The organism is Mesorhizobium sp. M0052, from assembly GCF_040323255.1.
Lineage (GTDB): Bacteria > Pseudomonadota > Alphaproteobacteria > Rhizobiales > Rhizobiaceae > Mesorhizobium.
The window spans coordinates 109,528-220,404 of record NZ_JAMYUS010000009.1; the positions used below are offsets into that span (position 1 = coordinate 109,528).

A 110,877-nucleotide genomic window follows, 5' to 3' on the forward strand; every position below is an offset into this window, starting at 1 on the left:
AAACAGATCGGCGCCCTTCAGCCTCAGAATGACACTGGTGGCTGCCGTCCCGGCGGCGCGCGCGCCGGCTTCGCGGCCGGTGACGGTGCCGATGAAGCGTTTTCTGGAGGTGCCGGCCATCAAGGGAAAACCGAGCTCCTTAAGCTCGGAAAACCGCGCCATCAGGTCGAGGTTTTCCTCAGCCGTCTCCTTGGCGAAGCCGAAGCCGGCATCGAGTACGATATGATCGTCCGCAACGCCGCTGCGCCTGGCGACTTCCAGCGAAGCCTTGAGGAACAAAAACTGGTCGGCGATGACGTCGGGCAGTTTTTGCCGCCCGCGCCCGGTATGCATGATGACCAGTCCGGCGCCGGTCTCGGCGGCGACGCGGGCGATGCCGGGTTCACGCTGCAAGCCCCAGACATCGTTGACGATATGCGCGCCGGCGGCGACGGCGAGGCGCGCGGTTTCCTCGCGATAGGTGTCGACCGAAATCAGGGCTTCGCCTGAACTGGCGAGCGCGGCGATGACCGGCAGGATGCGGGCCTGCTCTTCTTCAGGCGTCACGGGCGAGGCGCCGGGGCGCGTCGATTCCCCGCCGATATCGACGACGGCGGCGCCTTCTTCCACCATGCGGTGCGCCTGCGCCACCGCCTGGTCAGGCGTGATGAACAGTCCGCCATCCGAAAAACTGTCGGGCGTGACGTTGAGAATGCCGACCACAATGGCTTTCTCGCCAAGGTCGAGATGGCACTTATGCGCCAGTTGCCATCGCCTTGTCGTCATTGTCCTTCAACCATGTGTCTCATTGGCATGTGGCTCATTGGCATGTGGCTCATCGAGCGCTTGCAATCCATCAACGATGCGTGATCGGTGGAAGATCAATTCCGTTGCGCCGGCAACGGCCGTAAAGCAAGGTGAGTGAAGAGGCAACATGATGAAACGACCCCTGCTCTGCGCCCTGATGCTGGCTTTGACCGTCCTGCCGGCGAATGCTGCCAATCTGGTGAAGACCTACAGCTATTTTGCCATCGGCGGCAGCACGCTCGATGACATCGAGACGCAATTGTCGAAGCATGGACCCGAGGTGAAAAGCACCGGGATGCGGCATCCAGGCGCCACCCAGATGGCGTTCACCACCCGCATCAGCTACGCGCAAACCGCTGACACCTGCCGCATCGCCAAGGCTGCCGTCACCGTCAAGGTCAAGGTCATCCTTCCGGAGTGGCGCCGGCCGCGCAAGGCCGATCCCGATGTCAGGCTGTTCTGGGACACGCTGTCGGCAGACATCAAGCGCCATGAGGAGCGTCATGTCGAGATCGCCAAGAACCACGGCCGCCTGCTCGAAGACGCGCTGAACGCTAGCTTTGCGCAAAAGACCTGCGCCGGGGCAAAGGCGAAGGCGGCGCAGATCACCGCGGCCGAACTCGCCAGGCATGACCAGGACCAGTTGCGCTTCGACCGCGTCGAAGGCGTGAATTTCGAAAGCCGCATCCTGCGGCTGCTGCGCTACCGCATGCAGCGCGTCCAGAACGGCCAGCTTCCGCCCGGCTGAACCACAGGGCTGATACCAAGCCAATTCTGCCGAAACATGAGGCCAGCCCCAGAAAATTTTCGGGCAAAGGTCGAAATCGGCCTATACGGGACGACATATGTCAGGCTCGCAAGATATGTCAGGTGGCAAGGCGCGAGCTTCGAAACACCAGATCAAGACCAATCGAGGCGGCGTATAGCGGAGCGGCCATTGGCGCCGCGCAATCGCTCGCAGACACTGTGGATGCACTGATATGGACCAGGCTGTCGACAAGCCGGCTAGGGTGGCGCCCGCCGCGCCGCTTACGGAAAGCGAGAAGAACGTCATCATCGCCGGCATCCTTTTGTCGATGCTGCTGGCGGCGCTCGACCAGACCATCGTCGCGCCGGCCATGCCGACCATCGGCCGTTCGCTCGGCCACGCCGACTACCTGCCGTGGATCGTGACCGGATATCTCCTGACGGCGACGGCCATGGCGCCGCTCTACGGCAAGATTTCCGACGTCTATGGCCGCCGGCCGACCGTCTATGCGGCGATCCTGATCTTCCTTCTGGGATCGCTGGTCAGCGCCATGGCCCCCAACATGTTCGTGCTGGTCATCGGCCGGGCGATCCAGGGTGCGGGCGGCGGCGGCCTGTTCGCCCTGGCGCAGATCGTCATCGGCGACCTGGTGCCGCCGCGCGAACGCGCGCGCTATGCCGCCTGGATTTCGGGCACCTGGGCTGTCGCCAGCATCGCCGGGCCTTTGCTCGGCGGCGGATTTGCCGAACATCTCCATTGGTCGCTGATCTTCTGGATCAACATCCCGCTCGGCATCTTGGCCATGGCCATCATCAACAAGCCGCTGCGCAAACTGCCGGTCGCCGCAAAGCGGCATCGCATCGACGCGCCGGGCGCGCTGCTTCTGGTGGTGGCGACGGCATTGCTGCTTTTGGCCCTCAACTGGGGCGGCAGCGCCTATCCATGGGCTTCGCGCGAGATCGTCGGCCTGCTCGCCTGTTCGGCGGTCTTCTGGGCTGCGTTCGCTTTGCGGCTGATGCGTGCGGCCGAGCCGCTGATCTCGCTTGAAGTGCTGAGCAATCCGATCGTGCTTGCCGGCACGGCGTCGATGTTCCTGCTGCAGGCCGCCAATATCGGCCTGTCGGTGTATCTGCCCGTCTATCTGCAGTCGATCATCGGCCTGTCGGTCAGCCAGTCGGGCCTTGCCATGCTCGGCCTGCTGCTCGGAACGGTCGCCGGCGCGACGTTCAGCGGCCGCACGATACCGCGCTTCTTCCACTACAAGCGTATCGCCATGGTCGGCGTTCTCTTCGCCATTATCTGTCTTGGCGTGCTTAGCCTGGTCGCCGGCCGCGCCTCGCTGCTGGTGGTCGAGCTCTTGACCATCTGCATCGGCCTTGGAAGCGGCACCACTTTCCCGGTCGCCACCGTATCGGTGCAGAACGCCGTCGACCGCGCGCATCTCGGCGTTGCCACCGGCGTGCTGACCTTCCTGCGTTCGCTGGGCAGCGCGCTCGGCGTCGCCATGCTCGGCGCCGTCGCGCTCGGCTATGGCCTGCCGCTTGCCGGCGAAGGCGCGCCGGCTGCCGGACAGATCGTCTCGGCGACGCCCTTCATGATGATCTTCCTTGCCGCGGCCGTCACGCTCGTGCTGGCGCTGATGACGCTGGCGCTGATGCCGGAGAAGTCACTGCGCGGCCGCGACGACGCCGAGGCGCCAGTCGTTCTGGTGGAGTGATCCGGAAAGCCCTGTAGGACCTACTCCACGACGCCGAGCTTCTTCTGCAGGCTGGTCGACGACGTCGTGTACTGGAAGACGATGCGCTCACCGGGGCTGATGATGCGCTTGGCGGCCTGCGCCATCAGCGCCACCTCGTGAAAACCCGACAGGATCAGCTTCAGCTTGCCTGGGTACCAGTTGATGTCGCCGACGGCAAAGATGCCTGGCACCGAAGTCTGGAATTTCTCGGTATCGACCGGAATGAGGTTCTCATGAAGGTTGAGCCCCCATTCGGCGATCGGGCCGAGCTTCATGGTCAGGCCGAAGAACGGCAGCATGCGCGTGCACGGCACCTCGATGTCGCCGTCAGGCCCGCCCTTGATGGTAGCAGAGGCCAGCTCGCCGTCGGCGCCGGTCAGGCCGCTCACCTGGCCGACCCGGAACTCCAGCTGCTTCATCTCCTGCATGGCATACATCTTGTTGACGCTGTCGGGCGCCGCCCTGAATTCCGCGCGCCGGTGGACCAGTGTCACGCTTTTTGCCACCGGCTGCAGGTTCAGCGTCCAGTCGAGTGCGGAATCGCCGCCGCCGACGATGACGAGGTCGTGGCCGCGGAATTCCTCCATACGGCGCACCGAATAGAAGACGCTCCTGCCCTCATAGGCCTCGATGCCGGGAATGGGCGGCCGTTTGGGCTGGAACGAGCCGCCACCGGCGGCGATCACCACCACCTTGGCTTCGAACACCTCGTTCTCGTCGGTGGTGACCCGAAATGAGCCGTCGTCAAGCTTTTCCAGGCTGGAGACCATGCGGTTGAAGGTAAAATCTGGCTTGAACGGGTGAATCTGCTCGAGCAGTCTGTCGACCAGGCCTTGCGCCGAGATCGATGGCCAGCCTGGAATGTCGTAGATCGGCTTTTCCGGATAGAGTTCGGCGCATTGGCCGCCCGGCCGGTCGAGGATGTCGATCAGATGGCACTTCATGTCGAAGAGGCCAAGTTCGAACACGGCGAACAGGCCGACCGGACCCGCCCCGACGATGAGTGCGTCCGTCTTGATTACATCGGTCATGCCAGGCGAGCCTCATTGTCAAACTGGGGCGAAACTGGCGCGAGACTGCATGAGCATTGGCCCGCTGCCAAGCGGCGGCGGGAAAAATCAGATGCTACGGGAGATCAACCCTGGCGAGCCGGCACGCGCACGACGAGGCCGTCAAGCGCGTCGCGCACCTTGATCTGGCAGGACAGCCGCGAGTTCGGCTGGACGTCATAGGCGAAGTCCAGCATGTCCTCTTCCATCGCCTCCGGCTCGCCGACCTCGGCCGTCCAGGCTTCGTCGACATAGACATGGCAGGTCGCGCAGGCGCAGGCGCCGCCGCATTCTGCCTCGATGCCCGGCACCGCGCTACGGATCGCATTCTCCATGACGGTCGAGCCGTTTTCGGCCTCGACATCGAAAGGAGTGCCGTCATGGGCAATGAAGGTCAGCTTGGTCATTTATCACCTGAAGGGAGTCCCAGCCGAGATAATCACTCCACCGGACAAGTCAACTGCGGCGCGAAAGCGCCGCTTTGTGACGTTTTTTCGGAAAGCTGGCCAAAGCACGCCCTGGCCCCGTCGATTCATCCCGGTGGCCGCTGCCGAGCGGCAGCCATTACCGGCTGATGGCGGCGATGAAATCGCGCACTTCCTCGATCAGGGTGCCGAGGCGCTTGAGGATGCGCGCATCTTCCGGCTGCTGTTCGATCGAGGTGGCGCAGTCGGCGATGGCAAAGGCGCCGACCCCGCGCGCCGAACCTTTCAGCCCATGCGCCAGAAGCAGTCGCTCCCTGACATCGGCATCGACTATTCTGTCGCGGACGGAAAGCGCCTGCTGTACGAACAGCGCCAATACCTCCTGTTCGAGGGCGCGATCGCCCATAGTCTGACGGGCCAGATGGGCCAGATCCACTGGGCGCGAACGGGCCGGTCCCGACGCATCGCCGCCCGGCATTGAGAAGGCAATGCCGCTTTCACCGCGTACCAATTTGAAACTCCTTGTGCCGATCGCCGAAAAACTAGGCGATTTCCGTCGCCAACGCGTTAATGAATGGGCTGGAAAATTGTTGCCGTTGAGGCGGTTAGATCACGTTGTCGTTAACCTTATATTTAAAGTTTTACGTATCTCGCGGAATGCATGTTTTCTTTACCCCTGTGTGTCATTACGATACGAAGGTCCATTTTCAGCCTCCTGCGTGGGATAAGACGAGCCAGAATCAGGCAAAAATAAGAAGTCCCTCGGCAGCTAGTACAGGGTAGCGAAGGCATGGCGAAGAAACCAACGACGACCAGAACTCTCGACAGCGACGTAGCCAGGGAACTCGAAAAGGCACTAGACCTCGATCTCAGCGGAGACGGCAGCGGCGATCTCGATATCGCGGCGTCGATGGAAGATCTGGAAGCGCAGATATCGCAGGCCGCGGACGAACTGGCGCGCGAAGGCCGCCCCCAGAAGCCCGCCCCCGCTCAAAATGCGCCCGTCCAACAAAACCAGAGTGCGAAGCCGGCAGCCAAGCCCGCCGAGCTGCGCCCGGTCGAATCGCGCAACAGCGCGCAGCCAGCCGGCTTCAAGCCGGCAAACGATGACCGCCAGAAAGATTACAAGACGCTGCTGCACAGCCTCAACCGGCGCGCGTCTAGCACGATCTATTGGGTCGTGGCGTTCGTGTCGCTGGCCTGGATCGCCGGCGCCGGCGGCCTCGCCAATCTGCTGTTTGGCCCCAGCATCTGGAAAATTCGTACGTTCGATCAAATCCTGGCCCGCCCTGAACTGATCGGCCTAGCGATCGCGGCAATCATACCGGTCGTCCTGTTTTGGGCCTTCGCGGCGATGATCCGCCGCGCGCAGGAAATGCGCATTGCCGCGCAATCGATGACGGAGGTGGCTTTCCGCTTGGCGGAGCCGGAAAACCTCGCCCAAGACCGCGTGATGATGATCGGCCAGGCCGTTCGCCGTGAAGTGGCGGCGATGGGCGAAGGCATCGAGCGCACGCTGGCGCGCGCCGTCGAGCTCGAAACTCTGGTCCACAGCGAGGTCAACCAGATCGAACGCTCCTATTCGGAGAATGAATCGCGCATCCGGTCGCTGGTCGACGGGCTGGGCAGCGAGCGCGAAGCCGTCGTCACTCATGCCGAGCGCGTGCGCGCCTCGATCACCGGCGCGCATGAAACGCTGAAGGACGAGATCGGCGCCGCCTCCGACATTATTCGCGACTCTATCCTCAACGCGTCGACCAAGCTGTCGATGACGATCACCAATTCCGGCGACACGCTGATCGACCGCATCAATGAAAGCTCGATGTCGATCTTCGATTCCGTCGAAACCCGGCTGGATTCAATCACCGACAGGCTGTCGACATCGGGCGAAGCCTTTGCTTCGCTGCTCGACACCCGCATCGCCAAGCTGACGGACACCACAGACGGCCTGACCCGGTCGCTGACCGACCTGCTCGACGACCGCACCACCGGTATGGTGTCGCTGCTCGGCGGCGCCGCCCGCACCCTGAGCTCGGAATTCGAGTCCAGCCTGAACGGCATCGAGCGGACGCTGGCCGAGCGCGGCCAGGCGCTGATCAGCGAATTCCAGACCCGGGCCGAAGCACTCGATACCGGCACGCAGAAGCTCAACGCCGCGCTCGAGGCGCGCGCCCGCCAGATCAACGAAACGCTGGTCGAGCGCGCCCGCGAGATCGCCCACACCTTTGCCGAGAGCAAGGATCATTTGTCGGCCATGATCGATCAGGGCAAGACCCAGATCGGCGCCGACATGGCCGACATCGTCTCGTCGACCTCGTCGATGCTCGAAGCCCGCGCCAGCGATTTCGCCGGCCGGATGGAAGCCGCCCGCCATGTCGTGTCGCGCTCATTCGACACCGACATCCAGCGTCTTGCCGACGCCCGCGTCGGCATCGAGGACGCCGTCGAAAACCACAGCCGCAAGCTGTCCGAAAGCCGCGAACGCATGGCGGCTGCCATGCAGGCGGACCTGGCGAAGTTCGCCGAGGGCCGCGCCGGCATCGATGCGGCCGTAACCAACCAGGTGCAGAAGCTGGCCGAAGGCCGCAACCTGATCTCGCGCGCCCTGGAAGAGGATCTACGCAAGGTCAACGAGTCGCGCGCCGCCATCGACGCGTCGCTGGGAAGCCATCTCGAGCGGCTTGAAGAAGGCCGCAACCGGCTCAACCAGGCTTTGCATGAAGACTCCGGAAAACTGGTGCAAGCCCGTACGATCATTGACGAAATGGTCGCCGGACATGTCGGTAAACTGGCCGAAGGCCGCAACATTCTGTCGCGCGCCCTGGAAGCCGATCTCGGCAAGCTCGCCGACAGCCGCGCCTCGATTGACGGGCTGGTCGCCGGCCAGGTTGAAAAGATCGCCGAAGGCCGCGCCATCCTGACCAAGGCGCTCGAAAACGACATTATCGGCATCAAGGGCGTGATCGAGAACCACTCGGCGAAACTGGCCGAGGACCGCACCGAACTCAGCAAGGCGCTGGAGAACGACCTATCCGGCATCAGGGGCCTGCTCTCCGACCATTCGAGCCGGCTTGCCGACGATCGTGGCCTGTTGTCACAGACGCTCGAGGCCGACCTCGCCAAGCTCGCCGAGAGCCGGTCGAGCATCGACGGGCTGGTCGCCGGCCAGGTCGAGAAGCTGGCCGAGGGGCGCGATATCCTCAAGCGCGCGCTCGAAGCCGACCTCAACACCATCAAGGGTGCCATCGCGGGTCATTCCGACAAGGTGGCGGAAGAGCGCGGTCAGCTTTCCAGGGCACTGGAGGCCGACCTGCAGAATGTGAACAGCCTGATCGCCGACCACTCGGACCGGCTTGTCCAGGATCGTTCGACGCTATCCCAGGCGCTTAAGGATGACCTTCAGAATGTTAACAGCCTGATCACCGACCACTCCAGCCGGCTTGTCCAGGATCGTTCGACGCTATCCCAGGCGCTTCAGGACGATTTGCACAATGTCAGCGGCATCATGGCCGATCATCAAAACAGGCTCGTCCAGGACCGTTCGGCGCTCTCAAAGGCATTGGAAGACGACATCGCCAAGCTGGCGGAGAGCCGCTCCAATATCGATGGGCTGGTCGCCGGGCAGGTCGAGAAGCTTGCCGAGGGCCGCGACATCCTCACACGGGCGCTCGAAGCCGATCTCAATGCGATCAGGAGCGCCATTGCCGACCAGTCGCAGAAGCTGAGCGAAAACCGTGGCGAGTTCGCACGGGTGCTGGAAGCGGATTTGGAAAATGTCAACAGCCTGATCGAGGGTCACAGCGACAAGCTCGTCCGGGATCGCGCGACGCTGTCGAAGGCTCTCGAGGACGACCTCGCCAAGCTGGCCGAGAGCCGGTCGAGCATCGACGGACTGGTCGCGGGCCAGGTCGAGAAGCTGGCCGAGGGCCGAGACATCCTGAAACGTGCGCTGGAAGCCGACCTGCAGAAGCTGTCGGCAAGCCGCGGTGAGGTTGACGACATCATCGCCGGCCATGTCGGCAAGCTGGCCGAAGGCCGCAACATGTTGACCCAGGCGCTGGAAGACGATCTGGCAAAGCTCGCCGACATACGCAAGGATGTCGACCGCTCGCTGTCGGGCCATATCGACCAGATTGCCGGCAGAAGCACCGATATCTCGGCGGCAATCGCTGCCGATGTCGAGAAGATCGAGCAGGCCTTCAGCAAGCAGACCGGCATCATCGAAGAGCGCGCCGGAACCATGGAGCGCGCGTTGTCGGTGGGTGTCGACAATGTCCGCAGCGTGCTCGAAAAGAGCGCCGTCTTCGTTGCCGGCGCGCTGCGCGAGAAGGTGATGGAAGTCACCAGCGCGCTGCACGAACAGGCCGGTGCTGCCTTCAGTGACGCCGACCGCAAGATCGCCGAGCGTGCCGAGCAGACCTCGTCCGCCCTTTTGGCCCGGGCCGAGGACATCGCCCGCACCTTCGAGGACGCGGATCGCCGTCTGCACGCACGTGCCGAGGACACATCGAGCGCCCTGCTTGCTCGCGCCGAGGATACGACGAATGCCTTGCTTGCTCGCGCCGAAGACACAACGAGCGTGCTGCTTGCCCGGCATGACGAGACGTCGAACTCGCTGCTCGCCCGCGCCGAAGAAACGGCCGGACGGCTGGCTGCCCGCGCCTGCGAGATCGCCGGCACGTTCGACGCCGCCGACCAGAAGCTGGTCGCCCGCGCGGTCGAGACGGCGCAGTCGCTGGCCGACCGCGCCGGCGACATCCTGCGTAACTTCGAGGGCGCCGACCAGCGGCTGAGCATGCGCATCGGCGAATCCGCCGAAGCGCTGGCCGCCCGCGCCTCGGACCTTGGCCGCATCTTCGACGCCGCCGACCAGCAGCTGATCTCGCGCATTGCCGAGGGTTCGGACGCGCTGTCGGCACGCGCCACCGAGATCAGCCGCATCTTCGACGAGGCCGATCACCGCCTGGTGTCGCGCATCGCCGACTCCACGTCGACGATCGGCGAGCATGCCGACAACATCGTCGGTGCCTTCGCCAGCACCGAGCAGCGCGTTGCCGAACGCGCACGCCAGACCGGCCAAGAACTTGCCGTCCACGCCCGCGAGATGGAGCAGGCTCTTGCCGGCGCCGACGAGCGGCTGGCCGCGAGCGTTGCGTCCGCAGCTTCGCGCGTCGAGGAACAGGTCGCCAGCGTCGAGAACCGCCTTCTTTATACGACGGAGACGATGGGCCAGAAGCTCAACGAGCAGGTTTCCAGCGCAGAAGCTCAGCTGATCTCGCGCGCCAACACGATTGCGGAGACTTTTACCGCGGTCGGCCAGCACATCGGCCAAAGCACCAACGACGCTGCCAAGACAATCGGCACCAATACCCGCGAGCTCAACACGATGCTGGCGGCGCGTTCGGCCGAGATGGCGAAGATCCTGGACGAAACCGCGCGGCCGCTGGTCGAGCGCTTCGCCCAGGGCGGCTCGGAACTGCAAAAGAGCATGGAAGAGGTCACCGAACGCGCGACCGACAAGCTGCGCAGCGAAAATGCCGCCCTCGTCAACGCGCTCGCCAGCCGCACCGCCGAAACGCTGTCGGCCGTCGAAGGCGCGCGCTCGTCGCTCGCCGATAGCGTCACCGACCTCATCGGCCGCATGAGCGTCTCCAGCTCGCAGCTTGGTGAGCTGATCGAACAGGCGGCGATCAACCTCGGCCAGGTCGACGAACGTCTGAGCGGCAGCACCCAAAGCTTCGCGGCAACCACCGAAAAGGCCGCGCAGACCTTCGCCAGCTCGGCACGCCTGGTCGATTCGAACACGACGCGGCTTACCGAACTGTCGTCGTCGACCCTGCGCGAAGTGGCCTCGATCGCCACCAAGTTCGACGAGCACAGCCGCTTGCTGTCCTCGGCTTCGGATCTGTTGAGCTCGGCGCAGAGCAATCTGGAGCACACGCTTGAGCGGCAATCGTCGCTCGAAGATCTCGCCGTCGGCCTGGTCAAGAAGTCGGAAGACCTCGAGAAGGTGATGCGTTCGTTCGAAAACCTTGTCGGCCAGACGATGCAGAATGCCGAAGGCAAGACGCTGGCATCAGCCGACAAGATCCGCATCGCCATAACGGAAGTGGTCGATTCGGCAACCAGCCGGTTCGCCGATGCGACCGAGGAGATGCGGCGCACCGCAAGCTCGATCAAGAGCGAGCTCGACCTCACCCGCGCCGAGCTCAAGAAGGGCGTCATCGAGATGCCGGAAGAGGCCAAGGAATCGACCTCGGCGATCCGCCGTGCCGTTGCCGAGCAGATCAACGCGCTCAAGGAACTTTCGGATATCGTTGCGAAATCGGGACGCGGCGGCGACAATGCCGAACCGCGCGCCCTGCGCCCGGCGCCGCAGGCGCCAGTGCAGCGCCCGGCCGAGCCGGTACGCCGCCCGCCGCCGGCGCCACAGCCGGAGCGCCCTGCTCCGCAGGCGCCGGTCGGCGGCCTGCGTGGCACGCTCGATATCGAACGCCCTGCCGAAGCACCGCGCCAGCGCGACGCCAACGCCCGCACGCCGCAAGGCGGCTGGGTGCGCGATCTCCTGACCGGGGCATCGCGCGAGGAGGAAGTCGCCAGGCCGGCAGCGCCCGCGGAAGCACCGCGCGCAACTCCCGCCCAGCGCTCGCCGCTGCATGTCATGGAGTCGCTCAACTCGCTCTCGGTCGATATTGCCCGGGCGATCGACCACGACGCCTCGATCGAGCTGTGGAACCGCTACCGGCGCGGCGAGCGTGACGTGTTCACGCGCCGCCTCTACACACTCAAGGGCCAGCAGACCTTTGACGAAATCCGCCGCAAATATCAGGCCGAGGCGGAGTTCCGCGCCGCCGTCGACCGCTACTGCGACGATTTCGAGAAGCTGCTCAAGGACGTCTCGCGCAACGACCGCGACAACATCATGGCGCAGACCTACCTGACGTCGGACACCGGCAAGGTCTACACCATGCTGGCCCATGCGAGCGGCCGTTTGCACTAGCTACGATTGCTGCATCAAAATGAAAAAGGCGGGAAATTTCCCGCCTTTTTCGTTTGTCATGGATCGAACAATGACGAGCGCAAAGAACTCAGGCTGCCCTTGCTGGCGCGATGGGCTGCAAGCTATGCCTCCAGCATGAGGAAATACGGTCGCACCTTTCATCTGCCGATATCGGTCGGAGCCACCAGCGACGACAAGGTCATGGCGTCGCTTGAAGGACTAAGGGTGGCTGATCTTGTGGTCACCGAGAAGATGGATGGAGAGAACACAACCCTTCATCGCGATGGCTCTCACGCGCGCAGTCCCGATAGCCGTTATCATCCATCCCGAGACTGGCTGAAGGCATTTGCAGCAAATGTTTCACCGCAACTTGCTGACGATGAACGGATTGTGGGCGAGAACCTCTATGCCCGACATTCGGTTGCGTATGATGCGCTGCCGTCATTTTTTCTTGGCTTTGCATGGATCATCGGGACCGAGATTCAACCGTGGGATTTGACCCTGGCCCGGTTTGAGGAACTGGGCATCACTCCTGTTCCCACGCTCTATCGTGGGCCTTTCAGCCCCAACCTCTTCGATAATCTGGCTGCGTCCCTGGATAAGGCCAAGCAAGAAGGCTTTGTGGCTAGGGTTGCCGAAGCATTTGCTGAGGCAGACATGCCCATTCGCATGGGCAAATATGTACGGGCAGGACATGTCCAGAGTGAAACCCACTGGATGAAGGCAGAACTGGTCACCAACCGTCTGGCAGGCGGCTAAGGTTCCTGGGTCTCAAGCGCCTCGCCGGGTTCGCTCAGATAACCGAATCCGTCCAGCCCACAATATCCTTCGCCGCCTCGCCGAAGGCGCTGTCGAGCGCGTTGACATAGGCCGGATTGCCGCTGCCGGAGACGGGAGCGGATGCGGTAAAGCTCTTCGAGGCGCGCACCTCGCCGTTGCGGTCGTTCAGGATGCGTACGAAGAGATTGACCTCGGCATGCTCGCCACCATTGACGCGGACTTCGAAGGAGCGGATCTCGACGATAATTTGGTAGTCGATCGCCAGCCCCTCGCCCGGCTTGCCGACGCCGGCAAAGCTGCCGGAGCGCTGGAAGGTTTCGGCGAGCCTCGCCTGCACGATCAGCGGCAGCCGGTCGGCCCATTGCGCGCCCTTGAGATACTGGATCGAGCGATCTGACGGCTTGATGACGATGTTCTGGCTGTCCAGCGCCTTGAGCGCGGATGGCTGGGCGATCAGGATCTGGCGGCGGCTGTGGCCATGGGCGTCGATCGACGGGGCGGACAGCTCGAACGTATCGAGTGGCGCCGGCTTGCCTCCCAATGCCGCGCAACCAGCCAGCGTCAGGCCAAGCAAAACGGCCGCCGATTTATACCCACCCAACCCGAACGTCACTCGTGATCCCCACTGTCCCCGGATCGTATGATGAATCCGCATCCGCGGTCCATGTAATTGCTGCGGGCGGGCACGGAAGTCAACGCCGTGCCCTGCCATCGAACTGCCGGACCTCGCCGTCGCCGCCCGACAGGATGCGCTGCGGGTTGCGGCTGAGATCGGTCACCGCCTCTTCGATGCGACTGATCGAACGCCGGCTGTCCTGGACCAGCGCCTCGACATTCGACAGGCCCTGGCCCGAGAAGCGCGCGATGTTGTCGGTGATCGTGCCAAGCCGGGCGTTCAGCGTGTCGGCGACCTGCTTGAACGACTTCAGCGTGTCCCTGGCATCGGCCATGACGCCGTCGGCTTGGCCCGAACCGAGCAGCGTATCGACCCTTTTCAGGATGCCGTCGACGCGCACCGAGGCATCGTTGAGGCGCGACGCAAGCTGTTTGGCGTCCTTGATCGTCTCGTCGATGTCGTCGGCCCGGTCGGCGAACTTGTCGGTCACCTTGGCGATGTCGGCGGCGGCCTTGTTGGCATTTTCGCTGGCCTTCTGAATGTTGGCGAGCGCCACGCGCACCTGCGCCGGATCGATGCCGTCGAGCACATTGTCGACCTTTGCCAGCGTGCCTTGCGTGCGCGTGGCGAAATCGTTGACCGAGCCGACCGCGGTATCGACGTTCTTGATCACGCCGTCGAGCTGTCCGCTGGTCTCCTTCAGATTGGCGGTGACGGCGTCCACATTGGCGACGATGCTCTTGATCTTGTCCTTGTCGACGGCATTGAGCAGGCCTTCGGCAGCCTTCAGTGTGCCGTCGAGCTTGCCGGAAACACCCTTCAACTCGTCCGACAGCGCGCTGACGGCGGTCAGGAACTTGTCGATGCCGTCGGCATTCCTGGCCAGCGCATCGGAAAATGTCTGGGCGTTCTTGACGGTCTGGGTCAGCGGCCCGCGCACATCCCTGGTGAACCCTTCTAGGTCGGAAAGCACCTTGTCGGCACGGGTGAAGATATTCTGTGCCGTTTGCAGCAGGTTGGTGACCGCCGATGGATTGGCGATGATCTCGGCGGTCCTGCCTTCCTTTGCCGCCTCTTCCAGCAGGTTCGGTTCCTTGGGATCGGCGCCCTTCAATTCGATGTTGACCTGGCCGGCAAGGCTGGCGATGCCGATATCGGCCTGCGTCGATTTGGTGAGCGGCGTTGTCTGGTCGATCTCGGTCGTAGCAATGGCGGCATTGGGGTCATTGCGATCGAAATAGACGCGCTTGACCACCCCGACCTTGACGCCGTTGAACAGCACCAGACTGCCGGGGCCGAGGCCGGAGGCCGAACCCTGAATGCGCACGCGCAGCTCCGCCGTCTCGCCGCGATCACCGATCTGGGCGGTCCAATAGACGAACCCGAACGCCGCCAGGATTGCAGCCAGGGTGAAAATGCCGACAATGACGTAGTTGGCTCTGGTTTCCATTGCCCCACTTATGTCTATGCGCGCGCGGCAAGATCAAGTTGCCGAGCGCGTTTTCCGCGGAAATAGGATTTGACCCACGGTTCTTCGCTTTTCAGCATGTCGTCGATCGTGCCTTCGACCAGGATTTTCTTGTTGCCGAGCACCGCCACGCGGTCGCAAGCGGTAAACAGCGTGTCGAGATCGTGCGTCACCATATAGACCGTCAGATCCATTGTATCGCGCAGCTTGACCACCAGTTCGTCGAATTCGGACGCGCTGATCGGGTCGAGGCCGGAAGTCGGCTCGTCGAGGAAGACGATGTCGGGGTCGAGCGCCAGCGCCCGCGCCAGGGCGGCGCGCTTGATCATGCCGCCCGAAAGCTCCGAGGGAAATTTTTGCGCGGCGTCCGGCGGCAGGCCGACCAGTTCGATCTTGAGCAAGGCCAGTTCGTCCATCAGTTTCTTCGGCAGATCGAGATATTCGCGCATCGGCACCTGCACGTTTTCCTGCACGGTCAACGCCGAAAACAGGGCGCCGTGCTGGAAAAGCACGCCAAGGCGCATGTCGATGCGCAACCGTTCGATGTCGCTGGCCTTTTCGAGGTCGAGGCCAAACAGCTTGATCGTGCCGGACTGCTTGTGCAGCAGGCCGAGAATCGTGCGCAGCAGCACCGATTTGCCGGCGCCCGAGGCGCCGACGAAACCGAGGATTTCGCCGCGCTTGATGTCGAGCGCCAGTTTGTCGAGGATCAGCTTGTCGTCCAGGGCAACGGTGATGTCGCGCACCGACAGCACGATATCGCTTTCGCCCGTTCCCTGCATAGCCTTGGTCGCCTTTGAGTTTCTGCGCATCATGTCAGAACTCGATCGATGCGTAGAAGATGGCAAAAAGGCCATCGAGGATGATGACAACGAAGATCGATTTCACAACCGAGGCGGTGACGTGCAGACCCAGCGATTCGGCGCTGCCGCCGACCTTCATGCCTTCTACGGAAGCAATGGTGCCGATGATCATGGCCATGAACGGCGCCTTGATCAGCCCGGCGAAGATGGTGCTGATATCGATCGCGCCGCGCAGCCGGTCGATGAAGGCCGTCGGCGCAATACCGGAATAAAGCCAGGCGGCTAGGATGCCGCCGCCAAGAGCGGCAAAATTGGCGACGATGGTGAGACAGGGCAGCGCGATCACCAGCGCCACCAGGCGCGGAAACACCAGCACGCCGATCGGGTTGAGGCCGATGACCTTCAGCGCGTCGACCTCCTCGCGCATCTTCATCGAGCCGATCTCGGCGGTGATGGCGCTGCCGGAGCGGCCGGCGATCATGATGGCGGTCATCAGCACGCCGAGTTCGCGCAGGATCAGCACGCCGACCAGATCGACAACGAAAATGTTGGCGCCGAAATAATTGAGCTGGTAGGCGCCCTGCTGGGCGACGATGGCGCCGACGATCGCCGACATCAGCACCACCACGGGGATGGCGCCGACCCCCATGCGATCGATCTGGTTGAAGATCGCCGCCGGATTGATGGCATGGCCGCGCCCGAGCTTCATCTGGGCGCCGCCGATGGTGGCGCCGAGGATGTTCATCGAGGCGAGGAAATCGTCGCGCATCTCATAGATGCGGCGGCCGACCGCCTCCAGCCCGCGGAGGATGATGTTGGGGCGCCGGACGCCGCGCGATTCGGGCTCGCGCCGGACAGCTTCGCCAACGGCGCCGAGCAGGATCGAGGCGACATCGCTTTGCCCCTGCATCTTGATCTCGACACCCTTCTTTTCGAAGACACTGACCAGGCGATCGATCAGCCAGGCTCCGGCGGTGTCCATCTTCTCGATGTGGGAAAGATCCAAAGCGAGCGTCTGGAAGCCTTTGCGCTGCTCGATCTTGCGCATCTCGGCGTCGATCAGCGCCACTGTCGTCGTCGTCCAGATGCCGGAGAAAGCGCAGCCGAGGACGCCGCCCTCCTCGCCGACCGCAACGCGGGGCTGGTGGTCGGCCTCCTTGGCGGCGTTGCCGCTTGCGTCGCGTTTGCCGATGGTCAACATGGCGTCCTGTTTAGCCTGACGGGTCGTACCTGTCGATTTGCCGACGACGCGTTGTCGCATAGCCGGAGCAGAAAATTATGGCGCGTGTCATTTCGGTTGAGGCCGAGCGTTTTCCCATTGCCGGCACCTTCACCATCTCGCGCGGGTCGAAGACCGAAGCCGAAGTCATTACCTGCACGATCAGCGATGGGGACAATCGCGGATGGGGCGAATGCGTCCCCTACAAGCGCTATGGCGAGACCATGGAGGGGGTGCGCGACGCCACCGAGGCCATGCGCCGGCAGATAGAAGGCGGCATCAGCCGCAAGGAACTGCTCGATGCGATGCCGGCGGGTGCTGCCCGCAACGCCATCGATTGCGCCTTGTGGGACCTGGAGGCCAAGATCAGCGGCGTTGCGGTCGCGGACGCCATCCACGTTGTGCCCTTGTCGGCGCTGGAGACGGCCTACACGCTGTCGCTGGGCGAGCCGGAGGCAATGGCGGCGCAAGCCCGCGCCAATGCCGGGCGGCCGCTGCTCAAGGTCAAGATCGGCGGCGACAACGACTTGGCCCGCATCCGCGCCGTGACCGAAGCGGCGCCCGACAGCCGCATCATCCTCGACGCCAATGAAGGCTGGACCGATGCCAACATCATCGAGAATCTCGCTTTCGCCGCCGAACATGGCATAGCCCTGATCGAACAGCCGCTTCCCGCCGGCCATGATGCCATCCTGCGCCACATCGCGCATCCGGTGCCGATCTGCGCAGACGAAAGCGTCCACGAGGCGAAGGACCTCGAAGCGCTTGTCGGCCTCTATGACGCCGTCAACATCAAGCTCGACAAATCCGGCGGCCTGACCGCCGCCCTTACCCTTCGCAACCGCGCCCGGGAGCTGGGATTCGGCGTGATGGTCGGCTGCATGGTCGGCACGTCGCTGGCAATGGCGCCGGCTGTGTTGCTTGCACAGGGCGCCGAGTTCGTCGACCTCGACGGCCCGCTGCTGCTTGCCCGCGACCGCCAGCCCGGGCTCGTCTACCAGGGGTCGCTGGTGTCACCGCCTGACAGGATGCTGTGGGGCTGAACGCGCGGCGAGCCCGATCAGCGCCAGGCCGATGATGGCGATCGGGATCATCGCCAGGAAGCCGTCGACGCCGTAGCGCTCATAAAGCGGGCCGGACGCCAGCGTCACCGCCGCCATGAAGAAGCCGTTGAAGAAATAGGCAATGCCTTGCGCCGCACCCGTGCGTTCTTCCGAAACCGTTTCGCCGATCATCTTCTGCAGGCCGATCAACACCATCGCCACCGACACCGAATGCAGGGTCTGGACGCCGAAGAAACCGGCGACGCCAAGCCCGAGTGGCCAGATCAGCGGAAAGGCGATCCAGCGCACGATGGAGCCGATGCCGGCGATCAGCATCACCTTGACCACCGAGACCGAGGCAAAAATACGGTTGAAAAACACGAACATGCAGACCTCGGCCACTACGCCCCAGGCCCACAGCAGGCCAACGACGGAATCGCTGATGCCGACCGATTTCCAGTAGATGGAGACAAAGCCGTAGAGGAAGGCATGGCTGGCGGTGATGATGCCGACGCCGAGGGTGAAATACAGGAAATACGGATTGAGAAGGCTCGGCGCCTGATGCTGGATGTCGGCGGCCGAAAGCGGCGAAGCGCGGCGCGGGCGGCCAAGCCGCGGCGCCAGCAATCCGGCGACGAGCGCGGCAGACAGCGCCGCAAAGATGATTACCGGCACGGCCTCCGGGCTCGTCCAGGCCAGGATAAAGCCGCCTGCGACGTTGGCGCAGAGATAGGATATCGAGCCCCATTTGCGCATCGCGGTGTAGTTCGAGCCGAAGCGGCGCACGCCCGACAGCGCGAGCGAATCGGCGATCGGCGAATGCGGCGTCCACACCACCGTCAGCGCCAGCGATACGGCAAGCACCGCCGCATAGGTGGGAGTGAGGAAATAGCCGGCGGAAAGAACCATCGTCGCGGCCACCAGCGCAATATAGACATCCGCCCTGTCCTTCGCCCGGTCGGCCAGCGCGGTCAGCAGGGGTGTTGTCACCACGCGCAGGAACATCGGCGCCGCCAGGATGATGGCGATCTGCTCGGCGTGGAAACCCTGGGCATGCAGCCACAGCGGGAAATAAGGCACATGCGTTCCCAGCGACACGAATAATGTCGCGAAGATCAGACTCATGCGCAGTTCGAAATGGCGCGGCTTGACGAGTTGTTCGGGCGAGAGCGGCGGCAGCGACATGAATCGATCCAATTACGCTGCACAAAGGGCTGCAACGCAGATCGATCCCTTAACATGCGCGAAAGCGGTCCGAAACTGCCTGGACCAGTCGATTAACAGGAGGGTTATGCCGCTTCGACGACCCTGTCTTCGATCAGCAAGGGGATGAACGGCTCGTCCGGTACTTCGGGCAGCACCAGCGCCCAGTGGATGATCTCCATCTTGCCGTCGAAATGTTCGACCACCGCCGTGCAGCTCTCCACCCAGTCGCCGGTGTTGATGTACTGCACATCCTCATAAGTCTCGATGGCGGCGTGATGGATGTGGCCGCAGATGACGCCGTCGACATGCGAGCGGCGGGCCTCCTCGGCCAGCACCGTCTGGAACGAGCCGATGAAGTTGACCGCCTTCTTGACCTTGACCTTGGCCCAGGACGAGAACGACCAGTAAGGGAGACCCAGCAAATGGCGGAGCTTCGTCACCACGCGGTTGACCATCATCGCGGCGTCATAGGCGTAGTCGCCGAGATAGGCCAGCCAGCGTGCATTATGGACGACGGTGTCGAACTGGTCGCCGTGGATGACCAGCAGGCGCCTGCCATCGGCGGTTTCGTGGATGGCGCGGTCGGCAACGACGATGCCGCCGAAATGCACGCCTTGGAACTGGCGCGCGAATTCGTCGTGATTACCGGCGATATAGGTGATCGAGGTGCCCTTTCGCGCCTTGCGCAGCAGTTTCTGGACGACGTCATTGTGGCTCTGCGGCCAATGCCAGCTGCGCCGCAGCCGCCAGCCGTCGACGATGTCTCCGACGAGATAGATGATATCGGCGTCGTGATACCGCAGGAAATCTATCAGGAACTCGGCCTTGGCCGCCTTCGATCCGAGATGCAGGTCGGATATGAACATGCTGCGGAAAGTGCGGGTTTCTGTACCGGACATCAGATCGTCACCGTTGCTTTCGCGCAGGCTATGCCCCGATTCATGCAACAACCGTATGACGGTTGCGATTGGGCCAGCCAAAGGGCTAGCGTGCCGCGCCATTCACAGGAGAAAATCGTCATGGATCTTGGCATCAAGGGCAAGAAGGCCATCGTCTGCGCATCGAGCAAAGGGCTTGGCCGCGGCTGCGCCACGGCGCTGGCCGAGGCCGGCTGCGATCTCGTTGTCAACGGCCGCAATGCCGAGCTGCTGGCAAAAACCGCAGCCGAACTGCGCGAACGCTACGGCGTGAAGGTGACCGAGATCGTTGGCGACGTCTCGAAACCCGAGGTGCAGAAGGCAATCCTGGCCGCCTGCCCCGACCCGGATATCCTGGTCAACAACAATGGCGGCCCGCCCTTGCGCGATTTCCGCGAACTCGACCGGGCAAAGATCCTCGAAGGCGTGACGCAGAACATGGTGACGCCGATCGAACTGGTGCAGGCCGTGATCGACGGCATGGCCAAGCGCGGCTTCGGCCGCATCGTCAACATCACCTCGCTGTCGGTCTACGTCCCGATTCCCGGCCTCGATCTGTCGTCCGGCGCGCGCGCCGGCCTGACCTCGTTCCTGGCCGGCGTGGCGCGCACGGTGATCGACCGCAACGTCACCATCAACAGCCTGCTGCCGGGCAAGCTCGACACCGATCGGCTGCGCGGCCCGCATGAGGCCGGTACGATGGAAGACCCGGCAGCGGCCGCAGCGCGCAAGACCCGCATCAGCGCCGACGTTCCGGCCAAGCGGCTCGGCACGCCGGAAGAGTTCGGCCAGATCTGCGCCTTTCTGTGCTCGGCCCATGCCGGCTATCTCACCGGTCAGAACATCCCGGTCGATGGCGGCCTCTATGTCAGCGCGTTCTAAAGGGCTCGATGGATAGTCGGCAGGATTTCAGCGCAATTATTTGAAATAGTTCGATATTTCTGGCCCCGGTTGTTTTAGCCGCCCTTGCGTCATTTGGCGTCGCGAAAAACCATTTTTGCGTGCTAAAAGGCTGCAAAGCAGGTTTGAGGGAGCGGCCGCATGGAAGGCGAGAACAAGAAAACGGCACGTTCGGACCTCGACGAAGCCGCCCTCTACTTCCACAAGCATCCAAGGCCGGGAAAGCTCGAGATCCAGGCGACCAAGCCGCTCGGCAACCAGCGCGACCTGGCGTTGGCCTATTCGCCGGGTGTTGCCGCGCCCTGCCTCGAAATCCGCGACAATCCGGCAACCGCGGCCGATTATACAGCGCGCGCCAATCTGGTCGGCGTCGTCTCCAACGGCTCGGCCGTGCTCGGGCTCGGCAATATCGGCCCGCTCGCCTCCAAGCCGGTGATGGAAGGCAAGGCGGTGCTGTTCAAGAAATTCGCCGGCATCGACGTCTTCGACATCGAGATCGACGCGCCGGGCATAGAGCGCATGGTCGAGACGATCTCGGCGCTGGAACCGACATTCGGCGGCATCAATCTCGAGGACATCAAGGCGCCCGAATGCTTCGAGGTCGAGGCGCAGTTGAAGGCCCGCATGGGCATTCCCGTCTTCCATGACGACCAGCATGGCACCGCCATCATCGTCGCCGCCGCGGTGCTCAACGGGCTGGAATTCGCCGGCAAGACCATTTCCGACATCAAGATCGTCACCTCAGGCGCCGGTGCGGCAGCGCTCGCCTGCCTCAACCTGTTGGTCTCGCTTGGCGCCAAGGTAGAGAACATCTGGGTCACCGACCGCTTCGGCGTCGCCTACAAGGGCCGCACCGACGAGATGGATCGTTGGAAAGACCCCTATGTGAAGGACACCGAGGCGCGCACGCTGGCCGATGTGATCCCTGGCGCCGACGTTTTTCTCGGCCTGTCGGCCGCCGGCGTGCTGAAGCCGGAATTGCTTGATCATATGGCGCCTAAGCCGTTGATCCTGGCGCTGGCCAACCCCAATCCCGAGATCATGCCGGAGGTCGCGCGCGCCGCTCGTCCCGACGCGATGATCTGCACCGGCCGTTCCGATTTCCCCAATCAGGTCAACAACGTGCTTTGTTTTCCTTACATCTTCCGCGGTGCGCTGGATTGCGGCGCCAGCGCCATCAACGAGGAGATGAAGATGGCCGCGGTCAGGGCGATCGCCGCGCTTGCCCGCGAAGAACCATCCGACGTCGCCGCCCGCGCCTATTCCGGCGAGACGCCGATCTTCGGACCCGACTTCCTTATCCCCTCGCCCTTCGATCCCCGCCTGATCCTGCGCATCGCGCCGGCGGTGGCCAAGGCTGCCTGCGACACCGGCGTCGCGACCCGGCCGATCACCGACTTCGCCGCCTATATCGACCAGCTCAACCGCTTCGTCTTCCGCTCCGGCCTGGTGATGAAGCCGGTGTTTTCGTCGGCCAAGGCGTCGACCGCCAAGCGCGTCATCTATGCCGACGGCGAGGACGAGCGCGTGCTGCGCGCAGCCCAGGTGGTGCTGGAGGAAGGCATTGCCGAGCCGATCCTGATCGGCCGCCCGCATGTCATCGAGGTCAGGCTGAAGCGCTACGGCCTGCGTATCAAGCCGGGCGTAGATTTCGGCCTGATCAACCCGGAAGACGATCCGCGCTACCGCCATTATGTCGACCTGTTGATCGAGCTTGCCGGCCGGCGCGGCGTGACGACGGAGGCCGCGCGCACCATGGTGCGCACCGACAATACGGTGATTGCGGCACTGGCGCTGAAGCGCGGCGATGCCGACGCCATGATCTGCGGCCTCGAGGGTCGTTTCGAGCGGCATCTGCGCAATGTGACGCTGGTCATCGGACCACGCGCGGGCGTCAAGGACCGCGACCTGTCGACGCTGTCGATGCTGATCTCGCAACGCGGCATCGTCTTCCTCACCGACACCCATGTCTCGGTCGACCCGACGGCCGAGGAGATCGCCGAAATGACCATTCTGGCGGCGGAGGAAATCCAGCGCTTCGGCATCGAGCCGAAGGCAGCGCTTCTGTCGCATTCGGATTTCGGCTCGCGCGATTCACCCAGCGCGCTGAAGATGCGGCAGGCAGCGGCGATCCTGGCGCGCGTTGCGCCCGACCTGCAATGCGACGGCGAGATGCATGCCGATTCAGCCCTGTCGGAGCATCTGCGCCAGCGCGTCTATCCGCATTCGCGGCTGAAGGGCGAAGCCAATCTCCTGGTGTTCCCCAACCTCGACTCCGCCAACATCACGCTGACCGCGCTGCGCACGATGATGGATGCGCTGCATGTGGGCCCGATCCTGCTTGGCACCGACAAGCCGGCGCATATTTTGACGCCGTCGGTGACGTCGCGCGGCGTCGTCAATATGACGGCGCTGGCGGTGGTCGAGGCGGCGCACAAGGCGCAGGCGGTGGTTCATTTCGGCTGAGTTTCTCACGCAGGCGCGAAGCGGTAATGCCCGGTCTGCTTGAAGGCGAACAGCGTGTCCTCCTCGCGGGCGCCCGACCCGATATTGTGGATGACCAGCGCTCGTTCCGGCACGTCCGCCGTGCGTTCGGATGAGACGATGACGATGTGCGGCAGGTTGCCGGGCAGCATCTGGGTGACAAGATCGCCCGGCTGAAAGTCGGCAGGATCCTCGCTTACGGCCAAGGAAGCACCCTTGCGCCCGAAAAAGGCGGCAAGGTTGCCGACCCGTCGGTGGTCGATGTTTCGATCGGTCGCTTTCAGGCCCCAGGTCTTGGGATAGGCGGCGAAATTGGCCGCCATGTCCTCATGCACCAGCTTCTGCAGGTCGAGCTCGAAGGCGCGGCGATAGGCGCGCACGATGACGTCCGTGCACACGCCTCGATCCGGCGCGACGTCGCCGCCGGGATAGCCGAGGCGGACATAGGTCGGGTCGTAGAAGGTGGTGATGCCGATCTGCTCACGCGCGGCTTCGACCAATTTGCTGCGCCAGTCCGGAGCGGCTGGATTTTCCTGCGCCCGGGCGGCGGGCACCGCCAGGCACAACAGACCGAACTGCAGCGCGGTTCGACGGGTAATCGCGATCATGCCAGCTCCCCGGGGCATTGCTGGATCGTGGGATAATTCCGGAGCGATTGCGCCTTTTTCATGCAGCGGTGAGATCGCACAGTTGCCGCCCTATCCAAACGCCTCCTGCAACGCCTCTATGGGCTAAGACCATCTTTGGTTGTAGATTGAGGGAACGGTTAACCGCGAATCCGGTAGACAGGCAGGCAAGCGGGGTTCGGGCAATGACGGGCGGACGATGGAGGCTGAAGCACCTGGCTGCGCTGCTCGGCGTGCTTGTGCTTTCGGCCGTCGCCACCACTGAACCGCAGGCCGCCTCCCGCGTTTGCCGTCAACTGGAAGCCGAGCTTGCTTCTTCATCGAATGGCGGCGGCAATTCCAGCATGGTGCGGAAGTATGACAAGGCCATCTCCCGCCAGTTCGAACAGCTATCAAAGGTGCGCGGTCGTGCGAGCGATGCGAATTGCGGGTTTTCGCTGTTTTCGCGCAATGTCAGCCAATGTGCTGCGCTGAACAGCAGCATCGATCGCATGAACGCCAATCTCGATGCGTTGCAAGCCAAGCGCGCGCAGCTTGCCGGCGGCGGCTCGCGGCGCGACCGCGGCCGCATCCTGGCCGCGCTCGACGCCAATGGCTGCCGTGACGAGCCCGCGCCGCGCCGGGAGCCGCTGCAGGAAGCCAGCCGCGAACCCGACGACGGCAATCTGTTCGACCAGCTTTTCGGCGGCAACCGGCAGATCGACACGCTCGATCAGCCCGATGATCCCGGCGAGGAGCGCAATGTGCGCCGGGTGCTCAATCAGCCCGGCGTGCCGGATTTCCCGACGGTCGGCGGCGAGTTCCATACGAGCTGCGTGCGCACCTGCGACGGCTATTTCTTCCCGATGTCGAACTCGGCTTCGCTCGGCGATTTCGAGCGCGACCAGAAGAACTGCGAATCGAGCTGCCCCGGCACCGAAATGCAGGTGTTCTATTCGCGCGGCATGGAAGACGATTCGGCCAACATGACGTCGTCGGTGACCGGCAGGCCCTACAGCGAGTTGCCGACCGCCTATCTCTACAAACAGCCCAACATGTCGCGGCCGCTGGCTTGTGGCTGCAATGCGCAGGCCGGAAATTTCGAGATCATCGGCGGCAACCCGCCACCGCCCGACCAATCGCAGCCTGATACCGAGACAACGCCATTCATTCCGGTGCCGGCGGCCAAACCCGATCCGGGCGCGGATCCGGAGACGCTGGCCAATATGCAGGGCGGGCTCGACCGCGCTGCCATCAAGCGCCTTGCCGTCAAACCGGTGGTGTCGCCGGTGTCGCTGATCCCGCCGGACCAGCGCAAGGTCAGGGTCGTCGGGCCAACGTTCCTTCCCGACCCAGCAGCGGCAATAGATCTGCAAGCTCCGGCCCGGAAGCAAGTCCGGTAAGCGCCAGTCTCAGCGGCATGAACAGCGCCTTGCCCTTGCGGCCGCTGGCTTCCCTGATCCTGGCCGTCCAGTCCTTCCACACCGTTCCGGTCCACGGCTCTTCCGGCAACAGGTCGAAGGCCTGCTGCAGGAAGTCGCGATCCTCGTCGGAAAATTCCGGCGCGGGCTGCGGGCCGTCGGCAAGGATACGCCACCAGCCGACCGCGTCGCTCAGCCGGTCGAGATTGCCACGCACCGCCAGCCAGAACGGCTCGGCCTTGTCGCCGGAGATGCCGAGCACGATCAGCCGATCCCGCGCCTCGGAAAACGGCATGTGGTGCATGAGCGCACGATTGAGCACGAACAGCTCGTCCGGGTCGAATTTGGCCGCCGATTTCGACGTGGCGGCGGGATCGAAGCGCGCGGCCAGTGCCGGCATGTCATGCACCGCCGCGACATTTTCCGAGGTGCCGACAAGGACGGCCAGCGAAGCCACAGCCATCGGCTCGATGCCCTCCTCGCGCAGGCTTTCGATCGACAGCGCACCGCTGCGCTTCGACAGGCCCTCGCCCGAGGCCGTGGTCAAGAGATTGTGGTGGCCGAAGACAGGCGGCTCGGCGCCCAATGCCTTGAACAGCGCGATCTGCACGCCGGTGTTGGTGACGTGGTCGTCGCCGCGGATGACATGGCTGACCCCCATCTCGATGTCGTCGACGACCGAAGGCAGCGTGTAGAGATAAGTGCCGTCCTCGCGCCGCAGCACCGGATCGGACAGTGAGGCCAGATCGACGGTTTCCTCGCCGCGCACCAGATCGTTCCAGTGCACTTCGGTGCGCTCGGGCTGCAGCGGATCGCTGGTGAAGTTGGGCAGCAGAAAGCGCCAGTGCGGCCGGCGGCCATCGGAGCGGTATTCGGCGATCTGCTGCTGCGAAAGCGCCAGCGCCTCGCGGCCATAGACCGGCGGCAGGCCGCGCGTGCGGCGCACCTTGCGGCGCAGGTCGAGTTCTTCGGGGGTCTCGTAGCAGGGATAGACAACGCCGGCTCTCTGCAGCCGCTCCACCGCCGCGTCGTAAGTTTCGAAGCGCCGCGACTGGTATTCGGTGGCGTCGGGAAAAATCCCCAGCCAGTGCAGGTCGTAGAGGATGGCGTCGGAAAATTCCTGCCTCGAGCGGGCAATGTCTGTGTCGTCGAAGCGCTGGATGAAACGGCCCTTGTTGTTCATGGCAAACAGCCAGTTGAACAAGGCGGTGCGGGCATTGCCGATATGAATGCGGCCGGTTGGTGAGGGGGCAAAACGGACGGTAACTGTCATGGGCGGGGCGTAACGGATGCTCTTGGAATTGACAAGACGCGCCCCCGCGCGAGGCCAAAGACATAATGCACGCCAGCTAAAATGAAAAGGCTGTGAGCCAGAATCCGGCCGGGCCTGTCTCGGGTGAACCGCTCACCAGCGGTCCACGCCGGCAGAATCGGGCTTCCCTCAGCCGCTTTTTGTCCCCGTTATCCACATATGTGACACACAAGATGTTGGGGTCACAAAAGCTACGCAAACGAATCCTTGACGACGCAAACCGAGTCGCCTTTTATGTGCCATGTGCTCTTGTTGAGGGCGCGACCGGAGAGTTTCGAGCCCGGTCATTTCCCCGGATTTTGTGCGTTTTGGCCATGATTTCCGCCTGTTTACGAGGCTGGCGGAAGCGTTGGATCGTGGGGGCTTCGGGAGCGAAAAGGGAGATTTGTCGGACTGGAATAAATTGTCTGTTAACACTATATTTAGTGTTTGCAGGCAGGTTCGACCCTAGATAGTGTGAATTTCCCTCGGTCGAGGGAATCGAGGAAAAATTCAGTTTTGAGGGACCCGCAGGGTTCGGCGCAGAGTTGGAACAGCGGCTTCGTAAGAAGCTCGACCAACAAGGCGACGAAGACTGCCACAAGGAGAGCCGGTGTTTTCGAACGCCGGCAGACGGCGGACATGCGCGTTTCGCATTGGGGGCAGAAATCCCCGGGGAAAAGCGCTATATATAGACAAAAGGGACCGGACCAATGCGCATCGAGCGTCGTTTCACCAAGCCAGGCCAATCAGCTTACGCGGAGATCGAATTCCGCAAGGCGCTTTCGGAGATCAAGAATCCGGACGGCTCGGTGGTGTTCCGCTTGGACAATATCGATGTGCCGGCGCAGTTCTCGCAGGTTGCCGCCGACATCCTGGCGCAGAAGTATTTCCGCAAGGCCGGCGTGCCCGCGCGCCTGAAGAAGGTCGAGGAGAACGACGTCCCCTCCTTCCTGTGGCGCTCCGTCGCCGACGAGGCCGAGCTTGCCAAGCTGCCGGAAGCCGAGCGCTACGGTTCCGAAATCGACGCCCGCCAGGTCTTCGACCGGCTGGCCGGCACCTGGACCTATTGGGGCTACAAGGGCGGCTACTTCAAGTCGGAAGAAGACGCCAGCGCCTTCCGCGACGAACTCGCCTATATGCTCGCCACCCAGCGCGTTGCGCCGAACTCGCCGCAATGGTTCAATACCGGCCTGCACTGGGCCTACGGCATCGATGGCCCGAGCCAGGGCCACTATTATGTCGACCCGTTCACCGGCAAGCTGACCAAGTCGAAGTCCTCCTACGAGCATCCGCAGCCGCATGCCTGCTTCATCCAGGGCGTGCAGGACGATCTCGTCAACGAAGGCGGCATCATGGACCTGTGGGTGCGTGAAGCGCGTCTGTTCAAATATGGCTCGGGCACCGGCTCCAATTTCTCGATGCTGCGCGGCGAAGGCGAAAAGCTGTCGGGCGGCGGCCGTTCGTCCGGCCTGATGAGCTTCCTCAAGATCGGCGACCGCGCGGCGGGCGCCATCAAGTCGGGCGGCACCACGCGTCGTGCGGCCAAGATGGTCATTGTCGACGCCGACCATCCCGATATCGAGGAATTCATCGACTGGAAGGTCAATGAAGAGCAGAAGGTGGCGTCGCTGGTCACCGGCTCCAAGATCGTGAAAAAACATCTCGAAGCGATCATGAAGGCCTGCATCAATTGCGAAGGCCATGATGATGATTGCTTCGACCCGTCGATCAACACCGCGCTGAAGCGCGAGATCAAGGCGGCCAAGAAGTCGGCCGTGCCGGAGAACTACATCTACCGCGTCATCCAGTTCGCCAAGCAGGGCTACACCGCGATGTCGTTCAAGACCTACGACACCGACTGGGATTCCGACGCCTACCTCACCGTTTCCGGCCAGAACTCCAACAATTCGGTGTCGCTGAAGGACAACTTCCTGCGCGCCGTCGAGGACGACGCCGACTGGCATCTGACCGCCCGCAAGGACGGCAAGGTGCTGAAGACGCTGAAGGCACGCGACCTCTGGGAAAAGATCGGCTACGCCGCCTGGGCTTCGGCCGATCCGGGCCTGCATTTCAACACGACGATGAACGACTGGCACACCTGCGCTTCGGCTGGTGCGATCCGGGCCTCCAATCCGTGCTCGGAATACATGTTCCTCGACGACACGGCCTGCAACCTGGCCTCGATCAACCTGCTGCCCTACCGCAATGCCGACGGCACGATCGACATCGCCGCCTACGAGCACACGGTGCGGCTGTGGACAGTCGTCCTCGAAATCTCGGTGATGATGGCGCAGTTCCCGTCGAAGGAGATCGCCAAGCAGTCCTACGAATACCGCACGCTCGGCCTCGGCTATGCCAACATTGGCGGCCTCTTGATGACGTCCGGCATTCCCTATGATTCCGACGAGGGCCGCGCCATCTGCGCAGCGCTGACCGCCATCATGACCGGCGTCGCCTATGCCACCTCGGCCGAGATGGCCGGCGAGCTCGGCGCCTTCGCCGATTACGACCGCAATGCGCAGAACATGCTGCGCGTCATGCGCAACCATCGCCGCGCCGCCTATGGCGAAAAGCAGGGCTACGAGAAGCTCGCCGTCAATCCGGTGCCGCTGGTCGCGTCCGACCTGAAGCAGCAGGAACTGGCCGCGCACGCCAAGGCTGCCTGGGACCGCGCCATCGAACTCGGCGAGGAGCATGGCTACCGCAACGCGCAGGCGACCGTGATTGCGCCGACCGGCACGATCGGTCTCGTCATGGATTGCGATACCACCGGCATCGAGCCCGACTTCGCGCTGGTGAAGTTCAAGAAGCTTGCCGGCGGCGGCTATTTCAAGATCATCAACCGCGCCGTGCCGGAAGCGCTGCGCACACTGGGTTACTCAGAAAGCCAGATCGCCGAGATCGAGGCCTATGCGGTCGGTCACGGCAACATGAACCAGGCGCCGGCGGTCAACCCCGGCTCGCTCAAGGCGAAGGGCTTCACCGACGACAAGATCGCGGCGCTCAATGCAGCACTGAAGTCGGCCTTCGACATCAAGTTCGTCTTCAACCAGTGGACGCTCGGCGCCGACTGGGTGAAGGAGACGTTCGGCTTCACCGACGAGCAGCTCAACGACTTCTCGTTCGAGATGCTGCCGGCGCTCGGCTTCTCCAGGAAGGACATCGAAGCCGCCAACATCCATGTCTGCGGTGCGATGACGCTGGAAGGCGCGCCCTTCCTCAAGGCCGAGCATCTCGCGGTGTTCGACTGCGCCAGCCCGTGCGGCAAGATCGGCAAGCGCTCGCTGTCCATCAACAGCCACATCCAGATGATGGCGGCGGCACAGCCTTTCATCTCCGGCGCCATCTCCAAGACCATCAACATGCCCAACGATGCGACGGTGGAAGACGCCAAGGGCGCCTACATGCTGTCGTGGAAGCTGGCGCTGAAGGCCAACGCGCTCTATCGCGACGGCTCGAAGCTGTCGCAGCCGCTCAATTCGTCGCTGCTCGCCGACAGCGAGGACGACGAGGACGATGCGGTCGAGCAGTTGATCGCGGCGCCCGCTTCACAGCGTGCCGTGCAGGTCACCGAGAAGATCGTCGAGCGCGTCATCGAACGCCTCTACCGCGATCGTGAAAAACTGCCGAATCGCCGCAAGGGCTACACCCAGAAGGCAGTCGTCGGCGGCCACAAGGTCTACCTGCGCACGGGCGAATTCGACGACGGCCGCATCGGCGAGATCTTCATCGACATGCACAAAGAAGGCGCCGCTTTCCGGGCGATGATGAACAACTTCGCCATCGCCATCTCGCTTGGCTTGCAATATGGCGTGCCGCTCGAGGAATTTGTCGAGGCCTTCACCTTCACCAAATTCGAGCCGGCCGGCATGGTGCAGGGCAACGACGCGATCAAGAATGCGACGTCGATCCTCGACTACGTGTTCCGCGAACTCGCCGTGTCCTACCTCGGCCGCCACGACCTCGCCCATGTCGACCAGTCGGATTTCGACAAGACGGCGCTCGGACGCGGTATCAACGAAGGCAAGGCGACGCCGTTCTCGAAGGGCCTTACCCGCGGCGCCTCGCCGGTCAAGTTGGTGTCTGGCCTAGGTGGCGAACCCAAGGGTTTTGCCGGATCACCTGCCGCGGCCCCTGCCCGGGTCACCCCAACTGCGTTCTCAGGCTCCAATGTGCTGGCGCTTAAACCAGCAAGCGACGAAGCCATCGCCTACAAGCGCGACTATGAGGAGCGAGCCAAGGAATTGGTCGAAGATATTGTTTCCGAGGAGGCAGCCGACCCCACCGGTTTGTTCACCGACGAAGCAGCGAAAGAAGCGGCCGAGGCAAAGGCGCTTGCCTCCACGCGGCGTCAGCAATCCTTGATGCAAGGCTACACCGGCAACGAATGCTCGGAATGCCACAACTTCACCATGGTGCGGAACGGAACCTGCGAGAAGTGCGATACCTGCGGCTCGACGAGCGGGTGCAGCTGAGAACTCATGCCGCCTCGGCTTACAGTCCGCGAAGTCATTCGCCTGCTGGAGACCGACGGTTGGTATCTGGTTGCAACCAAGGGCAGCCATCGCCAATATAAGCACAAAACCAAAGCCGGCCGCGTCACCGTGGCCGGCAAACCGTCTGAAGAGGTTGCGCCAGGAACACTGAACAGCATCCTCAAGCAGTCCGGTTTGAAGGAGTGACTATATGCGTTACGCGGTGGTGATTGAAAAAGCAGGCAACAATTTCTCTGCCTATGTGCCGGACCTACCCGGCTGCATCGCAACTGGTGCTACCGTGCCAGAAGTAGAAATCGAAATTCGCGACGCTATACGCTTTCACATCGAGGGCTTGCGTGCCGATGGGCTGGAGGTGCCCAAAGGAATCAGTCTCGCGGAATATGTAGAGGCATAAGCGGTAGCCTTCAGGACAACATCCTATCCCGGCACCCGCAGCGTCTGATCGTCGAACAGCGGCTCGTCCTGCCCCGCCCGAATGAACAGCACCCTCCGCCCCTCACCCGCCGGCGCCTCGAAATACTGAATACCATCCGGCATTTCGCCCCAGTCGCCGCAGGGCGGTTCGGGAACTTCGTCATTGGCTAGCGCCTTCAGCTCTTTCGCATAGGCAGCATCGGGGCTGAATGTGTAGCGTTTGACGCCGGCGGGCACGGTGCCTTCGGTGTAGGGCGAGAGCACGCAGCGGGCGCTGACTGATTTGTCGGTCTTTTCCAGCAACAGGCGCAGCACCGCGGCCTCGGCGGTTTCGCCCGATTTGATGTCGAACACCTCGACCAGCGGATCGGGCGCGCCGCCATCGCTGTATTTGATGGCGAGTGCGCCGCCGACGAATTCGAAATGGATCTGGCGGAAGCCGAAATCGCATCGCTGCACCCAGGCGGCGAGGCCGACCGTCTTGTCGGTCAGTTTTTCCCAGACGCATTTGTCGATCGGCGGGCGCGATGGCGCCGGCTCGTCCGCCCGCGCTGCGGCTGATATCGTCGCCGAGGCAAACAGCGTGCAGATCCAGACAATCAGTCTCATGCGTTATTCATCGCTGCGTCCTGTCAAAGTGAAGGCGTCCCAGGCCGAGCCGTCCGGATTGGCATTGGCGAAATCGGCAAATTCGGTGAAGGCCGCGCCGAAATCGGGCAGCAACAGCCCTTTCGGCGCCGGTGTCGCTTCGCGCGAATTCAGCTGCTCGGCGCCGCCTCCGGTCAAGGCATAGACCTGGCCCATCCATATCCGGCAGAGACCGCTGCCATCCTCCAGCCCCGCTTCGCGGTCGTCGTCGGTGCAGGCGTGGTGGATGGTGCCGAGCGGAAGCGAATTTTTGCCATTGGTCCAGGTGATGTCGGCCGGCAAGCGCGTGTCGGTGTTGGGCACGGTCACCGAAAACACTTCGGCCGTCAGTGCCGCCGGCTCATTGTTCAGCGGCCGGAATTGCATCACCGCGCCCGAACGCGGCTCGCGGTAGGTGGCATGGCTGAGCAGACATTCTTTTGCGCTCGCTGCCTGCACGGCGCCGAGCAGAGCCAGGGAAACGACAGCCAGCCTGCGGACGATCATTGGATGTCTTGTCATGAAAGTGGGCGCCTCAGATAAAACCGACCAGCCACGCCGCGCCGCCCAGAAACGCGGCCGAACAGACCCACAGCAGCCAAAGCCCGCGCACCCTGCATTCGAGCACTGCCGAGGCGGGGTTGGCTGGGTCGTAATGCACGTCGACCTTGCCGCCCTCGGCATAGCTGCGCCCTTGGCCGCTGACGAGGCCGGGCATTGAAGCGGTGACCGTGGCGCCGAAGGTGACGCGGTCTGAGGTGTAGTGCTGGCCTGCGACGCCGTAGCTGTACACGATGCGGGATTTGAAAACGGTGCTCCAGCGTCGGTGGCCGCTGTAGTTTCGTAGCGCCTGCAGACCGGAGGAATCGATGCGGCCGGGCGCGACCGGCCATTTTGCCGCCTGCTCGGCAAGCGACTTCTGGACGAAGGCCATGCGCAGGATCATCAGGCCCATGAACAGCAGCAGCGCTCCGGCGCCGAGGTTCTGCGGCTTGGGCAAATGCGGCCGGATCGCCTCCAGCACGCCACCGAGCGAAAACACCAACACCACCGTGCCGATCACCAGCCAGGCCGAGAGCTTGACCATGAACTTGAAGGCGCCGTCCGGCAGGGTGCGTTCGATCACGGCCTTGCCCGGATCGGCCGGATTGTAGAAGACGGTCACTTCAGCGCCGGTGGGAAACTGCGCCAGGGTTTCGGTGACTTCGAAATTCCCCAGATTCTCCTTCACGCTGTAGCGCGAGCTTTGATATTTCTTTTTACCGACCTTGTATTCGAAGGTGATCGCCGGAAAATTGCGCATCTCGGTGGTGTCGCTGCTGTCCGAGCCGACGCCCGACCTTCTGACTTCACGCGCCTCGACGCGCGACGAGATGATCTTGCCCGGCGCCGGCAGCCAGTGGCTCATCGCCTGCACCTCGCGCCATTTGACGAAGGTGATGAACGACAGACCACCCGCGATCGCGCAGGCAAATCCGACAATCAGAAATTTGAGCTCTACGTCCACCGCGTCCCCCAGGAGTGCAGGAAGCTGCAAATAGATAGCACGGCGAAGGCAATGTCTTGATTATTCGCAAAGGACGAACCGCCCCTTCCTCGGGTATCGAAGCCCCGCCAACTTTGTTAAGAGTCGCCCAAACTGTTAGGAGCCACGAGACCAGGATGACAGCACTGCGCGTTCTCTCGGATGCCTTCATTCCGGAACTCCCGAACCACTACAAAGGCAAGGTCCGCGAGAATTACGATCTGCCGGATGGCCGCCGCATCATCATCGCCACCGACCGGCTGAGCGCCTTCGATGTGATCCTGACCGCTGTCCCGCTCAAGGGCGAACTGCTGACCCAGACGGCGCGCTACTGGTTCGAGGAAACGGCGGACATCTGCCCCAACCATGTGCTCGATTATCCCGACCCCAATGTCGTCGTCGGCACCAGGCTCGACATTCTGCCGGTGGAAATCGTTGTTCGCGACTATCTCGCCGGCACCACCAGCACTTCGGTGCTGACGAAATACAAGAACGGCGAACGCGATATGTACGGCATCCGCCTGCCGGACGGGCTGCGCGACAATGAGAAGCTGCCGCAGGCCATCATCACGCCGACCAGCAAGGCGCTCGATGGCGGTCATGACGAGCCCTTGACGCGCGACGAGATCCTGACGCGCGGCCTGTTATCGGAAGAGCAATGGGACACAGTCTCGCGCTATGCGCTGGCGCTGTTTGCGCGCGGCAAAGCGTTGGCCGCGAAGCGCGGCCTGATCCTGGTCGACACCAAATATGAGTTCGGCACGAACAAGGATGGCACCATCATCCTTGCCGATGAAATCCATACGCCCGACTCAAGCCGCTACTGGCTTGCGGCAACCTATGAAGAGCGTTTCAAGGCAGGCGAGCGGCCGCAAAGTTTCGACAAGGACTTTATTCGCGCCTGGGTGACCGCGCGCTGCGATCCCTACAAGGATCGTATTCCGAAAATCCCCGCCGAGCTCATCGAGCAGACATCGCGGGTTTACACGCAGGCCTTTGAGACCATCACCGGCGAGACCTTCACCGCTGATAGATCGGGAAAGACGGTGCTGGACCGCATTCGCGAGAACCTGCGCCCTTATTTCTGACGGCGGCTGGCCGCCGCGGGTCAACTTGCCGAGGTCGCGGACACGGACGGTTCTGGCGGAGCGCGCCACGTGCCGAGATATGATCCGCACAGGATGAGCGCGAAGGCCGCGACAATGCCGATATCGAGCGGCTCCGAAAGGACGAGCACGCCGGCTGCCACGGAGACGGCGGGCGCCACATAGGTGATGACGACCGCCCGTTCGGGGCCGATCTCCCGCACCAGCAGGAAGTAGGTGGCGAAGGCAATCGCCGTGCAAAACACGCCAAGACCGAGGATTGCGCCAACCACCGTTGTCGACGGCATGGCCGCCGGCCAGGCCAACGCCGCCGGCACAGCGTAGATCAGCGCGGCCCCTGCCAGACAGACTGCCGTCAGCGAGGTTGCCGGCACGTCGTTCAGCCAGCGCGACGCGATGATCGAACCCGAGGCATAGCAGGCCGCGGCCATGAGAATCTCGACGACCGCGAGAAATCCGCCACCCAAGGTCGGCAGCGCCAGCACGAAAACACCGGCAAAACCGAGGAAAAGGCCGGTCCAGCGGCGTATCCCCAGCCGCTCATCCGAGCCCATCAGCTTTGAGAGCGCGACGGTTACGGCCGGCGTCATGGCAATCAGCAGTCCGGCGGTGGAACTGTCGATGCTGACTTCGCCATGGGTGATCAGCCCCCATGGCAGGATCATCTCGACCAGACAGAATGCGGCGACCGCCCGCCAATGTGTCTTCAGCCATCCGAAACTGCGCTGGACAAGGACGAAGGGCGGCAGCGCCAGGGCGCCCACGGCTGTTCGGGCAAAGACCAGGAAGGGCACCGACACCTCGGCAACCGCCAGCTTGATCAACAAATAGGGAATGCCCCACAGGAGGCTGAGCAGCACGAACAAAAACAGTCCGCGGCGCGTCATGACGGCCTCACAGCCAGAAAGGTGGTCCACTCTTCGCGATCGCGGCCGACGTTGAATTCGTCTCCGACAAGAACCAGCCCGGCGTTTTCGAGGCGGGCCGCGAAGTCGTCCCTGCGCCAGTAGACCGTATGATATTCGCCGCTCTTCTCGCCGTCGCCAATGCGCATCGAGACGAGGAAGGCGCCGCCCGGCCGCAGCGACCCGGCAATCTTGGCAAGCACCTGGTCGGCCTGCTCGCGCGGCACGTGGATCAGGACGCACAATGCGAGCACCGCGTCGTAGGGGCCGCCGAGATCGTCGGTGATGAGATCGAGAAACTCACCATGCTTGCCGCGTGCGGCCTGCAACTCGAGAAACCGCTTCGTTGCGTCTGTGCGCCGAACCTGGACACCGAGCCCTTCGACGAAGTCCGCATCGTATCCGGGTCCCGAACCGACTTCCAGAATCCGGCCACCTTTGCCGGCGATCTTCACCAGGCGCTTTAGCCATTTCTGTTCTCTTTGGTTCGGAACGTGCCGCACCAGAGCGTCGTAGCGTTCGGCATAGTCCTCATAGGCGTTGATCGTTTGTCGGCTCTTCGCCAGATCCTCGGATAACACAATCATCTTTCCCTCCCCTGGTCAAAGAGCTTGCTTAGCCAATGGTGCCGGGAGGCACGCGTCCGTCAAGCATACCGATATCCCTGAGGAAATGGTCCGACAGCGAGCGGCGGTCGAGCAGGCCGCGCTTGCGAGGCCTGAACGGCGCGGTGAAGAGGTCGAGCACCGGGCGGCGAAGCGTGTTGTAGAGAGCGATGGCGGTGGTCATTGCCGTATCCTCCAGGGTTTGATCCGGTGAATGCAGCATGCCGTTTTCCGGGCTTGGTTTCCAATCGAACGTCGCGTAGTATGCATCAGCGGGATTGATGCGTCATGAGATGGGAACTACCACCATTAGGAGCCATCAGGGTCTTTGAAGCCGCGGCCCGGCTGGGCAGTTTCACCAAGGCAGCCGAAGAACTCGGCATGACCCAATCAGCTGCCAGCTATCAGATAAAGGTGCTGGAAGAACGTGCCGGAACGCCCCTTTTCATAAGAAAAACAAGGCAGATCGCGCTGACCGAGGCCGGACAGCAGCTGGCGCCGCACGCAACAGGCGCGTTCTCGACCCTGGCCGACGCATGGGTCGCCACCAAGGGTGGAGCGACCGGCGTGCTGTCGGTGACGACCATGGAAACCTTCGCATCGAACTGGCTGGCCGTATGGCTTGGAACATTCCAGCTGATGCATCCCGATCTTGCCGTGAAGGTGAATACATCGCACGGGCTGGTCGATTTCACGCGCGGCGACATGGATGTCGGCATTCGCACCGGCAGTGGAAAATGGCCGGGCCTGACGGCTCACTATCTGTTCAAGGCGGACTATACGCCGATGCTCAGCCCGAGACTCGCCGAAAGCGTCGGCGGCATCCACCGCCCCGAGGATCTCTACCAACTGCCGCTATGCTGTGCCGACGATCCCTGGTGGGAAATCTGGTTCAAGGCTGCCGGCGTGCCGTTCGAGCCCGATCGCGTCATCGCTGGCCCGAAACTGGGTACGCAGGCCTATGATGCGATGGCGGCGCTGACCGACAAGGGCGCCGCGATCCTGACCAAAAACCTTTACAGCGCCCTGTTGGAAAAGGGCCAGTTGATACAGCCATTCGGCGTGCTTGGATCGGACGGCGACGGCTATTGGCTGGTGCATCTGGAGAGCCGCCGCAACGCGCCCAAAATCAAGGTGTTTCGCGACTGGGTGCTGGCGCAGACGGCAGAGATACGCGAACGCGAAAAGCGCGACAGCCCTCTAGGCACCGCGATAAAACTCGCCCCCGCCTCAACCCTCAGTCCTTGAAGGTCAACCCGTATCTTGCAACCTGTTCCTTCGGCATATCCGCAAGCGCCTGGCGCGTGGTGTAGCCGCCATAGATCACCTTGCCGTTCTTGATCATCCAGTCCTCGACGTCGGCCTCGGTCACCGTCATCCTGTCGCCCATCTTGTACTTGTTGCCATTGACCGGGACGTCGGCGAGCAGGCCGATATAGGAGCCGTCGCTGTAGCCGACCAGCTGCAGCCAGATATGCTCGGTGGCGCCGTTCTGGGTCAGCGGGAATTTTACCGTGTAGGTGCCGGGTGTGCCGGCGTCCATCAATTCGTGGAAGCGCTTGAGGGTCGAGCGGCCGCTGTCCTTGGCGGCCTGCATCGCCTTGTCCTCGGTGGAATAGGACACGACGTTCTGCTTCGACTCGGCCAGCGAAGTGCCACTTCCGCCCGGCATGTGGCCGAGCGAGCTGAAAAACCCGTAGCCGACAGCGGCGGCAAGAGCGACAGCCACAACTGGATTGCGCATGGACCCCTCCGAAACCCGATCACGGGCACGTTACCGGAAGGCTGTTGCGATACCGCTAAAGGACACAGTGAGCGGATCGTTAGCGAGACGCTGAAAATTCAACCCAAGCCGCAGCGGCAGGCAGCGCAGGCGCACCGGCACCGGCCTGACGTTCAGTCGGCGTCGGCGACGGTCGTCTGCCCGCCTGCCCATGCCCACCAGGCGCGCTCGTCGCCATGGAAGACGTTGAGGTCGATGCGGCCGGTCACGCCGTGCGACAGGCCGGAGCCGGAGTACTGCCAGAACAGCCATTTGCGGCCGGGATAGACTTTTGAGGGATGCCGCGCCACGGCGCGCAGCCAGAACGGATAATCGAGAAACGCACCCTTGAGATTGTCGCGATAGAAATCCGGTGCGGTGTAGATGATGGGCCGCTGGCCGTAATGGCGCTCCAGCTTGTCCATGAACACCTTCATCTTTTCCAGCACGGTGGCCCGCGAAGGCTGCCGCTTGCAGGAGGATTCGCCGTTCCATTCGACATCGATCACCGGCGGCAGCGCGCCTTCGACCCTTGGCACATTGCGGATGAACCAGTCCGCCTGCTCGCCGGCGGTGCGGCACCAGTAGAAGAAGTGATAGGCGCCGCGCTTCAGCCCGGCGGCATCGGCATTGCGCCAGTTCTTCATGAACATCGGGTCGAGATGGTCGCCGCCATCGGTCGCCTTGATATAGGCGAAGTTGGCGCCCTGGGCACGCAGCTTGCCCCAGTTGACATTGCCCTGCCAGCGCGAGACGTCGACGCCGTGGACGGCAAGGTAGCGTGGCGAAGCCTTGCCGAAATTGATCGGCTTGGCGTCGCGGAAACCGTAGCGGGTGACCGGCGAGGCCAGCATGGCCGGCGCCGCGCGCGTCAACCGCTTCGGCGCAGACATCAGAGCGGCGGGCTCGAGCTGTGGTCTGGTGCTCCCCTGCGGCGTGCCCGCGACGATGGCCTCTTCTTCCTCGACCATGGAAAAGGGCGGCGCATTGTCGGCCACAGCGTTGTCGGCCACCATGTCGGACCGCATCGGCGCGAGGTCGGCGGTCTCCGCCGGAGCCGCTGTGACCGGCGCGCTCGGACGCACGACCGAACTGGTCGTCTCGTTCGACGGCTGCAAGCCATCGACGCCCGCTGTGGACGAACAGCCGGCAAGCCACAGCGATGCCAACATGAAACTGACGACGCCTGAAATCCGCATCTGGACCTGTACGCAAAACACAACAGACCGAAGGCAAACAGACGCCGCCGGACAAACCGGCCTCGATTACTAACGAGAAATTACCAACAAAGTTTGAATCAAGTTGTTAGGAATTGGCCCTCTTGTCTTCTCCCCCTGTGGGAGAAGGTGGATCGGCGCGTAGCGCCGAGACGGATGAGGGGTGTTCCAGCGGAGTGAGGCGTTGGCGTTCCCTGGAACACCCCTCATCCGACCGAGCTTCGCTCGGCCACCTTCTCCCACAAGGGGAGAAGGGGAAGCCCTTACCTTCCCAGCCATTGCTGCATGCAGCTTTTCGCCACCACATGCGCCGGTGGCACGGCGTCGGCGGCCGGGCGGCGGGCACGTTCGAGCAGCAGGCGAACCTGTTCGGGGCGCACGCGGTCACGCTCCATCACGAGGAGGACCATCGGATCGCTCAAAAGCTCGTCCAGGGTGCTGATTCTGTCGCTCATCGGTCGTCTCCTCGATACCGGCCCGCAGACGATAGATAGGCAGGCAATCATGGCCCGCCAATGACGCTTTGCCGGCTATGTCGTGGTTTCGGGATTAATTTCCGGTAAGGCCGGCGTCAATTCGGAGGCGGCGCGCCTTCATGGTGCGGCAGGCCGTCATCGAGCTGCAGCCAGGGCTGCTTCGAGGCGGTCCACATATGCATTTCCGGCTTGAACAGCGAGGGATCGTCGAGCGAGCCGGTGGTGATGCCGACGATGCCGGCGGAGTCGCGTCGGGAAAACAGCGTGGTGCCGCAAGCGGCGCAAAAGCCGCGCTTGAGGTCCGGAGAGGTGTTGACCGTCGCCACCTCTCCCTCGACCGTGACATCGTCGATGCGAAACAAAAGGCGGGCGTTGAACGCCGCGCCTATGACCTTCTGGCAGCACCGGCAGTGGCAGACGCGCTGGTTGAGCGGCGCCGCCTCAGTGCCGTAGCGCACTGCCCCGCAATGGCATCCGCCCTGGTATTTCGTCATCATTCGAACTCATCACACTGAAGGTCTCTTGATGATATCGACAGGTACCTTTCGGTCAATTGAAAAGCCCTGATGGCGCCATCGATTGCGCCGATAGGACCAATGGCTGCGCCAAGGCTCCGTAGCTTCGCAGGCACAAAAAAGCCGACCGCCTCTTCGAGACGGCCGGCATGTATTTTCAGGCAAGCTATTTCGTTTCGCTGAGGACTTCGTCCCAGGTCTTCACCTTGGTTTCGCCATTGAGGAAGGGCAGTGCCGCGGCCGTCAGCTCCGGTGCGAAGAAGACGTCGTAGTGGGTGCGATTGGGAATGATGGCCAGCCGGTTCTGCGACAGGTTCTCACGCATCCAGCCGGCATCCTTCAGCCCGCCGCCGATCATCTGGTAGAACCTGATCTCGTGCTCGGGCTTGTACATGTCGCTGTCGCCATAGGCCAGCATGACTGGCATCTTCAGCTTCGCCACATCGGCGGAATAGTCGTCATCCTTGCGCATGAAATTGCCCAGTGCATCGAGCAGTTTAGGGAAATCGTCGGGACGTGGGGCGACGGCGACGTAGGATTTGTACATCGGCGTGTCCTTCATGAAATCGGCGGCGGCCGCGCTCACCTGCGCCTGCTGGCCGCGCATCTCGTCATAGAAGCCATTGGCGGCGAAGCCGGTCGAGACCAGGACCAGCCGGCGCACCGTCTCGGGATGCTGAACGGCCATGCGGAAGGCGACGCCGCCGCCCAGCGAATAGCCAAGCACGTCGACCTTGTCATAGCCGAGCGCCTTGACGATACCAGCCATGTCGTCGCCCATCCCCTCCAGGCTGAAGGGTCGCTCGCCGAGCGCGGTGCGGCCATGGCCCTGCAGGTCGACGGCAATGATGGTGCGGTTTTCCGCCAGCTTCGGCAGCAGCGGCGCGAACATGTCCGACGTGCCAAGGCCGCCATGCAGCAGAAGCAGCGGTTCGCCCTTGCCATAGACGGCATAGTAGTAATTCAGGCCGTCGATCGGCAGCAAGCCGGACTTTTCCGGCTTCGGCATGGCTGTTGCCTCGGTGGTCATGGCGGGCTTGGTCTCCTCTGCATTGGCTGGGCCGGGCGCTGCAAACAAGGCAGCGACCGAGGCAAGAATGGCGAAATAGATTCGTCTGGACATGTCGGTCTCCTCAGGTTCCCCCCAAGGACGAGCGAGCACGCCGCGTGCCGACATGCCCTGCGAAAAATCCGCGGAAGAATGACCGGTTTGGCTGTTGTCGATCGGTCGCGCGCCTCAGTGGCGCTTGGCCTGCACCAGATAGGCGTCGATCTCGGTCTCGCCGAGCCATTTGGCGGCTTCCAGCCGGTGCAGGCCCTCGACCAGGATGTGGCGCTTGCCGTCATGGCGAACCTGGATCGGCGTCTTCATGCCGTTTTCCAGTATGTCTTCGGCCAGATGCCGGACCGTTTCGGGATGCAGCGTCTTCTTGCGCGCCGTCGGCACGTAGATTTCGTCGACCTTGACCTTCTGCACTCTCAGCATACCGGCTCCCGAGGCGGAAAATGCCGCCTCGCCTGAGATAGTCGGTTTGCCAGGTGCGGCCAAGAGCGGCCAAGCAATTGTGTCGTATGCAATTGCTGGCCCGATCGTTTCCATTTGACGCTTGGCCGGCAGATGGCCGAAATGGCGGCCTGTCACTTTTCCGGTGTTCATGACCCAACTGCCGACCGAATTTCCCGATTTCGGACTGACGCCCGAGCAGCGCCGCGAGGCAGTGCGCGGCCATTACTATGAATGGCCGGGAATGGACGGCGAGCGGGGCGAGATCTGGTGCTATTCTGATCGATTTTCCTACCGCGCCGGCGAGACCGTGACGCTGCATGTCAGCTCGACGGCGCCGCGCTTCAGCATTGTCATTGTCCGCGACGGCGGCAGCGAGACAAAGGTCTTCGAGCAAACGGGGCTTTCGGCGCGCTGGCAGGATACGCCCGACCAGTGCTCGGTCGAAGGCTGCGGCTGGGAGGCGTCTTTCGAATTTCGCATCAGCGACGATTGGCCATCCGGCGCCTATCGGCTGACGCTGACGGCGGACGGCGGCGACGGCAAGCCGATCCACTGCCACCACCTCATCATCGTCGCGCCCCTGCCCGGCAAAAAGCCCGGTCGCGTGCTGCAGGTGGCGGCGACGGGCACCTGGCTGTCCTACAACACCTGGGGCGGCTCCAACGCCTATCAGGGTATCACCGGACCTGGCCGCGACCAATATGCGCGCATGGTGTCGACGCAGCGGCCGTGGTGCCGCGGCTTCGTGGTGTTGCCCAAGGACGCGCCGCGCGTGCCGCTGGAGGTTGCCGTGCCGCCGAAAACAGTGCCGCGCTATCCGCACATGGAATGGGCGTACGCCACGGGACATTCGAAGAAATACACCTCCTCCGGCTGGGCGAGCTATGACAGCCACTTCTTCCGCTTTGCCGAGCGCGCCGGCTACGGCGTCGATCTCGCCAGCCAGCACGATTTGCACTTCTCGCCCGAGATCCTCGACGGCTACGACTGCGTCGTCTTCGTCGGCCATGACGAGTACTGGACCTGGGAAATGCGGGACGCCGTCGACAGCTACGTCGAGCGCGGCGGTCATGCGGCTCGCTTTGCCGGCAATTTCATGTGGCAGACCAGGCTCGAGGACGAAGGCCGCCGGCAGGTCTGCTACAAATACCGGGCGCGGGCCGAAGACCCGGCCTATAGCGGCGACGTCACCCGGGCCACCAACTCCTGGGAAGCGCCTGAGATCGGTCGTCCCGGCGCAATGACCTTCGGCCTCAACGCGACGCGCGGCGTCTATGCCGGCTGGGGCGGATGCGCACCGCGCGGCGTGCGCGGCTTTCCGGTCTATCGGCCCGAGCACTGGGCCTTCGCCGGCACCGGCATCTATTATGGCGACCTGCTCGGCGCCGACAGCCATGTCTATGGCTATGAGGTCGACGGGCTCGATTTCGAGATCCGCGGCGGCCTGCCCTATCCGACACCGGACAGCGGTGCGCCTGACGGGCTGCAGGTGCTGGCCGTCGGCATGGCGAGCCAGGTCGAGGAAAGCGCCGATATCCCGATCGAGGACCAGTTTCTCACCGACGAGGATGGCCGCTTTACGGCCGAAACGCTGTTTGGCGAGGCGACCGACGCCAATCTGGAAAAGGTCAAACGCGGCAACGGCATGATCGTCAATTTTCCGCGCGGCAAGGGCGAGGTTTTCCACGCCGGAAGCTGCGAATGGGTCGCCGGCCTGCTCAGGCAGGATCCCATGGTCGAGCGCGTGACCAGGAATGTAATCGATCGCTACCTCGGAAAGTCCTGACATGCAGAAGCCCTCATCAACTGGTTCAGAAACGCGCGCGCCCTCGCACCTGTTCTACCTCTCCAGCCTGCGCCGGCCGCTGATCGACCGCGCCGAAGGCATTTATATGTGGACGCAGGACGGCCGCCGCTTCATCGACGGATCGAGCGGACCGATGGTCGCCAATATCGGCCATTCCAACCGCAACGTGCTCGACGCCATGAAGCGGCAGATGGACCGCGCCACCTTCGCCTACCGGCTGCATTTCGAGAACGAGCAGGCGGAAGAACTGGCGCGGGAGCTCGCCGGCAAACTGCCGGAGGGCATGGACCGAATCTTCTTCGTCTCCGGCGGTTCGGAGGCGACGGAATCCTGCATCAAGCTGGCGCGGCAATGGGCGGTCGCGACCGGCCAGCCGAAGCGCTGGAAGGTTATCACGCGTTTTCCCTCCTATCATGGCGGCACGCTGGGTTCGCTTTCGATAACCGGCGACGATGCGCTGGCCGAAACGTTCACACCGATGATGCGGGTGATGCCGACCGTGCCGGCGCCGACGGCATGGCGCGACCGCGACAATCTTTCGATGGAGCAGCGCGGCGTCCGTTATGCCGACATGCTGGAGGAGAAGATCCAGGCCGAGGGCCCGGACAGCGTGCTCGCCTTCATCATGGAGCCGATCGGCGGTGCGGCGACTTCGGCCCTCGTCGCACCGGACAGCTATTATCCGCGTATACGCGAGATCTGCGACCGCTACGGCATCCTGCTCATCCATGATGAAGTGATGAGCGGCGCCGGCCGCACCGGAAAATTCCTTGGCGGCGACCATTGGAACTGCAAGCCCGACATCGTCGCGCTGTCGAAGGGGCTTGGCTCCGGCTATGCGCCGCTCGGCGCGCTGGCCGCCCCGATGCGGCTGGTCGAGCCGCTGCTGGCGTCGGGCGGCTTCCAGCATGGCCACACCTATGCTGGCAATCCGCTCGCCTGCGCGGCCGGGCTCGCCGTGCTCGGCGAGATGGACCGCCTCGACCTGATCGCCAATGCCGCCGCGATGGGCGACGTGCTGATGGACGGGCTGAAAGGGCTGGCGAAGCGTTTTCCGTTCATCGCCGATGTCCGAGGCAAAGGCCTGCTCACCGGCGCCGAGATGGTTGCCGATCCCGAAACTCTACGGCCGATCGAACAGGGCAAGAAAGCCACGCAGCGCCTGCTCGACCTCGCCTACGAGCGCGGGCTGATCATCTACGGCCGCAGGGTCAAGGGCGGTGTCGACAGCGACAATTTCATGGTGGCGCCGCCGATGATCGTCACGGCTGAAGAGGTCGGCGAGATCATTTCCATCATCGGCGATTCGCTGGAAGTTCTGGCCGCCGAACTCGACCTGCCGGTCGAAGGCTGAGGGCTAAAGAATGGCGCCGAGGAAAGTCATCATCACCTGCGCGGTCACTGGCTCGGTGCACACCCCGTCCATGTCGCCCTATCTGCCGGTGACGCCGGACCAGATCGCGACCGACGCCATCGCGGCGGCCGAGGCTGGCGCCTCAATCCTGCATCTCCACGCCCGCGATCCCAAAGACGGCCGGCCGACCGCCGATCCTGAGGTGTTCATGCAGTTCCTGCCGCGCATCAAGCAAGCGACCGATGCGGTGATCAACATCACCACCGGCGGTTCGTCGCTGATGACGCTCGACCAGCGGCTGGCGGCACCACTGCGGGCCGAGCCGGAAATGTGCTCGCTCAACATGGGCTCGATGAATTTCGCGCTGTTCCCGATGCTCGACAAGCCAAGGGAGTGGCAGCACGAGTGGGAACCAAAGCTGCTCGAAGCCACGCGCGACACCATCTTCAAGAACACCTTTGCCGATATGGAAGGCGTGCTCGAAAAGCTCGGCAAGGGCTGCGGCACGCGCTTTGAGTTCGAATGCTACGATGTCGGCCATCTCTATTCGCTGGCGCATTTTCGCGACCGTGGGCTGGTCTCGGGGCCGCTGTTCATCCAGTTCGTGCTCGGCATTCTCGGCGGCATCGGCGCCGATCCCGACAATCTCATCCATATGAAGCGCATCGCCGACAAGCTGTTCGGCGACAGCTACCAGTTCTCGGTGCTCGCCGCCGGCCGCCATCAGATGCCCCTGATCTCGATCGCGGCGGCGATGGGCGGCAATGTCCGCGTCGGGCTGGAGGACAGTCTCTACGATGGACGGCAATTGGCGAAATCCAATGCCGATCAGGTGCGCAGGATACGCGCCATTCTCGACGGGTTGTCGCTGGAAGTCGCAACGCCGACCGAGGCGCGCGAGATGCTGGCGCTGAAGGGTGGCGATAGGGTGGCGTTTTGAGATGATTGAGATGGCGGCGCTCAGTCGCACCCCTCTCTGTCCTGCCGTACATCTCCCCCTCAAGGGGGGAGATCAGCAGTTTCTGCGCTGCCGTCCATCCTGCAACGTTGGAAGTTTGCGAAGGCCGTGGCGACGTCCAATCTCCCCCCTTAAGGGGGAGATGTCCGGCAGGACAGAGGGGGGTGCCTGGGCGCCTTGCCTATCGTGAGTACAGTCACCCTCCGCCCCGGCACCATCGACGACGTCGACACCATCCATGCCGCGCTGCTCAAGCTCGGCACCCATATCGGCGCGCATCAGGAGATCACGTCCACTGCCGACGATCTCCGCCGCTACGGCTTTGGCGACAAACCCGCCTTCTCCACCCTGATCGCCCAGATCGGCGGCGATTTTGCGGGGCTCTGCCTGCATTTCCCGATCTTCTCGACATGGATGGGGCGGCCCGGCGTCTATATCCAGGACCTCTATGTCGAGGACCGGTTTCGCGGCCGCAAGATCGGCGAAAGACTGCTGCGCCGGGTCGCGCGCGACTGCCGCCGGGATGGCGGCGCCTATCTCAGGCTGTCCGTCGATACCGATAATGACGGCGCCAAGGCTTTTTATGAGCGGCTGGGTATCGCCTGGTCGAGCTACGAGCAGACGCAGAAGATCGTCGGTGATGCCTTTTTCGCCTTTGCCGATGCAGCGCAGAATGGGGACGCGGAATGAAAGCCTTCTTTGCCGAGGAGCAGAAACGCCACGACCCGAAGGCCTTTCTGTCCAGCGGTGCGCCGCAGCCCAATCCCGAACGGCCGGAGCGGGTAGAGCGATTGTTAGCCGGCGCAAAATCCGCCGGATTGACGATCGAGCGGCCCAGGGAACATGGCCTAGGCCCGGTGGCGGCCGTGCATACGCCGGAGTATCTCGCCTTCCTCGAACACATTTTTGCGCGCTGGCAGCGCATCGAGGGCGCATCCGCGGAAGTCATCCCCAACATCCATCCACTGGCCCGCACAGGGTCCTATCCGGCCTCGGCGGTCGGCCAGGCCGGCTACCACATGGCCGACACCGCTTGCCCGATCTCGGCCGAAACCTGGCACAGCGCGCTGTGGAGCGCCTGGAGTGCAGTCGAGGCAGCCGAAGCGGTGATATCGGGCGCGCCTGCCGCTTATGCGCTCTGCCGGCCGCCCGGCCATCATGCCTTTGCCGATGTCGCCGGCGGCTTCTGCTTCATCAACAATTCAGCGGTCGCGGCCCAGGTGTTGCGCAAGCAGGCAGCGCGGGTGGTGATCCTCGATGTCGACCTGCATCACGGCAACGGCACGCAAGGCATCTTTTATACGCGTTCCGACGTCCTGACGGTGTCGCTGCACGCCGATCCGGTGCGCTTCTATCCGTTCTTCTGGGGCCATGCCGATGAGCGCGGCGAAGGTCCGGGCCTCGGCTATAATTTCAACCTGCCATTGCCGCGCAAATCAGCCGACGCGGCGTTTCTGGACGCCCTCGAAGTGGCGTTCCAGCGTATCCGCGCCTTTTCGCCGGACGCGCTGGTCGTGGCGCTCGGTCTCGATGCGTTCGAGGGCGATCCGTTCGGCGGGCTTTCGGTGACCACGCCCGGTTTCTCGCGGATCGGCGAGGCAATTGCCAAGCTTGGCCTGCCGACGGTTATCGTCCAGGAAGGCGGCTATCTCTGCGACGCGCTCGGCGACAATCTCACGGCGTTCCTCACCGGTTTCGGCGGCAAACAGCGATAGCTGACTAGCGCTGCTGCCTCAGCATGGCGATCACCCGGTGCACGCTTTCCAACGTCTCGTCGATCTCTGCCGCCGTGTTGTAGTGCGCAATACCGATGCGCACGACTCCCTGCTCGGCCGGAATGCCGAGATGGTGGACGATCTCCCAGGCGTAGTTGTGACCCGACCATAGAAAAATGTTCTCGGCATTCATCTGCCGCACGATCGTCTCTGGCACGATGCCGTCGACGGTGAAGGACACGGTCGGCACGCGCTCAATGACACGCTTCTGATCTGTGATGCCGCGGATGGTCAGGCCCTCAATGGCGGACAGCCCATCGATCAGCCTCAGCACCAGCGGGTTTTCGTAGGCGATCGACACTTCGTATGCCTTTGCGATCTTTTGCCTTCGCGAACCGCCCTCGCCGGCCGCAGCACCGAGTTCGGCGAAGTAATCGACCGCTGCGGTAAGTCCGGCCATCAGTTCGATCTGCGGCGTACCGAGTTCGAAGCGCTCCGGCAGGCCATTGGACGAGCAGCGGCATTTGTAGGGTTTCAGCGCATCGATGATGTCGCGGCGTCCCCACAATATGCCCATATGCGGGCCGAAGAATTTGTAGGCCGAGCAGATCAGGAAGTCGCAGCCGAGATCCTGCACGTCGACCAGCCCATGCGGCGCGAACTGCACGGCGTCGACATAGACCACCGCGCCGGCCTGTTTGGCGATGGCCGTCAGCGCTTTCACCCGATTGATCGAGCCGGTGAGGTTCGAGGCATAGTTCAGCGCAACGAGTTTTGTCCTGTCGGTAAGCAGAGCGCTGAGCGCCGCCTCCTCGACCTGCCAGCTGTTCTCGTCGAAAGGCAGGAAGCGCACCAAGAGGCCAAGATCTTCGGCCAGTTGCAGCCAGGGCGAGACATTGCCCTCATGATCCATGCGGGTGACGATGATCTCGTCGCCCGGCTTGAAGCCGCGGCCGAGCGTGCGCGACATGTGATAGGTCAGCGTCGTCATATTGGCGCCGATGATGATTTCCTCAGCGCTCGCTGCACCCAGGAAATCGACCATCGCCGCATGGGCGCCGTCGACCACCTGTTGCGCGGCCAGCGTGGTTTCGAAATAACCGCCGAGATTGGCGTTGATGGTGAGGAGGCAGCGCGCCACCGCGTCGGCAACCGCTTGCGGCACCTGCGTGCCGGCCGGATTGTCGAGATAGATGCGCCGGCGGCCCTTGTCGGTCAGGTCCAGCGCCGGAAATTTTCCCCTGACGGCCTCGATCGGAAAATCCATGGCTGTCCCCTTCCCCTTGTCTTTGCTCGGCAATTCCGGCCAAACGGTCTGCTTATGGGCACGGATTGCCGACGCGCTGGTGGATCGCATCCACGCCCTTCTGCATCTCGTCGGTCCAGGTCACATCGGCTGACGACAGCGCCATCTCAAGCTGGGCAATGGTCGTCGCGCCGATGATGCTGGACGTGACGAAAGGCCGGCTGGCGACATAGGCGTTGGCAAACAGCGCCGGCTCGAGGCCGAAGGAGCGCGCCAGCTCATTGTATTCGAGCTGTGCCTCCGCCGCATTCGGCGTCTCGTAGCGCTGGCCGCGGTTGAAGAGCTGCGAGCGCGAACCCTGCGGCCGTGCGCCATGGTCGTATTTGCCGGTGAGATAGCCCTGCGCCAGCGGCGAATATGCGAGAAAGCCGACATCCTCGCGTTCGCAGGCCTCGGCGAGGTTCACCTCGAACGTGCGGTTGACCAGATTGTAGGCGTTCTGCAGCGAAACGACGCGCGGGCCGACGCCCTTGTCGGCCTCGGCAATGAAGCGCATGACGCCCCAGGAGCTTTCGTTCGACAGGCCGAGATGGCGGATCTTTCCTGCCTTCACCAGTTCATCGAAGACAGCCAGCGTCTCGGCGATCGGCGTCTCGCCGGGCGGCGCGCCAACGGCATCGGCACGGCGCGGCACAGCACCCACGCGGGTCGGGTTGGCGCCCCAGGGGATGTCGCGCTCCGGCCAATGGATCTGATAGAGATCGAGATAGTCGGTGCCGAGCTTGGCCAGCGATTTGTCGATGGCGTCAAAGATGTCGGCGCGCACCAGCTTCGACGGGCGGCCGCCACGAAACCAGCTGTTGGCGGTGCGGCCGACCACTTTCGAGGCCAGGATGACCTTGTCGCGGTTGCCCTTGGCCTTCATCCAGCTGCCGATGAACTTCTCCGTCCGCCCCTGCGTTTCCTCTTTGGGCGGGATCGGGTAGAGCTCGGCGGTGTCGATGAAATTCACGCCGCGCTCAAAAGCCAGATCCATCTGCGCGTGGCCATCGGCTTCGGTGTTCTGCTCGCCCCAGGTCATCGACCCCAGGCAGATCTGGGTCACAAGAAGATCGGTCCGACCGAGACGGCGTTTATGCATCGAATTTTCTCCGGCGGGAATTGCGCGGCTACGCGGGAAGGAAGCCGGATCTATAGGGAAAGCGGCGCCGCTCTCCAACCCTTAGCGGACCGACTTTTGCGTGAACCCTGGAAGTCAGCGCCGGACGCCAGCCAAAGCGCGCCGCTTGGCCTCGTCGATCAGCATGTTGGCCACCTGCATGCGGATCATTGCGCGCTGGCGCAGATGCGGCGCGACGCGGTCGGGGTGGTTGGCGAAGGCAAAGCTGCGGCGCATGCGGCCAAGGTCAGCGCTCTTGACGGGATGATCGAGGCCGAGCTCGATGGCGATCGCGTCAGGATCGATCGGCGGCAGCTTCTCCTCGGGCATTGTCTCTTCGCCGGCCAGCGCCAGCTTGGCATGATCGAGAAGGGCCGCAAATTCTACGGCGAGATCGGCTCCCGCCTCGCGATATTCGGCGGCGAACGTTTCGCCCGAGACCTTGATGCGGCCGGAATGAAGCTCGTCGGCCACCGAGAGATAGTCGAACGGGATCGATGGCCGGGCGCTCGTCTCTTCCGCCGCCTCATCCTTGTCGGAGGCAACGAACAGATCGTCGAGCAAGGAAGCGAAATCCCGCTTGGCGCCGATGTCAGCCTCCCCCTCGTTTAAGCGTGCGAACAGAGCCGGTCGCAGCATAGAACCGGCTCGTTAAAAATGAATGCCGCTGATTTTAACCAGTTTAGGCGTTTGCGAGGTTTGGGCGGGCCCGGTTGGCGATGCGCAAGACCCAACAAAAAGCCGGACTGCATCTGCATGCAGTCCGGAAATTCGCCAGGAGTGGCGAGGAAAAGCCGGCCATGTGCCAGCGTCTATGCATACGGTAGGGACGCGCCACAAGTTTCAGCGCATGGGCCAATTGTGCCGAAAAAAATTCGCCTGGCATGGCTGCCATGCAAATGCTGCACTGCACAATCTTCACAAATTTCCTATATTCGGCGCCGTGGAGGATCAACAAGGGGCCGAATCATGGGGTTCTTCACTGAAATGTTTGCCCGTCCGCGTCCGCAGGAGCATCAGCGTTATCGTTCCGCCCTGGCGCTGCTGCACTCGATGAGCAATGCCGACCGCGCCGACATCGGCGTCAAGCCGGCCGATTTCCCGCGCATCGCGCGCGAAATGTCACTGCGTTGAGTAAGCCTTGGCGCTGAACCAGCGTCATACGAGGTTTCCCGGCAGCGGCCGGGAAACCTCGCAACGCGCAATTCGTCAACGATTACCGAGATAGGCGCCCTTGGTCAGCGGCACGCCATTGTGGCGCAGGATGTCGTAGGCGGTGGTCACGTGGAAATAGAAGTTGGGCATGGCGACATGCAGCAGATACTGCATGCCGGGCATCGAAGCCTCGCGCTGGCCAAACTTCAATTCGACCACCCTTTCATCCGAACCATCGAATTCGGCGGCCGAGAATGACGCCAGCAGATCGAGCGTCTTGGTCAGGCGCGCCTGAAGCTCGGCGAAGGTCGCTTCATTGTCTTCGTATTTCGGCACCTCGCGACGGGCCAGCCGTGATGGCGCGCCCTTGGCGTGGTCGGTGGCGACCTGCACCTGCCTGACCAGCGCGTACATGTCGGGCGCCAACCTCGCGGTCAAAAACACCTGCGGGTCGATCTTGCGCTCGGTTGCATTCTGTTCGGCCGCCGACAGCACGCCGGACAGCGCCTTCAGCCTGGCCGAAAACACCGGCACCGAGGCTTCATACATCGATAGTGTCACGTTCAAATCTCCATTGCGGCTGAAGCGCCGACGGCGGGACGTAGCGCCTTCCCGGAGGATTTTTCAAGCGTCACCACGTCGCCGCAATCGATGTGATAGAATCCTGTCGTGGTGGAGATCCCCGATGAGACTTGTCTTTCTGGCAGCGACCGCTTCTTTCTCCCTTGCTGTATCCAGCCAAGCTTTGTTGGCCGATGATGACCCGGCGACCGACGACCAGGCACCTTATGTCGACGACAGGTCGGATGCCGCAGCGGTGGTCCGTTCGCTCTACAGTGCCATCAACCGGCACGAATTCGCCCGCGCCTGGGCTTACTACGGCGATACTAAGCCGGCAAAGGATTTCGACACTTTCGTCAAGGGCTATGACGGCACCGACAAGGTCGACGTGGAAACCGGCGCCATTTCCGATGAAGGTGCCGCCGGCAGCATCTATTACAGCGTCCCGGTGGCCATCCGCGCCACCGACAAGGACGGCAAGGAAGCAGTCTTCGCCGGCTGCTACACGCTGCGCCAGGTCAGCGCTCAGATCCAGGCCCCGCCGTTCCGACCGATCTTTATCGACAAGGGCGCGCTGAAGCCATCCAAGGCCGATTTCGAGGGGGCGCTGCCGCCAAGCTGTGGTGACGGGCCGCCGCCGCCGAAGAAGGACACCGCACTCGAGCAGGTGAAGAAACTGTTCGCCGCCGATTATGGCGATCAGTGTGACAAGCAATTTCTCGGCGAGGAGCCGAACATCTTTTCGATCAAATACAAGGCAAAGGACGCGGCTGCCAGCGATCCCGACAAGGAAACGCGGCTTTTCGAGTTCTACTGCCAAGCGGCAGCCTATAACGCAAGTTCGGTCTACTACATGACCGACGAAGTATCGGGCGTGCGGCAGTTGCAGTTCACCGAGCCCGAAATGGATATCCGTTACGAGAACAATGACAGCGACGGCAAACTGCTGGGCATGGATATCATTGGCTTCCGCACAACCGGCTGGGCGGCCAATTCCGAATATGACGAAGAAGCCAAGACGCTGACCACGTTCAACAAATGGCGCGGCATCGGCGACGCCTCGGACAAGGGGATATACCTGTTCCGTAACGGCGATTTCTCCCTCGTCCAATATGATGTGGACGCGTCTTACGATGGCGAGGAGAACCCGCAGACGGTGGTCGACTACAACACCGCGCCGTAGGGGTCTTAGCAGGAACCGCCGCGCTCAAGCAGTCCTTCACATTCGCCTTCTCGTTTCAGGCCGCGAACGCATCGGCCGGAAGAAGGCGCGAATGTCCTCGACCAGAAGACTCGGTTCCTCCAGCGCAGCGAAATGGCCGCCTCGCGGCATCGATGTCCATCGCTGAACGTCAAAGACCCGCGCCACCCAGGATCGAGGCGGCATCGGCAACTCGCGAGGGAAAAGCGCTACCCCAAATGGCGGCGAAACGCGTTCCAGCGTCTCGAACGCAAGAGGGAACAGTCGATTCTCCTTGTAGAGCCGCAAGGACGAGGTGAGCGCGTTGCTGAACCAATAGAGAGAAACATCCGTAAGGAGCGTGTCCATGCCGAAGGTGCGCTCCACGTCACCGTCGCAATCGCTCCAGCTACGGAACTTCTCGACCATCCAGGCTGCGAGACCGATCGGCGAGTCTGTCAGCGCATAAGCAAGCGTCTGAGGCTTCGTGCCCTGCAGATGGGCATAGGCGCCCTCCGTTGCCGTCCAGGCCGCGGCCTTGTCCAGAAAGGCCTGCTCCTCAACGGTGACTGGTGGCAGACCTGCACCCAAGGGTGGCCGATAGCTCCCGGGAATGTAATTGACGTGGACGCCAAGCACGCTTTCGGAATGGAGCCGTGCCATCCAGGCGGAAACGCCCGCGCCGATGTCGCCTCCTTGGGAAGCGAAGCGGTCGTAGCCGAGCCCGCGCATCAACTGTACCCATAACTTCGCGATGCGGCCGGAATGGAAGCCTGGTTCCGTCGGCGCCTGGGAAAAGCCGTATCCGGGCAAGGAGGGAACTACCACGTGGAAAGCGTCGGCCGGGTCACCACCATGGGCAGATGGGTCTGCCAGCAACGGAATGACGTGTTCCATTTCGATGAACGAGCCGGGCCAGCCATGCGTTATGATCAGCGGCAGCGGCGCCGGTCCGTTGCCTGGCTGGTGGACAAAGTGGACATCTAGGTTGTTCAGCCTCGTCAGATATTGCGGCAGCCGGTTCAGCCGCGCCTCTTGCACTCTCCAGTCGAAGCAGTCTCGCCAGTAATCCGCAAGGCGCTTGATGAACGGCAGCTCGGCCCCATCGCTCCAGCCCGCTTCGCTTAGCGGAATTGGCCATCTTGTTGCGCTAAGCCGGCGCTGGAGATCTTCAAGTTGTTCGTTCGGAATTTGGATCTTGAAGGGGTGGGCGTCCATCGCTGTGCTTCCGATCTGTTGGATCATATCAGCCTACACCTAAGAGGATATCGGTCGAACCATGATTGCCAAAACCAAGGGGCACCTCTGGGCGATATGCCTCAGGGCGCCTTCGACAGCATCCAGTTCAGCGTTTGGCGCCAGTCGACCATGCGGATCGGCGTGCCATGGGTGCCGGTCTCGAACCGGACGAACCGGGTCGGATAGGCTTTCGAGTTCGCAATGATGGAGCGGAAGAAGGCCTCCTGCTTCTCCACGGGAAAGACCGGGTCCTTGCTGCCCTGGCCGAAGAACACCGGCACATGGCGCCTGTAGGCCGGGCTCGACAGGAAACTGTCATCCCATAGCGAGCCGAGCAGCAGCAGCCCGTTGATGCGCCGTCCCGTATCGTTGCGGCCGGCCAGCTTCCAGCACAGCGCACCACCCATCGAGCCACAGGCGACGAAGATTTTCGCGTCCGGCGAGGCCTCGGCATAGTGGCCGATCAGCGCCGCGACCTGGGCCGCGCCCTTGTCGCCGAAATCGGTGAAATCGGGTGAGAGATAGAGGCCGCCATTGCCGGCCATCAGGTTCTTGATTCGGTTGAAGTTGCCGCCGAAGGTGAAGTCGTCGACGCCCTGCTTGCGGCTGCCGCCCTGCCCGTGCAGGTAAAGCACGATGATACCGGCGCCTTCGGTCTTGCCTACGGCGACATGCCTGACATCGCCGGCATCGGTTTTCAGCATCAAATCCCGCTGCACCTTGCGCACGCCGGTGTCGGTATACTTAGCCTGCACGCGCTTTTCCGGCACTTCGTCGCGGTCGTTGATGTCGCGCATCTCGCGATAGTCGATGACGGTGTAGGCGCCTTTGTCCGTGGACGAGAGCGTCGCCGGATAGGCGAAGAGGTCATCCTTGTAGGGTTTTAGTTCGAGGGCGTCGGCGTGAGAGGCGGAGAACAGGAAAAAGAGCGAAATCAGAAGGGCATGGAGCGCGGCTACCCCCCTCTGGCCTGCCGGCCATCTCCCCCTCAAGGGGGGAGATTGGATATCACGCCGCCTTCCGCCAATCTTCAAAGCTGCAGGATAGACGCCGCCATCGAGGCTGCTGATCTCCCCCCTTGAGGGGGAGATGGCCGGCAGGCCAGAGGGGGGTGCGGCGGTACGATTAGCCATACTGCATGGCATGCGTTTTTCGGCTTCGCTTTGTCAATCCTGCAGCACGCCGCCGGCGTCTTCGAGCGCCTCGCGGGTGTCGACGTCGACCGACGCGCCGTCGCCGATCTCGACGTCGATGACATCCAGTCCCTCGGCCTCGACCAGATGGCGGGCGCCGGTGTCGCCCTCGAGGTGAGCGATGCCTCCAAACAGCGCGCGTGGCAGCAGCACCGGATTGCCGCGGCGGCCGTCATGGGCGGCACGCACCACTGAGCGGCCGCCGTCCCTACGGAAGGCCTCGATCAACCGGTCGAGATCGGCCGATGAGATACCCGGCATGTCGCCGAGGACGATCATGGCGCCGGCCGCCTCGGCTCCAACGCGGGCAATGCCGGCTTTTAGAGACGAGGACAGGCCGTCGGCAAAATCCGGATTGTCGGCGAAGATCACGTCGAGGCCCGAGAGCGCGGCGTGCACCCGCTCGCGCTGATGGCCGGTGACGACAACGGTGGCAGAAGCCTTGGAATCGAGCGCCCGTTCAGCGGTGCGGCGCACCAGCGGCTTGCCGTCGAACAGCGCCAAAAGCTTGTTCGGCCCGCCCATGCGGCTGGAGCGACCGGCGGCCAGAAGCACGATCTCGACCTTCAGCCCGGCTCTCGCCGGCAGCGGCTCGCGCGGCTGCGGCCTGGTCGGGATTTCCATCAAGAGGCCGCCAACGCCCATGCCGGCGATGTCCTTGGCGGTGACGTCGAGACCGGCGATCAGCCTGTCGAGCACCCAATCGAAACCGTTCTCCTTGGGGCTGCGGGCGCAACCGGGCGCGCCGATGACGCGCTTGCCGTCCAGCGTGCCCAGCACCAGCAGATTGCCGGGATCGACCGGCATGCCCGCGCGGATCACCGTGCCGCCCGCGCGTTCAATCGCCGCCGGAACGACATCGTTGAAATCGCTCATCGCCGAGGCGCCGAAGATCACCACCATGTCGTTGTCGCGCGCCAGCGCGGCCGCTGCCTCGGCGAGGGGCGCAATTTCATGCGGCGTGCGGCGCTCTGTGGTCAGCCGGCCGCCGGAGCGTGCCAGCCGCGCCTCGGTGACGCGCAGCGTCTTGTCGAGCACGCTGGCCTTGATGCCGGGCAGCACCGTCTGGATGACGCCGATGCGCACCGGCCGATAAGCGTTGACGGCGAAGATCTCGCCACCGGTACAGATTTTCACCACCTTGTCGACCAAAGCCGAGGCGACGGCGAACGGGATGATCTTGACCGTCGCCACCATCTGGCCTTGCTCGACCGGCGCGTGCTGCGCCAGCGTGGCAATGGTGATGGTCGGGTCGACCGTGTTGATAGCGTCGATCATGGCGGCATCGACGGTGAAGACACCGGCTGCCTTGGCATGGAGATTGACCCGGCCGGTCGCGGCGGGTTTTGCCTCGATGTTGCGATGGATCATGCTAGCGGCGATCTTTTCAGCCGCCGCATCTTCGCTCAGATCATCAGCGGTAAGCACCGCCGCGACAATTTCGGTAATGCCGGCTGCTTTCAGCGCCGCCACGTCCTGTGCGCTCAGCGTGTGCGCCTTGCGGAAACGTCGCTCACCCGCCGTGGTGGCATGCGCGAGCACCGCGCCTTCGGCCTGGTCGATTGGAACCGGACCGAATCTCACGCCGCAGCGCCTTTCGATTCCAGCCCGCGCGAGCGAAAGGCGTGGATCGTCTGCGCCAGGATGGCGACGGCGATCTCGGCCGGGCTCGCCGCGCCAATGTCGATACCGATCGGTGCGTGGATGCGGGCGATCTGGTCGGCGCTGGCGCCGAGCGCCAGCAGGCGCTCGACGCGCCTGGCGTGTGTTTTGCGGCTGCCGAGTGCGCCGACATAGAAACAGTTGGCGTCGAGCGCGGCCTTCAGTGCGAAATCGTCGATCTTCGGATCATGGGTGACGGCGGCGAGCGCCGTATAGCTGTCGAGCGGCTGGCGTTTCAGCACATCCTCCGGCCATTCGGCATCCAGGGCTATATCGGGAAAACGGTCCGGGGTGGCGAAGGCGGTGCGCGGATCGACGATCTCCAGGGGATAGCCGGCGATCCTGGCCATCGGCGCCAGCGCCTGACTGATATGGACGGCGCCGACTACCACCAGGCGCGGCTGCGGCAAATGCGCGTTGAGGAAGAAGGTGCGCCCTTCAGCCTCGACCGAACCCGAATTGCCGGTGCGGAAAGCCTTGGCGATCGCTTGCCCGAGATCGCCGGCAACCTGGTCGCCTTCTCGCACGATGCGGTCGCGGCCGTCGCCGAGATCGGTCACCAGGATCGCCGCACGGCGGGCACGGCGTTCGGCATTGAGGGCTTTGAGAGCGTAGGGATCCATGCCTAACCGAGCCGCTCCACATAGACCTTGATGCGGCCGCCGCAGGACAGGCCGACCTGCCAGGCGGTTTCGTCGGCAACGCCGAACTCCAGCATCTTCGCTTTCCCCGAGTCGATGACGTCCATCGCCTCGCTCACCACGGTACCCTCAACGCAGCCGCCCGAGACCGAGCCGTGAAAATTGCCTTCGGCGTCGATGACCAGATGACTGCCGGCCGGCCTCGGCGCCGAACCCCAGGTCTCGACCACAGTGGCGATGGCGACATCCTTGCCGTCCTTCATCCAGCCTTCCGCGATGATCAAGGGGTCGCGGGCCTCATCGAGATAGATGCTGTTGTCCATGATCGCTTGCCTCAAAGTCTGTTTTTCTCTGGGAGCCTGTTTTTCGGAATCCAATATGGCTATGCGGCGCGCCTGACACCAGCGTCCAGCCAGCGACGCGGATCGACCGAAGCGGCCGATTTCTTGTCCAGCGAGGCGCAGAGGTCGGCCAGCGCATCGAGATTGTGCACCGAGCGGAACTCGTCGACATGAGGCAGCATCGCTCTGACGCCGCGGGCCCGCGCCTCGAAGCCGCCAAAGCGCAGAAGCGGGTTGAGCCAGATCAGCCGCCGGCAGGATTTGTGCAGGCGATCCATTTCTTGCGACAGGCCGGAAACATCGTCGCGCTCCAAACCGTCGGTGATTAAAAGCACCACCGCGCCCTGCCCGAGCACGCGGCGTGACCAGTGCTTGTTGAACTCCGCCAGCGTATCGCCGATGCGGGTGCCGCCCGACCAGTCCTTGACCGCCGCCGAGCAGTCGGCAAGGGCGGCATCGGGGTCGCGATGGCGCATCTGCCGCGTGAGATTGGTCAGCCGCGTGCCGAAGACGAAGGTGTGCACGCGCCGCCGTTTTTCGGTCAGCGCATGCAGAAAGTGCAGGAAGATGCGCGTGTACTGGCTCATCGAACCGGAGATATCGGCGAGAACCACCAGCGGCGGATGCACTTCGCGGGCTGAGCGGAATTTCGGCAGGATCAGTTCGCCGCCGGTGCGCGCGGCCGAGCGCATCATGGCGCGTGGATCGATACGGCGGCCATGCAGGTCTGCCTTGAAGCGTCGGGTACGGACCATGTCGAACGGCAGCCGCAGCCGGGCAATCGCCTTCTTGGCGTCTGCCATCTCGTCGGCATTCATCTGGGCAAAGTCCTTGCCGCGCAGCACTTCATTCCCGGAGAAGGTTAGCCGGGCGTCGACTTCGATCTCCGGGATTTCCCTGACCGGCCGATTCTTCTCGTGGCCTTCGAACATGGCCTGGCTGACACGGTTTTCTGCCGCGCGCGGCTTTTGCTTCTCCCTGGTGTCAGGAGCCACCGGCGAGAACATCGCCAGAAGTTTCTCGATCAGCTCGCGCGATTTCCAGAACAGCCGGAAGGCTTCGTCGAAAACAGGGTGATCTTCGTGCCGCGACACAAGCACGGCATGCAGCGTCCAGTAGAAATCGTCGCGCGAACCGATGCCGGCGGCCAGCACCGCCTCGATCGCATCCTTGACCGAAGCCGGCCCGACGCGCATGCCCGCTTTGCGCAAGGTACGGGCGAAATAGACGATGTTGTCGGCGATGCGCCCGTCTTCCGTCGCCTCTCTGGGTTCGGGCGCCTTCACTTGCCCTACTCCGCCGCCGCCAGCTCGGCCTTGACCTCGTCGAGGATACGCCGGCCCTCGCCCGCGCCGATGCGGGCAATGTCGTCCTGGTATTTCAGCAAAACGCCGATCGTGTCGGAGACGGTTTCGGGATCGAGCGCCACCTTGTCGAGTTCGGTCAGCGCGCCGGCCCAGTCGATGGTCTCGGCAACGCCCGGCGCCTTGAATAGTTCGACTTGGCGCAGCTTCTGGATGAACGACACCACTTCGGCCGAAAGCCGGCTGTTGGCCTGCGGCACCTTGCGCCGCACGATCTCCAGCTCGCGCTCGGCATTGGGATAGTCGACCCAGTGATAGAGGCAGCGCCGCTTCAGCGCGTCGTGGATTTCGCGCGTGCGGTTGGTGGTGATGATGACGATCGGCGGTTCCTCCGCCTTGATCGTGCCGAGCTCGGGCACCGTCACCTGGAAATCGGACAGGATTTCGAGCAGGAATGCTTCGAAAGCCTCGTCGGTGCGGTCGAGCTCATCGATCAGGAACACCGGGGCCGCACCCGCCTTGCCGGTCAGCGCATCGAGCACCGGCCGGCGGATCAGGTATTTTTCGGAAAAGACATTGCGCTCCATGTCGGAGCGGTCGACCGAGCCTGCCGCCTCCTCCATGCGGATCTCTATCATCTGCGCGGCGTAATTCCACTCATAGACAGCGGACGAGACGTCGAGCCCTTCATAGCATTGCAGGCGGATCAGCCGGCGGCCGAGTGCCTGCGCCAGCACCTTGGCGATCTCGGTCTTGCCGACGCCGGCCTCGCCCTCGAGGAAGAGCGGCCGCTGCATGCGCAGCGACAGGAACAGCACGGTGGCCAGCGAGCGGTCCGCGACATAGTCCGCGCCGGTCAGGAGATCGAGCGTTTCGTCGATCGTCCGCGGCGCGGGGCGCGGTTTCAGCTCGGTCATTCTTTCTCCGTTGCCGCCTCTGCCCCGCTTTGCAGCACGTGGTAGTCGCGGGCGTGGTAGATCAGCGGCCGCAAATTATCGCCCATGCGCAGGCCTGTCACCTTGCCAAAAAGCACACGATGGGTGGCCAGATCCTTGGTGTCGATCAATTCGCAGTCGAACACGGCGAGAGCGCCCTTCAGGGTAGGCGCGCCCGTCGATATGACGTCCCACTCGCCGAGCCCGAAACGCTCATCGGCCGACAGGCCGGTCAGGCCTGAAAACGCCACCGATAGCGGCTGCTGGTGCGAAGCCAGGGTGTTCAGCGCAAACCGGCCGTTTTGCACGAACAGCTCGTTCTTGGCATTCTCGCGGTTGAGACAGACGAGAACCGTCGGCGGCGTGTCCGACACCGAACAGGCCGCAATCACCGTCGTGCCGCGTTTGCCGGCGGGCCCGTCGGTGGCCACCACATGGACGTGGCCGGCAAAATGCGCCATCGCGTCGCGATAGGCCTGAGGCCCTATGTCGTTCAACTTCAACACCGATGATTTTCCATAAGCGGGAATCCAAGCGTTATATATGGCGGCACACAATAGGCCACAAGCGAAGTGGTTGACGCCAATCCGCAAATTCCCGTGTTGCGCCTGGGGCGGGCAGCCTTTAGGTCTTGGCGGAAGAGACGCTGGAAGCATGCGACCGGCACGGAGGAATTCGTCGTCAGAATGCAACCCCCAACAGCTGTAATAGCGGCACTGCTCTGGCTGCTGCCGGCAAGCGCCGGCGCGCAGACTTTGCTTGTCGGCGTCGCCGCACCCCTGTCCGGTCCGTCGGCGATACTTGGCAAGCAGATCGAGGCGGGTGCTGCCCTGGCAGCAGAAGCCAACGGCGCCGAGATCAGGACGGTCGACGATGCCTGCACCGCCGATGGCGGGGCTGCCGCCGCCAGGGAATTCGCCGCTGCGAAGGCCGATATCGTCGTCGGCTTCCTCTGCACCGAGGCGATCCAGGCGGCGCTGCCGATCCTGAAGGACGCCAACATACCGGTCATCACCGTTGGCGTGCGCACCGAAAGCCTGACCGACCGCCGCGCCAAAACCGGCTGGCCGGTCTACCGGCTGGGCCCGCGCGGCGATGACGAGCGCAATGCGGTGGCCGCCATCCTGACCCGGCTGTGGCAGAGCGAATTGTTCGCCATCGTCGATGACGGCACCATCTATGGCCGCGAAATCGCCGAGACGCTGCGCGCAGCGGCCGAACAGGCGGCGCTGAAGCCGGTCTTCACAGACACCTTCCGGCCCCAGCTCGACAACCAGATCGGGCTGATCGGCCGGCTGAAGAAGGCGGGCGCTACGCATGTCTTTGCCGGTGGCGACGGCGACGACATCGCCATTATGGGCCGCGACGCCGGCCAGCTCGAGGCCGGCATCGTCTTTGCCGGCGGCGAGAATTTGCGCACGCCACCCGGCGATGTGCCTTACGCCGTCGGCACGCTGATGATCGCGCCGCCGGAATGGGCCGATGTCGCCGATCCCAAGGTGCTGGCGGCGTTTACGGCCAAAAACATCGCGCCGGATGGCTATGCCCTGCCGGCCTATGCGGCGGTGGAGATTGCCAAGGCGGCCTCCGCCGCGCCCGAGACCTCGGGCAAGGGGCTGGCCGACGCGCTAACGGGGCATGATTTCACCACCGCGATCGGTCCGCTGCGTTTCGACGACAAAGGCGATCTGAGCCAAAACCTCTATCGCGCCTTCCGCTTCGACGGGACGCGTTTCGTGCCGGCGGAGACGAATTGATGTTTCGCACCGGGCCGCGCAATCTGATCACCGATGTCGCCGGCTTGCGCGTCGGCAACGCGTCGGATGCCAGGCTGAAATCGGGCGTCACCACCGTATTGTGCGACGAACCGGCTGTCGGTGGCGTGCAGATCCTCGGCGGCGCGCCGGGCACGCGCGAGACCGATTTGCTCGAACCGCACAATTCCATCGAGGCGGTTCATGCCGTCGTGCTTTCGGGCGGTTCGGCCTTCGGCCTCGACGCCGCGTCGGGCGTGCAGGCGGCGTTGCGTGAAAAAGGCATTGGCGTCGATGTCGGCGGCTTTCGGGTGCCGATCGTGCCGGCGGCGATCCTGTTCGACCTGCGCAATGGCGGCGACAAGGGTTGGGGCCGTTATCCTCCCTACCGCGACCTCGGCTACGAAGCCGCCCAGGCGGCAACAGTCGACTTTGCGCTCGGCACAATCGGCGCCGGCACCGGGGCGCTGAGTTCCGGGCTGAAGGGCGGCCTTGGCTCTGCCTCGACTGTGCTCGACAGCGGCGTCACCATCGGCGCACTGGCCGCCGCCAACCCGACCGGCTCGGTAACGATCGCGCGGACCCGCTATTTCTGGGCAGCACCCTTCGAGATCGGCGATGAATTCGGAGGCCTCGGCTATCCCTCGCCGATGCCGGACGACGCCAGGCGGATCCTATTGAAATACCGCGACAAGCGTGTCGGTGGACAAGCCGAGGCCGGTGGCAACACCACCATCGCCGTCATCGCCACCGATGCCGTGCTGACCAAGGCGGCAGCCAAGCGGCTGGCCATTTCAGCGCATGACGGCTTCGTGCGCGCCATCTGGCCGGTGCACACGCCGGCCGACGGCGATCTGGTGTTCGCGCTGGCGACGGGCAAGAGCGGCATAGAACTCAGCGCCGACGATGCCGTCGATTTCTTTGCCGCCGCCGGCGCCACCATGGCGCGCGCCATCAGCCGCGGCATCCATGCCGCGACGCCGGCCGATGGCGATCTGTTTCCGGTGTGGTCGTCGCGCTGACTTTCAGTCAGGTCGGGTCGGACTCCTCTTCCTCGAAGCTGACCGCGACATCCGAATTCGCCGACAGCCAGACTTTCTGGCCCTCGACCTCGGCAAGCAGGCTCAAGGGAATGTAGTGGTGATGCCCCTGATGGGCGCCCTCGCCGCTGTCGGCCTTGGTCAACTTGATCCGCTCGCCATCGACCCTGTCGACGGTGCCGATGTGAACGCCGTCGGCGCCGACCACTTCCATATGCTCGCGAATCTTGCTGGCCTCAGTCATGGGGTGTTCTCCTTTTGAAAACGATCGACGATAACAAACAGAGGCGAAATTGGATGCATCGCCTTTTGAATAGCACGATGTTTTGACTGTCTCGTGATAGGGAACGATCGAACCAAGGCAGGCGGAGCGGAACCCCGATGCGAAATCTCGTCCTGATTGGCGTTTGCCTGCTGGTCCATCTGGCATCCGCCATGGCCGCCCGAGCGGGCGATGTCGCCGAGCTTGAAATCCTCGGCTTCAGCAAGGATGGCAGCGTCTTCGCCTTCGAGGAATATGGTGTGGCAGACGGTTCGGGCTTTCCCTATGCCAATCGCTACTACATCAACACCGCCGACGACACGTTCCTGAAGGGCACGCCAATCCGGGTCCGGCTAGAGGATGAGACCGCCTCGCTCGAGACGGCCCGTCAGCAAGCCAGGCAAAAAAGCGAAGCAATCATTGCCCAGGCCGAGCTTACCGCCAACCGCGGCATCACCGCCGGCTTCAACCCGGTGACCGAATTGTCGGCCGACCCGTTCCGCATGGTGGTCAACCCACGGCCGATCTTTTCGCCGGTCGACCCGCCGCTGGAATTCCGGCTGGACGAGATCGGCATGAATGACACCGAAAGCTGCCAGAGCCAGGGCGAGGTCAACGGTTTTCGCCTGCTGCGGATCGAGGCCAGTGATGGCGGCCGGACCCATCTGCTGCATGAGGATAAATCGATCCCGAAAAGCCGTGGCTGCCCGAACGGCTACAGGATCGGCGCGGTGCAGACGTTCTCGATGGACAGCATCAGCGCCTATGCGGTGCTGATCGCGGTGCGCCAATACGGCTTCGAAGGACCGGATTTTCGCTGGATCGCCGTGACCGGACGCCTGTGACATCGCTCGATCAATCCAGTTGGCGCAAGCGCGCCGGAAATCGCGTCAGCCGCGCCATACCATCGACGGGCGCGGCGCTTGTCGGCGCCTTGCTGTGGGCGATGGCCATGGGCGCCAGCGCGCTGACCGGCCTTTGGCTCGACAATTGGGAGACCCCGGAAAAGATCCGCTTCGTCGCCCTGCTGTTTGCGACCGGCGCGGCATTGGCCTTTCCCGTCGGGTTGTTCGCGGCGCGGCTGGTCTCGCTCGACCGGCACTGGGAGGTGGCTTTCGCCGCCGCCTTCGTCTGCCTGCTTGCCACGACGCTCGCCTTCACCGGCGGGTTGTTTGCGCTGCAATACCGCTCCTATTATGCCGAATGGCACGCGGAGGCCTTCACCGCCCGGTGGGCGTTCGAACTGGTCTTCACCTCGCTGACGGCGCTCTACCAGTTCGTGGTGCTGGGTATCAGGCTCTATTTTCCGCTCGGATTCATCGCGCTTGCCGCCGCCAGCGCGTGGTTTGCACGCCAGCAGCGTTGAGCATTCGGTCCGCCTCTGATAGGAGGCGCACTTAACCACCGACACATCAGGACTGACGGATGATCCCTCGCTATTCCCGGCCGGAAATGGTCGCCATCTGGTCGCCGGAAACCCGCTTCCGCATCTGGTTCGAAATCGAGGCCCATGCCTGCGATGCGCTGGCTGAGCTCGGCGTCATCCCCAAGGAAGCCGCCAAGACCATCTGGGAAAAAGGCGGCGCCGCCCAATTCGACGTCGGCAAGATCGACGAGATCGAGGCCGTCACCAAGCACGACGTCATCGCATTTCTGACCCATCTCGCTGAATTCGTCGGACCGGATGCGCGTTTCATCCACCAGGGTATGACCTCGTCGGATGTTCTCGACACCTGCCTTGCGGTGCAGCTCAGCCGCGCCAGCGATATCCTGCTGGCCGACCTCGACGGCCTGCTCGCCGCGCTGAAGCGCCGTGCCTTCGAGCACAAGGACACCGTCACCATCGGCCGCAGCCACGGCATCCATGCCGAGCCGACCACGTTCGGCGTCAAGCTGGCGCAGGCCTATGCCGAGTTCTCACGCTGCCGCGAGCGGCTGGTGCACGCACGGGAGGATATTGCCACCTGCGCTATCTCCGGCGCGATCGGCACCTTCGCCAACATCGATCCCTATGTCGAAGAACATGTGGCGAAAAAGCTTGGGCTGAAGCCGGAGCCGGTGTCGACGCAGGTCATCCCTCGCGACCGCCATGCCATGTTCTTTGCCACGCTCGGCGTCATCGCCTCGTCGGTCGAGCGGCTGGCGACCGAGATCCGCCATCTGCAGCGCACCGAGGTGCTGGAAGCGGAAGAGTATTTTTCGCCGGGCCAGAAGGGCTCGTCGGCAATGCCGCACAAGCGCAACCCGGTGCTGACCGAAAACCTCACCGGCCTTGCGCGCATGGTGCGCTCCATGGCCTTGCCGGCGATGGAGAATGTCGCGCTCTGGCACGAGCGCGACATTTCGCATTCCTCGGTCGAGCGCATGATCGGCCCGGACGCCACGATAACACTCGATTTCGCGCTGTCGCGGTTGACCGGCGTCATCGACAAATTGCTGGTCTATCCCGACAACATGCTGAAGAACATGAACAAGTTCCGTGGCCTTGTGCATTCGCAGCGCGTGCTTTTGGCGCTGACGCAAGCCGGCGTCAGCCGCGAGGACGCCTACCGCCTGGTGCAGCGCAACGCCATGAAGGTATGGGAACATGGCGCTGATTTCCTTGAGGAATTGTTGGCCGACAAGGAAGTCATCGCAGCGCTGCCCGAAGCCGAGATCCGCGAGAAATTCGACCTGGGCTATCACACCAAGCATGTCGACACGATCTTCAAGCGGGTTTTCGGATAGGATCTTCCATGCGGCTGGCTGTCCTTTCCGACATCCATGGGAACCTGCGCGCGCTTGAGGCGGTTCATGCGCAGATCAAAGACGCTTCTCCCGACTAATCGTCAATCTGGGCGATTGTCTTTCCGGGCCGCTATGGCCGGAAGAAACCGCGCAATATCTGATGGCGCAGAATTGGCCGACCGTGCGCGGCAATCACGACCGTGTGCTGGTCGAGCCGCCTGCTTCCGGGTTGGAAGACGTCGATGCTTTCACTCACCAACGCCTGTCCCAGGCGTCATTGACCTGGCTCTCGGCATTGCCGGTCGCCCTGTCGCCTGCCCAGGACATCCTGCTTTGCCATGGCAGCCCCAGTGACGACGACGTGTTCCTGCTCGAGGAAGACGGAGGCAGCCACTTCCACCCGTCCAATGAAAAGCAGATCAGGCACAAGCTGGGCAGCGCCGGCGCCGGGCTGACCTTGTGCGGCCATACACATACGCCGCGCGTTGTGCGCTTGTCGGACAACCGGACAATCCTCAATCCCGGCAGCGTCGGCGTCCAGGCATTCCCCGGCCTGACCGTGACCGGCAGTCCGCATGCCCGCTACGCCCTCACTACGCGCAAGGACGGACAATGGTCGTTCAGCCATCACGTGGTCAATTATGACTGGACCGAAGCATCCGGCCGCGCCACGGCGACCGGATTCGACAACTGGGCGCACGGGCTGCTGACGGGCTACGCCGCCGGCTCGGTGTAGGACCCGAACCGCCGCTCAGCCTGCGGTGCCCGGCACGGTGCGGATAACCGTGCCCCACGGATCTTCACGGCTCGTTTCCTCGGTTGTCTTGTCCGAGCGCATCTCGACCCAGGCCAGCCCTGAGCGGGACGGATCGCGGCGCCCGGCGCCGGCGCTGTGCCACGAATTGCCACCGATATGATGGTGGTAGCCTCCCGACGACAGGAACACCGCCTGCCCTCCATACTTAGCGACCGTGTCGAAGCCAAATTCGTCGTGCCACCAGGCCTCGGCATCTTCCGGCCGGCCGACGCGCAGATGTACATGGCCGATAATGCTGTTTTGCGGCGCGCCCTGCCAGCCGGCGTCACCGGCCGGCACGCTGCCAACCACGGCGGCCAGATTCAGCCGCTCGGTCGCCATGGCGATCTTGTCGCCGTTCCACTTCCACTCCTGCGGCAGACGGTCCCTATAGATTTCAATGCCGTTGCCTTCGGGGTCGGTCAGATAGAGAGCCTCGCTGACCAGATGGTCGGAGGCGCCCTCGATGCGGATCTTGTTGGCGGCGGCATGGTTTATCCAACGGCCGAGATCGGCGCGGCTGGGCAGAAGGAAAGCGGTGTGGAAAAGGCCGGCGCTGCGCGGATCGTCGGGCTTGGCCGCTGCGTCAGGCTCGATGACCAGCAGCGGGCGCTCGGCAGCGCCCAGCGTGATGGCGCCATCGGCGCGGCTCAATTCCTGCAGGCCGACAACAGCCCGGTAGTAATCGGCAAGTCCTTCGGCGTCGCGCGCCTTCAGGCCCACGCGTGACACGCTGACGGGGGTCGTCGCGGCAAAAGGCAGTTCGCTCATAAGACTCTCCGTTCAGCGCGTTATCCCTAGGGCGCGCCACCAGCCTATTGTTGTTGTCCATCTCTCCCCGCCTCAAATCGTCGATCCTGGTCGTTCACACAAGATGGAAAGAATCGAACAGGTTGTTCACGATTGTGATGCACCGCATGCGTCAGCGCGGGTTGCACGAGACACGGCCGCTCGCTATCTCAGCGCCATGAAAGTCAAAGACGCAGATATTCTGATCGTGCCGGGCTACACCAATTCCGGCCCCGAACACTGGCAGACACGCTGGCAGTCGAAACTATCGACGGCGCGTCGGGTCGAACAGGCGGAGTGGTCGAAGCCGGTGCGCGAGGACTGGACGGCGAGCGTGGCGAACGCTGTCAACGAGGCCGAGCGGCCGGTGGTGATCGTTGCCCATTCGCTCGGTGTGGCGGCCGCGGTGCAGGCCATTCCGCAGTTCAGGAAGCCGGTCGCCGGCGCGTTTTTTGTCGCGCCGCCCGACGTCGCCAACCCGGAGATAAGGCCGCGTCACCTGATGACCTTTGGCCCCTATGCGCGCGAACCGCTGCCCTTCCCGTCCATCGTCATCGCCAGCCGCAACGATCCGTTCTGCGCCTTCGAGGTTGCCGAGGACATTGCCGGCGCCTGGGGTTCGCTGTTCATCGATGCCGGCGAAACCGGTCACCTCAATGAGGATGCCGGCTTCGGCCCTTGGCCGGAAGGGTCGATGACCTTCGCCAAGTTCCTGACCGACCTCAAGGCCTGACCGGGCAAGGCACAACGCCTCAGCCCTTTATCGAATCGTTCATGCTTTTGATGAGTGTCTTTGCGCCGAGCGAAATCAGCGCATGGTCCGAGCCCATCGCCAGCAGCCGGTAGCCCATCGCCACGACGCGGCCGGCAATCGCCGGCTCAACGACGTAGATTGCCGCATGCTTGCCCGCCTTGCGCGTCCGCTCGGCGATGGAGGTGACGGTTTCCATCATGCTTTCCAGCGTCGAATTGACGGTGGCGCCATTCGACCAGGCGATGGAGAAATCCGATGGGCCGAGGAAGATGCCGTCAATGCCCGGCGTGTCGAGGATGCCGTCCAGCGCATCGAGTGCGGCGCGCGTTTCGACCATGGCAAAGGCCATGGTGCGTTGATTGGTGTCGCGCAGCCATTCGGCGTGGTCGCCTTTGCCATGGCGCGGAAAAGCATAGGTCGGGCCCCAGGAGCGCTCGCCCATCGGCGGATATTTCATCGCCGCGGCAAAGAGTTTTGCATCGGCCACCGAATTCACCATCGGTGCAATCACCGCCTCGGCACCGAAATCGAGGGCGCGGCTGGCCATGTCGAAGCGGCCGACCGGAATGCGCACCAGCGCCGGCTTGTTGGCGGCCAGCACCGGCACCAGGCCGCGCAAGACCGAGTCTTCGTGGTGTCCGCCATGCTGCATATCGAGGGTGACGGCGTCAAAACCCTGCTTGGCGATGATTTCGACCGTCAAAGCGTCCGGAACGCCGGACCAGGCGGTGAACAGCGTTTCATCCGCCGCCAGGCGTGACTTCAGGGACATGGGTGCTTTCCTCGTTGGGTAGAGCCTTGTAACAGGCCTACGCGCAGTTTCAGCCGGAAAAGGCTGAACAGGCAAAGAAAAACCGCCCGGCTGGACCGGGCGGTCGATTGGTCCAGCGCTACTCGCTCTAGGTGTTCTTGATCTGCTCGATCGCCTGCGCCATCAGTTCGTCCATGGTGCGGCGGATCTGGTGATCCGACTGGTCGACGCCGGCGGCGTCGAAATCCTTGCGGATCTTGCGGAATACGTCGTGATCGCCAGCTTCCTCGATGTCGGAAACCACAACTTCCTTGGCATAGGCGTCGGCGTCAGTGCCGGACTTGCCCAGCTTTTCGGCTGCCCACAGGCCAAGCGCCTTGTTGCGGCGTGCCGAAGCCTTGAAGCGAAGTTCTTCGTCGAAGGCGAATTTGCGCTCAAAACCCTCTTCGCGGTCTTTCATGCTGCTCATGGCTTCCCTCCGATGAAATCGATTCGCGTTGATGATGGATATGTGTGCTGCCGCAGCACAAACCAAAAGGGCGCGGGCCGGTCAATATGCTACATCGCTTGCTGCGCTGCGGCATTTCATTCCTGAAAGCGGTCGATGGAAAGGATTTGCCGATTGAGCAAACGCTGTGATTGGGATAGACCCGGCATTGAACCCCACCCGTCGCCGCACCAATTTAGGCAGACGGACAGGAACTGGTCGCTTGCCGCCTGCCCGCAAATCCAGAGAAAAATCAGATGAAAAATCGCCGCCGCATTTATGAAGGCAAGGCCAAGATCCTCTATGAGGGACCGGAACCGGGCACACTTATCCAGTTCTTCAAGGATGATGCGACCGCATTCAACAAGAAGAAACATGAGGTCATCGACGGCAAGGGTGTGCTCAACAACCGCATTTCCGAGTACATCTTCAACCATCTGAACCGCATGGGCATTCCGACCCACTTCATCCGCCGGCTCAACATGCGCGAGCAGTTGATCAAGGAAGTCGAGATCATTCCGCTCGAAGTGGTGGTGCGCAATGTCGCCGCCGGCTCGCTGTCCAAGCGCCTCGGCATCGAGGAAGGCACCGTTCTGCCGCGCTCGATCATCGAATTCTATTATAAGGCCGATGCGCTCGACGATCCGATGGTGTCGGAAGAGCACATCACCGCTTTCGGCTGGGCAAGCCCGCAGGAGATCGACGACGTCATGGCGCTGGCCATCCGCGTCAACGACTTCCTCTCCGGCCTGTTCATGGGTGTCGGCATCCAGCTCGTCGATTTCAAGATCGAATGCGGCCGCCTGTTCGAGGGCGACATGATGCGCATCGTCGTTGCCGACGAGATCTCGCCGGATTCGTGCCGGCTGTGGGACGTGGCAACGCAGGACAAGCTCGACAAGGACCGTTTCCGCCGCGATATGGGCGGCCTCGTCGAAGCCTATCAGGAAGTTGCCCGCCGCCTTGGCATCATGAACGAGAACGAGCCGCCGCGCCCGACCGGCCCGGTGCTCGTCGCCTCGACCGATGGCCTCAAAGGCAAGCCGCACTAAGTCTTCATTTCTTGACGCAATTCCGGACGGAAAACCGCTTCAGACTTTTCCTGGAATTGCTAAGTCTTCGAACAGGAACCTGTCCAGCATGATCAAGGCCCGCATCACCGTCACCCTCAAGAACGGCGTGCTCGACCCGCAGGGAAAAGCCATAGAGCACGCTCTGTCCGGACTGGGGTTCGGCGGCGTCGGCCAGGTGCGGCAGGGCAAGGTCTTCGACCTCGAGCTCTCAGAGACCGACAAGGCCAAGGCTGAAGCCGATCTGAAAGCCATGTGCGACAAGCTGCTGGCGAATACGGTGATCGAGAATTACGCGGTGGAGATCGCTTGATATGAAATCAGCTGTCGTTCTTCTCCCCGGCCTCAACCGCGACCGCGACATGATTGCGGCGCTGACCAAGATCTCTGGGCAGGCGCCGGCGACCGTCTGGCAGACCGACACCGAAATCCCTGATGTGGACCTGATCGCCATTCCCGGCGGCTTCTCGTTCGGCGACTATCTGCGTTGCGGCGCCATTGCCGCGCGCATGCCGGTCATGCGGGCGGTGGCGGAAAAGGCGGCCAAGGGCGTCATGGTCATCGGCGTCTGCAACGGGTTCCAGATTCTGGTGGAAGCCGGCCTTTTGCCTGGCGCGCTGATGCGCAATGCTTCGCTGAAATTCGTTTGCCGTGAGGTGAAGCTGCAGATCGCCAACGCCAACACCATGTTCACCCGCCGCTATCAGCCGGGCCAAATCATCCGCACGCCGGTTGCGCATCATGACGGCAATTATTTCGCCGATGCCGACACGCTTGCGCGCCTCGAGGGCGAAGGACAGGTTGTGTTCCGCTATGCCGAAGGCACCAATCCCAATGGCTCGATCAACGACATTGCCGGCATCATCAGCGAGAAGGGCAATGTGCTCGGCCTGATGCCGCATCCGGAAAACCTGATCGAGGCCGCGCATGGCGGCAGTGACGGCCGGGCGCTGTTCGAAGGCGCACTCGGCATCGCCGCCTGATATCTCTTCGAATTCCTTTCAAAACGCGGGGGCGGTTGACCATGAGACTGACGATTGTTCGCCTAGGTCTCCTGGCTGCTGCCGGCTTGGCGTTGGCGTCCTGCCAGTCCAGCCCGAAGAGCGCGCCGGTCCCCACGGGCAAGAGCGCTTCGCTGCTGGCCATGGAACAGGTAGCGATATCGGCCCACAAATGCTGGATCGCCAGCAAGGATCCCGCCTTCAAATCCTATCAGATGGCCAATGAGCTGAATTCGTTCAGCGGCACGCCCCGCTTCCTGCTGGTGCCGGCCAAGCATTATGGCGGCAAGCCGCTGCTGGTCGTCCAGGCGCAAGGCAATTCCAGCCGCGTCGACGTGTTCGGTCCGCTGATGGACGATCCGCTCGGCGCGCGCATCGGATCCGACATTGCGCGCTGGCAAACGGGCAACCCCTCCTGCAACGCGGCCGCCTGACGCCATGGGCCGCTTCCTGCAGTTTGCGGGATTGATCATCGGTCTGGCCGGGCTTGTCCTGCAAGCGTGCATCACCATCCCGGCATCGATGGAAGCCGGCCGCAGTTTTCTCGGCTCCATCGTCTTTCTGTTCAGCTTCTTCACCATCCTGACCAACATCGGTGCAGTGCTGGTCCATGTCTCGCTGCTGTCGCCTTCGGGCTACGCCTGGCTGCCGGCCTTTGCCGGGCCGCGGATGCGGGCGGGCGTGGCGGCTTCCATCGCCCTGGTCTTCATCGTCTACGCGACAGTTCTGGCGCAGCTCTGGCAGCCGCAGGGGCTGTTCCTGCTCTGTGACGTGCTGCTGCACTATGTGACGCCGGTGCTGTTCGTGCTGTGGTGGCTTGTTGCAGGCGCTGACGGCAGGACACGCTGGAGCGACATTTCGTGGTGGATGGCCTATCCGATCGCCTATCTCGCCTATGCGCTGGCGCGCGCACCGATCGCAGGCGAAGTGCCCTACCCGTTCCTCGACGTTGCGAAAAACGGCGCGGCCAACGTCGCCCTTGCGGCGCTGGCCGTCACCGGTGTTTTCCTGGTGCTGTGCATCCTCGCCGTGCTTGCCGATAAGGGCGTCTCACGCCTCAGGGCTCCGCGCACCCGTCGTTGACGAACCGGCTCCGGGTCAGTCCCAGAGCCGTCGGATCCCTTCACGGTAGGCGTCGCCACGCGAAACACCGATATCCCTGAGCTGCTCGTCGGTCATTTCCAGCAAGGCCAGGCGGCCGCGACGGCGCTCGATCAACGCTTCGATCCATCGCGCCAGCGATCTGACCACATGCACGATCCGGCCGACAAAGCCTCGCCGGCTGGACGGCCCGACCAATTCAATGCCCGCGCAGCGGATTGTCTCGATTGTATCCATTGTTTTTCTGCCAACCTTGCAAATTGTACCCATCTTGGTACGGTTCTGATATGCATTGACACCCGATCTGGTGCAATATACAGAATTGTCACCATGACAAATTGGCTCCCTGACCTCACCATCGGTTCCGGCCCGCTTTACCAGCGCCTTGCCGACAGCATCGAGTCGGACATCGACAAGGGCGTTATCGATGCCGGGGCAAAATTGCCGCCGCAGCGCGATCTCGCCTATGACATCGGCACGACGGTCGGCACGATCGGCCGGGCCTATCAGCTGCTGCGCGAACGCGGGCTGGTGAGCGGCGAAGTCGGACGCGGGACCTATGTGCTGGCGCAGCAATCGGAAGCGGCGTCACCCGAATTCGCCGAGCCGGCCGTGCAAGGCACGCGCTATGTCGATGCACCGCCCGGCAAGCTGCGTTTCGACAGCACTGCCGCGCCCGACATCGGCCAGGGCGCCATTGTCGCTGACATGCTCTCGCGCACGGTGCAGGATCACCCGCACGAGATTTCGAGCTACACCAGGGATTTTCCGGAGCGCTGGTTCGAGGCCGGCGCCCGCTGGCTGTCGCGCAATTCGTTCCGTCCGGCGGCCGACACCATCGTTCCCACGCTTGGCACACATGCCGCGGTGATGGCGGCGATTGCGGCACTGACCACACCGGGCGACTATGTCGCCTTCGAGCACCTCACCTATTCGCAGATCGCCCGCAGCGCCGGGCTGATCGGGCGGCGCATAGCACTGGTGGCATCGGACGAAGAAGGCCTCGATCCCGAGGATTTCGAACGCGTCTGCGCGCAAAAGCACCCGAAGATGATCTTCCTGATGCCGACGGTGCAAAACCCGACGCTGGCGATCCTGTCGGTTTCGCGCCGCGAGGCGATCGCTCGTGTCGCGCGCGCGTACAATGTCATCGTCATCGAGGACGATCTCTATGGCGGCCTGACCGAAGATCCGACGCCGCTCATCGCCGAATATGCACCCGAGCGCACCATTGTCGCCGGCGGTCTGTCGAAATCGGTCGCGGCAGGTGTTCGCGGCGGCTGGCTCTCCTGCCCGCCCGCCTATCGCCATCGCATCCGCGTCGCCCACAAGATGATGACCGGCGGGATGCCGTTCCTGCTGGCGGAGGTGAACGCGCGGCTGGTGCTGTCTGGGCAGGCTGGCGATATCCGCAAACGCAGCATTGCCGAAATTGCCGCCCGCATCGCCATCGTGCGCGAGACACTGGCGGGTTTCGCCTTCAAGTCACACGGCAGCGTGCCCTTCGTCTGGCTGACGCTGCCCGATCCCTGGCTGTCCGGCACGTTCAGGAGCGCATGCCTCGAAAATGGCGTGCTCCTCGACGACGAGGACGAGTTCAAGGCGGGGCGTTCCGAGCAGGTTTTTCACGGCGTGCGTTTCGGCGTCTCGCAGCCAAGGCGGCGCGAGGACATCACCGGCGGCGTCGCGGTGATCCGGCGGCTGCTGGAGGAAGGCCGCGCCGGCTACGACAGTTCGTCCTGAATCGTTGGCGCTAAACCGTGCCCCTGCGTACCGATCTTAGGTTCAGCCCTCTGCCTTGAAGTTTTTGGCTTCCTTCGCGCCCTTGTCCTTGCCGTGCTTCTCGGCCAGGTCCTTGGCCTGCTTGGGCGAAACGTCGGTGGTCTCGGCAATATGCATGGCCTCCTTGTCGGAGAGGCGATTGTCTTTCTTGCCTTGCTTGGTGGCCATGTCGAAATCTCCTGATTGCTTTGAGGCCTAACGGCCGGGATGCCATAGCGTTCCCCAGCGGCTCCCGCTACCATCGTCGCCCTGTGGTTTTCCGGCGTTTTTCGTCATCCAATGGGGTGTATCACGCCAAAGCTTGCGATATGAGGGGACTCAAATTCCCCTCTTCCATGGACATCAATCGCCGCCCATGACCATTTCCAATTCCGTGCCGATCACCCCGGAACTCATCGCCGCGCATGGGCTGAAGCCCGACGAATACCAGCGCATCCTCGACCTGGTCGGGCGCGAACCGAGCTTTACCGAACTCGGCATCTTCTCGGCGATGTGGAATGAGCACTGCTCCTACAAATCCTCGAAGAAATGGCTGCGCACGCTACCGACCACCGGGCCTCAGGTCATCCAGGGTCCGGGCGAGAATGCCGGCGTGGTCGATATCGGCGATGGCGACTGCGTCGTCTTCAAGATGGAGAGCCACAACCATCCCTCCTACATCGAGCCCTACCAGGGTGCGGCGACCGGCGTCGGCGGCATATTGCGCGATGTCTTCACCATGGGCGCGCGGCCGATTGCGGCGATGAATGCGCTGCGCTTCGGCGCACCCGACCATCCCAAGACCAGGCACCTGGTCAGCGGTGTGGTTTCCGGCGTTGGCGGCTACGGCAATGCGTTCGGCGTGCCGACGGTCGGCGGCGAGGTCAATTTCGACGCCCGCTACAACGGCAACATCCTGGTCAATGCCTTTGCCGCGGGCCTCGCCAAGACCGATGCGATCTTCCTGTCGGAAGCCAAGGGCGTCGGCCTGCCGGTCGTCTATCTCGGCGCCAAGACCGGCCGCGACGGCGTCGGCGGCGCCACGATGGCCTCGGCCGAGTTCGACGACAAGATCGACGAGAAGCGCCCGACCGTGCAGGTCGGCGATCCCTTCACCGAAAAATGCCTGCTCGAAGCCTGTCTTGAGCTGATGGCGTCTGGCGCCGTTATCGCCATCCAGGACATGGGGGCGGCCGGCCTCACCTGTTCGGCGGTCGAGATGGGCGCCAAGGGCGACCTCGGCATCGAGCTTCACCTCGACCAGGTGCCGGTGCGCGAAGAGCGCATGAGCGCCTATGAGATGATGCTGTCGGAGAGCCAGGAGCGCATGCTGATGGTGCTGCGCCCCGAGAAGGAAAAGGAAGCCGAGGCGATCTTCCACAAATGGGGCCTCGACTTCGCCATTGTCGGCAAGACCACCGACGATCTGCGCTTCCGCGTCATTCACCAGGGTGACGAGGTCGCCAACCTGCCGATCAAGGACCTTGGCGACAAGGCGCCGGAATATGACCGCCCCTGGGTCGAGCCGAAGAAGCCTGCGGCGCTCGCAGCCGGCGATGCGCCGAAGGCCGATGTCGCCGATGCGCTGTTGAAACTGCTCGGCGGGCCGGACCTGTCGTCGCGGCGCTGGGTGTGGGAGCAGTACGACACGCTGATCCAGGGCAATTCGCTGCAGCTTCCGGGCGGCGACGCCGGCGTGGTGCGCGTCGAAGGCCATCCGACCAAGGCGCTCGCCTTCTCCTCCGACGTGACGCCGCGCTATTGCGAGGCCGACCCGTATGAAGGCGGCAAGCAGGCGGTGGCCGAATGCTGGCGCAACCTTACCGCCACCGGCGCGCTGCCGCTGGCGGCGACGGACAACCTCAATTTCGGCAATCCGGAACGGCCTGAGATCATGGGCCAACTGGTCGGCGCGGTGAAAGGCATTGGCGATGCCTGCCGCGCGCTCGGCTTCCCGATCGTGTCGGGCAATGTCTCGCTCTACAATGAAACCAACGGCCAGGGCATCCTGCCGACGCCGACCATCGGCGGCGTCGGGCTGATTGCCGACTGGTCGAAGATGACCCGTATCGGCTTTGCCGCCGAGGGCCAGATGATCCTGCTGGTCGGCGCACCCGCAAGCTGGGGCAGCCATCTCGGCCAGTCCGCCTATTTCAGGGACATCCATGGCCGTACCGACGGGCCGCCGCCATCCGTCGACCTCGCGCACGAAAAGCGCGTCGGCGACCATGTCCGCGCGCTGATCGCGTCGGGCGTCGTGACCGCGGCCCATGACCTTTCCGATGGCGGCTTGGCGATAGCCCTGGCCGAAATGGCGATGGCGTCCGGCATCGGCGCCACAGTTCCGGGGCTCGCCGGCACCGACCCGATCCCGGTCTGGTTCGGCGAAGACCAGGGCCGCTACCTGCTGACGCTGTCCGTCGATCCGCAGAGCAAGGAATGGGACGCCATCCGCGAGGAACAGAGCAAGCTCGGCATCTTTGCGCCATGGATCGGCTCGACCGGTGGAAACGAACTGAAGCTCGGCGATGCCAGGGCGATCCCGGTCAGCGAATTGACCGCCGCCCACGAAGGCTGGTTCCCGAACTTCATGGACAAGTCCAGTTGACCAGCCTGGCAGCCCGGACGCTGATCGCAGTCGTCTTCTGGCCGTCGCTGTTCTTCTTCTGGTTCCTCGGGCCGTTCGTCTTTTTCCTGCTGTCGACGACCTCGAGCGAGGTCTGTCCGCTGCTGGAAAGGCGTGACCAGTTCCTTGAGGCGGCCAATGGCACACTGCAGATGCTGGCCTTGCAAAGTCTGATCTATGCGATCCCCATCGTCTGCCTGGTGCTGTGGAGCCGCCTTTTGCCGAACCCGGCGCGCGCAAGGCATGTCGCCACCTGCATCAAGCTCTTTGCCATTGCGGTCATTACCGGCGCGCTGTGGGAATACGGGTCATCGCTGATCTGCGACGGCTATGGCCAACCATTCTTTTCGCCCTTGTGGCAGATGACCAGCTATCTCCCGATTATCAACCTGGCGCTCAACATCCCGCTCTATGTCCTGGTGTTCAGCCTTGGCCGGGGGTTCTCGACCCGCGACGACATTACCGAAGATGGTGTGGTTCACCCGCGGCAGGATGGCCCTTAGACACTGCGTCGCCGACAGAACGGCTTCAACCCGGACCAGAAAGGCTTTAGGCTGCCGTGCGAGTCACTCGTGCCTAGCCGCCCAGAACAGGATTTTGCCATGGCAATGGATGCCCACGACATCGAAAAACTGATCAAGGACGGCATTCCGGACGCCAAGGTGACGATCCGCGACCTCGCCGGCGACGGCGATCACTATGCAGCCGAAGTGGTGGCCGAGAGCTTCCGCGGAAAGAGCCGCGTCCAGCAGCACCAAATGGTCTATGATGCGCTGAAGGGCAATATGGGCGGCGTGCTGCACGCGCTGGCCCTGCAGACCAGCGTGCCGGACTGAAGCCAGACTGGCCTACTGTTTCTGCGGCTGCTTCGCCGACACTGACGTGATCGGCTTCGCCGACACTGAGATGATCGGGCCCGCCGGGTATTTTCCGCCGACGATCATTCTTTTCCCATCCGACAGCGCGGAGACCGCGCCGTCGAGGAACAGCGCGTTGCGGCATTGTAGCGCGTCGCGGAACAGCCGCGCAAAGCTGCCGAAACTGACCTCCGACCGCGAGATCGCCAGCACGACGGTGTTTTCGTCACGCACCCCGACGCCGTTCCTGATGTAGCGCGAGGTGCCATTCGCCTCGAAGCGCGGATGTAGCACGCCATCGATCACCAGCATCGGGCCGGACTGCGTGGCGAAGGCAACATCGGGTTTGGCGACGGCATAGGCGTTGCTTTCCATGACAGCCGCCTTGCCGTCATTGCCCACCAGAAAGACGCCGTTCGGTTTCAGGAAGAAATTGCCTTCGCCGTCGGCAAGATTGAGCCGTGACTTTTCGCTGCCGTTCTCGACCAGCAGGCCGACCGGCGACAAATCCTCGTGATACATGCCGCCATTCATGGCGAGCAGCACCGGCCTCCCCTCGCCCGCAACCGCCTTGTCGAAGGCTTCGAGCGAACCAAAAGGCTTGCCATCGGCGCTGGCGTGGAAAACACCGATGCTGTCGGCGCGAAGATCGATCTCGCAGACGACATAGGTCACCGCCTCGAAGGCGACATTCCGGCAAGGCGCGGGCAGGTCACCGCCAATGACCAGCGGCGGCGGCTCCGGGCGTCTCGGCCACCAGACAACGGCAATCGCCGCCAGCAGGATGGCGATCGGAAGGGCGGCGCCATATCGTCTTTTCATCATGTTCCGAAGGCTGCAATCGGCTCGGATGCTTGGCCCAAGACAGGCGATCCTTTGCGCCATTTCCGCGACGGCGGCGCAAACATCTTGTTTCGGCCCATCTATGGGTTTATTTGATGGCTATGCTTCGAGCCTGACTCCCACAGGCGTGAAAGGATATCTCATGAGCGGCATCAACGACTACATCGACAGCGAAGTGAAGGGCAACGACGTCGTCCTTTTCATGAAGGGCACGCCCGGTTTTCCGCAGTGCGGCTTTTCCGGCCAGGTCGTCCAGATCCTCGATTACATCGGAGCCGACTATAAGGGCGTCGACGTGCTGACCTCGGCCGAACTGCGCCAAGGCATCAAGGAATATTCGAACTGGCCGACGATCCCGCAGCTTTACGTCAAGGGCGAATTCGTCGGCGGCTGCGACATCATCCGCGAAATGTTCCAGGCGGGCGAGCTGCAGACGTTGCTCGTCGACAAGGGCGTCAGCGTCAAAGCGACAGCCTGATTCTGAGTTGAGACGGGGCAGCCCCGCCCCGGCAAAATGTTACCTCCCCCTATCGGAGTGAGGACGAACTTATGCGCCGGCATGCCGGCGCATATTCGTTTTGAAGATCGGACCCGCCGTGGACCAGCCAGCAAAAGCGCCCCAACAGGCACGCAAATTGCCTATTCCGCGCTGGGAATTCATCGCGCTGTGCGCGGCACTGATGGCGTTGAACTCGCTGGCCATCGACATCATGCTGCCGGCACTGCAGCAAATCGGCGCCACGCTTGGCGTTGAGAATGAAAACCACCGCCAGTATGTGATCACCGCCTATATATTGGGCTTCGGTGGCGGACAGCTTTTCTTCGGACCGATCTCGGACCGGTTCGGGCGCCGCGCGCCGCTCGTTGCCGGGCTGGCGATCTATGTCGTGGCGGCTGCGGCCGCGGCCATCGCCCCGTCATTCGCCGTCCTGCTGCTGTGCCGGCTGGTGCAAGGCATCGGTGCGGCGGCGACCCGCGTCATCGCCGTCTCGATCGTGCGCGACACGTTCGACGGTCGGCGCATGGCCGAGGTGATGTCTCTGATCTTCATGGTGTTCATGGCCATCCCGGTGATCGCGCCTGGGATCGGCCAGGTCATCATGCTGTTCGCAACATGGCACTGGATCTTCGTCACCATGGCCGTCGGGGCGCTGATCGTGTCGGCGTGGTCGCTGCTGCGGCTGCCGGAGACGCTGCATCCGGAGTACCGCCGGCCGCTGACAGTCTCATCCGTCGTCGGTGGTTTCCGCATCGTGCTCACCAACCGCATGGCGCTTTGCTACGCCTTTGCCAGCACCTTCATTTTCGCCGCCATGTTCGGCTTCATCGCCTCCGCACAGCAGATCTATGTCGACATTTTTCATGTCGGCGAATTGTTTCCTGTCATCTTCGCGGGTGTCGCCGGCGTTCTCGCTTTTTCGAACTACCTCAACTCGCGCCTGGTCGGCCGCATCGGCATGCGCCGCCTGTCGCAGAGCGCACTGCTGTTGTTCCTGGTGATCAGCCTTGCCTGGCTCACCGTTTCGCTTCAAATGAAGATGCCACTCTGGCTGTTCATCACCTTCTTCGCCAGTGCGATGCTCCCGTTCGGCGCGCTCGGCGCCAATTTCAACGCGCTCGCGATGGAGCCGCTCGGCCAACTGGCGGGCACCGCGTCGTCCATCCTGGGCTTCATGCAGACTTTTCTCGGCGGCATCCTCGGCACGCTGATCGGCCAGGCCTTCAACGGCACGGTGACGCCGCTTGCCGCCGGCTTCTGCAGCGTCTCGGTCGCGGCCCTCCTGATGATCCTGATCGCCGAGCGCGGCAAGATGTTCCAGCCGCACAACCCACCCATTTCAGGGCACGTTACCGACCTGCATTGAGCGACGCGCCTTGAGATTGTTGGTCTCAAAACCGCATCCACCTTTATGCGACGCGTTTCAGGATGCGCCGCCAATCACTGCCGTGAAACGAGGGAACAGCGGGCGCCCTGCGATGGCGCCACCCATGCTGTCCGACAGCGGCATCGGCAGAGCCTTGTCGAGCGCTTCGAGCACGGATGACACAAAGACCCGGTTGAGCGAGGCATCATCTCCCATATGGGAGAAAGTGGCGCGCGGTTTGCCCATCAGCGTGCCGTTTTTGCGAATTGAGAAACTCAGCGTCAGGGTCATGCCAGCACTTCCAGGCGGCGGCTGCCAACAGGCAAAGATCGCGGAAAACATCTCGTCTATGGTATCGACGGGATCGCGACTGCCGCACGCGCGTTCCTGCGATCTTGCCTCAGTGGCGCCAGCGGCGGCCAAGGCAAGTGCAAGCGCCGTTGCAACAATTGCGGACCGATGTTTCATTTCGCAGCTTCCGACTTCGCGAGAGATTGGACACTATAACAGAGCCAATATACTTGACGAAAGCCTCTACCAGCAGTTGGACCGATTATTGCGCCCAGAGTTCCCTGCGCAACTCCTGCCAGCTTTCCTTGTCCGGGGCGACAAGAATGCCGCCGTCGATATGCGAGGGCAGATAGGCGCTGCCGTCGATCCGCGCGGTGTAGCCGCCGGCCTCGGCGTGGATCAGCACACCGACCAGATGGTCCCACGGCATCAGTTTGTTGTAGACGACGAAATGGGCATGGCCGCTGGCCAGAAGACGGTATTCATGTGCCGCGCAGCGATAGCCGAACTGCGACAGGGTCTTGGTCTGGTTGCGCGCCAGGAGCGAGCGTTGCGGTTCCGCCAGATATTGCCAGGAGACGGAGCCGGTCATCTGTGAGATCGGCACGGCATCGGCGACGTGCACCGTCTCCAGCGCGCCATGCGCATGGCGGATATGGCTGCCGGCGCCCTTGGCGCCGATCAGCCAGTCCCGGCCTACGGGGTCATGGATGATACCGGCGACGGTTTCGCCCTTGATGACGACGCTCAGCATGACGCCGAACAGCGGCACGCCGGAGGCGAAGTTGAAGGTGCCGTCGACCGGGTCGACGACGAAGGCGAGGTCGGCATCACCGAGCCCCTGAAGCAGCGCCGGATTGTCGGAACAGGCTTCCTCGCCGACGATCATCGCCGTGGGATAGCGCTCGCGCAGCCTGGCCGTGATCAGCCGCTCGGCGTTGATGTCGGCCTCGGTCACCAGGTCGGCAGCCGAGGTCTTCTGTCTGATGTCGCCCTCGCCCAGCCGGCGAAAGCGTGGCATGATTTCGGCCTTGGCTGCATCGGCGAGAAGCTCGGCCAGCCAGTCGATCGCTTGGTCGTCAAATATCATCGGAAATGTCTTGTCCTGTGCTGAGGCTGCCATTGAGGGCGGCAAAGTCGAACAGCTTTCTGTCGAGCAGATGCGACGGCCTGGTGTTGGACAGCGCGCGCAGCATCGTATCCTTGCGGCCCGGCATGCGCTTTTCCATATCGTCCAGCATCGCCTTCATGGCGTTGCGCTGCAGGCCTTCCTGGCTGCCGCAGAGATCGCAGGGAATGATCGGGAATTTCATCGCGGCGGCGAATTTCTCCAGATCGACCTCGGCGCAGTAGCTCAGCGGCCGCAGCACCATGACGTCGCCGTCGTCATTGAGCAGCTTTGGCGGCATGGCGGCAAGGCGGCCGCCATGGATTAGATTCATGAAGAAGGTTTCGAGAATGTCCTCGCGGTGGTGGCCGAGGACCAGCGCCGAACAGCCCTCCTCGCGCGCGATGCGATAGAGATGGCCGCGCCGCAGCCGCGAGCACAGCGAACAGTAGGTGCTGCCCTGAGGCAGCTTGTCGGTGACCACCGAATAGGTGTCCTGATACTCGATGCGATGGGGAATGCGATGCGCATCGAGGTAATCGGGCAAAATGTGCTTCGGGAAATTCGGCTGGCCCTGGTCGAGATTGCAGGCCAGCAGCTCGACCGGCAGCAGCCCGCGCCATTTGAGATCGAGCAGCACGGCCAGCAGCCCGTAGGAATCCTTGCCGCCGGACAAGGCCACCAGCCAGCGGTCGCCGGGCCTCGCCATGGCGAAATCATCGACCGCCTGACGGGTCAACCGCAACAGCCGCTTGCGCAGTTTGTTGAACTCGACGGAAGACGGCACGTCGGCAAACAGCGGATGGAAGCCGCCTTCAGCAATCGGTTCAACTGTTTCGATGTCTGCCAGCATGTTCATGGCTTGTCGCTTTCCATAGCCGAGAGTGCCGGATTAGCGGACATGGCCGACAAAGAAAAGGCCGCCTCGACGGGCGGCCCTTTCCGGTATCGCAGAAAAGCGATCGATCAGCGCGAATAGAATTCGACGACCAGGTTCGGCTCCATCTGCACGGCGAACGGTACGTCGGCCAGGCCGGGGATGCGCGAGAAGGTCGCGACCATCTTGTTGTGATCGACTTCGATATAGTCCGGCACGTCGCGCTCGGCGAGGCCGACCGCTTCCAGCACGATGACCAGCTGCTTCGACTTTTCGCGCACTTCGACGACGTCGCCCGGCTTGCAACGGTACGAGCCGATGTTGACGCGCTTGCCGTTGACGTTGACGTGGCCGTGGTTGACGAACTGGCGAGCCGCGAAAATGGTCGGCACGAACTTGGAGCGGTAGACGACCGCGTCGAGACGCGACTCGAGCAGGCCGATCAGGTTCTCGGAGGTGTCGCCCTTGCGGCGATCAGCCTCTTCATAGACCTTGCGGAACTGCTTTTCGGAGACATCACCATAGTGACCCTTCAGCTTCTGCTTGGCGCGCAGCTGCAGGCCGAAATCGGAAAGCTTGCCCTTGCGGCGTTGGCCGTGCTGGCCGGGGCCGTATTCACGCTTGTTGACCGGGGACTTCGGGCGGCCCCAGATGTTTTCGCCGAGACGGCGGTCGATCTTGTACTTCGCGGATTCGCGCTTGCTCATCGCATTCCCTTTCAAAACAAACCACCCGGAGCCTCATGGTCCGGGTGAAGGAAACGCGCCCTCCTCTGGCCTCCGTTTTCGAGGCCTGACAGGGTTTTCCCACGCAACGCGGCGGAAAACCCACGGGACACGTCAGTCTAGACAAAACCCAGGAAACGATAAACCTGCTTTCCCGGGCTTGCCATGCAAAAGAAACAACCGGGCATTGCGGCCCGGTGTTGGTGCGCTCGTTAAACGGAGATTTGAGCAGAGTCAAGCGCGTCGCTGGCGCTGGGCCCGGCAACCATATCACGTCTTTGGCGTTGAGTGCCGTGCCGGATGCGGCGGGAGGTTGTTGCGCCGACGGCATTTAGGAAGGGACTGGAGCCAAAGGAGCCCGAAGTCGCATGAAGAAGTTTTTCCTCTCGTTGGTCGGTGCAGCCGTCCTGGCCGGGACGATGTCGATCGCCGTGCCCGAGCCAGCGATGGCCAAGCATTGGCAGGGCCACAAGCATCGTCAGACCTGCCATGTCGTGGTGAAGAAGAAGGTCATCTGGCGGCATGGCCACAAGAAGGTCATCCGCTACAAGGTGAAGCGCTGCTGGTGACGTCAGGGGTTTCGGGCTTGGCCTGAACCGAAGAAGCCCGTGGTTTCGGCCACGGGCTTTGTTTATCGACTCGGTTCAAGGTTTCAGTCTGCCGATTTCTTCTCCGGCAGGCCTTTGCGCTTGGTCTCTGCGAATTCCTCGAGCTGTTTTTCGCTCATCGAATTGTACATCGACTTCGACGCGCCTTGAAGTTCGCTCTTCCTGGTCTCGCCGCGCTTGGCCGACAGGGCTGCGCCAGCGGCCTTTTGCTGTGCTTTTGAGGTTGCAGGCATATCGGCTCCTCCTTTGCTGCCAGAGGAAGAAACGTTGCGCTCCGGCGACGGTTCCAGCGCTGGCGGTCAACTTCCGTTCCGCGCTCATGCCTGCCCATGGTCGGCCGGCACTGCCGGCAAAACCACCTTCCCGTGCCCGCAACGCCGGTGTAGGACGGCGCCATGAAATCGTTGAACGATCCCTCGCAGGCACTCGCCACCGGCCTCGCGAAAATCCGCACCGAGTTCCATGTGCCGGAGGGATTTCCCCCTGATGTAATGGCCATGGCACAGACGGCGGCCAGGCGCGTGCCCGACCAGCATGCCGACCGCACGGCGATGCCCTTCGTGACGCTCGATCCCGCGACTTCCACCGATCTTGCCCAAGCGTTTTCGATCGAAGCGAGCGGTAGCGACCTTCTGTTGCACTATGCCATTGCCGACGTAGCCTGGTTCGTCGCGGACGGCGACGCGGTGGATCGCGAAGCCTGGGCGCGGGGCGAAACCCTGTATTTGCCGGACGGCAAGGCCGGGCTCTATCCCCGGGTCATTGCCGAGGGCGCCGCGAGCTTGCTGCCCGGCGGTCCGCGTCCGGCTGTCATCTTCACGGTCCGGATCGCCGACGACGGAGCGGTAAGGCTGGATGGCGCGGAGCGGGCAATCATTCAAAGCCGCGCCAAGCTCGCCTATGACAGCGTGCAGGCCGCCGACGTCCCAGTCGGCTTCGCCGAAATCGCGCGACGCATGGCGGCGGCCGAAGACCGTCGCGGCGCTTCGCGCGTCGACCCGCCCGAGCAGGAGGTGGAACAGCTTGCCGATGGCACATTCCAGCTTGCGTTCAGACCGCTGCTGCAATCCGAGCAAGACAACGCAGCACTTTCGCTGGCCGCCAACATGGCGATTGCCGACGCCATGCTGGCACACCGGACCGGCTTGTTCCGGGTGATGGCGCCGCCCGATGCTTCCAAAGTACAAAGACTGCGCAGCGCGGCACGGGCCTTAGGCCTGTCCTGGCCTCCTTCGACCAGCCTGTCCGACTATCAGCGAACCCTCGATCCGACCAACATGCAACAGGCAGCGCTGATGCTGGAAATCCGCCGCGCCGGCTCCGGTGCGTCCTACCAACCCTATGAAGAAGGCGTTGTCCCCTGGCACGAGGCGATGGCCGCGACCTATGCCCACGCCACCGCGCCCCTGAGGCGGCTGGCCGATCGCTATGTCGTGCGCTGCGTGCTGGCCATCGTCAACGGCCAGCCGGTGCCGCAAGCCGTTACCGAGGCGTTTTCCAGACTGCCGAAGGTGATGGGCCGCGCAGGCGCCCGCGCCTCGCAGATCAACCACGCGGCCATCGACCTTGCCGAGGCGGTGATGCTGAGGGGGCGCATGGGTGAAACATTCAAGGCCGTCGTCACCGACGTCGGTGATCAGCGTGTGCGCGTTCAGCTCTCGGACATGCCTGTCGTTGCGAATGTGAAGGCCTCTGGGTTCAGGCAGGGCGATGGCCTGACGCTAAGGCTTGTTTCGGCCGATCCGGATCGGCGCGTCATTGTCTTCGAGCCTGCCTAAAGCGCGTCGGCGACGCGCTTTAGTTTTTTCGTTTTGTGCATGTCCTTGTCCCAAAACCGCTGCGCACTTTTGGGCGACATGCATTAGCGCGCGCTCAATCCAAAACCCTGCATCAGCCGGCTGATGGCGAAGTCCGCCTTTCCCGAGGTAAAGACGGCGATGTCGGGCTCGCTTTGCGGCAATGGCCCGGCGACAGCCGGAAGCAGCGACAGAGCGCGCCGCGCAATCGCCTCGGCCGGGTCGATCCAGTCGACCGGCCAGGGCGCGGTCTTGCGCATGCGATTGGCCAGGAACGGATAGTGCGTGCAGGCGAGCACGACGATGTCCGTGCGCAAATCGTCATGCTGGACGAAACACGGTGCGATCTCGGCACGCACGGCCTCCTCGTCGACAAAGCCCTCGCGCATGTAGGCCTCGGCCAGTCCGGCGAGATTGTTGCTGCCGACCAGCCGCACATGGCATTTCTGCGCCCATTTGCCGATCAGGTCGCGCGTGTACTGGCGCTTCACCGTGCCCGGCGTCGCCAGCACCGAGACCAGCCCGGACCGGGTGCGCTCGGCCGCCGGCTTGATTGCCGGCACGGTGCCGACAAAGGGATGGCCAGGGAATTTTTCCCGCAACGCATCGATCACCAGCGTCGAAGCGGTATTGCAGGCGACGACCGAAATTTCCGGATCAAAACGGTCGAGCAGCTTGGCGAAGAGCTCGACTATATGGGCCTGCAGCGCCGGCTCTTCCCAGGCGCCGTAGGGAAAGGCCTTGTCATCGGCGACGTAGACGAAGCGCCGGTCAGGCATCAGCACGCGCGCTTCGCGCAGCACGGTCAATCCTCCAACGCCGGAATCGAACATCAGGATCGGACGGTGGCTCATTGATAACGGACCATGAAAGAGGCTGGATCAGAAGGCTTGGCGGTCATTGGCCAATGCCGTTCTATCTGCAACCATCATGGCCTTGAAGTGGCGAATGTTAGCAACTTCCATGCAAAGCCGGCGAAGACGACCTTGCCTCGGTTGCTCTAGAGCCCGCGCTTGCCGAAGCCGGCGGGCCGCGGACGGCCCAGAGGCTGGGCGGACGGCACCGAGCGCGTGGCCGGTGTGGCGTTGCGCATAGAAGACTGTGCCGTGCTGCTGGCCATCCGGCCGGATCCCGCAGGCATGGGCGTATCGCCATCGAAATCGAAAACCGATGTCAGTTCGTCGATATTGATGCCCGCCACCGGCTTAGCCACCAGAATCGTGCACCAAAGGCCAAAGATCGACAGCGCAAGCAGGTTCAAACCGCTGGACGTGCTTTCCGGATTGTTGAAATCGATGACCAGCAGCGTGCCTGCCTGCAGAAAGGCGTAGATGGCGCAGAACACGATGTAGGACCACAGGATCCAGGCTTTGCCGTTGGCGTCGCGGCTGCGTCGCCAGGCGATGTTGGCACGCATGACCACAGCCAGGAGGGAAACGACCAGAACCGCGCCTGCCATGCCTTGCCGCGATGGACCGGGCGCCGAGTTGACCAGCCCCTCAAAGCCGATCGTGCCAACGATGCACAGCACGGCAAGAACGGCCTCGAGCAGGGCTACGCCGAGCGAATAGAAGAAGAAGCGCATACGGCCGATTTTGGACGTGAACATTTGCCACCCCACCGTTTTGACAACAATGGACGAGAGGCAAATAAAATTCGGTTACTTCAGCCGTTCGAAGCTTAGCGATTTCTAATCTTCTTTGTCTGCCTGGGGTTTTCGCGCAGCGGCCGGCAAACGCCTTGGATCGTCTCCCGGCGAGCCGTCACCGCGCGGCATGGCCGGCGAAAACCGGTCGAGCGACGAGATGATGCCACGCAGCACTTTCAGTTCCGGCTCGGCGAAACCGGCGCGCGTCAAGACGGCGCGCAGATTGTCGACCATCTTGGGTTTCTTGGGCGCCGGGCGGAAATAACCGCGCGCTTCGAGCGCGCCTTCGAGATAGGCAAACAGCCCGTGCAACTCTTCCTTGCTTGCCGGCTTCATTTCAGGGCTGGAGAAATTGGTCGCCGTCTCGTCCTTCAGGCCGGATTTCATCCATTCATAGGACATCAACAGCACGGCCTGGGCGATGTTGAGCGACGAAAAGCCGGGATCGACCGGGAAGGTGACGATCTCGTCGGCCAGCCCGACCTCGTCATTGTAGAGCCCAAAACGCTCGCGGCCGAACAAGATGCCGGTGCGCAGGCCGGCTATCTGACGCGCCCTGAGCGCCCTGCCCGCCTCGACCGGACCACGCACGGGTTTGAAGCCGTCGCGCTCGCGCGCGGTGGTGGCGAAGACGAAGTTGAGGTCGGCGACGGCGGACGCCAGGTCGCCGAACACTGTTACGGCATCGATGACATGGTCGGCGCGGCTGGCGGCGGCGCGCGCCTTCTCGCTCGGCCAGCCGTCACGCGGGTTGACCAGTCTCAGTTCGGCAAGGCCGAAATTGGCCATGGCGCGCGCGACCATGCCGATATTCTCGCCGAGCTGCGGCTCGACCAGGATGATCGCCGGCCCGGCGGCGGATGCGTTTTCAGGATGATCGACGGCGGACATGATCTCAATGAACTGCTGTTTGCGGCATTTCAGCGTTCCCTGCCACATCCGCTCGGCAAAATGAAGCTTTTGCAAACACCGGTCGCGGCACAGACGACCCATTCTGCACGGATGGTCGTTTGCGCGGCCAAATAGGCTTTGATATACGCTCCGCATACCCGGCCGAAGCCATGCGGGCGAGGCCGTTTTGTTCCCCAAAAGCGAGGCATTCTTTTCATGGCGAAGATCAAGGTGGCGAACCCGGTCGTCGAGCTCGACGGCGACGAGATGACCCGCATCATCTGGCAGTTCATCAAGGACAAGCTGATCCACCCTTATCTCGACCTGAAGCTCGAATATTACGACCTCGGCGTCGAGCACCGCGACGCCACCAACGACCAGGTGACCATCGATTCGGCCAATGCCATCAAGAAATGGGGCGTCGGCGTGAAATGCGCGACGATCACGCCCGACGAGCAGCGCGTCGAGGAATTCAAGCTGAAGAAGATGTGGAAGTCGCCGAACGGCACCATCCGTAACATTCTCGGCGGCACCATTTTCCGCGAACCGATCATCATGAAGAACGTGCCGCGTCTGGTGCCGGGATGGACCAAGCCGATCATCGTCGGCCGTCATGCTTTCGGCGACCAGTATCGCGCCACCGACTTCCGCTTCCCCGGCAAGGGCAAGCTGACCATCAAGTTCGTCGGCGAGGACGGCAAGGTGATCGAGCACGACGTATACGACGCACCCGGCGCCGGTGTTGCCATGGCGATGTACAATCTCGACGACTCCATCCGCGAATTCGCCCGCGCCTCGCTGAATTACGGCCTGCTGCGCAATTATCCGGTTTATCTCTCGACCAAGAACACCATCCTCAAAGCCTATGACGGCCGCTTCAAGGACATTTTCCAGGAGGTCTACGAGGCTGAATTCGAGGCCGAGTTCAAGGCGAAGAAGCTGTGGTACGAGCACCGGCTGATCGACGACATGGTGGCCTCCGCCCTGAAATGGTCTGGCGGCTATGTCTGGGCCTGCAAGAATTATGACGGCGACGTCCAGTCCGACACGGTGGCGCAAGGTTTTGGCTCGCTCGGCCTGATGACCTCCGTGCTGATGACGCCGGACGGCAAGACGGTGGAAGCGGAGGCCGCGCACGGCACCGTGACGCGCCACTATCGCCAGCACCAGAAGGGCGAGGAAACCTCGACCAATTCGATCGCCTCGATCTTCGCCTGGACGCGCGGCCTCGCCCACCGCGCCAAGCTCGACGATAATGCCGAGTTGAAGCGATTTGCCGACACGCTGGAGAAGGTCTGCATCCAGACGGTTGAGAGCGGCTTCATGACCAAGGACCTGTCGCTCTTGATCGGTCCCGACCAACCATGGCTGTCGACCACCGGCTTCCTCGACAAGATCGACGAGAATTTGCAGAAGGCGATGGCGTAAGCCGGCAGCCATGGCCAAGCCGGTCGTCTACGGGGCGGACTACAGCGTCTATGTGCGCATCGTCCGCCTCGTGCTGGCGGAAAAAGGCATCGACTACGACCTTGTGCCGGTCGATGTCTTTGCCGCCGAGGGCACTCCCGCCTGGTACTTCGAGCATCACCCTTTCGGCCGCATTCCGGCCTTCGAGCACGGCGGGTTTCGCCTGTTCGAAACCAGCGCAATCGCCCGCTATGTCGACGAGGCGTTCGACGGCCCGGCACTGCAGCCAAAAGACGCCCGCACCCGCGCAACGATGAACCAGATCATCGGCATGCTCGACGCCTATGCCTACAGATCGATGGTCTGGGACGTCGCCGTCGAGCGGCTTGAGAAGGAAGCGCCAGACGAGGCACTGGTCGCCAACGGGCTGCGCCAGGCGGAAACGGTGCTGCGGGTGCTCACCGCACTCAAGCCTCCCGGGCCGTGGCTGCTCGGCGACCAGCTGACGCTGGTCGACCTGCATGCGGCATCCATCATCGCCTATTTCGTCAAGGTCGCCGACGGGCAAAAGCTGCTTGCGGCGTTCGCCGACATCCAGGCCTGGTGGGACGGCATCGCAAAACGTCCGAGCCTGGCGGCGGGCTGATATGGGTTCGGGCCATGGCTGACCCATCTCGCCAGGACGCGCTCACCATCGCCAGAATTGTCAGGGTCAACCACGCCGGTGAGTTCGGTGCGATCAGGATCTATTCGGCGCAGATTCTTGTCGCCAGGCGCTTCTGGCCGGATTGCGTGCCATCCTTGTCGGAGATGCTCGGGCACGAGCGCACGCATTGCGCCGCCTTCCGTGCCGCCATGCCGGCGCGGAAGGCGCGACCGTGCCGGGTGATGCAATTCTGGAGCTGGGGTGGCTGGCTGCTGGGTTTTGTGACCGCCCTGATTGGTCCGCAAGGCATCTGGGCCTGCACGGCGGCTGTTGAAGCGGCGGTGCACCGCCATCTGGATGATCAGCTGTTTTTTCTCGCCAACCGCGACCACGACTTGCACGGCATCATCCTGGCGATCCGCGAGGAAGAGCTCGCCCATCTTCATCACGCCGAAGAGCAGCTGAAATCGCCCGGCCCGGCGCTGAACTTTTTACGGTCGCTGATTTCGATGGCCGCGGACGTGCTGATCTGGCTGTCCACCTGGGGCGATTCCAGCAGAATGACGCGCGCCCTGAAGGCGGCGAAAAGAACTAGCTAGACGGACCGTCTAAGAGCTGATTGCCGGCTTGCCACTATCAGCCACAGAATGGCAAGCACGGCGGCGAAGGCCGGAAAGCCGCACACAAAACCAGATCAGGCATAGGGTGGCTTTCAGGCCGCCTCCAGCGCCGCCCTCACCGCGGCGATCGCATCATTGGCCTTGGAGGCGTCCGGGCCGCCGGCTTGCGCCATGTCGGGCCGTCCGCCACCGCCCTGCCCGCCCAATGCGGCCGAGGCAACGCGCACAAGATCGACAGCGCTGAAGCGGCCGACGAGATCGTCCGTCACTGCGACCACGACGCTTGCCTTGTTGTCTTCGCCCGCACCGACGAAGACGACGACGCCTGAGCCGAGCGAAGTCTTGCCGGCATCGGCCAGCGGCTTCAAATCCTTCGGCGACACGCCGGAAACCGCTTTGCCGAGGAAGCCGATACCGGCGACGGTTTCGGTGGTGGCCGGAGCATCGGCCGCGGCCCCACCGCCCAGCGCGAGTTTCTTGCGCGCTTCGCTCAGCTCCTTCTCAAGCTTCTTGCGCTCCTCGAGCAGCGTCTCGACACGCGCCGGCACGTCGGCCGGCGAGATCTTCAGCACGGCCGCAGTTGCCTTCAGGCGTCTGTCCTGCTCATCGAGATGTTTGCGCGCGGCTTCGCCGGTCAGCGCCTCGATGCGGCGCACGCCGGCGGCGACCGCGCTGTCGGAGACGACACGGACCAGGCCGATATCGCCGGTCGCCCGGACATGGGTGCCGCCACAAAGTTCGACGGAATAGGGTCTATTGGCCTTGGCGCCATGCACGCCGGTGCCCATCGAGACGACACGCACCTCGTCACCATATTTCTCGCCGAACAGCGCCATGGCGCCCTCGGCAATGGCGTCATCGACCGACATCAGGCGCGTCGTCACCGGGCTGTTCTGGACGACGATTTCGTTGGCCATGCGCTCGACCTCTTCGAGATCTTCGGCCGAGATCGGCTTGTTGTGCGAGATGTCGAAGCGCAGGCGCTCGGGCGCGACCAGCGAACCTTTCTGCGCGACATGGGTGCCCAGCACCTCGCGCAGCGCCTCATGGATCAGATGCGTTGCCGAATGGTTGGCACGCAGCCGGGTGCGGCGCGCATGGTCAACCTTCAGCTCGACGGCTGCACCTGGCTTGACCGTGCCGTTCGTCACCTTGCCCAGATGCACGAACAGGCCGTCGGCCTTTTTCTGCGTGTCGGAAACCTCGATCGAGAAACCTTCGCCGGAGATGATGCCGGTGTCGCCCATCTGGCCGCCCGACTCGCCATAGAACGGCGTCTGGTTGACGACCACCGCCACCGCGTCGCCCTTGCCGGCGCTATCGACTGTCTTGCCGTCCTTGACCAGGGCCTGGATGAGGCCTTCCGCCTGTTCGGTCTCGTAGCCGAGGAATTCGGTGGCGCCGGCCTTCTCGCGTACAGAAAACCAGATGGTCTCGGTGGCCGCGTCGCCGGAGCCAGCCCAATGCTTGCGCGCTTCGGCCTTCTGCTGCTCCATCGCATGGGTGAAGCCGGCAAGGTCGACCGAGATGTTGCGCTGGCGCAGTGCGTCCTGCGTCAGATCGAGCGGGAAGCCGTACGTGTCATAGAGCTTGAACGCCGTCTCGCCATCCAGCATGTCGCCGGCGTGCAGCGTATCCGTCGCCTCCGAGAGCAGGCCGAGGCCGCGCACCAGCGTCTTGCGGAAGCGTGTCTCCTCGAGCTTCAGCGTCTCGGTAATCAGCTGTTCGCCGCGCAGCAGTTCGGGATAGGCCTGGCCCATCTCACGCACTAGCGCCGGCACCAGCTTCCACATCAACGGCTCCTTGGCGCCGAGCAACTGCGCATGGCGCATGGCGCGGCGCATGATGCGGCGCAGCACATAGCCGCGGCCTTCGTTCGACGGCAGCACGCCGTCGGCAACCAGGAAGGAGGACGAGCGCAGATGGTCGGCAATGACGCGGAAGGAGGCGACCGTCTCCTTGTCCGGGCCCTGCCCGAGCGCCGATGACGCCGCATCGATCAGGTGACGGAACAGGTCGGTCTCGAAGACGCTCTCCACCCCTTGCAGGATGGAGGCCATGCGCTCCAGGCCCATGCCGGTGTCGATCGACGGCCGCGGCAGGTCGATGCGCTCATCCTTGGTGACCTGCTCATATTGCATGAACACCAGGTTCCAGAATTCAAGGAAGCGGTCGCCGTCCTCCTCCGGGCTGCCGGGAGGGCCGCCCCAGATGTGCTCGCCACGGTCGATGAAGATTTCCGAGCACGGCCCGCACGGTCCGGTGTCGCCCATAGCCCAGAAATTGTCGGAGGTCGGGATGCGGATGATGCGGTCATCGGAGAAACCGGCGATCTTCTTCCAGAAGCCGGCCGCCTCGTCATCGGTGTGATAGACGGTGACCAGCAGCTTGTCCTTGTTCAGCCCGAACTCCTTGGTAATCAGGTTCCAGGCCAGCTCGATGGCGCGCTCCTTGAAATAGTCGCCGAAGGAGAAATTGCCGAGCATTTCGAAAAAAGTCAGATGGCGCGCGGTGTAGCCGACATTGTCGAGGTCGTTGTGCTTGCCGCCGGCGCGCACGCTTTTCTGCGCGGTGGTGGCGCGCGAATAGGACCGCTTCTCCAGGCCGGTGAAGACGTTCTTGAACTGCACCATGCCGGCATTGGTGAACATCAGCGTCGGGTCGTTGCGCGGCACCAGCGGGCTCGAGGCCACGACCTCGTGGCCCTCCTTGCGGAAATAGTCGAGGAATGTCGACCGGATCTCGTTCACGCCACTCATGACTGCTGCCTTTTCGCGAAAACCGCCGGCACGGCCGGCGGACACTGGTCTCTGCTTTTTAGAAGATTGACTTGGCCTTTTAGCGGGCACGCCCCACCCTGTCCAGAAACACGGAATTGGGCCATCCCGGCAACTGCCAAGCCGGCTTCACGCTGCCCAAAAACGAAAACCGCCGGCGCGAAGGCCGGCGGTTTGAAACGCAAAACTAAAGAACTCGGTTACTTAAGCATCGGATAATAGACTCGATTTTTATGGCCGAACTCTGGCCGTGCCCTACATGGCGCCGGATTCTTCCTCGAAGCCGTCGTCGCTTTCGCCGCGCTCGGGGCCGCCATTTTCAAGAAATTTCTCGGCGATCAGCCCGGCATTCTGCCGCAGCGCAAGTTCGATCTCACGCGCCGTGTCGGGATTGTCGCGCAGGAACAGTTTGGCGTTTTCGCGACCTTGGCCGAGACGCTGCGAATTGTAGGAGAACCAGGCGCCGGACTTCTCGACCACGCCGGCCTTGACGCCGAGATCGACCAGTTCGCCGGTCTTGGAGACGCCCTCGCCATACATGATGTCGAACTCGACCACCTTGAAGGGCGGCGCCAGCTTGTTCTTGACCACCTTGACGCGGGTCTGGTTGCCGACGACCTCGTCGCGGTCCTTGACCGAGCCGATGCGGCGGATGTCGAGGCGCACCGAAGCGTAGAATTTCAGCGCGTTGCCGCCGGTCGTGGTTTCGGGCGAACCGAACATGACGCCGATCTTCATGCGGATCTGGTTGATGAAGATGACCATGGTGTTGGAGCGCGAGATCGAGGCGGTCAGCTTGCGCAGCGCCTGGCTCATCAGACGCGCCTGGAGACCGGGCAGAGAATCGCCCATCTCGCCTTCGATTTCGGCGCGCGGCGTCAGCGCCGCCACCGAATCGACGACCAGCACGTCGATGGCGCCTGAACGCACCAGCGTGTCGCAGATTTCCAGTGCCTGCTCGCCGGTGTCCGGCTGCGAGATCAAGAGGTTTTCCAGATCGACGCCGAGCTTGCGGGCATAGACCGGATCGAGTGCGTGCTCGGCATCGACGAAGGCGCAGATACCGCCTTTCTTCTGGGCTTCGGCAACTGTGTGCAGCGCCAGTGTCGTCTTGCCCGAGCTTTCCGGCCCGTAGATCTCGACAATGCGGCCGCGCGGCAGGCCGCCGACGCCAAGCGCGATGTCGAGGCCCAGCGATCCGGTCGGCACGGTTTCGATCTCGACGACCTGCTCATTGGCGCCAAGCCGCATGATCGAGCCCTTGCCGAAGGCGCGCTCGATTTGCGACAGCGCCGCGTCCAGAGCCTTTGATTTGTCCACCGCTTTGTCCTCTACAAGCCGCAAAGAATTCTGAGCCATGATACATCACCCCTTGGTCGTCAATGAAGGCCGGACAATCCGTAATCCCTGCCCATTTTGTACTACTTTTGTTCTCGTTTGGCAAGAGGGGTCAAATATCTGAAAAGCAATCTTTATCCGGATTTGTTCTTTTTTTGTCTCATGGTTTCGTTTCCGGATGTATCCACCATTGGGCCAGACGCGCCGGCTGTTTCGATCGGCCGAATCGCCGGCTTGCCTGCGAAGCTCCGCCGCACAGCCTAGCGCTTGTCTGGTTCGAATAACAAAGGTCATATCGCCGGCATGGTGAAATCAGCAAAGATACTGGCGGTGGGCGGCGCCCATATCGATCGCCGCGGCCAGGTGTCGGGCACGTACGTGCCCGCGGCGTCCAACCCCGGCACGATGCGCGAGGATGTCGGCGGCGGCGTATTCAACGCGCTGCGCAGCCTGGTGCGGCGCGGCGTCTCGGCCTCGCTTTTGTCGGTGCGCGGCGGCGATGCCTCGGCCGAGACGGTTGCGCGCGCCATCGCCGACTCCGGCATTGCCGACCTGTCGGCGGTTTTCCTCGACCGCACGACGCCGAGCTACACGGCGCTGATCGATCGCGACGGCGAGCTGATCACCGGCTTTGCCGATATGGCGCTCTACGATTTGGCGTTCCCCAAGCAGATCCGCCGCTCCAAGGTGCGCGAGGTGGTCGCCGAGGCCGATGCGGTGCTCTGCGACGCCAATCTGCCATCAACGGCGCTGGAGCGGCTGGTGGGGCTCGCCGCCGGCAAGCCGGTGTTCGCCATCGCCATTTCGCCGGCCAAGGTGGTGCGGCTGATACCGGTGCTGAAGGAACTCGCGCAGGTCTTCATGAACCGGCGCGAGGCCATGGTGCTGGCCGGCGTCGATGCCAATGCCACCGAGCGCGAGACCGTCGACGGACTGCGCTGCAGCGGCCTCACCAGTGGCGTGGTGACGGCGGGCGACGGCCCGGTGCTGGGATTCGACGAAGCCGGCGCCTTCTCTATCCTGCCGCCGGCGCCGAGAAAAGTCGCCGACGTCACCGGCGCCGGCGACGCGCTGGCCGGCGCCACCATCGCTGCCCTGCTGCGCGGCCTGGCATTGCGCCAAGCCCTCCGCGAAGGCGTTGCCGCGGCGACGCTCGCCATCGAAAGTTCGGATGCCGTGCCGGCCTTCACCGCCGCGATCTTCACCGAGGCACTGGCTCTTGTGCCCGACGCGCAGGAAATGGCATGAGGGCGGCCAATTGCCATTGCCGGAGCGCGACGTCCAAGCGGACGCGCGGATCTCCGGATCGGAGACCATCATGACACCGCAAAGCGCCCGCCCCTTCATCGACATCCACGCGCCCGTGGCCGAGGCGCTCGCCGCTGGCCGCCCGGTCGTGGCGCTGGAAAGCACCATCATCACCCATGGCATGCCTTACCCCGACAATGGCGCCATGGCCGCCAATGTCGAAAAGATCATCCTGGACAATGGCGCGGTGCCGGCGACGATCGCCGTGGTCGCCGGCCGCATCAAGATCGGGCTGTCCGACGGCGAGCGCGAGTCGCTGGCCATGACCGGCGATGCCATGAAGCTGTCGCGCGCCGACCTCGGCTTTGCGGTCTCGCAAGGCCGCACCGGCGGCACCACGGTCGCCGCCACCATGATCGCCGCTGACATGGTCGGGATAAAGGTGTTCGCCACCGGCGGCATTGGCGGCGTCCACAAGGGCGCGGAAAAGAGCTTCGACATCTCGGCCGATCTCGACGAGTTGGCGCGCACGCCGGTCATCGTCGTCTCGGCCGGCGCCAAGGCGATCCTCGACATCGAAAAGACGCTTGAAGTGCTGGAGACGCGCGGCGTGCCGGTGATTGGCCATGGCTGCGAGACGATGCCGGCCTTCTGGTCGCGGCATTCGCCGTTCCGCGCGCCGCTGACCCTGCACAGACCGGAAGAGATCGCGCATTTCTACAAGACCAGGGCGGCACTTGGCCTGGTCGGCGGCATGCTGATCGCCAACCCGGTGCCGCAGGACGATGAAATTCCGGCCGACGAGATGGCCGGCTATATCGAGGCCGCGCAGAAGGCGGCGGAAGTGCAGAATGTGACCGGAAAGGCGGTGACGCCGTTCCTGTTGGGCAAAATCCTCGAACTGACCGGCGGCCGGAGCTTGAAGACCAACATCGCGCTGGTCGAGAACAATGCGCGGTTGGCGGCGAGGATTGCGACGGCGCTGTAGGATCGCCTACGTCGGCGGGACAGCACCCCCTCTGGCCTGCCGGCCATCTCCCCCGCAAGGAGGGAGATTAACAGCTTAGCCGCAGGCTCCCATTTTCAACGTTGGTGATTGGCGAAGGCCAATGTGACAACTGATCTCCCCCCTTGCGGGGGAGATGTCCGGCAGGACAGAGGGGGGTGGGAAGAAACGCGGCGGTCCCGGTTCACTTCCCCGCCCTTCGTCCCGCCTCATACGCCCGGCGCGCCCACACCCTCATCTCGTCAGGATCATCAAACGCGTCGTCGGGAATGCTCCAGTACGGCATCGCGACCAGCTTGCCGTGGCGGGTGCCGGTATAGGTCCATTGCTTGCAGCCGGCGGCTTCGAAGTCGGGCGCGCTTTGCTCGTCAGCCTTGAGCAGCAATTCGCCGCGCAGCACGATAGCGACGATGACGCCGTCGAAATAGATACCCTTGCCGCCGAACAGTTTTCGGATACTGACCGGGCCGAGGCCTTCGAACAGCTCTTCGATGCGTTCATTGTCCATGCCGCAATCATGTCACCGGGCTTGCCATGGCTGCAACCAAAAACCATGCTGGCAAGTTGAGAGCCATCCGTCGGAGTTCTGTCATGCCGCTGCTGCTCAAGGGATCCTGCCGCTGCGATGCCGTCCATTTCGAGGTGGAGAGCAACACGCCGGTGCCGTTCATGCTGTGCTACTGCTCGATCTGCCGCAAGCAGCAGGGCGGCGGCGGCTTCGCCATCAATCTCGGCGCCGATTACAAGACGCTGAAAATCAAGGGCAAGCGCAATCTCGGCGTCTACCAGGCCGAGATCGCGGACGACGAGCATCCAAAGTGTGAGATTTCGACGGGCGAGCGCAATTTCTGCAAGAAGTGCGGTTCGGCGCTCTGGCTCTACGATCCGACATGGCCGGACCTGGTCCACCCCTTCGCCTCGGCAATCGACAGCGAGTTGCCGAAGCCGCCGGAGAAGGTGCATCTGATGTTGAAATACAAGGCGAGTTGGGTCGAGCCGGTGATCGGCAAGAAGGACAAGGTCTTCGACGTCTATCCCGAGGAATCGATCGCCGACTGGCACAAGCGGACGAAGATGTGGGTGAAGTAAGCAGGGAGGCGCGGAGCGCGACTTCCGATGGTCAGCGCAGCCCCTCATCCGGCCCTTCGGGCCGTTCGTCATTCGAAAAGCCAAGCAATTGGCTTTTCGCCCGCTGCGTGGACCATTCCTCACCTCCCCGTGAACGGGGAGAAGGAAGATCAGGCCGAAGCGCGCGCCTCAGCCAGCGCCTTCAGGTCGGCGGGCTTCAGTTCGACGGATTCGCCGCAGCCGCAGGCCGAACTCTGGTTCGGGTTGTGGAAGGTGAAGCCGGTGCGCAGCGTCGTCTGCTCGAAATCCATCTCGGTGCCGAACAGGAAAAGGGCAGCCTCGGGCGCGACATAGACATGCGCGCCGTCGCGTTCGATATGGTCGTCCTTGGTATTGGGCTCGGTCACCAGGTCGACCGTGTATTCCATGCCGGCGCAGCCGCCCTTCTTGATGCCGAGGCGAATGCCATGCGCATTGTCGCGCGTGGCGACGATCTCGCGCACCCGGTCGGCGGCCTTTTCGGTCATCGTGATGACGGCGAAGCGTCCCATTCTTTTTCCTCTTCCATTCCATGCAGGTTCAAGGCCTGCCGAATGATTCCTCACCTAAAATGGTGAAGTTTTACCACTGGTGCAAGTGCACCAACCTCAGTCAACCTAGTACCAGCCCACCGCCACCTGCGCCTCTTCCGACATGCGGTCGGGCGACCAGGGCGGGTCGAAGGTCATGTTGACCTCGACGCCGGAGACGCCTTCGACGGCGCCGACGGCGTTTTCCACCCAGCCGGGCATTTCGCCGGCCACCGGACAGCCGGGCGCGGTCAGCGTCATGTCGATCTTGACCGCGCGGTTGTCCTCGATGTCGATCTTGTAGATGAGGCCGAGCTCATAGATGTCGGCCGGTATTTCCGGGTCATAGACCGTCTTCAGCGCCGAGACGATGTCGTCGGTCAGCCGCGCCAGCTCGTCGGCGGGAATTGCCGAGGCGGAAACCACCGGATTGACGGCCGCTTCCGGCGCGGTGGTGTGGCTCGCATCATCCATGGTCGTCATCCAAAGAACCTGTCACCCGAAGAACTTGCGCGCTTTTTCCAGCGCATCGGCCAAAGCGTCGACTTCGGCCCTGGTATTATACATGCCGAACGATGCCCTGCATGTGGAGGTTACGCCAAAGCGTTTCAACAGCGGCTGGGCGCAATGGGTGCCCGCGCGGACGGCAACACCTTGCCTGTCTATCACCATCGACACGTCATGGGCATGAATGCCCTGCAATTCGAAGGAAATGATGGCGCCCTTGTCCGGCGCGTCGCCGAAGATGCGCAGCGAGTTGATGGCGCGCAGCCGCTCGTGCGCGTAGGTCTTGAGGTCGGCCTCGTGCGCGGCGATGCGCTCGCGGCCGATCTTTTCCATGTATTCCAATGCTGTACCCAGCCCGATCGCCTGGACCATCGGCGGCGTGCCGGCCTCGAAGCGGTGCGGCGGCTCGTTGTAGGTGACGACGTCTTCCGTCACTTCCTCGATCATCTCGCCGCCGCCCATGAAAGGGCGCATGGCCGAGAGAATATCCTTCTTGCCGTAAAGCACGCCGATGCCGGACGGCCCGTAAACCTTGTGACCGGTGAAGACGAAGAAATCGCAGTCGAGGTCCTGGACGTCGATCGGCATGTGCACGGCGCTCTGGCTGCCATCGACAAGTACGGGAATGCCACGCGAATGCGCGATGCGCACGATTTCCTTGATCGGCGTCACCGTGCCCAGCGCGTTCGACATATGCGTGATGGCGACGAGCCTGGTCTTGTCGGTCAGGCGCTTTTCGAATTCCTCGATGTGGAAGATGCCGAGATCGTCGACCGGCACCCAGACCAGCTTGGCGCCCTGCCGTTCCCGGATGAAATGCCACGGCACGATGTTGGAGTGGTGCTCCATGATCGACAGCACGATCTCGTCGCCCGCGCCGATATTGGGCATGCCATAGCCGTAAGCCACGGTGTTGATGGCGGCTGTCGTGTTGGAGGTGAAGACGATGTTGTCGGTGCTTGGCGCATTGAGGAAACGGCGCACCGTCTCGCGCGCCTTCTCATAGGCGTCGGTTGCGGCATTGGACAGGAAATGCAGGCCGCGATGGACGTTGGCGTATTCCTGGGAATAGGCGTGCTGGATCGTATCCAGCACCACCTGCGGCTTCTGCGCCGAGGCGCCATTGTCGAGATAGACCAGCGGTTTGCCGTAGACTTCGCGCGACAGGATCGGGAAGTCGCGGCGGATCGCCTCGACGTCGTATGGGGTTGTTTCGATCTTCTGGTCCATTACAAGCTCTCTTGAGGCACCGCCTCACTTCGTCACGCACCCCTCATCCGACCGAGCTTCGCTCGGCCACCGCCCGGGGCGAGTCACTTGCCTCGCCCGTCCTTCGGACCCCACAAGGGGAGAAGGGAAAGAGGCGCTTACCCGTGCGCCACGAACCAGTCGTCCAGCCTTGTTTCCAGGGCCTCGACGATGGTTTCGTCGTCCAGTTCCTCGATCACTTCGGCCACGAACGCCTTCACCAGCAAGCCGCGGGCGCTCTTCTCGTCGATGCCGCGCGCCATCAGGTAGAACAGATGGTTGTGGTCGATCTCGGTAACGGTCGCGCCATGGCCGCAGATGACGTCGTCGGCGAAGATCTCCAGCTCAGGCTTGGTCGAGAACTCGCCATCGTCCGACAAAAGCAGCGTGTTGCAGGCCATCTTGGCGTTGGTTTTTTGCGCGTATTGGTGGACGTTGATGCGGCCCTGGAAGACGCCGCGCGCCTTGCCGGTCACGACATTGCGGATCACTTCCGTCGACGTCGTATGCGGCACGGCATGGTCGAGCACCATGGTCACGTCGGTGTGGGTGTCGCCGGCGAGCAGGTTGATGCCGCGCAGTTTGAAGTCGGAGCCTTCGCCCGTGGTCTTCACCACGATCTCCTGGCGCACAAGCTTGCCGCCGGCATTCATGAAAAACAGCGTCAGCTTCGAATTCTTGCCGAGATGCGCCTTGAACTGGGCAAGATGCGTGGCCGTTTCCGGCTGCTCCTGCACGATCAGCCAGGTAACGTTCGCACCCTCGCCCAGAACGAGCTGGCTGACCGAGCTGCCCAGTGCCGCGCCCTCGCCGGCCTGACGCTCGACGAGAGCAGCTTTGGCGCCGGCGCCGACACGCACGGGAAAGCGCACATGCACCTGGCCACCGGCCTGCAAATTCTGCAATTCGATCGGCTTTTCCAGTGCTGTGCCATCCGCAATGTCGACGAAATAGCCGTCAGCGACAAAGGCGGTGTTCAGCGCACCGATGGCGTCATCGCTGCCATAGGGATCGAGGCCCGGTGCGATCGAGCCGTCAGTCAGCTTTTCCGACAGGCGCTGGATGGTCACGCCTTCGATCGCGGGGAATTTCGCGCCGGAGACGCCGTTCAGAACCGCCAGCACGGCGGAGCCTTCGACGATGGGCGCCAGCCCCTTGGCGGCGGCCGTCGGATCGAACGCCGGCACCGCAGTCAACAGCCGGCGCAGGTCAGTGTAATGCCAGGATTCGATGCGCCGCGTCGGCAGCCCGTGCTTGATTGCCTCAATGGCGTCGTCGCGCTTCAGCATCACCGCGCCGTCACCCGGCAGCAACGACAGACGCTCGCCAAAGGCGTCGATCAGCGCCGTTTCGGCCTGCGTGCGCTGGGGTTGTGTATGCATATTCATCAGTTTTGCCCCGCCTTTCAGCATAAAATGGCCTTCTGGCGTCTCACGCGGCTTCGCCGATCACGCCGGCATAGCCATTGGCTTCGAGATCGAGCGCCAGCGACTTGTCGCCGGACTTGATCACCTGGCCCTTGTATAGGACGTGCACGCTATCGGGCACGATGTGCTCGAGCAGGCGCTGGTAGTGGGTGATGACGATGATGGCACGGTCGGCCGAACGCAGCGCGTTGACGCCGTCCGAGACGATCTTCAGCGCATCGATGTCGAGGCCGGAATCGGTCTCGTCGAGCACGCAGAGCTTTGGCTCCAGCAGCTTCATCTGCAGGATCTCGGCCCGCTTCTTCTCGCCGCCGGAAAAGCCGACATTGAGCGGCCGCTTGAGCATCGCCATCTCCATCGAGAGCGAGGCTGCCGCCTCTTTCACCCGCTTCAAAAATTCCGGGATCTTCAGCGGCTCCTCGCCGCGCGCCTTGCGCTGCTCGTTCATCGCCACTTTCAGGAATTCCATGGTCGCGACGCCAGGTATCTCCATCGGATACTGGAAGGCGAGGAAGATGCCCGCGGTGGCGCGCTCGGCCGGATCCATTTCGAGGATCGACTGGCCGTTATAGAGGATGTCGCCTTCGGTGACCTCATAGTCCTCACGGCCGGCGAGGATGTAGGACAGCGTCGATTTGCCCGAGCCGTTCGGACCCATGATGGCAGCGACCTCGCCGTTTTTCACCGTCAGGTTCAGGCCGCGGATGATCTCGGTGCCGTCATCGACGATGCGGGCATGCAGGTTCTTGATCTCAAGCATTTTTTCTTTCCTGGATATATTGTCCGGTCAGCCGACCGAGCCCTCGAGGCTGATGCCGATAAGCTTCTGCGCTTCGACCGCGAACTCCATCGGCAGCTGCTGGATGACATCCTTGACGAAGCCGTTGACGATCAGCGCGATCGCCTCCTCTTCCGGGATGCCGCGCTGCATGACGTAGAACTTCTGGTCCTCGGAAATCTTTGACGTCGTCGCCTCATGCTCGAACTGCGCCGTCGAGTTCTTGGCTTCCATGTAGGGCACGGTGTGCGCGCCGCACTGGTCGCCGATCAGGAGACTATCGCAATTGGTGAAGTTGCGGGCGTTGGTCGCCTTGCGGTGCGCCGAGACCTGGCCGCGATAGGTGTTCTGCGAGAAGCCGGCGGCAATGCCCTTGGAGATGATGCGGCTCGACGTGTTCTTGCCGAGATGGATCATCTTGGTGCCGCTATCGACCTGCTGGTAGCCGTTCGACACAGCGATCGAATAGAACTCGCCGGAGGAATCGTCGCCGCGCAGGATGCAGCTGGGATATTTCCAGGTGATCGCCGAACCGGTCTCGACCTGCGTCCACGAGATCTTCGAACGGTGGCCGCGGCAGTCGCCGCGCTTGGTGACGAAATTGTAGATGCCGCCCTTGCCCTCGGCATCGCCGGGGTACCAGTTCTGCACCGTCGAATATTTGATCTCGGCATCGTCGAGCGCCACCAGTTCGACGACGGCGGCATGCAGCTGGTTCTCGTCGCGCTGCGGCGCCGTGCAGCCTTCGAGATAGGAGACGTAAGCCCCCTCCTCGGCGATGATCAGCGTGCGCTCGAACTGGCCGGTGTTCTTCTCGTTCATGCGGAAATAGGTCGACAGCTCCATCGGGCAGCGCACGCCCTTGGGCACGAAGACGAACGAGCCGTCGGTGAAGACAGCCGAATTCAGCGTGGCGTAGAAATTGTCGGATGTCGGCACGACCGAGCCGAGATATTTCTGCACCAGCTCCGGATGCTCGCGGATGGCTTCCGAGATCGAGCAGAAGATGACGCCGGCCTGCGCCAGCTCCTTCTTGAACGTGGTGACGACGGAAACGGAATCGAACACCGCGTCGACCGCGACACGGCCCGATTTGTAGACGTTGTCGCTGGGCTCCTCGAGATCGGAGACGTCGGTCTTCTGCACGCCGGCGAGGATTTCTTGTTCCCGCAGCGGAATGCCGAGCTTCTCGTAGACCTTCAACAGCTCGGGATCGACGTCGCTCAGCGAGGTCGGGCCGGGCGTGCTCTTGGGCGCCGCGTAGTAATAGAGGTCCTGAAAATCGATCTTCGGATAATGGACGCGCGCCCAGGTCGGCTCTTCCAGCGTCAGCCAGCGCCGATAGGCTTCCAGACGCCATTCCAGCATCCAAGACGGTTCATCCTTCTTGGCCGAGATGAAGCGAATAATGTCTTCGCTCAGGCCCTTGGGGGCCTTGTCCATCGCGATCTCTGTCTGGAATCCGTATTTGTACTGGTCGACGTCGATCTTTCGGACCCGATCGATCGTGTCCTGCACAGCAGGCATAAGCGTTCTCCATCCACGCCGGGGTCAAGGCCCGACAGTTTTCAAACTATGGCATCGCCGAGGGCTGCCCATGAGGCGCCGAAGGCGGCGTAAGTTTCATATAGTGCGTCTCGGCCGGGAATTCACCCGGCCACTTGCAAACGCACGGCTCTACCAGGCCGCGAGGCCTGAATTCTTTGTCGCCGCCTCAGGCGGCTTGTTCCCTGCCCGCCCGGCGCTGGGCAATACCGGCCAGCGCAGCACGGAACAGTTCGATATCCCCGGCACTCGTTGCGTGGCCGATGGACACGCGCAAAGCGCCCAGGCTGTCGCCATGACCCATGGCTTTCAGCACATGGCTCGGCCCGACCTTGCCCGACGAACAGGCCGATCCCGCCGACAGCGCAACGCCAGCCAAATCGAAAGCGATCTGCGCCGTCTCGGCCTTGATGCCGGGAATAGCGAAGAATGTCGTATTGGCAAGCCTTGGCGCGCCGGTTCCGAAGATTTCTGCGTCCGGCACCAGTGTTTTGAGTGTTTTCTCGACCTCGCCGCGGCGTTGCGCGATCGCTTCGACGTCTTTCAGTCCAGCCAAAGCCTGCCGCGCCGCGGCGCCAAAGCCGGCGATGGCCGCCAGGTTTTCGGTGCCGCCGCGATGGCCCTTTTCCTGGCCGCCGCCATTGATCAGCGGCTTCGGCATCATCAGATCGGCTGCCGCAACGACGGCGCCGACACCCTTGGGGCCGCCGATCTTGTGCGAAGACAGAATCAAATAGTCGGCGTAAGCCGCTGACATATCGATGGGAACACGGCCCGCAGCCTGCACCGCGTCGACCACCAGAATGCCGCCCGCCGCCTTGACGATCGCGGCGATGCGATCAATCGGCTGGATGACGCCGGTCTCGTTGTTGGCCGCATGGATCGCGACCAACGGCAGGCCTTCGGCCTTGTCATGCGCGGCCAGAGCGGCTGTCAGCTGAGCGAGGTCAGCGATGCCATCGGCGTCGGCGCCGATCCGCGAAACCTGTGTTGCCGGGAAGCGGCCGCCGTTCAACAGGCAAGGGTGGTCGGCCTCGCAGACATAGAGCCGGCTCATGCGCACCGTGCCACGGCCCATCCGCCAATCCGGTGTCAGCAGCGTCGATGCGGCTTCCGTCGCGCCGGAGGTGAAGACGACATGCTCGGCCTTGGCGCCGACAAGTGCCGCCACATCGCGCCGGGCAGTGTCGATCAGGCGCCGCGCCGCGCGCCCCTCGGCATGCACCGACGACGGATTGGCGACGAGATCGAGCGCGGCAATCATCGCCTCGCGCGCCTCGGCAATGAGCGGCGCGCTGGCATTGTAGTCGAGATAGGCGCGTGCTGCGGCCATTTTCACCCAATCGATCCCGTCAAGACCCTTTCCGCAAGGATAGCGCGTTATTTCCTTGAAATTGCAAGGCAAGACGTCCTATTTACGCGGCTTGCGGCGAGGATGGCCGGGCCGTCACGGCTGGCTATCCAGTTTTGAACAATTCTAAACTAGCTTCTAAGAAGACGCTTGCCCTGCGTCAAGGCCCGGAAGGGCTGGGGCTAGAGTAAAGAGTTGTTCCGGGCGCCGCGCATTCGTATGCCATTTGGAGTAGTTCATGCCTGAGGTCATTTTCACCGGTCCGGCCGGCCGCCTGGAGGGCCGCTACCAGCCTTCCAAGGAGAAGAGCGCGCCGATTGCCATCGTGTTGCATCCGCATCCGCAATTCGGCGGCACGATGAACAACAAGATCGTCTATGACCTCTTCTACATGTTCCAGAAGCGCGATTTCACCACGCTTCGCTTCAACTTCCGCGGCATCGGCCGCAGCCAGGGCGAATTCGACCACGGCACCGGCGAATTGTCGGATGCCGCCGCAGCGCTCGACTGGGTGCAGTCGCTGCATCCGGATTCCAAGAGCTGCTGGGTGGCCGGTTATTCCTTCGGCTCCTGGATCGGCATGCAGCTTCTGATGCGCCGGCCCGAGATCGAGGGCTTCATCTCGATCGCGCCGCAGCCCAACACCTATGATTTCTCGTTCCTGGCGCCCTGCCCGTCATCGGGTCTGATCATCCATGGCGATGCCGACAAGGTGGCGCCGCCCAAGGATGTGCAGGGCCTGGTCGACAAGCTGCACACGCAAAAGGGCATCACCATCACGCAGAAGACCTTGCCAGGCGCCAACCACTTCTTCGCCAACGACGCCGATCTGCTGCTCGAGGAATGCGCCGACTATCTCGACCGACGGCTGGCCGGCGAATTGTCCGATCCGCGGCCGAAGCGGCTGCGCTAAGAGCAATTCCAGGAAAAGTGTAAACGGGTTTTCCGTCCGGAATTGCGTCAAAACAAAAACTCCCGGTCCGATGCCGTCACAGTCGTGGCCATCATGGGCGCGACAATGCCATTTCGGCTGATCCAAACGGTGAAGCCAGCCTGACATGTGGCGCGGCTCGGCTGAACGGTGCACAATGCCGGTTCAGCCAGCGCAAGAAGGCATGACCGATCATGTACCAGCCTCCCCATTTCCAGGAAACGCGGCCGGACGTCCTGCACGGGCTGATCCGGACGCATCCGCTGGGGTTGCTGATCTCCAACGGCACCGATGGCCCGGTCGCCAATGCCATTCCTTTCCTGCTTGCTGCAGAGGTTGGGCCGAATGGCCGGCTGCGCGCCCATCTGGCCAGGGCCAACCCGCAATGGCGTCAGCTGGCCGACAATCCGACATCGCCGGTGCTGGTCGTCTTCCAGGGCGCCGACGCCTATGTGACGCCGTCCTGGTACGAGACCAAGCGCGAGACCGGCAAGGTCGTGCCGACCTGGAACTACGCCATTGTCCAGGTGCGAGGAACCGTCAGAGTGATCGAGGATTCCGCCTGGATCGCACAGCAGATCACCGAGCTGACGCTGTCGCAGGAAGGCGCCCGCGAGGCACCCTGGGCGGTGACCGATGCGCCGCCGACCTTCATCCAGTCGCAAATCAAGGGCATTGTCGGGCTTGAGATCGAGATCGCCGAAATCAGCGGCAAGTGGAAAGTCAGCCAGAACCGGCCTGTCGCCGACCGCGTCGGTGTCGCCGAAGGGCTGGAGAAGGACGCCGCCGGCGCGCCCGACATGGCTCGGCTGGTGCGGAGCTGGGGTGGCATCGACAGCTAGCTGGGGTGGTCTTAGATGGTTCCAAAGGCGTCAGCAATTCAGTTGCCTGCCGGCGCTGCTCCAATGCGGAAATTCGTCTGTCTCGGCGCATCGTTTTGGTTTGGTTTGCGAGCCCGACGGAATAGGCGGAACGTAGTTTTTGCCACCGGCAACCCCGACGCCGTGTAGCGGAAGATACATCCCAGCCGGCCAAGCACCATCGCGCAGACGATGGCAACAGCACAGCCAAGGCCGAATCCGGCGACAGTGTCGCTCGGATAGTGCGCGCCGATAAAGATTCGGGTCGATGCGACCGACAAGGTTGCAGCCAGCAGCACCCATCTGCGCTGGGGCAACAACAGCAGCGCAATGCCGAAAATGACACCCATGGTCGTGGCATGGCCGGATGGGAAGCTGGCAAAGCGCGCCTCCATGGAAAAAGGATGCAGCGACAGATCGCCGAGCTTGTCGAAATTCATTGGCCTGGCTCTGCCCACGCCATATTTCAGCACGTTGACGACCATGGCCGAGAGTGCGATCGAACCCAGCACCATGAAAGCAAAGCAGGTCCAGTTGTAGAAGGTCATCCGCGCGCGCCGGGAAAGGCTGCGCCAATCCGTCAGATTCGCAGCAATCAGCACCAGTACCGACGGGACAAGATACCAGCCGCCTAGGCCGAAGAAGGTAAAAAACTCGGCGATGCGGAAGACATTGGTCGAGCCTGAAGCCCACTGCCTCGCCATGGTGCCCGCAAGATGGTCGAACCGGAGCGACACCGCGATCGTCAGCAAAAGCCAGGCCACGACCCAGACCGACCACAGGATTTTCGGGTAGCGCGCCGGGCGCGTCGCCAGGCGATGCCGTACAATCCCGAAAGTATCGCGGAAATTATCGACAGACTGCCGGAGCATGGCAGGCATAGCGGCACGCGCCGGTGATGGCGACTTCGTCAACATGCGGAGCTCGAAGCGATCATCGAAGAGATATCAGTTCGCCACACGGTACAGGCCGAGCGACAATTTATCACCTGACGAATAGTTGATGCCGTCGATTTCAGCGACGCGGCTGGCCTTCTTGCCTTGCCCTGCCAGCAGGTCATCCAGCCGTTTTTCATCGCCGACCGGCGCCAGGCCCAAAGCGCAGGCCGGATCGCCAAGCAGATGTTGCGCAACCCCATCGACATCGGTCAGTACCGTCTTTGTGCCCACCAGAAATACCAGGCTCGGTTCGTGATATTGCGCGGAGGCGAGCACGCTCATCTCACAGGGACGATCGGCGCGAACCGCAGCCTCGATTTCCCGGCTCATCCAAATCGGTTTCAGTGACGGCACGATGACACCGAACAGCAGGGCGTAGGTTATACCGGCGCAAACCGCAGCCCCGCCGATGCGGACCAGCGGCACCAGCTTCTGGCGCGAAACAGCGAGGTAGCCGGCGCCCAATGCTGCCGCGGCGGCCGGAACGCTCCACCATAAAAATGTCTTCATGAGATAGATCGGCGCACCGACGCAAAGCACGGCGAGACCGACTGTCACCAGGACGGTGCCGAATGCGGTCGCCCACCACAGCCATGTCTGCCAGCGCCTGAGCGGCGCATTTGCCTCTTGCGGTGTCAGCGTCACAAGCCAGCCGATGAGCAGGGCCATGCCGGGATAGGCCGGCAGCACATAATGCGGCAGTTTCGTCGGGATCAATTCGAAGACCAGCCAGAACGGAATGTACCAGGCGAGGCAGAAACGCAGGCGCGGATCGTCGCGCAATCGGTTGAGCGCCTGCAGTCCGGCGCCGAGCGCCACAAGGCCGAACGGCCACATGAACAGGCAATAGGTCAGCACGTAGAAGCCCGGCGGAACGCCGTGCGACTCCTCGCCTTGCGCGACCTTGCCGAGCATATCCTTGCCGACGGCCTGCTGCAGGAAGGCGCCGTTGCTCTTCCAGGTGATAAGGGCGAGCCAGGGCAGCACGATGAGCAGAACCAGAGCCAGCCCTCGCGCCGCTTTCAGCTTTGCCAGCCAGCACCAATCGCGCTCGAAGGCAACCAGCGCGAGCACCGTCAGCGCCGACAGCAGCGGTGCAATCGGCCCCTTGATGAGGATCGCCGCCCCCTGCGCCGCCCAGAAAATCCACGGCAGATGGCCGGCGACCGGCTCGTCGCGGCGCGATGCCAGATAAATCTGCGCCAGCGCGCCTTGCGCCAGAACGCAGCAGGCAAGCAGCATCGCGTCGGTCTTGGCGTCGCGGCCTTCGAAGGCGGTGGCGAAAATCGCCGCCATGACCAGGCCGGCGGCAAGACCGGCATTGGCGCCGAACAGATTGGCCCCGGTCCAGGCGATTGCGACGACGGCGATGGCGATGCCCAGCGCCGAGACCAGCCGGTAAATCCAGATCGGCGCCTGTGCCCCCTGGCCGCTCAGCGTCACCGCCGCCGATTGCAGCCAGTAGATGCCGATCGGCTTTTGGTAGCGCGACGCGTCCTGGAAGCGGATGTCGACATAGTCGCCGGTCTCCGTCATCTGCTTGGTCGCCTGGACGAAGCGCGGCTCGTCGCGGTCGAGCGGCGGCAAAGAGGCCAGTCCCGACGCCGTCATCATCAGGCTGAACAGGAAGAGAAAGATGTAGTTCCTGCTCATTTCGACACCGGACAGACTGAATTTGGCGGGACTGGTGGCTCAGTCGACCTTGGTCATCGCCGCCTTGCGCTCATTGGCGATGAGCCATAAATTTCTGACATAGATCACCATGCCCATGGCCTGGCCGGCGATGAACACCGGATCCTCACGCTGGATGGCGTAGACGAGCAGCAGCCCGCCGCCGAACAGCGAGAAGAACCAGAAAGCGATCGGCACGACGCTGCGCTTGGCCTTTTCCGAAGCGATCCACTGCACCAGGAAGCGCATGGTGAAGAAGAACTGGGCAACGAAGCCGAGCAGAACCCAGGCGTCGAACTGCTTGACGAAAACCTGGTGCAGCCAGGTCGCCAATTCCTGAAACACGTTAGCCATGCGTGATTTCCTCTACCTTTGGCATTCTGCGGCGCCGGCGCCGAAGCCAC

The 110,877-nt window shown here is 63.0% G+C and carries 113 protein-coding genes (2 of these 113 cut by a window edge); 48 read left to right on the plus strand and 65 right to left on the minus strand.

Annotated elements, in window-relative coordinates:
• Nucleotides 1–765: the 5' portion of a dihydropteroate synthase gene (folP, locus tag NKJ77_RS14385; protein WP_023742509.1), read on the minus strand. It extends 81 nt beyond the left edge of the window; the window shows 765 of its 846 coding nt (coding positions 1–765); the start codon lies at nt 763–765; its stop codon lies beyond the left edge, outside the window.
• Nucleotides 766–913: 148 nt separating this feature from the next.
• Between folP and NKJ77_RS14390 the strand changes: the two genes are divergently transcribed.
• The gene (locus tag NKJ77_RS14390; RefSeq protein ID WP_031196153.1) at nt 914–1,534 is read left to right on the plus strand and encodes a DUF922 domain-containing Zn-dependent protease; all 621 of its coding nucleotides are present in this window, start codon (nt 914–916) and stop codon (nt 1,532–1,534) included.
• 232 nt (nt 1,535–1,766) lie between these two features.
• Nucleotides 1,767–3,251, plus strand: a complete 1,485-nt coding sequence (locus NKJ77_RS14395) for an MDR family MFS transporter (protein WP_023833166.1) — start codon at nt 1,767–1,769, stop codon at nt 3,249–3,251.
• Nucleotides 3,252–3,271: 20 nt separating this feature from the next.
• Here NKJ77_RS14395 and NKJ77_RS14400 read toward each other — a convergent pair whose 3' ends face one another.
• The 3 genes from NKJ77_RS14400 to NKJ77_RS14410 form a co-directional block, all read right to left on the minus strand.
• The gene (locus NKJ77_RS14400) at nt 3,272–4,303 is read right to left on the minus strand and encodes an NAD(P)/FAD-dependent oxidoreductase (protein WP_023673506.1); all 1,032 of its coding nucleotides are present in this window, start codon (nt 4,301–4,303) and stop codon (nt 3,272–3,274) included.
• A gap of 104 nt (nt 4,304–4,407) precedes the next feature.
• Entirely contained in the window at nt 4,408–4,728 is a 321-nt protein-coding gene (locus tag NKJ77_RS14405) for a 2Fe-2S iron-sulfur cluster-binding protein (protein ID WP_023673507.1), read from the minus strand.
• A gap of 157 nt (nt 4,729–4,885) precedes the next feature.
• Nucleotides 4,886–5,224: an Hpt domain-containing protein gene (locus tag NKJ77_RS14410; RefSeq protein ID WP_023688665.1), complete on the minus strand. Its 339-nt coding sequence runs from the start codon at nt 5,222–5,224 to the stop codon at nt 4,886–4,888.
• A 312-nt stretch (nt 5,225–5,536) separates the two neighbouring features.
• Between NKJ77_RS14410 and NKJ77_RS14415 the strand changes: the two genes are divergently transcribed.
• Both NKJ77_RS14415 and NKJ77_RS14420 read left to right on the plus strand, forming a co-directional pair.
• Nucleotides 5,537–11,746: a kinesin gene (locus NKJ77_RS14415; RefSeq protein WP_352535371.1), complete on the plus strand. Its 6,210-nt coding sequence runs from the start codon at nt 5,537–5,539 to the stop codon at nt 11,744–11,746.
• A 6-nt stretch (nt 11,747–11,752) separates the two neighbouring features.
• Complete coding sequence (locus tag NKJ77_RS14420) at nt 11,753–12,505, plus strand: RNA ligase family protein (RefSeq protein WP_245260146.1); 753 nt, start codon at nt 11,753–11,755, stop codon at nt 12,503–12,505.
• 34 nt (nt 12,506–12,539) lie between these two features.
• On the opposite strand, the gene NKJ77_RS14425 is transcribed toward NKJ77_RS14420, so the two are convergent.
• Genes NKJ77_RS14425 through NKJ77_RS14440 form a run of 4 tightly spaced genes read right to left on the minus strand, consistent with a single transcriptional unit; the run spans nt 12,540 to nt 16,614 of the window.
• The gene (locus tag NKJ77_RS14425) at nt 12,540–13,181 is read right to left on the minus strand and encodes an ABC-type transport auxiliary lipoprotein family protein (RefSeq protein ID WP_460221856.1); all 642 of its coding nucleotides are present in this window, start codon (nt 13,179–13,181) and stop codon (nt 12,540–12,542) included.
• 37 nt (nt 13,182–13,218) lie between these two features.
• Nucleotides 13,219–14,592: an MlaD family protein gene (locus NKJ77_RS14430; RefSeq protein WP_023690141.1), complete on the minus strand. Its 1,374-nt coding sequence runs from the start codon at nt 14,590–14,592 to the stop codon at nt 13,219–13,221.
• A gap of 14 nt (nt 14,593–14,606) precedes the next feature.
• The gene (locus NKJ77_RS14435; protein ID WP_023694175.1) at nt 14,607–15,425 is read right to left on the minus strand and encodes an ABC transporter ATP-binding protein; all 819 of its coding nucleotides are present in this window, start codon (nt 15,423–15,425) and stop codon (nt 14,607–14,609) included.
• 1 nt (nt 15,426) lies between these two features.
• Nucleotides 15,427–16,614, minus strand: coding sequence for an MlaE family ABC transporter permease (locus NKJ77_RS14440; protein WP_023708615.1), 1,188 nt, complete (start codon nt 16,612–16,614; stop codon nt 15,427–15,429).
• A 77-nt stretch (nt 16,615–16,691) separates the two neighbouring features.
• Between NKJ77_RS14440 and dgcA the strand changes: the two genes are divergently transcribed.
• On the plus strand, nt 16,692–17,675 hold the full coding sequence (gene dgcA, locus NKJ77_RS14445) for an N-acetyl-D-Glu racemase DgcA (RefSeq protein ID WP_023684942.1): 984 nt from the start codon (nt 16,692–16,694) through the stop codon (nt 17,673–17,675).
• Here dgcA and NKJ77_RS14450 read toward each other — a convergent pair.
• Nucleotides 17,646–18,860: an MFS transporter gene (locus NKJ77_RS14450; protein ID WP_023831273.1), complete on the minus strand. Its 1,215-nt coding sequence runs from the start codon at nt 18,858–18,860 to the stop codon at nt 17,646–17,648. The genes dgcA and NKJ77_RS14450 overlap by 30 nt on opposite strands.
• Before the next feature lie 104 nt (nt 18,861–18,964).
• A complete protein-coding gene (locus NKJ77_RS14455; RefSeq protein ID WP_023831274.1) occupies nt 18,965–19,780 on the minus strand; it encodes a UDP-2,3-diacylglucosamine diphosphatase in 816 nt (271 codons plus the stop codon).
• A 120-nt stretch (nt 19,781–19,900) separates the two neighbouring features.
• On the opposite strand from NKJ77_RS14455, the gene NKJ77_RS14460 reads away from it, so the two are divergent.
• Both NKJ77_RS14460 and NKJ77_RS14465 read left to right on the plus strand, forming a co-directional pair.
• On the plus strand, nt 19,901–20,680 hold the full coding sequence (locus tag NKJ77_RS14460) for an SDR family oxidoreductase (protein WP_023831275.1): 780 nt from the start codon (nt 19,901–19,903) through the stop codon (nt 20,678–20,680).
• A gap of 159 nt (nt 20,681–20,839) precedes the next feature.
• Entirely contained in the window at nt 20,840–23,164 is a 2,325-nt protein-coding gene (locus NKJ77_RS14465) for an NADP-dependent malic enzyme (protein WP_023831276.1), read from the plus strand.
• A gap of 5 nt (nt 23,165–23,169) precedes the next feature.
• On the opposite strand, the gene NKJ77_RS14470 is transcribed toward NKJ77_RS14465, so the two are convergent.
• A complete protein-coding gene (locus tag NKJ77_RS14470) occupies nt 23,170–23,790 on the minus strand; it encodes a DUF1287 domain-containing protein (RefSeq protein WP_050589882.1) in 621 nt (206 codons plus the stop codon).
• Between the two features lie 203 nt (nt 23,791–23,993).
• Between NKJ77_RS14470 and NKJ77_RS14475 the strand changes: the two genes are divergently transcribed.
• Nucleotides 23,994–25,190 carry a DUF2865 domain-containing protein gene (locus NKJ77_RS14475; RefSeq protein WP_023831278.1) on the plus strand — a complete coding sequence of 399 codons (1,197 nt, stop codon included), beginning with the start codon at nt 23,994–23,996 and terminating at the stop codon, nt 25,188–25,190.
• Here NKJ77_RS14475 and gltX read toward each other — a convergent pair.
• On the minus strand, nt 25,108–26,481 hold the full coding sequence (gene gltX, locus NKJ77_RS14480; protein ID WP_023684934.1) for a glutamate--tRNA ligase: 1,374 nt from the start codon (nt 26,479–26,481) through the stop codon (nt 25,108–25,110). The genes NKJ77_RS14475 and gltX overlap by 83 nt on opposite strands.
• Nucleotides 26,482–27,212: 731 nt before the next feature.
• Between gltX and NKJ77_RS14485 the strand changes: the two genes are divergently transcribed.
• The 3 genes from NKJ77_RS14485 to NKJ77_RS14495 are packed head-to-tail and all read left to right on the plus strand — an operon-like array spanning nt 27,213 to nt 31,395.
• A complete protein-coding gene (locus tag NKJ77_RS14485; RefSeq protein WP_023831280.1) occupies nt 27,213–30,977 on the plus strand; it encodes a vitamin B12-dependent ribonucleotide reductase in 3,765 nt (1,254 codons plus the stop codon).
• A 6-nt stretch (nt 30,978–30,983) separates the two neighbouring features.
• On the plus strand, nt 30,984–31,184 hold the full coding sequence (locus NKJ77_RS14490; RefSeq protein WP_023669047.1) for a type II toxin-antitoxin system HicA family toxin: 201 nt from the start codon (nt 30,984–30,986) through the stop codon (nt 31,182–31,184).
• 4 nt (nt 31,185–31,188) lie between these two features.
• The gene (locus NKJ77_RS14495; protein ID WP_023669048.1) at nt 31,189–31,395 is read left to right on the plus strand and encodes a type II toxin-antitoxin system HicB family antitoxin; all 207 of its coding nucleotides are present in this window, start codon (nt 31,189–31,191) and stop codon (nt 31,393–31,395) included.
• 23 nt (nt 31,396–31,418) lie between these two features.
• Here NKJ77_RS14495 and NKJ77_RS14500 read toward each other — a convergent pair whose 3' ends face one another.
• From NKJ77_RS14500 to NKJ77_RS14510, 3 genes are read right to left on the minus strand one after another with little or no spacing between them, the layout of a single operon-like run.
• On the minus strand, nt 31,419–32,024 hold the full coding sequence (locus tag NKJ77_RS14500; protein WP_352535372.1) for a hypothetical protein: 606 nt from the start codon (nt 32,022–32,024) through the stop codon (nt 31,419–31,421).
• A gap of 3 nt (nt 32,025–32,027) precedes the next feature.
• The gene (locus NKJ77_RS14505; RefSeq protein ID WP_352535373.1) at nt 32,028–32,564 is read right to left on the minus strand and encodes a hypothetical protein; all 537 of its coding nucleotides are present in this window, start codon (nt 32,562–32,564) and stop codon (nt 32,028–32,030) included.
• A gap of 13 nt (nt 32,565–32,577) precedes the next feature.
• Nucleotides 32,578–33,549 (minus strand): DUF3592 domain-containing protein, encoded by a 972-nt coding sequence (locus NKJ77_RS14510; protein WP_352535374.1) that lies wholly within the window; start codon nt 33,547–33,549, stop codon nt 32,578–32,580.
• A gap of 164 nt (nt 33,550–33,713) precedes the next feature.
• On the opposite strand from NKJ77_RS14510, the gene NKJ77_RS14515 reads away from it, so the two are divergent.
• A complete protein-coding gene (locus tag NKJ77_RS14515) occupies nt 33,714–34,655 on the plus strand; it encodes a phosphoribosylaminoimidazolesuccinocarboxamide synthase (RefSeq protein WP_352535402.1) in 942 nt (313 codons plus the stop codon).
• Between the two features lie 20 nt (nt 34,656–34,675).
• On the opposite strand, the gene NKJ77_RS14520 is transcribed toward NKJ77_RS14515, so the two are convergent.
• Genes NKJ77_RS14520 through NKJ77_RS14530 form a run of 3 tightly spaced genes read right to left on the minus strand, consistent with a single transcriptional unit; the run spans nt 34,676 to nt 36,367 of the window.
• The gene (locus NKJ77_RS14520; protein WP_352535375.1) at nt 34,676–35,560 is read right to left on the minus strand and encodes a DMT family transporter; all 885 of its coding nucleotides are present in this window, start codon (nt 35,558–35,560) and stop codon (nt 34,676–34,678) included.
• Nucleotides 35,557–36,165, minus strand: coding sequence for a class I SAM-dependent DNA methyltransferase (locus NKJ77_RS14525; protein WP_352535376.1), 609 nt, complete (start codon nt 36,163–36,165; stop codon nt 35,557–35,559). Before NKJ77_RS14525 ends, NKJ77_RS14520 begins: the two co-directional genes overlap by 4 nt.
• A gap of 28 nt (nt 36,166–36,193) precedes the next feature.
• Nucleotides 36,194–36,367 carry a hypothetical protein gene (locus NKJ77_RS14530; RefSeq protein WP_023711462.1) on the minus strand — a complete coding sequence of 58 codons (174 nt, stop codon included), beginning with the start codon at nt 36,365–36,367 and terminating at the stop codon, nt 36,194–36,196.
• A 104-nt stretch (nt 36,368–36,471) separates the two neighbouring features.
• On the opposite strand from NKJ77_RS14530, the gene NKJ77_RS14535 reads away from it, so the two are divergent.
• Entirely contained in the window at nt 36,472–37,431 is a 960-nt protein-coding gene (locus NKJ77_RS14535; protein ID WP_352535377.1) for a LysR family transcriptional regulator, read from the plus strand.
• Here NKJ77_RS14535 and NKJ77_RS14540 read toward each other — a convergent pair.
• The 6 genes from NKJ77_RS14540 to NKJ77_RS14565 form a co-directional block, all read right to left on the minus strand.
• On the minus strand, nt 37,421–37,927 hold the full coding sequence (locus NKJ77_RS14540; protein WP_023669056.1) for a DUF2314 domain-containing protein: 507 nt from the start codon (nt 37,925–37,927) through the stop codon (nt 37,421–37,423). The two genes, NKJ77_RS14535 and NKJ77_RS14540, sit on opposite strands and share 11 nt — an antisense overlap.
• A gap of 152 nt (nt 37,928–38,079) precedes the next feature.
• Nucleotides 38,080–39,144, minus strand: a complete 1,065-nt coding sequence (locus tag NKJ77_RS14545; protein ID WP_023669057.1) for a glycoside hydrolase family 25 protein — start codon at nt 39,142–39,144, stop codon at nt 38,080–38,082.
• A 281-nt stretch (nt 39,145–39,425) separates the two neighbouring features.
• Nucleotides 39,426–39,617, minus strand: coding sequence for a hypothetical protein (locus NKJ77_RS14550; RefSeq protein WP_023669058.1), 192 nt, complete (start codon nt 39,615–39,617; stop codon nt 39,426–39,428).
• A 116-nt stretch (nt 39,618–39,733) separates the two neighbouring features.
• Nucleotides 39,734–40,132, minus strand: coding sequence for a GFA family protein (locus NKJ77_RS14555; RefSeq protein ID WP_023754395.1), 399 nt, complete (start codon nt 40,130–40,132; stop codon nt 39,734–39,736).
• A 187-nt stretch (nt 40,133–40,319) separates the two neighbouring features.
• Nucleotides 40,320–41,276 carry an alpha/beta fold hydrolase gene (locus NKJ77_RS14560; protein WP_352535378.1) on the minus strand — a complete coding sequence of 319 codons (957 nt, stop codon included), beginning with the start codon at nt 41,274–41,276 and terminating at the stop codon, nt 40,320–40,322.
• Nucleotides 41,277–41,390: 114 nt separating this feature from the next.
• On the minus strand, nt 41,391–41,639 hold the full coding sequence (locus NKJ77_RS14565; RefSeq protein ID WP_023669061.1) for a ParB N-terminal domain-containing protein: 249 nt from the start codon (nt 41,637–41,639) through the stop codon (nt 41,391–41,393).
• 169 nt (nt 41,640–41,808) lie between these two features.
• Here NKJ77_RS14565 and NKJ77_RS14570 point away from each other — a divergent pair, with 169 nt between their 5' ends.
• The 5 genes from NKJ77_RS14570 (at nt 41,809) to NKJ77_RS14590 (ending at nt 47,494) form a co-directional block, all read left to right on the plus strand.
• The gene (locus NKJ77_RS14570) at nt 41,809–43,446 is read left to right on the plus strand and encodes a N,N-dimethylformamidase beta subunit family domain-containing protein (RefSeq protein WP_352535379.1); all 1,638 of its coding nucleotides are present in this window, start codon (nt 41,809–41,811) and stop codon (nt 43,444–43,446) included.
• A 1-nt stretch (nt 43,447) separates the two neighbouring features.
• Entirely contained in the window at nt 43,448–44,821 is a 1,374-nt protein-coding gene (locus NKJ77_RS14575; protein WP_023684915.1) for an aminotransferase family protein, read from the plus strand.
• Between the two features lie 10 nt (nt 44,822–44,831).
• Nucleotides 44,832–45,761, plus strand: a complete 930-nt coding sequence (gene kce, locus NKJ77_RS14580) for a 3,5-dioxohexanoate:acetyl-CoA acetone transferase (protein ID WP_023711469.1) — start codon at nt 44,832–44,834, stop codon at nt 45,759–45,761.
• Nucleotides 45,762–45,965: 204 nt separating this feature from the next.
• Nucleotides 45,966–46,469, plus strand: a complete 504-nt coding sequence (locus NKJ77_RS14585; RefSeq protein WP_027049504.1) for a GNAT family N-acetyltransferase — start codon at nt 45,966–45,968, stop codon at nt 46,467–46,469.
• Nucleotides 46,466–47,494 (plus strand): histone deacetylase family protein, encoded by a 1,029-nt coding sequence (locus NKJ77_RS14590; RefSeq protein WP_352535380.1) that lies wholly within the window; start codon nt 46,466–46,468, stop codon nt 47,492–47,494. Before NKJ77_RS14585 ends, NKJ77_RS14590 begins: the two co-directional genes overlap by 4 nt.
• A 4-nt stretch (nt 47,495–47,498) precedes the next feature.
• Here NKJ77_RS14590 and NKJ77_RS14595 read toward each other — a convergent pair whose 3' ends face one another.
• From NKJ77_RS14595 to NKJ77_RS14605, 3 genes are all read right to left on the minus strand, one after another.
• The gene (locus tag NKJ77_RS14595; protein ID WP_352535381.1) at nt 47,499–48,761 is read right to left on the minus strand and encodes a cysteine desulfurase-like protein; all 1,263 of its coding nucleotides are present in this window, start codon (nt 48,759–48,761) and stop codon (nt 47,499–47,501) included.
• A 52-nt stretch (nt 48,762–48,813) separates the two neighbouring features.
• The gene (locus tag NKJ77_RS14600; RefSeq protein WP_023825101.1) at nt 48,814–49,881 is read right to left on the minus strand and encodes an aldo/keto reductase; all 1,068 of its coding nucleotides are present in this window, start codon (nt 49,879–49,881) and stop codon (nt 48,814–48,816) included.
• Nucleotides 49,882–49,995: 114 nt separating this feature from the next.
• On the minus strand, nt 49,996–50,538 hold the full coding sequence (locus tag NKJ77_RS14605) for a hypothetical protein (RefSeq protein WP_023816553.1): 543 nt from the start codon (nt 50,536–50,538) through the stop codon (nt 49,996–49,998).
• A gap of 330 nt (nt 50,539–50,868) precedes the next feature.
• Between NKJ77_RS14605 and NKJ77_RS14610 the strand changes: the two genes are divergently transcribed.
• Complete coding sequence (locus NKJ77_RS14610; RefSeq protein WP_023690170.1) at nt 50,869–51,033, plus strand: hypothetical protein; 165 nt, start codon at nt 50,869–50,871, stop codon at nt 51,031–51,033.
• Nucleotides 51,034–51,108: 75 nt separating this feature from the next.
• Here the strand turns inward: NKJ77_RS14610 and NKJ77_RS14615 are convergent, their stop codons facing one another.
• A complete protein-coding gene (locus NKJ77_RS14615; protein ID WP_023669071.1) occupies nt 51,109–51,615 on the minus strand; it encodes a DUF1993 domain-containing protein in 507 nt (168 codons plus the stop codon).
• Between the two features lie 124 nt (nt 51,616–51,739).
• Here NKJ77_RS14615 and NKJ77_RS14620 point away from each other — a divergent pair, with 124 nt between their 5' ends.
• A complete protein-coding gene (locus NKJ77_RS14620; RefSeq protein ID WP_023831291.1) occupies nt 51,740–52,798 on the plus strand; it encodes a DUF1176 domain-containing protein in 1,059 nt (352 codons plus the stop codon).
• Nucleotides 52,799–52,834: 36 nt separating this feature from the next.
• Here NKJ77_RS14620 and NKJ77_RS14625 read toward each other — a convergent pair whose 3' ends face one another.
• The 8 genes from NKJ77_RS14625 to NKJ77_RS14660 all read right to left on the minus strand — a co-directional run bounded on the left by NKJ77_RS14625 (nt 52,835) and on the right by NKJ77_RS14660 (nt 60,616).
• Entirely contained in the window at nt 52,835–54,040 is a 1,206-nt protein-coding gene (locus NKJ77_RS14625) for an epoxide hydrolase family protein (protein WP_245266119.1), read from the minus strand.
• Nucleotides 54,041–54,114: 74 nt separating this feature from the next.
• Nucleotides 54,115–55,026 (minus strand): alpha/beta hydrolase family protein, encoded by a 912-nt coding sequence (locus NKJ77_RS14630; RefSeq protein ID WP_023831293.1) that lies wholly within the window; start codon nt 55,024–55,026, stop codon nt 54,115–54,117.
• A 174-nt stretch (nt 55,027–55,200) separates the two neighbouring features.
• Nucleotides 55,201–56,811 (minus strand): NTP transferase domain-containing protein, encoded by a 1,611-nt coding sequence (locus NKJ77_RS14635; RefSeq protein WP_023831294.1) that lies wholly within the window; start codon nt 56,809–56,811, stop codon nt 55,201–55,203.
• Nucleotides 56,808–57,512, minus strand: a complete 705-nt coding sequence (locus NKJ77_RS14640) for an XdhC family protein (RefSeq protein WP_023831295.1) — start codon at nt 57,510–57,512, stop codon at nt 56,808–56,810. The genes NKJ77_RS14635 and NKJ77_RS14640 overlap by 4 nt, the downstream gene beginning before the upstream one ends.
• A gap of 2 nt (nt 57,513–57,514) precedes the next feature.
• On the minus strand, nt 57,515–57,853 hold the full coding sequence (locus tag NKJ77_RS14645; protein ID WP_023669077.1) for an XdhC family protein: 339 nt from the start codon (nt 57,851–57,853) through the stop codon (nt 57,515–57,517).
• 59 nt (nt 57,854–57,912) lie between these two features.
• Nucleotides 57,913–59,157, minus strand: a complete 1,245-nt coding sequence (locus NKJ77_RS14650) for a vWA domain-containing protein (protein ID WP_023669078.1) — start codon at nt 59,155–59,157, stop codon at nt 57,913–57,915.
• Between the two features lie 5 nt (nt 59,158–59,162).
• On the minus strand, nt 59,163–60,092 hold the full coding sequence (locus NKJ77_RS14655) for an AAA family ATPase (protein WP_023711480.1): 930 nt from the start codon (nt 60,090–60,092) through the stop codon (nt 59,163–59,165).
• Complete coding sequence (locus NKJ77_RS14660; protein ID WP_023831296.1) at nt 60,089–60,616, minus strand: flavin reductase; 528 nt, start codon at nt 60,614–60,616, stop codon at nt 60,089–60,091. The genes NKJ77_RS14655 and NKJ77_RS14660 overlap by 4 nt, the downstream gene beginning before the upstream one ends.
• Nucleotides 60,617–60,796: 180 nt before the next feature.
• Here NKJ77_RS14660 and NKJ77_RS14665 point away from each other — a divergent pair, with 180 nt between their 5' ends.
• On the plus strand, nt 60,797–61,867 hold the full coding sequence (locus NKJ77_RS14665; RefSeq protein ID WP_023831297.1) for a branched-chain amino acid ABC transporter substrate-binding protein: 1,071 nt from the start codon (nt 60,797–60,799) through the stop codon (nt 61,865–61,867).
• Complete coding sequence (locus NKJ77_RS14670) at nt 61,867–62,886, plus strand: P1 family peptidase (protein WP_023831298.1); 1,020 nt, start codon at nt 61,867–61,869, stop codon at nt 62,884–62,886. The genes NKJ77_RS14665 and NKJ77_RS14670 overlap by 1 nt, the downstream gene beginning before the upstream one ends.
• A gap of 7 nt (nt 62,887–62,893) precedes the next feature.
• Here NKJ77_RS14670 and NKJ77_RS14675 read toward each other — a convergent pair whose 3' ends face one another.
• Nucleotides 62,894–63,148 (minus strand): DUF2171 domain-containing protein, encoded by a 255-nt coding sequence (locus NKJ77_RS14675; RefSeq protein ID WP_023669083.1) that lies wholly within the window; start codon nt 63,146–63,148, stop codon nt 62,894–62,896.
• 137 nt (nt 63,149–63,285) lie between these two features.
• Here NKJ77_RS14675 and NKJ77_RS14680 point away from each other — a divergent pair, with 137 nt between their 5' ends.
• The 4 genes from NKJ77_RS14680 (at nt 63,286) to NKJ77_RS14695 (ending at nt 66,629) form a co-directional block, all read left to right on the plus strand.
• Nucleotides 63,286–64,011 carry a DUF2259 domain-containing protein gene (locus NKJ77_RS14680; protein ID WP_023831299.1) on the plus strand — a complete coding sequence of 242 codons (726 nt, stop codon included), beginning with the start codon at nt 63,286–63,288 and terminating at the stop codon, nt 64,009–64,011.
• Nucleotides 64,012–64,067: 56 nt separating this feature from the next.
• Entirely contained in the window at nt 64,068–64,532 is a 465-nt protein-coding gene (locus NKJ77_RS14685) for a hypothetical protein (RefSeq protein WP_023831300.1), read from the plus strand.
• A gap of 59 nt (nt 64,533–64,591) precedes the next feature.
• Nucleotides 64,592–65,893: an adenylosuccinate lyase gene (gene purB, locus NKJ77_RS14690; RefSeq protein ID WP_023831301.1), complete on the plus strand. Its 1,302-nt coding sequence runs from the start codon at nt 64,592–64,594 to the stop codon at nt 65,891–65,893.
• 106 nt (nt 65,894–65,999) lie between these two features.
• Complete coding sequence (locus NKJ77_RS14695) at nt 66,000–66,629, plus strand: metallophosphoesterase family protein (protein ID WP_352535403.1); 630 nt, start codon at nt 66,000–66,002, stop codon at nt 66,627–66,629.
• 15 nt (nt 66,630–66,644) lie between these two features.
• Here NKJ77_RS14695 and NKJ77_RS14700 read toward each other — a convergent pair whose 3' ends face one another.
• A complete protein-coding gene (locus NKJ77_RS14700; protein WP_023831302.1) occupies nt 66,645–67,460 on the minus strand; it encodes a VOC family protein in 816 nt (271 codons plus the stop codon).
• Nucleotides 67,461–67,656: 196 nt separating this feature from the next.
• On the opposite strand from NKJ77_RS14700, the gene NKJ77_RS14705 reads away from it, so the two are divergent.
• Nucleotides 67,657–68,211, plus strand: a complete 555-nt coding sequence (locus tag NKJ77_RS14705) for an RBBP9/YdeN family alpha/beta hydrolase (RefSeq protein WP_023669089.1) — start codon at nt 67,657–67,659, stop codon at nt 68,209–68,211.
• A gap of 19 nt (nt 68,212–68,230) precedes the next feature.
• Here NKJ77_RS14705 and NKJ77_RS14710 read toward each other — a convergent pair whose 3' ends face one another.
• Nucleotides 68,231–69,004, minus strand: a complete 774-nt coding sequence (locus NKJ77_RS14710; RefSeq protein WP_023690189.1) for an HpcH/HpaI aldolase family protein — start codon at nt 69,002–69,004, stop codon at nt 68,231–68,233.
• A 127-nt stretch (nt 69,005–69,131) separates the two neighbouring features.
• Entirely contained in the window at nt 69,132–69,452 is a 321-nt protein-coding gene (locus tag NKJ77_RS14715) for a DUF1476 domain-containing protein (RefSeq protein ID WP_023669091.1), read from the minus strand.
• Between the two features lie 275 nt (nt 69,453–69,727).
• Here NKJ77_RS14715 and purC point away from each other — a divergent pair, with 275 nt between their 5' ends.
• From purC to NKJ77_RS14740, 5 genes are all read left to right on the plus strand, one after another.
• Nucleotides 69,728–70,522, plus strand: coding sequence for a phosphoribosylaminoimidazolesuccinocarboxamide synthase (purC, locus tag NKJ77_RS14720; RefSeq protein ID WP_013532127.1), 795 nt, complete (start codon nt 69,728–69,730; stop codon nt 70,520–70,522).
• Nucleotides 70,523–70,610: 88 nt separating this feature from the next.
• A complete protein-coding gene (gene purS, locus NKJ77_RS14725; protein WP_023669092.1) occupies nt 70,611–70,853 on the plus strand; it encodes a phosphoribosylformylglycinamidine synthase subunit PurS in 243 nt (80 codons plus the stop codon).
• A gap of 1 nt (nt 70,854) precedes the next feature.
• Complete coding sequence (gene purQ / locus NKJ77_RS14730; protein ID WP_023684888.1) at nt 70,855–71,523, plus strand: phosphoribosylformylglycinamidine synthase subunit PurQ; 669 nt, start codon at nt 70,855–70,857, stop codon at nt 71,521–71,523.
• A 41-nt stretch (nt 71,524–71,564) separates the two neighbouring features.
• Entirely contained in the window at nt 71,565–71,975 is a 411-nt protein-coding gene (locus NKJ77_RS14735) for a hypothetical protein (protein ID WP_023831303.1), read from the plus strand.
• A 4-nt stretch (nt 71,976–71,979) separates the two neighbouring features.
• Nucleotides 71,980–72,624, plus strand: a complete 645-nt coding sequence (locus NKJ77_RS14740; RefSeq protein ID WP_023708640.1) for a Pr6Pr family membrane protein — start codon at nt 71,980–71,982, stop codon at nt 72,622–72,624.
• A 15-nt stretch (nt 72,625–72,639) separates the two neighbouring features.
• On the opposite strand, the gene NKJ77_RS14745 is transcribed toward NKJ77_RS14740, so the two are convergent.
• Nucleotides 72,640–72,879 (minus strand): DUF1127 domain-containing protein, encoded by a 240-nt coding sequence (locus tag NKJ77_RS14745; protein ID WP_023706460.1) that lies wholly within the window; start codon nt 72,877–72,879, stop codon nt 72,640–72,642.
• Between the two features lie 93 nt (nt 72,880–72,972).
• On the opposite strand from NKJ77_RS14745, the gene NKJ77_RS14750 reads away from it, so the two are divergent.
• Nucleotides 72,973–74,385 carry an aminotransferase-like domain-containing protein gene (locus NKJ77_RS14750; RefSeq protein WP_023684885.1) on the plus strand — a complete coding sequence of 471 codons (1,413 nt, stop codon included), beginning with the start codon at nt 72,973–72,975 and terminating at the stop codon, nt 74,383–74,385.
• A 42-nt stretch (nt 74,386–74,427) separates the two neighbouring features.
• On the opposite strand, the gene NKJ77_RS14755 is transcribed toward NKJ77_RS14750, so the two are convergent.
• The gene (locus NKJ77_RS14755; protein WP_023669098.1) at nt 74,428–74,592 is read right to left on the minus strand and encodes a hypothetical protein; all 165 of its coding nucleotides are present in this window, start codon (nt 74,590–74,592) and stop codon (nt 74,428–74,430) included.
• Nucleotides 74,593–74,779: 187 nt separating this feature from the next.
• On the opposite strand from NKJ77_RS14755, the gene purL reads away from it, so the two are divergent.
• The 3 genes from purL to NKJ77_RS14770 all read left to right on the plus strand — a co-directional run bounded on the left by purL (nt 74,780) and on the right by NKJ77_RS14770 (nt 77,865).
• Complete coding sequence (gene purL / locus NKJ77_RS14760; protein ID WP_023831304.1) at nt 74,780–77,011, plus strand: phosphoribosylformylglycinamidine synthase subunit PurL; 2,232 nt, start codon at nt 74,780–74,782, stop codon at nt 77,009–77,011.
• Nucleotides 77,008–77,532, plus strand: a complete 525-nt coding sequence (locus NKJ77_RS14765) for a hypothetical protein (RefSeq protein ID WP_023751454.1) — start codon at nt 77,008–77,010, stop codon at nt 77,530–77,532. The genes purL and NKJ77_RS14765 overlap by 4 nt, the downstream gene beginning before the upstream one ends.
• Before the next feature lie 99 nt (nt 77,533–77,631).
• The gene (locus NKJ77_RS14770; RefSeq protein ID WP_010909092.1) at nt 77,632–77,865 is read left to right on the plus strand and encodes a BolA/IbaG family iron-sulfur metabolism protein; all 234 of its coding nucleotides are present in this window, start codon (nt 77,632–77,634) and stop codon (nt 77,863–77,865) included.
• 12 nt (nt 77,866–77,877) lie between these two features.
• Here NKJ77_RS14770 and NKJ77_RS14775 read toward each other — a convergent pair whose 3' ends face one another.
• A complete protein-coding gene (locus NKJ77_RS14775; RefSeq protein ID WP_023831305.1) occupies nt 77,878–78,711 on the minus strand; it encodes a phosphodiester glycosidase family protein in 834 nt (277 codons plus the stop codon).
• Nucleotides 78,712–78,871: 160 nt separating this feature from the next.
• Between NKJ77_RS14775 and grxD the strand changes: the two genes are divergently transcribed.
• Together grxD and NKJ77_RS14785 are read left to right on the plus strand one after the other, a co-directional pair.
• Nucleotides 78,872–79,207, plus strand: a complete 336-nt coding sequence (grxD, locus tag NKJ77_RS14780) for a Grx4 family monothiol glutaredoxin (protein WP_023669102.1) — start codon at nt 78,872–78,874, stop codon at nt 79,205–79,207.
• A 118-nt stretch (nt 79,208–79,325) separates the two neighbouring features.
• Nucleotides 79,326–80,594, plus strand: coding sequence for a multidrug effflux MFS transporter (locus tag NKJ77_RS14785; RefSeq protein WP_023697568.1), 1,269 nt, complete (start codon nt 79,326–79,328; stop codon nt 80,592–80,594).
• 57 nt (nt 80,595–80,651) lie between these two features.
• On the opposite strand, the gene NKJ77_RS32395 is transcribed toward NKJ77_RS14785, so the two are convergent.
• From NKJ77_RS32395 to rpsD, 4 genes are all read right to left on the minus strand, one after another.
• Nucleotides 80,652–81,062, minus strand: a complete 411-nt coding sequence (locus NKJ77_RS32395; protein WP_023669104.1) for a UCP034077 family protein — start codon at nt 81,060–81,062, stop codon at nt 80,652–80,654.
• An 85-nt stretch (nt 81,063–81,147) separates the two neighbouring features.
• A complete protein-coding gene (locus NKJ77_RS14795; protein ID WP_023711499.1) occupies nt 81,148–81,975 on the minus strand; it encodes an inositol monophosphatase family protein in 828 nt (275 codons plus the stop codon).
• Nucleotides 81,965–82,852 (minus strand): tRNA 2-thiocytidine(32) synthetase TtcA, encoded by an 888-nt coding sequence (ttcA, locus tag NKJ77_RS14800; RefSeq protein ID WP_352535382.1) that lies wholly within the window; start codon nt 82,850–82,852, stop codon nt 81,965–81,967. The genes NKJ77_RS14795 and ttcA overlap by 11 nt, the downstream gene beginning before the upstream one ends.
• Before the next feature lie 107 nt (nt 82,853–82,959).
• On the minus strand, nt 82,960–83,577 hold the full coding sequence (rpsD, locus tag NKJ77_RS14805) for a 30S ribosomal protein S4 (protein WP_023669107.1): 618 nt from the start codon (nt 83,575–83,577) through the stop codon (nt 82,960–82,962).
• 386 nt (nt 83,578–83,963) lie between these two features.
• On the opposite strand from rpsD, the gene NKJ77_RS14810 reads away from it, so the two are divergent.
• The gene (locus tag NKJ77_RS14810) at nt 83,964–84,164 is read left to right on the plus strand and encodes a hypothetical protein (protein ID WP_023690200.1); all 201 of its coding nucleotides are present in this window, start codon (nt 83,964–83,966) and stop codon (nt 84,162–84,164) included.
• Between the two features lie 83 nt (nt 84,165–84,247).
• Here NKJ77_RS14810 and NKJ77_RS14815 read toward each other — a convergent pair whose 3' ends face one another.
• Complete coding sequence (locus NKJ77_RS14815; RefSeq protein WP_023684876.1) at nt 84,248–84,436, minus strand: DUF3008 family protein; 189 nt, start codon at nt 84,434–84,436, stop codon at nt 84,248–84,250.
• A gap of 162 nt (nt 84,437–84,598) precedes the next feature.
• Between NKJ77_RS14815 and NKJ77_RS14820 the strand changes: the two genes are divergently transcribed.
• Nucleotides 84,599–85,981, plus strand: a complete 1,383-nt coding sequence (locus tag NKJ77_RS14820; protein WP_352535383.1) for an RNB domain-containing ribonuclease — start codon at nt 84,599–84,601, stop codon at nt 85,979–85,981.
• 83 nt (nt 85,982–86,064) lie between these two features.
• Here the strand turns inward: NKJ77_RS14820 and murI are convergent, their stop codons facing one another.
• The 3 genes from murI to NKJ77_RS14835 all read right to left on the minus strand — a co-directional run bounded on the left by murI (nt 86,065) and on the right by NKJ77_RS14835 (nt 88,538).
• Entirely contained in the window at nt 86,065–86,853 is a 789-nt protein-coding gene (gene murI, locus NKJ77_RS14825) for a glutamate racemase (RefSeq protein ID WP_352535384.1), read from the minus strand.
• A gap of 146 nt (nt 86,854–86,999) precedes the next feature.
• Nucleotides 87,000–87,608: a DUF805 domain-containing protein gene (locus NKJ77_RS14830; protein ID WP_352511280.1), complete on the minus strand. Its 609-nt coding sequence runs from the start codon at nt 87,606–87,608 to the stop codon at nt 87,000–87,002.
• Nucleotides 87,609–87,689: 81 nt separating this feature from the next.
• On the minus strand, nt 87,690–88,538 hold the full coding sequence (locus NKJ77_RS14835; protein WP_023743143.1) for an RNA methyltransferase: 849 nt from the start codon (nt 88,536–88,538) through the stop codon (nt 87,690–87,692).
• Between the two features lie 216 nt (nt 88,539–88,754).
• Between NKJ77_RS14835 and NKJ77_RS14840 the strand changes: the two genes are divergently transcribed.
• Genes NKJ77_RS14840 through NKJ77_RS14850 form a run of 3 tightly spaced genes read left to right on the plus strand, consistent with a single transcriptional unit; the run spans nt 88,755 to nt 91,190 of the window.
• Entirely contained in the window at nt 88,755–89,966 is a 1,212-nt protein-coding gene (locus NKJ77_RS14840) for an NADP-dependent isocitrate dehydrogenase (protein WP_023669114.1), read from the plus strand.
• A 10-nt stretch (nt 89,967–89,976) separates the two neighbouring features.
• Complete coding sequence (locus tag NKJ77_RS14845) at nt 89,977–90,591, plus strand: glutathione S-transferase family protein (RefSeq protein WP_023726929.1); 615 nt, start codon at nt 89,977–89,979, stop codon at nt 90,589–90,591.
• A 14-nt stretch (nt 90,592–90,605) separates the two neighbouring features.
• Nucleotides 90,606–91,190 (plus strand): demethoxyubiquinone hydroxylase family protein, encoded by a 585-nt coding sequence (locus NKJ77_RS14850; RefSeq protein ID WP_023726930.1) that lies wholly within the window; start codon nt 90,606–90,608, stop codon nt 91,188–91,190.
• Nucleotides 91,191–91,303: 113 nt separating this feature from the next.
• Here the strand turns inward: NKJ77_RS14850 and alaS are convergent, their stop codons facing one another.
• Both alaS and recA read right to left on the minus strand, forming a co-directional pair.
• The gene (gene alaS, locus NKJ77_RS14855; protein WP_286461055.1) at nt 91,304–93,970 is read right to left on the minus strand and encodes an alanine--tRNA ligase; all 2,667 of its coding nucleotides are present in this window, start codon (nt 93,968–93,970) and stop codon (nt 91,304–91,306) included.
• Between the two features lie 273 nt (nt 93,971–94,243).
• Complete coding sequence (gene recA / locus NKJ77_RS14860) at nt 94,244–95,347, minus strand: recombinase RecA (protein ID WP_023669117.1); 1,104 nt, start codon at nt 95,345–95,347, stop codon at nt 94,244–94,246.
• 282 nt (nt 95,348–95,629) lie between these two features.
• Here recA and NKJ77_RS14865 point away from each other — a divergent pair, with 282 nt between their 5' ends.
• The gene (locus NKJ77_RS14865; protein ID WP_023669118.1) at nt 95,630–96,574 is read left to right on the plus strand and encodes a carbohydrate kinase family protein; all 945 of its coding nucleotides are present in this window, start codon (nt 95,630–95,632) and stop codon (nt 96,572–96,574) included.
• Nucleotides 96,575–96,644: 70 nt separating this feature from the next.
• A complete protein-coding gene (locus tag NKJ77_RS14870; RefSeq protein WP_023831311.1) occupies nt 96,645–97,562 on the plus strand; it encodes a pseudouridine-5'-phosphate glycosidase in 918 nt (305 codons plus the stop codon).
• 202 nt (nt 97,563–97,764) lie between these two features.
• Here NKJ77_RS14870 and NKJ77_RS14875 read toward each other — a convergent pair whose 3' ends face one another.
• Nucleotides 97,765–98,088 (minus strand): TfoX/Sxy family protein, encoded by a 324-nt coding sequence (locus NKJ77_RS14875; protein WP_023669120.1) that lies wholly within the window; start codon nt 98,086–98,088, stop codon nt 97,765–97,767.
• Between the two features lie 83 nt (nt 98,089–98,171).
• Between NKJ77_RS14875 and NKJ77_RS14880 the strand changes: the two genes are divergently transcribed.
• The gene (locus NKJ77_RS14880; protein WP_023697559.1) at nt 98,172–98,669 is read left to right on the plus strand and encodes a GFA family protein; all 498 of its coding nucleotides are present in this window, start codon (nt 98,172–98,174) and stop codon (nt 98,667–98,669) included.
• Nucleotides 98,670–98,818: 149 nt separating this feature from the next.
• Here the strand turns inward: NKJ77_RS14880 and sufA are convergent, their stop codons facing one another.
• The 7 genes from sufA to NKJ77_RS14915 form a co-directional block, all read right to left on the minus strand.
• Nucleotides 98,819–99,199 (minus strand): Fe-S cluster assembly scaffold SufA, encoded by a 381-nt coding sequence (sufA, locus tag NKJ77_RS14885; protein ID WP_013532156.1) that lies wholly within the window; start codon nt 99,197–99,199, stop codon nt 98,819–98,821.
• A gap of 105 nt (nt 99,200–99,304) precedes the next feature.
• Nucleotides 99,305–99,691, minus strand: coding sequence for an SUF system Fe-S cluster assembly protein (locus NKJ77_RS14890; protein WP_023684865.1), 387 nt, complete (start codon nt 99,689–99,691; stop codon nt 99,305–99,307).
• A gap of 21 nt (nt 99,692–99,712) precedes the next feature.
• A complete protein-coding gene (locus NKJ77_RS14895; RefSeq protein WP_352535385.1) occupies nt 99,713–100,954 on the minus strand; it encodes a cysteine desulfurase in 1,242 nt (413 codons plus the stop codon).
• Between the two features lie 137 nt (nt 100,955–101,091).
• Nucleotides 101,092–102,360, minus strand: a complete 1,269-nt coding sequence (gene sufD, locus NKJ77_RS14900; RefSeq protein ID WP_352535386.1) for a Fe-S cluster assembly protein SufD — start codon at nt 102,358–102,360, stop codon at nt 101,092–101,094.
• A gap of 43 nt (nt 102,361–102,403) precedes the next feature.
• Complete coding sequence (gene sufC, locus NKJ77_RS14905; RefSeq protein ID WP_023711504.1) at nt 102,404–103,159, minus strand: Fe-S cluster assembly ATPase SufC; 756 nt, start codon at nt 103,157–103,159, stop codon at nt 102,404–102,406.
• A 27-nt stretch (nt 103,160–103,186) separates the two neighbouring features.
• A complete protein-coding gene (gene sufB / locus NKJ77_RS14910) occupies nt 103,187–104,704 on the minus strand; it encodes a Fe-S cluster assembly protein SufB (protein ID WP_023706434.1) in 1,518 nt (505 codons plus the stop codon).
• Between the two features lie 187 nt (nt 104,705–104,891).
• Nucleotides 104,892–106,055 carry a cysteine desulfurase family protein gene (locus NKJ77_RS14915; protein ID WP_023831312.1) on the minus strand — a complete coding sequence of 388 codons (1,164 nt, stop codon included), beginning with the start codon at nt 106,053–106,055 and terminating at the stop codon, nt 104,892–104,894.
• Nucleotides 106,056–106,311: 256 nt separating this feature from the next.
• On the opposite strand from NKJ77_RS14915, the gene NKJ77_RS14920 reads away from it, so the two are divergent.
• Both NKJ77_RS14920 and NKJ77_RS14925 read left to right on the plus strand, forming a co-directional pair.
• Nucleotides 106,312–106,986, plus strand: coding sequence for an alpha/beta hydrolase (locus NKJ77_RS14920; protein WP_023669128.1), 675 nt, complete (start codon nt 106,312–106,314; stop codon nt 106,984–106,986).
• A gap of 212 nt (nt 106,987–107,198) precedes the next feature.
• On the plus strand, nt 107,199–107,846 hold the full coding sequence (locus tag NKJ77_RS14925) for an FMN-binding negative transcriptional regulator (protein ID WP_023831313.1): 648 nt from the start codon (nt 107,199–107,201) through the stop codon (nt 107,844–107,846).
• A gap of 38 nt (nt 107,847–107,884) precedes the next feature.
• Here NKJ77_RS14925 and NKJ77_RS14930 read toward each other — a convergent pair whose 3' ends face one another.
• The 4 genes from NKJ77_RS14930 to NKJ77_RS14945 form a co-directional block, all read right to left on the minus strand.
• Complete coding sequence (locus NKJ77_RS14930) at nt 107,885–108,616, minus strand: phosphatase PAP2 family protein (protein WP_245271386.1); 732 nt, start codon at nt 108,614–108,616, stop codon at nt 107,885–107,887.
• 195 nt (nt 108,617–108,811) lie between these two features.
• On the minus strand, nt 108,812–110,455 hold the full coding sequence (locus tag NKJ77_RS14935; RefSeq protein WP_023831314.1) for an ArnT family glycosyltransferase: 1,644 nt from the start codon (nt 110,453–110,455) through the stop codon (nt 108,812–108,814).
• Between the two features lie 39 nt (nt 110,456–110,494).
• Nucleotides 110,495–110,827, minus strand: a complete 333-nt coding sequence (locus NKJ77_RS14940) for a lipid-A-disaccharide synthase N-terminal domain-containing protein (RefSeq protein WP_023669132.1) — start codon at nt 110,825–110,827, stop codon at nt 110,495–110,497.
• Nucleotides 110,820–110,877, minus strand: partial view of a glycosyltransferase family 2 protein gene (locus NKJ77_RS14945; RefSeq protein ID WP_023694104.1) — the end only. The gene runs 677 nt beyond the window's last position; only the last 58 of its 735 coding nucleotides appear in the window; its start codon lies beyond the right edge, outside the window — the gene reads right to left on this strand; the stop codon is at nt 110,820–110,822. Before NKJ77_RS14945 ends, NKJ77_RS14940 begins: the two co-directional genes overlap by 8 nt.

Bases quoted from the DNA above. Each gene is read 5' to 3' on its own strand.
- NKJ77_RS14390 (WP_031196153.1), top strand. From the start codon at position 914: ATGATGAAACGACCCCTGCTCTGCGCCCTGATGCTGGCTTTGACCGTC.
- NKJ77_RS14395 (WP_023833166.1), top strand. From the start codon at position 1,767: ATGGACCAGGCTGTCGACAAGCCGGCTAGGGTGGCGCCCGCCGCGCCG.
- NKJ77_RS14400 (WP_023673506.1), bottom strand. From the start codon at position 4,303: ATGACCGATGTAATCAAGACGGACGCACTCATCGTCGGGGCGGGTCCG.
- NKJ77_RS14405 (WP_023673507.1), bottom strand. From the start codon at position 4,728: ATGACCAAGCTGACCTTCATTGCCCATGACGGCACTCCTTTCGATGTC.
- NKJ77_RS14410 (WP_023688665.1), bottom strand. From the start codon at position 5,224: ATGCCGGGCGGCGATGCGTCGGGACCGGCCCGTTCGCGCCCAGTGGAT.
- NKJ77_RS14415 (WP_352535371.1), top strand. From the start codon at position 5,537: ATGGCGAAGAAACCAACGACGACCAGAACTCTCGACAGCGACGTAGCC.
- NKJ77_RS14425 (WP_460221856.1), bottom strand. From the start codon at position 13,181: ATGCGGATTCATCATACGATCCGGGGACAGTGGGGATCACGAGTGACG.
- NKJ77_RS14430 (WP_023690141.1), bottom strand. From the start codon at position 14,592: ATGGAAACCAGAGCCAACTACGTCATTGTCGGCATTTTCACCCTGGCT.
- NKJ77_RS14435 (WP_023694175.1), bottom strand. From the start codon at position 15,425: ATGATGCGCAGAAACTCAAAGGCGACCAAGGCTATGCAGGGAACGGGC.
- NKJ77_RS14440 (WP_023708615.1), bottom strand. From the start codon at position 16,614: ATGTTGACCATCGGCAAACGCGACGCAAGCGGCAACGCCGCCAAGGAG.
- dgcA (WP_023684942.1), top strand. From the start codon at position 16,692: ATGGCGCGTGTCATTTCGGTTGAGGCCGAGCGTTTTCCCATTGCCGGC.
- NKJ77_RS14450 (WP_023831273.1), bottom strand. From the start codon at position 18,860: ATGTCGCTGCCGCCGCTCTCGCCCGAACAACTCGTCAAGCCGCGCCAT.
- NKJ77_RS14455 (WP_023831274.1), bottom strand. From the start codon at position 19,780: ATGTCCGGTACAGAAACCCGCACTTTCCGCAGCATGTTCATATCCGAC.
- NKJ77_RS14460 (WP_023831275.1), top strand. From the start codon at position 19,901: ATGGATCTTGGCATCAAGGGCAAGAAGGCCATCGTCTGCGCATCGAGC.
- NKJ77_RS14465 (WP_023831276.1), top strand. From the start codon at position 20,840: ATGGAAGGCGAGAACAAGAAAACGGCACGTTCGGACCTCGACGAAGCC.
- NKJ77_RS14470 (WP_050589882.1), bottom strand. From the start codon at position 23,790: ATGATCGCGATTACCCGTCGAACCGCGCTGCAGTTCGGTCTGTTGTGC.
- NKJ77_RS14475 (WP_023831278.1), top strand. From the start codon at position 23,994: ATGACGGGCGGACGATGGAGGCTGAAGCACCTGGCTGCGCTGCTCGGC.
- gltX (WP_023684934.1), bottom strand. From the start codon at position 26,481: ATGACAGTTACCGTCCGTTTTGCCCCCTCACCAACCGGCCGCATTCAT.
- NKJ77_RS14485 (WP_023831280.1), top strand. From the start codon at position 27,213: ATGCGCATCGAGCGTCGTTTCACCAAGCCAGGCCAATCAGCTTACGCG.
- NKJ77_RS14490 (WP_023669047.1), top strand. From the start codon at position 30,984: ATGCCGCCTCGGCTTACAGTCCGCGAAGTCATTCGCCTGCTGGAGACC.
- NKJ77_RS14495 (WP_023669048.1), top strand. From the start codon at position 31,189: ATGCGTTACGCGGTGGTGATTGAAAAAGCAGGCAACAATTTCTCTGCC.
- NKJ77_RS14500 (WP_352535372.1), bottom strand. From the start codon at position 32,024: ATGAGACTGATTGTCTGGATCTGCACGCTGTTTGCCTCGGCGACGATA.
- NKJ77_RS14505 (WP_352535373.1), bottom strand. From the start codon at position 32,564: ATGACAAGACATCCAATGATCGTCCGCAGGCTGGCTGTCGTTTCCCTG.
- NKJ77_RS14520 (WP_352535375.1), bottom strand. From the start codon at position 35,560: ATGACGCGCCGCGGACTGTTTTTGTTCGTGCTGCTCAGCCTCCTGTGG.
- NKJ77_RS14525 (WP_352535376.1), bottom strand. From the start codon at position 36,165: ATGATTGTGTTATCCGAGGATCTGGCGAAGAGCCGACAAACGATCAAC.
- NKJ77_RS14530 (WP_023711462.1), bottom strand. From the start codon at position 36,367: ATGACCACCGCCATCGCTCTCTACAACACGCTTCGCCGCCCGGTGCTC.
- NKJ77_RS14535 (WP_352535377.1), top strand. From the start codon at position 36,472: ATGAGATGGGAACTACCACCATTAGGAGCCATCAGGGTCTTTGAAGCC.
- NKJ77_RS14540 (WP_023669056.1), bottom strand. From the start codon at position 37,927: ATGCGCAATCCAGTTGTGGCTGTCGCTCTTGCCGCCGCTGTCGGCTAC.
- NKJ77_RS14545 (WP_023669057.1), bottom strand. From the start codon at position 39,144: ATGCGGATTTCAGGCGTCGTCAGTTTCATGTTGGCATCGCTGTGGCTT.
- NKJ77_RS14550 (WP_023669058.1), bottom strand. From the start codon at position 39,617: ATGAGCGACAGAATCAGCACCCTGGACGAGCTTTTGAGCGATCCGATG.
- NKJ77_RS14555 (WP_023754395.1), bottom strand. From the start codon at position 40,132: ATGACGAAATACCAGGGCGGATGCCATTGCGGGGCAGTGCGCTACGGC.
- NKJ77_RS14560 (WP_352535378.1), bottom strand. From the start codon at position 41,276: ATGTCCAGACGAATCTATTTCGCCATTCTTGCCTCGGTCGCTGCCTTG.
- NKJ77_RS14565 (WP_023669061.1), bottom strand. From the start codon at position 41,639: ATGCTGAGAGTGCAGAAGGTCAAGGTCGACGAAATCTACGTGCCGACG.
- NKJ77_RS14570 (WP_352535379.1), top strand. From the start codon at position 41,809: ATGACCCAACTGCCGACCGAATTTCCCGATTTCGGACTGACGCCCGAG.
- NKJ77_RS14575 (WP_023684915.1), top strand. From the start codon at position 43,448: ATGCAGAAGCCCTCATCAACTGGTTCAGAAACGCGCGCGCCCTCGCAC.
- kce (WP_023711469.1), top strand. From the start codon at position 44,832: ATGGCGCCGAGGAAAGTCATCATCACCTGCGCGGTCACTGGCTCGGTG.
- NKJ77_RS14590 (WP_352535380.1), top strand. From the start codon at position 46,466: ATGAAAGCCTTCTTTGCCGAGGAGCAGAAACGCCACGACCCGAAGGCC.
- NKJ77_RS14595 (WP_352535381.1), bottom strand. From the start codon at position 48,761: ATGGATTTTCCGATCGAGGCCGTCAGGGGAAAATTTCCGGCGCTGGAC.
- NKJ77_RS14600 (WP_023825101.1), bottom strand. From the start codon at position 49,881: ATGCATAAACGCCGTCTCGGTCGGACCGATCTTCTTGTGACCCAGATC.
- NKJ77_RS14605 (WP_023816553.1), bottom strand. From the start codon at position 50,538: ATGCTGCGACCGGCTCTGTTCGCACGCTTAAACGAGGGGGAGGCTGAC.
- NKJ77_RS14610 (WP_023690170.1), top strand. From the start codon at position 50,869: ATGGGGTTCTTCACTGAAATGTTTGCCCGTCCGCGTCCGCAGGAGCAT.
- NKJ77_RS14620 (WP_023831291.1), top strand. From the start codon at position 51,740: ATGAGACTTGTCTTTCTGGCAGCGACCGCTTCTTTCTCCCTTGCTGTA.
- NKJ77_RS14625 (WP_245266119.1), bottom strand. From the start codon at position 54,040: ATGATCCAACAGATCGGAAGCACAGCGATGGACGCCCACCCCTTCAAG.
- NKJ77_RS14640 (WP_023831295.1), bottom strand. From the start codon at position 57,512: ATGGATCCCTACGCTCTCAAAGCCCTCAATGCCGAACGCCGTGCCCGC.
- NKJ77_RS14645 (WP_023669077.1), bottom strand. From the start codon at position 57,853: ATGGACAACAGCATCTATCTCGATGAGGCCCGCGACCCCTTGATCATC.
- NKJ77_RS14655 (WP_023711480.1), bottom strand. From the start codon at position 60,092: ATGACCGAGCTGAAACCGCGCCCCGCGCCGCGGACGATCGACGAAACG.
- NKJ77_RS14665 (WP_023831297.1), top strand. From the start codon at position 60,797: ATGCAACCCCCAACAGCTGTAATAGCGGCACTGCTCTGGCTGCTGCCG.
- NKJ77_RS14670 (WP_023831298.1), top strand. From the start codon at position 61,867: ATGTTTCGCACCGGGCCGCGCAATCTGATCACCGATGTCGCCGGCTTG.
- NKJ77_RS14675 (WP_023669083.1), bottom strand. From the start codon at position 63,148: ATGACTGAGGCCAGCAAGATTCGCGAGCATATGGAAGTGGTCGGCGCC.
- NKJ77_RS14680 (WP_023831299.1), top strand. From the start codon at position 63,286: ATGCGAAATCTCGTCCTGATTGGCGTTTGCCTGCTGGTCCATCTGGCA.
- purB (WP_023831301.1), top strand. From the start codon at position 64,592: ATGATCCCTCGCTATTCCCGGCCGGAAATGGTCGCCATCTGGTCGCCG.
- NKJ77_RS14700 (WP_023831302.1), bottom strand. From the start codon at position 67,460: ATGAGCGAACTGCCTTTTGCCGCGACGACCCCCGTCAGCGTGTCACGC.
- NKJ77_RS14705 (WP_023669089.1), top strand. From the start codon at position 67,657: ATGAAAGTCAAAGACGCAGATATTCTGATCGTGCCGGGCTACACCAAT.
- NKJ77_RS14710 (WP_023690189.1), bottom strand. From the start codon at position 69,004: ATGTCCCTGAAGTCACGCCTGGCGGCGGATGAAACGCTGTTCACCGCC.
- NKJ77_RS14715 (WP_023669091.1), bottom strand. From the start codon at position 69,452: ATGAGCAGCATGAAAGACCGCGAAGAGGGTTTTGAGCGCAAATTCGCC.
- purC (WP_013532127.1), top strand. From the start codon at position 69,728: ATGAAAAATCGCCGCCGCATTTATGAAGGCAAGGCCAAGATCCTCTAT.
- purS (WP_023669092.1), top strand. From the start codon at position 70,611: ATGATCAAGGCCCGCATCACCGTCACCCTCAAGAACGGCGTGCTCGAC.
- purQ (WP_023684888.1), top strand. From the start codon at position 70,855: ATGAAATCAGCTGTCGTTCTTCTCCCCGGCCTCAACCGCGACCGCGAC.
- NKJ77_RS14735 (WP_023831303.1), top strand. From the start codon at position 71,565: ATGAGACTGACGATTGTTCGCCTAGGTCTCCTGGCTGCTGCCGGCTTG.
- NKJ77_RS14740 (WP_023708640.1), top strand. From the start codon at position 71,980: ATGGGCCGCTTCCTGCAGTTTGCGGGATTGATCATCGGTCTGGCCGGG.
- NKJ77_RS14745 (WP_023706460.1), bottom strand. From the start codon at position 72,879: ATGGATACAATCGAGACAATCCGCTGCGCGGGCATTGAATTGGTCGGG.
- NKJ77_RS14750 (WP_023684885.1), top strand. From the start codon at position 72,973: ATGACAAATTGGCTCCCTGACCTCACCATCGGTTCCGGCCCGCTTTAC.
- NKJ77_RS14755 (WP_023669098.1), bottom strand. From the start codon at position 74,592: ATGGCCACCAAGCAAGGCAAGAAAGACAATCGCCTCTCCGACAAGGAG.
- purL (WP_023831304.1), top strand. From the start codon at position 74,780: ATGACCATTTCCAATTCCGTGCCGATCACCCCGGAACTCATCGCCGCG.
- NKJ77_RS14770 (WP_010909092.1), top strand. From the start codon at position 77,632: ATGGCAATGGATGCCCACGACATCGAAAAACTGATCAAGGACGGCATT.
- NKJ77_RS14775 (WP_023831305.1), bottom strand. From the start codon at position 78,711: ATGATGAAAAGACGATATGGCGCCGCCCTTCCGATCGCCATCCTGCTG.
- grxD (WP_023669102.1), top strand. From the start codon at position 78,872: ATGAGCGGCATCAACGACTACATCGACAGCGAAGTGAAGGGCAACGAC.
- NKJ77_RS32395 (WP_023669104.1), bottom strand. From the start codon at position 81,062: ATGAAACATCGGTCCGCAATTGTTGCAACGGCGCTTGCACTTGCCTTG.
- NKJ77_RS14795 (WP_023711499.1), bottom strand. From the start codon at position 81,975: ATGATATTTGACGACCAAGCGATCGACTGGCTGGCCGAGCTTCTCGCC.
- ttcA (WP_352535382.1), bottom strand. From the start codon at position 82,852: ATGAACATGCTGGCAGACATCGAAACAGTTGAACCGATTGCTGAAGGC.
- rpsD (WP_023669107.1), bottom strand. From the start codon at position 83,577: ATGAGCAAGCGCGAATCCGCGAAGTACAAGATCGACCGCCGTCTCGGC.
- NKJ77_RS14810 (WP_023690200.1), top strand. From the start codon at position 83,964: ATGAAGAAGTTTTTCCTCTCGTTGGTCGGTGCAGCCGTCCTGGCCGGG.
- NKJ77_RS14815 (WP_023684876.1), bottom strand. From the start codon at position 84,436: ATGCCTGCAACCTCAAAAGCACAGCAAAAGGCCGCTGGCGCAGCCCTG.
- NKJ77_RS14820 (WP_352535383.1), top strand. From the start codon at position 84,599: ATGAAATCGTTGAACGATCCCTCGCAGGCACTCGCCACCGGCCTCGCG.
- murI (WP_352535384.1), bottom strand. From the start codon at position 86,853: ATGAGCCACCGTCCGATCCTGATGTTCGATTCCGGCGTTGGAGGATTG.
- NKJ77_RS14830 (WP_352511280.1), bottom strand. From the start codon at position 87,608: ATGTTCACGTCCAAAATCGGCCGTATGCGCTTCTTCTTCTATTCGCTC.
- NKJ77_RS14835 (WP_023743143.1), bottom strand. From the start codon at position 88,538: ATGTCCGCCGTCGATCATCCTGAAAACGCATCCGCCGCCGGGCCGGCG.
- NKJ77_RS14840 (WP_023669114.1), top strand. From the start codon at position 88,755: ATGGCGAAGATCAAGGTGGCGAACCCGGTCGTCGAGCTCGACGGCGAC.
- NKJ77_RS14845 (WP_023726929.1), top strand. From the start codon at position 89,977: ATGGCCAAGCCGGTCGTCTACGGGGCGGACTACAGCGTCTATGTGCGC.
- NKJ77_RS14850 (WP_023726930.1), top strand. From the start codon at position 90,606: ATGGCTGACCCATCTCGCCAGGACGCGCTCACCATCGCCAGAATTGTC.
- alaS (WP_286461055.1), bottom strand. From the start codon at position 93,970: ATGAGTGGCGTGAACGAGATCCGGTCGACATTCCTCGACTATTTCCGC.
- recA (WP_023669117.1), bottom strand. From the start codon at position 95,347: ATGGCTCAGAATTCTTTGCGGCTTGTAGAGGACAAAGCGGTGGACAAA.
- NKJ77_RS14865 (WP_023669118.1), top strand. From the start codon at position 95,630: ATGGTGAAATCAGCAAAGATACTGGCGGTGGGCGGCGCCCATATCGAT.
- NKJ77_RS14870 (WP_023831311.1), top strand. From the start codon at position 96,645: ATGACACCGCAAAGCGCCCGCCCCTTCATCGACATCCACGCGCCCGTG.
- NKJ77_RS14875 (WP_023669120.1), bottom strand. From the start codon at position 98,088: ATGGACAATGAACGCATCGAAGAGCTGTTCGAAGGCCTCGGCCCGGTC.
- NKJ77_RS14880 (WP_023697559.1), top strand. From the start codon at position 98,172: ATGCCGCTGCTGCTCAAGGGATCCTGCCGCTGCGATGCCGTCCATTTC.
- sufA (WP_013532156.1), bottom strand. From the start codon at position 99,199: ATGGGACGCTTCGCCGTCATCACGATGACCGAAAAGGCCGCCGACCGG.
- NKJ77_RS14890 (WP_023684865.1), bottom strand. From the start codon at position 99,691: ATGGATGATGCGAGCCACACCACCGCGCCGGAAGCGGCCGTCAATCCG.
- NKJ77_RS14895 (WP_352535385.1), bottom strand. From the start codon at position 100,954: ATGGACCAGAAGATCGAAACAACCCCATACGACGTCGAGGCGATCCGC.
- sufD (WP_352535386.1), bottom strand. From the start codon at position 102,360: ATGAATATGCATACACAACCCCAGCGCACGCAGGCCGAAACGGCGCTG.
- sufC (WP_023711504.1), bottom strand. From the start codon at position 103,159: ATGCTTGAGATCAAGAACCTGCATGCCCGCATCGTCGATGACGGCACC.
- sufB (WP_023706434.1), bottom strand. From the start codon at position 104,704: ATGCCTGCTGTGCAGGACACGATCGATCGGGTCCGAAAGATCGACGTC.
- NKJ77_RS14915 (WP_023831312.1), bottom strand. From the start codon at position 106,055: ATGGCCGCAGCACGCGCCTATCTCGACTACAATGCCAGCGCGCCGCTC.
- NKJ77_RS14920 (WP_023669128.1), top strand. From the start codon at position 106,312: ATGCCTGAGGTCATTTTCACCGGTCCGGCCGGCCGCCTGGAGGGCCGC.
- NKJ77_RS14925 (WP_023831313.1), top strand. From the start codon at position 107,199: ATGTACCAGCCTCCCCATTTCCAGGAAACGCGGCCGGACGTCCTGCAC.
- NKJ77_RS14935 (WP_023831314.1), bottom strand. From the start codon at position 110,455: ATGAGCAGGAACTACATCTTTCTCTTCCTGTTCAGCCTGATGATGACG.
- NKJ77_RS14940 (WP_023669132.1), bottom strand. From the start codon at position 110,827: ATGGCTAACGTGTTTCAGGAATTGGCGACCTGGCTGCACCAGGTTTTC.